The sequence below is a fragment of the Streptomyces sp. SGAir0957 genome, from assembly GCF_043523415.1.
Genome location: NZ_CP027293.1, coordinates 7,133,320 through 7,246,622, shown reverse-complemented (window position 1 = coordinate 7,246,622; position 113,303 = coordinate 7,133,320). Strand labels below are relative to the sequence as shown.

Genomic DNA, 113,303 nt, shown 5'->3' with positions numbered 1-113,303 from the left:
GTGATGTCCGGCGAGCGGAACGGCTGGTCCTTGGGGCCCGGCGGGCCGTCCTCCTTGTGGCTGAAGGCGCGGGCGAGCGACGCGTTGTATATGTCGCCGGGCCGGGTGTCCTTGACGAGGACGGTCTGCGCGTCCTTGAGCCCGCCGTGGAAGTCGGCCAGGGCGGCGGCCTGGTCGCTGTTGGTGGGGATGATGCGGGCGAGCCCCGGGTAGGGCTGCTCGTCCTGGCCGGGTTCGGGGTTGGCCGGGTCGTCGCCGCTGATCCGGCTGGCGAGGACAGGGATGCCCAGTTCCCTGGTGAGGCGGGTGATGGCGGCCTTGGTCTCCTTGAGGCTCAGGTTGAAGCCGGTGACGGCCCGCAGGTTGTCCCGCTTGTCCCGCGCCATCTGCGCCAACTGGTCGACGACCTTGGCCTGTTGCCCGTAGTCGGTGCCGGGGTTGGCGAGGACCAGGCGCAGCAGCGGCACCTGCTCGGAGCGGTTGGCGCGGTACTGGGCGAGGTAGGCGCCCTGGATCTCGCTGCGCAACTGCGTGCGCTCGGCGGCGAGGCCAGGGTGCAGGGGCAGCACCATGGCGACGGTCACATGGGGTTTGTCGCCGACGAACTTCTGATTCTCCTCGGCGATGGCGCGGGCCACCTTGGTGATCTCCGGGGTGCCGAAGTCGTAGCCGGTGCCGTTGGCGCCGATGCATTCACCGGCGCTCTTCTCGACCCCGGGGGCGCAGTTCTCCGGCCCGTCCGGCGCGGGCCAGAGCAGGACGGCGGCGACGGTGATCACGGCGGCCGCGCACACGGCCAGGATGCGTCTCAGCGGCGTCGCCCACAAGATGTTGTACAGCGAGTCCCCCATGGTGTCCCGCCCCTCTTCGTCGCTTCGTGTCGTGGCCCGCCCTGCCCGCTCCGCCGTGCCGGACGCGCTGTCAGCCGTATCCGATGTGCTGGGTGCACGCGCAGCGTTCGAGCGGCTGGCGCGCGTCCGCCCGGTCGCCCCAGGCGCGGGCCACCCGGGCGAGCTGTTCGGCACCCTCGGCCGCCCGGTCCGCGTCCACGCCGTAGGGGCCGCGCCCGGCGACGGCCTCGTCCGCGAGGTGCGCCAACTCCTCGCTCAGACCGCCCAGTTCGTCGCGCAGCACACCGGGACGGTGTCGGCGAGGGGCCAGGTCCGCTCGCCGCTGAGCCAGGCCGCGTGCAGCAGCCGGTCGATCCTGCGGCGCCGGGCGTCGCCCGGTACGTGGATCTCGCCGTGCGCGCGGTCGAGGCGGTCGTCGGGGCGGCCGAGGAGCGGCGCGTCGGCGATGGCGAGGAGCTCCTCGCACCAGGCGCTCGCGGTGCGGGTCAGGAACACGTCGGACAGGTAGCGCGTGACGTGCTGTGCGCCGTCGGAGGCGAGCAGGTGGTGCACGCGATGGGCGGCTGCCGTGCCGAACCGGGCGTCCGCGTGGTCGTCGCCGAGGTCCCGGTAGTGGCTTTGCAGGACGGCGTGGGCGGTGTGCCAGGCGCCGCCGTCCGGCCGCATCCGGTACAGGCGGCGCATGAGGAGCCGGCGCAGGCCGAGGTCGCCGACGAAGTGCCGGGGGCAGGGCGGCCAGCCGCTGTCCTCCAGGAGTTCGGCGGCGCGGTAGGCGGTCAGCGGGTTCGCGCGGCCCTCCTGCGCGGCCCGCAGCACGGCCTGGGCGCATTCGGCGTCGTGGGCGACCGAGAGGTGGCTGAGCAGGTCGAGCCAGCGGCCGCGGTGGGCGGGCGGCAGCTCCTCGGGCAGGTGCCGGGCGATCAGTTCGTCGAGCAGGACGTCGGCGACCGGCCGGTCCTCCGCGCTCTCGGTGCCGGGCAGCCGGGTGTCGAGGACCGACCAGTCGGTGCACCGCTCCCACTCCGCGAGGGGCAGCGCGGCGCTCGCCTCGCCGAGCCGGGTCACGATCAGCGGCCGGCCCGCGCTGAGCCGGTGGATGCCGGTGTCGACGCGCAGCCGTGCGGCGTGCCCGGGGTCCTGGTGGCCGGTGCGCCCGCGCTCGCTCGCGGCGCGCTGCTCGTCGCGGGAGAGCCGGGGCATCCGGACGAGGAGCACGCCGTGCCACAGGGGCGCGGCGTCGGGGGCCGTGCCGGTGGGGCGGCTCCATTGCGGCAGTCCGCCGGCGGAGGCGTCCCACACGGCCGGGCCCGCCGCGTCGCCGCCCGCGTAGTAGAGGAAGCGTCCGCCGTCCTCGCGCCGGGCCGTCGCGAGGATGACGAGGCGGTCGTGGCGGCGTCGCTCGCGGTCCTCCAGGACCGGTGTGAGCAGCCGGCGGCCGAGCGCCGTGTCGGCGTGGTCGAGGAGGAGGACGGGGCGGCCCGCCCGGGAGACGCGTCCGCGTACGGAGCTGTAGGCGGCCTCGATGTCCGCCCGCAGCGCCCGGAACAGGAAGCCTTCCGCGATCCGGCGGGATTCGCCGCCGCGCTGGAAGTCGGCGGCGAGCCCGCGCAGGCCCGACCGGGGCTGGCCGCCCGCGCCCGGGTACGTCCCGTAGAACTCGGTGAGGATCTTCCTGCCGTCGGCGGAGAGCTGGGTGAGGAGGCCGTCGATCAGGGCGTTGACGAGGGGGCCGAGGACGGGGTGGGTGACCAGGCCCGCGAGGAAGCCGACGTAGTTCTTGACGGTGCCGCGCAGCACGCCGCGCCAGAACGAGGCGGGAGGCAGCAGTTCGTCGAGCCTGCGCACCTCGTCGACGAGGGCGTTCGCCGTGCCGTGTCCGTCGCTGGCGGCCACCGCGGCGAGGCCGGCGTACAGGCGCGGCACGGCGACCGGCCCGCCGTCGCCGTCCCAGTCGTGCAGGTCGAGGGCGAGGGCGCGCAGCAGCTCGGTCGTCTCCGAGCGGGTGTGCAGCGGTTCCTCCGGCTGGCCGCGCAGGCCGGCGTCGGCGCAGTCGGCGTAGGCGACGGGTACGCGCGGCTTGAAGTGCCGCTGCACGGAGCGCAGCAGCCGCCCCTTGCCCATGCCGGGGCCGCCGACCAGCAGGACGACGGGCAGGTCGGGGCCGAACAGCGGCTCCTTGTTGCGTCCTGTCCGCGTCCGCCCGACGAGCCTGGCCACCAGGCCGTCGTGGTCGAGCAGCGCGTCGAATCCGAGATCGTCCCCCACAGACCCCTCAGTTCTCAGCCGTCGGCCGTGAGCCGTCTTCGTCGATCGTCCCCGTCGGCGGTCTCCGGTCGGATCATCGTCCGGTGGGCCGTCAGGTTAGCGAAGTGGCGTGCGTTGTGTGGGGGGTTCACACAGTTGGGGTCACCTTTCGGCGAGCAGCTTCAGCACGTCCTGCGTCCCGCCCGTCTCGCCGAGGCGCGGGAAGATCCGCTCGACGCTGTTGCGGTGGGCCTCGTCGGACAGGTCGGTCATGGCGTCGGTGGCGAGGGTGACGTGGTAGCCGTGCTCGTGGGCGGCGCGGGCCGTGGACTCGACGCCGATGCTGGTGGCGATGCCGGCCAGGACGATCTGGGTGACGCCGCGGCGGCGGAGGTGCAGGTCGAGGTCGGTGCCGTAGAACGCGGACCAGTTGCGCTTGGTGACGACGATGTCGCCCGGGGACCCGGCGAGCGCGTCGACGATCCGGTCCCAGCCCTCGGGGCGGGCGGCGGCGCGGCGCGGCGTGTCCGTGCGGCCGGGCGCGGCGTCCGCGTCGTCGGCGGCGTGGGTGACGCGGACGAGGACGACCGGCAGGTTCCGGGCGCGGAACGCGTCGGCGAGGCGCACGGTGCGCTCCAGGACGTCAGCGGTGCTGTACGGGGTTCCGGGCGCGCCCATGACGCCGTTCTGGAGGTCGATGACGACGAGGGCGGTGGCGGGGTCGAGGGTGGTGACGGACATGCGGAGACACCTTTCGGACAACGGGGGGTGACGGGGTCACGTGTCGCGGCCGACGCGGCTCAGTGAGCGGTCGGCCACGCACGCGATCAGGAACAGCGCGGCGACGGCGACGAGCAGCCAGGCCATGCCGTGCAGGCCCGCGCTGGTGGCGCCGGAGCGGAAGAAGACGGCGTTCGCGGCGGAGGCGAGGAGCGCGCCCAGGTAGGTGAAGGTGCGCAGGAGTCCTGCGGCGGAGCCCATGCGGGCCGGGTCGGCCTGGGCGTACAGGGCGTTCTGGTTGGCGAGCCCGTTCAGGCCCTGGGGGATGCCGAAGACGGCGCCGAGCACGATCAGGAGCCAGATCGCGGTGGCCGAGTCGAGCAGCAGCAGGGCGACGCAGCCGAGGAGTTGGACGACGGCTCCGACGACGAGTTTGCCGCGTACGCGCGCGTACCGCCCGGTCAGCGCGGTGACGGCGATGGCCGCGAGGGACATGGGCAGCAGGAGCAACCCCGCGTGCGAGGCGCTCAGGCCGCGCCCTTCCTGGAGCCACTGCGTGTACCCGTACAGGAAGGCGTACGAGGTGATGTAGGCGAGGAGCTGGCGGGCGTAGGTGGCGAGCAGCGGGGCGTTGCCGCCGAGGACGCGGAGGTCGATGAAGGGGCCGTCGACGGCCCTCTCGCGGCGGGCGAACCAGAAGCCGGTCGCCGCGCCGGCGACGGGCAGGTACCAGCGGTCGGCGCCCGGGTCGGTCAGGAAGAGCATGAACGCGGTCAGGGACGCCGCGAAGAGGACCATGCCGGGGACGTCGGTGCGGGTGCCGGGGACGGTGCCCTTCGTCCTCGGCAGCCACAGCGCGCCGAGCAGGAGGCAGGCGGCCGACAGGGGCACGTTGACCCCGAAGATCAGGTGCCAGCCGCCCGCGCCGATGAGGAGCCCGCCGAGTGTCGGCCCGATGACGGCGATGACCTGCGCGGAGACGGACAGCGCGGCAAGGATGCCGCTCGGGCTCTTCTCACCGGTGCGGTCGGACTCGGAGCGCAGCAGCGACATGGAGGCCGGGTAGGCGGCGGACGTGCCGAAGCCGAGCAGGACCCGCGCGGCCACGAGGGTCCACAGGTTCGGGGCCAGCATCCCGAGGAGGCCGCCGACGCCGACCAGGGCGGTCCCCGCGAGGTAGAGGCGGCGCGGGCCGAACGCGTCGACGAGCCGGCCGATGACGGGCTGGCCGACGGCGGTGGCGAGGTAGAGGCCGGTGACGAGCCAGGCGGTCTGCGCGGGCGGGGCGCCGAAGGCGCGGCCGATGGGGATGAGCGCGACCGCGAGCATCGAGGAGTTGATCGGGTTCAGGACCGAACCCAGGATCATGGGGACGACGAGGCGGCGGTCGAAGCCGTCGGGGCCGGCCGTGCGCGCCCCGCGTATGCGCTCGGCGAGCCGGGTCATGCCTGGGTCACCTCGTCGATCAGCTTCATGGCGGTGACGACGGCCCGCAGCTGTTCCTCGGTGCCGTGCTCCTGGAGCGCCCGCGCGAGCCACTCCTGCCGGGCCCGGCGCACGCCCTGGCCGCGCTCGCGTCCGGGGCGGGTGAGGGAGACCAGCTGGCGGCGTCCGTCGTCGGGGTCCTGGCGGCGCTCGACGAGCCCGGCCCGCTCGAGCGAGATGACGGTCTTGGCCATGGACTGCGGCCGTACGTTCTCCACGACGGCCAGTTCGCTGGCGGTCGCGGCCCCGATCTTGTCGAGGCGGGCGAGGACGGACGCCTGGGACGGGGACAGATCGACCTCGCCCTCGCCGCCCTCGAACACCTCCAGGTTCTCCAGGGAGCGCAGCTTGCGGCGCAGGCGGCCGACCACCACCCAGATGTCGGCGGCCGCCTGCGCGGCGGTCGCGGAGGCGGCCTCTTGCTTCTCGGTCATGCGTCCACCGTAGATCGACAGCCTTGACTGTGCAACCTGGGCTGCCTATCTCGGTGCAGGCCCCATTGACGGGCCCGCGCCCCGCCCGTAGGAACGATTCATGCGAAGACGCCTCTGGCACAGACGCCCCCTCGCCCTCCTGACGCTCCCGCTGGCGGGACTCCTCGCCGCCGTCTCCCTGCCCTCCGCCGCGCACGCGGCGCACCCCGCCCCCGGCTACACCGGCACCTGGGCCGCCGGGCCGACCGGGGTGCCCGCCTCCGACACCACCGCCTTCGCGGACCGGACGGTGCGGCAGATCGTGCACACCAGCGTCGCGGGCCGCACGGTGCGGGTGCGGTTCACGAACGAGTTCGGCGCCGCCCCGCTGGCGATCGGCGAGGCCCGGGTCGCGCACCGGGCCCCCGGCGGACCCGCCACCGCGATCGACCCGGCCACGGACCGGGGACTGCGCTTCGGCGGCCGCTCCTCGACGACCCTCGCGCCGGGCGCGCAGCGCTGGAGCGACCCGGTGGCGCTGCCCACCGCCCCGGGCGGCTCCCTGGTGGTCAGCCTGTACCTGCCGCGCCGCACCCCCGCCGCCACGGTCCACTCCTCGGCGTTCCAGCACGGCTTCGTCGCGGCGGGCAATGTCGCGGCCAAGCCCGATCTGACCCCGACCACCACCATGACCAGCCGCTACTTCCTGTCGGGCGTGGCCGTCGACCGGCGCCCCGGCACGGCCGACGCGGCGCTCGTGACGTTCGGCGACTCCATCACCGACGGCTCCAACACCCAGGTCGACGCGGACCACCGCTGGCCCGACCTGCTCGCCGAACGGCTGCGCGGCGACCGGCGCCTGGCCTCCACCGGCGTCCTCAACGCGGGCATCGGCGGCAACCGCCTGCTCCGCGACCCGAACCCGCCCGCCGGTTCCCCCGCCGAGTCCTACGCCGCGTACTTCGGCGAGAGCGGCCTGAAACGGTTCGACCGGGACGTGCTCCGCCAGCCGGGCGCGAGCGCCGTCGTGGTGCTGCTCGGCGTCAACGACCTCGGCCACCCGGGCACCACGGCGCCCGCGTCCGAGGAGGTGTCGGCCGGTGAACTCATCGCCGGGTACCGGCAGTTGATCCGTCGCGCCCACGAGCACGGCCTGCGCGTCCTCGGCGCGACCATCCTGCCCTTCGAGGGCGACTCGCTCGGCTTCTACACCCCGGAGCGGGAGGCGGTACGGCAGGCCGTGAACCGCTGGATCCGCACCAGCGGCGCCTACGACGGCGTCGTGGACTTCGACGCCGCCCTGCGCGATCCGGCCTCCCCCGGACGGCTGCTCGCCGCGTACGACAGCGGCGACGGGCTGCACCCGAACGACGCGGGCATGGCCGCGATGGCGCGAGCGTTCCCGCTGCGCCTCCTGCACAGTCTCCCGAACCGGTAGGGAACGACGACGGTGCCCCCGCCCGTGCGCGGGCGGGGGCACCGTCGTCGTACGGGACTCAGCTCTGGCGGAACACCGCCACCGTCCGCGCGGGAACCTCGAACGTTCCCGAACCCCGCACGTACGAGGCCGACTTGACGACGGGGTCAGAGCCGCCCGCCTGCGTCGGGTGCAGCCGGTAGCCGGAACCGGCCAGCGCCGGAACCGTCTGGCTCTGCCGCTGCGGCGTCGCGTTCATGACGACGACGAGGTCACCGAGGCGCATGGTGATGACGCCCGGCGTCTCGTCCTTCCCGGAGAGCGGGAACGACAGCTCCTTCTGGACCTGCCCGGCCGAGGCCAGGTGGAAGGCCGGCTCCGCCGTACGGATCCTCAGGAGGTCCTGGTACGCGGCCGACGTGCCGTCGATGGCGGCGCAGCCCGGCACGGGGACCGACCTGAGGAGCGGGGCCGCGTACGGCCACTTCGCCTGGTTGTCGGCGGCCGGGGGCAGGCCGCGCCCGAACCCGTTGCCCGCCCGGCAGTCCCAGTGGATGGCGTTGAACCAGTCGCCGCTGTCGAACGAGTTCCGGTCGAGCGACTTCGAGCGGAGCAGATCGGTGCCCGCCTGCGACAGGGCCGGGCCCTGCGAGAGCGCGGCCGTCGCCATGGCGAGGACCTGCATACGGGAGCGGTCGGCCGTGCTCGTCCGCGCGGGGAGCTTGTACGTCAGCGTGTCGTACAGGGACTCGTTGTCGTGCGCGTCCGCATAGGCCAGGGCGTCACCGGGCGCCGCCGCGTATCCGGCGGGCGCGCCGTTGTAGTCGACGTCGGAGCCCTTCACCTTCTTCCCCGCGCTGTCGGTGAACTCGTAGGCGGCGAGGTTTCCGGAGAGGCCGACCTTGATGAGGTCCTGGTAGTGCAGGAGGCGGGCCTTCTGCTCGGCCTCCGTGCCGTTCGCCGTCGAGGAGTTGGGGTCGGTGTAGAGACCGGAGGCGAAGCCCTGGACGCCCGGGTCCTCGTCGAACGGGCTGCCGCCGCGTACGGCGTCGCGGGCCCGGTCGGCGAAGGTGGCGATGCCGGTGCCCGCCATGTTCTTCTGCGTGGCCTGCTCGAAGCGGGCGTCGTCGGCGACCTCGCCGAAGTTCCAGCCCTCCCCGTACAGGATGATCTTCTTGCCGTCGACGCCGTCCTTCTTGAGGGTGAGCGCGTCGAGGGCCTTGCGGACCGCGAGGATGTTGGCCTTCGGGTGGTGGCCCATCAGGTCGAAGCGGAAGCCGTCGACCTTGTACTCCTTGGCCCAGGTGACGAGCGAGTCGACGACGAGCTTGCCCATCATGGCGTTTTCCGGCGCGGTGTTGGCACAGCACGTGGAGTTGGCGACGGAGCCGTCCGCCATGAGCCGCTGGTAGTAGCCGGGCACGATCCGGTCGAGGACGGACGTCTTGTCCTGCCCGGCCGCCGCCGTGTGGTTGTAGACGACGTCCATGACGACGCGCAGGCCGTCCTCGTTGAGCGACTGCACCATCTGCCGGAACTCGACGGTGCGCCGCGTCCCGTCGGGGTCACTCGCGTACGAGCCCTCGGGGACCGTGTAGTGGTACGGGTCGTAACCCCAGTTGAAGGCGTCCTTCGCAGCTGCCTTGCCCACGCACTCCTGCTGCTTGTCGCTGTCGGCGGGGTACGACGCCAGGTCACATGCGGGCGTGGACTGCTCGGACTTCTTCTCGGGGATGGTCGCGATGTCGAAGGCGGGCAGCAGGTGCACGTACGAGGTGCCGGACTTCGCCAGCTCGCGCAGGTGGATCGAGCCGTCGCTCTTCTTGTCGGTGAAGGCGAGATAGGTGCCCCGGTCCTTCGCCGGGGTCGTGCTGTCCGCCACCGAGAAGTCACGGATGTGCAGCTCCTGGATCTGCGCGTCCTTCATCGCGACGGCCTTCGGCTTGGTCAGGCCCGACCAGCCCTTCGGGGCGAGCTTCTTGTCGGCCAGGTCGACGACGAGGCTGCGCTCGGAGTTCGCCGTGAGCGCCACCGAGTACGGGTCGGTGACCTGGTTGGTGACGAGCTTCTGGACGCTCGGCGCCCACACGGTCACGGCGAACCGGTACTCCTTGCCGCGCCAGGCCGCCGCCGATCCGGTGACGGACCAGACGCCGCTCGCGGCGTCGCGGCGCATCGCCAGCGCCTTTCCGCCGAGTTCGAGGCGGACGTCCTGGGCGGTCGGTGCCCAGACGGAGAGCGTGACCTTGTCGCCCTTGAACACCGGGCCCAGGGCAGCCTTCTCGGCGCTGCCCGCGTACACGTCGTCCAGGGCGCCCGGGATCTGGACGCCGGTGGCCGACAGCAGGGCGCCGTTCGCCGCGCGCTGCGTCGCGATGAGCTGGCCGCGCAGCGCGTCCCGCACCCGGTCGCGGTCGCGCGGGTCGACGGTGAACGCCGGGTAGTCCTTCAGATGCGGATACTTGGCCTTCTGCGCGTCCGTCAGGGTGGCGGAGTTCAGCCGCAGCCAGTGCCCCTCGCTGCTCAGCGCACCGTCCTGGACGGTGATGTCGCCCTCGGGCGCGTAGACGAGCTGCTGGCTGGTGGCGGCGGTCGCCGTCACCTTCCAGACGACGGTGTCCGCGTCGATCCACTGCGCCTCGGACTTCGACAGGTCGAGGTCACCGCCCGAGCCGACCGACGGGAGCAGGTAGGAGGTCTCCCCCGCGTTGAGCCACACCTCCTTGCCGTAGGTGGCGAAGTCGAGGACGCGGTCGGTGGCGATGTCCTTCTCGTCGCCCTTGTGCACGATGTAGTTGAGGGTGGTCGCGCCGTCGGCGAGCGGCACCTCGAAGATCAGGCCGTACGCGTCCTTGCCGGTCGGCTGGAGCGGCTTCGACCAGTCGGTCGGGTTCGCGGCGCCGGTCCAGGTGTGCAGGCCCCAGCCGTCGTAGTCACCGTCCGCGCGGTGGACGTGGACGACGGCCTTCTTCTCGTCCTGCGGCGGGTAGACGCCGTCGGGCCTGGCCGACGCCTGGTCGTCCTTGCCCTGCTCGACCCAGACCTCGCCGGTCCTCGCCAGGTCGACGGTGCGCCGCTGCCCGTCCGCGGTGCCGTCCTTCTCGACGGTGTACGTCACCGAACTCGCGCCGTCCGGGACCTTCACCCAGGCGAAGGCGCCGAAGGCGTCCCGGCCGGTGAACTGCGCCTCCGACGACCCGGACGTGAGCGTCCAGCCGTCGTAGTCGCCGTCCGTGCGCCGGTAGTGGACGACGGCGTAGTCGCGGTCCACGGCCGTCGGCTTCTCGGGTACGGGCGGCTGCCCCGCCGTCGAGGAGGCGAGGGCGCTCGCGGTACGTCCGGCGCGGTCCACCACGACAGCCTTGTACCGCAGCGGCGTCCCCGCCTCCACCGTGTCGGGGAGGTACTGGGTGACGCGGTACGGGGCGTGGTCGACGGAGCCGAGCGTCTTCCAGGCACCGTTCCCGGTCTGCGCGGCGAACACCACGCGCGCGGAGGCAGTGGCGCCGGGGTCGGCGGAGAGGGTGACCGTGCCGGTGGCGCCGGCGGCCGGGGCCGTCAGCGACAGCGTGGGCTTCGCGGCGGGCGCCGGGAGCTTGCCGTCGGCCCGCAGGACGAGCGAGGAAAGCGCCGGAACCGTCACCTCGACGGAACCGCCGGACGCCTTCACCGTGCCCGAACCGCCGTACAGCGCGCGGAACTTGGCGGACTCGACCGGCAGCTTCACGGTCTTCGCGGTCGTCGCGTTGTTGACCGCCACGACGTACTCGCGGTCCGCGCCCGTGCGGTCCGCGCCCGTACGCGAGAAGGCGTACACCGAATCCTTGGCGTACAGCTCCTTCTGGGTTCCGTCGGCGAGCGCCGGGTTCTCCTTGCGGAGCTCGGAGAGCGCGGCGATCGCCTTGTAGAGCGGATGCCGGGTGTCGTAGGCGTCGTCGGCGTGGGTACGGTCGGTGCCGATCTCGTCGTCGTCGAGGTAGTCGGCGACCTTCGAGCCGAACATGGTCTGCCGGGAATCCTTGTCGCCGCCGGGGCCGGTGAAGCCCTGCTCGTCGCCGTAGTAGACGACGGGGTTGCCGCGCGACAGGAACATGACCTCGTTGGCCAGCTTGTCGCGTCGCAGCAGCTCGGCGTCGGAGGCCGCCGGGTTGTCGGCTTTCAGAAAGCTTCCGATGCGGCCCATGTCGTGGTTGCCGAGGAACGTGACCTGCTCGTACGCGTTGGCCTTGTCGGTCGCGTACTTGTAGTCGTCGGCGAACACCTTGGCCAGCTTGTCGGCCGGGGCGCCCTGCGAGGCGTAGGCGCGGGCCGCGTCCTGGAAGGGGAAGTCGAGGGTCGCGTCGAGACGGCCACGGGTGACGTACGGGGAGGTCACGTCGGTGTCGGCGGAGTACACCTCACCGAACATGAAGAAGTCGTCGCGGCCGTGCTTCGCGGCATATGTGTCGAGCGCGGTGGCCCACTGGGTCCAGAAGTCCAGGTCGACATGTTTGACGGTGTCGATACGGAAACCGTCGATGTCGAAGTCCCGCACCCACGTCTTGTAGATGTCCTCCATGCCCTTGACGACCTCGGGCCGCTCGGTCCACAGGTCGTCGAGCCCGGAGAAGTCGCCGTACGTGGTCGACTCGCCCTCCCAGGTCGAGTCGCCGCGGTTGTGGTACATGGCCGGGTCGTTCAGCCAGGACGGAACCATCTCGCCGGTGTTCTTCGGCGTGTACGGGAACGAGTCCGCGTCGACCTTCGCCCGGACACCCTTGGCGTCGTCGAAGGGGCGGCCCTCGGTGTCCAGGTACGGGTAGGCGCCCTTGGGGCGGTAGCTGTACGTCTTCTCGGTGTAGTCGACCGTGTCGGCGGTGTGGTTCGTGATGACGTCGAAGAAGACCTTCATGCCCTTGCGGTGGGCCTTGGAGATCAGGGTCTTCAGGTCGGCGTTGGTGCCGAAGTGCGGATCGACCTGGGTGAAGTCGGTGATCCAGTAACCGTGGTAACCGGCGGACGCGTTCTCCCCCGTCCCCTGCACCGGCTTGTTCTTGAAGATCGGCGCCAGCCATATCGCGGTGGTGCCGAGGTCCTTGATGTAGTCGAGCCGGCCTGTCAGGCCCTTGAGGTCGCCGCCCTGGTAGAAGCCCTTGTCCGAGGGGTCGTAGCCGGTGGCGAGGCGCGTGCCGGTCAGTCCGCCCTTGTCGTTGGCCGTGTCGCCGTTGGCGAAGCGGTCGGGGAGGACGAAGTAGTACTGCTCGCGCGTGAGGTCGTGGCGCGCGGGCGTGGCCGCCAGCTTCGCGTCGGACGGCGGCGCGGGCGGCGCCGCAGCACGGGCCGCGAGCGGCTGGGCCAGGGTCAGGATCAGCGCGGCCGCCGCGCTGTACGCGGCCGTCCGTCTGTGTCGGTGCGGGGTGGAGAGGGTGCGGCTCAAGGCGTGAACTCCTCGCGGAAAGCGGGCTCTTGCGGACGTGTCCCCACGTGTCCCCGGGGGTGGCACCGATCCGCCGCGTGACCGTATCGCTTGCAGGAACTTTGCTGCAAGAGTTCTGCAACGCATAGCAAGAACTTTCAACGAAGTTATTGACGCGGCCTCCTGGACTCCCCCACGCTCTCGGTGCGCCGCCCGTCACGGGCCGCGATCCCCACCTCACTGGAGCCGCTCATGCCCCCCACCCCCCATTTCAAGAGAAGGCACCGCACCGCCACCGGACTCGCCGTCGCCGCGCTCGCGCTCGGCGGTGTCGTCACCCTGCCCGCGCAGACCGCGTCCGCCGCCGACACGGGCGTCAAGAACGGCGACGTCATAGCCAACCTGTGGTCGTGGAACTGGAAGTCGGTCGCCAAGGAGTGCACCGACGTCCTCGACCCGGCCGGTTACGGCGCCGTGCAGGTCGCCCCGCCCGAGGAGTCCCTCAAGCAGGCCAACTACTTCTGGTGGGACGTCTACCAGCCGTACTCGTACAAGCTGGACAGCCGCTTCGGCAGCGCGAGCGACTTCAAGAGCATGGTCGACACCTGCCACACCGCCGGTATCGAGGTCTACACGGACGCCGTCATCAACCACACGGCCGCCCAGACCGGCACCGGCTACGCGGGCACGACGATCGGCAACAAGTACGACACCCCGGACTACGACCCGGCCGACAGCGACGACTGCACCAAGACCATCGCCAACTGGTCGGACCAGTACGAGGTGCAGCACTGCGAACTGCTCGGCCTGCCCGACCTGGACACCTCCGAGTCCGGGGTCCGCTCGAAGATCGTCGGCTTCCTCAACAAGCAGATCGACCTCGGCGTCGACGGCTTCCGCGTGGACGCCGCCAAACACATCGAGACCGCCGACATGAAGGCCATCGTCGGCGCCCTGCACACCACGAAGGCGGGCGACGCGCCCTACATCACGCAGGAGGTCTACCCCGGCAGCCCGCCCGCGCTCGGCGACTACTACGCCCACGGCGACGTCCTGGACTTCACGTACGCGGCCGCCATGAAGTCCCAGTTCGGCGGCGGCGACATCGCCAACCTGGCCTCGTTCGGCAGCAGTTGGGGCCTGGCGAACGAGGCGAACTCCAACACCTTCGTCACCAACCACGACACCGAGCGCAACGGCTACACGCTCAGCTACAAGGACGGCGCGACGGCGGTCCTCGCCAACGTCTTCCAGCTGGCGCGCGGCTACGGCCGCCCGTCCGTCTACGCGGCCTGGAACTTCTCCCAGAGCGACGAGGCCCCGCCGAACAGCGGAGGCTTCGTCACCGACACCAACTGCTCCGCCGGCTGGTCCTGCCTGAACCGCGACACGGCCGTCTCCGGGATGGTCGCCTGGCACAACGCGGTGGCGGGCGCCTCCGTCACCAACTGGCAGTCCCCCGCCTCGAACGTCATCGGCTTCGCGCGCGGCACGGGCGGCTTCGTAGCGCTCAACAACTCCTCCTCCGCACACACCCACACCTACACGACCGGCCTCAAGGACGGCACGTACAAGAACGTCATCAACGGCGGCGCGACCTCGGTCACCGTCTCCGGCGGCAAGGCCACGCTCACCGTCCCGGCGAAGGGCTCGGTCGCGTTCTACGACGGCTCGTACACCTGCCCCGTCAACTGCGGCGGTGGGGACAACGGCGGCGGCACCACCGTCACCGCCTCCTTCAACGAGTACGCGCCCGCCACCTCCGGCACCGATGTCTACGTGGTCGGGTCCGCCCCGGCGCTCGGCTCCTGGAACACGGCGAACGCCGTCAAGCTGTCCGCCACCGGCTACCCGGTCTGGAAGAAGGACATCGCCGTCCCGGCCTCGTCCGCGATCGAGTACAAGTACCTGAAGAAGGACGCCTCCGGGAACGTCACCTGGGAGTCCAACGCCAACCGCAAGCTGACCACCGGCACCTCGTCGGCCGCCGTCAACAACACCTGGAACGTGGCCGACGCCAACGCCACCGACGTGCGGTTCGCGGTCAACGCCACGACCACGACCGGCACCAACGTCTACGTCGTCGGCTCGGTCCCCTCGCTCGGCTCCTGGAACCCGGCCGACGCGATCCCGCTGTCGTCGGCCTCGTACCCCTCCTGGGGCAGCACGGTCATCGTCCCCAAGAACACGTCCTTCACGTACAAGTACCTGAAGAAGGACGCCTCGGGGAACGTGACCTGGGAGTCCGGGGACAACCGGTCCTACACGACCGGCTCGGGCAGCGGCTACACGGTGAACGACACCTGGAAGTAACACACGTGTGAGTGAGGGGGCCGGTGCGACACCACCGGCCCCCTTCCTACGTGTGTCCGGGGATCAGACCGTCTCCCACCACACCGTCGTGTCGGCGGGCAGCTCCACCGTGCCGTCCTCGGCGGCCGGCACCGGGCCCGAGGCGAGCAGCGCGCGGCCGGGCGCGGGGACGCGGACCGGGGCGCCGGTCGTGTTGACCGTGCAGGCGAAGCCCGGGCGCTCGAAGAAGAGGACACCGGCGGGTGCGTCGTCGCGCCAGGTCACGTCCGCTCCCGCGCCGAGACCCGGCTGCGCGCGGCGCACGGCGAACGCCGAGCGGTACATCTCCAGGGTCGAGTCCGGGTCGCCGGTCTGCGCCTCGACGCTGAGCGGGCCCCATGTGTCGGGCTGCGGGAGCCAGCTGCCGCCGTCGCCGAACCCGTACGAGGAACCTTCGACGGTCCACGGGATCGGCACCCGGCAGCCGTCGCGGAAGCCGTCCTGGCCCTGGGCGCGGAAGAACGACGGGTCCTGGCGCACCTCGTCGGGCAGGTCGGTGACGTCCGGGAGGCCCAGCTCCTCGCCCTGGTAGACGTAGGCGGAGCCGGGCAGCGCCAGCATGAGCAGGGTGGCGGCGCGGGCGCGGCGCAGGCCGAGTTCCCGGTCCCCGGCCGTGCGGATCTGGGTGCCGCCGGGCGGGTTGGCGTAGCGGGTGGCGTGCCGGGTGACGTCGTGGTTGGACAGGACCCAGGTGGCCGGGGCGCCGACGGGGCGCATGGCGTCGAGGGAGCTGTCGATGATGGTGCGCAGTTCCTTCGCGTCCCAGGGGGCGCCCAGGTACTGGAAGTTGAAGGCCTGGTGCAGCTCGTCGGGGCGGACGTAGTTGGCGGTGCGTTCGACGGTCGGGGTCCACGCCTCGGCGACGAAGACCCGCTCGCCGTCGTACTCGTCGAGGATGAGCCGCCACGAGCGGTAGATCTCGTGGACGCCGTCCTGGTCGAAGAAGGGCATCACGTCGTTGCCGAGCAGCTTGAGCTGGTCGTGGGCGCCGAGGTCCGGCAGCCCTTCGGCCTTGACGAGGCCGTGGGCGACGTCGATGCGGAAGCCGTCGACGCCCATGTCGAGCCAGAACCGCAGGATGGAGCGGAACTCGTCGGCGACGGCCGGGTGCTCCCAGTTGAGGTCGGGCTGCTCGGGCGCGAAGAGGTGCAGGTACCACTCGCCGTCGGGAAGCCGGGTCCAGGCGGGGCCGCCGAAGATGGACTCCCAGTCGTTGGGCGGCAGTTCGCCGTCGGCGCCCTTGCCGGGGCGGAAGTGGTAGCGGTCGCGCAGCGGCGATCCGGGGCCGTCGGCGACGGCGCGCTTGAACCACTCGTGCTGGTCGGAGGAGTGGTTGGGCACGAGGTCGACGATGATGCGCAGGCGCAGCTCGTGCGCGTCGCGGATCACCGCGTCGGCGTCGAGGAGCGTGCCGTACATGGGGTCGACGGCCCGGTAGTCGGCGACGTCGTAGCCGCCGTCGGCCTGCGGGGACGCGTAGAACGGGGAGAGCCACACGGCGTCGACGCCGAGGTCGCGCAGGTAGGGCAGGCGGCGGCGGACGCCCTCGAGGTCCCCGGTGCCGTCGCCGTCGCTGTCGGCGAAGCTGCGCGGGTAGACCTGGTAGATGACCGCGTCGCGCCACCAGTCGGTGGTCTCGCGGGTCGTGGTGGCGAACGCCGGGGACTCGTCGGTGGAGTGCTGAGTCATGGTGTCCTTGCTGCGTAAAGGAGCCGGCTGTGGGTCGGTGTGCGTAGGGGTCTGCTGGGCCTCAGCCCTTGGTCCCGCCCGCGGTGAGGCCGGTGACCAGGTGCTTCTGGACAAGGTAGAAGAAGGCGGTGACCGGGATGGCGATCAACACCGCGGTGGCGGCCATGAGGTTCCACTGGGCGTCGTGTTCGCTGATGAAGCTCTGCAGGCCGACCGCGAAGGTGTACTTGGAGTCGTCGAGCAGGAACGTCGAGGCGAACGCGACCTCGGCGAAGGCCGTGATGAAGGCGTAGAACGCGGCGACCGCGATGCCCGGCTTGGCCAGCGGCAGGATCAGCCGCCAGAACGTGCCGAAAGGCGAGAGCCCGTCGATCCGGCCCGCCTCGTCGATGTCGACGGGGACGGTGTCGAAGTAGCCCTTCATCAGCCAGGTGCAATACGGCACGATCGTCGTGCAGTTGACCAGGACGAGGCCCAGGTAGCTGTCGACGAGGCCGAGTTCACTGAAGATCTCGTACATCGGCACGATGAGGACGGCGATGGGGAACGCCTGCGTGAGCAGCAGGACCCACATCAGCGGCCGGTATCCGGGGAAGCGCATCCGGGAGACGGCGTAGCCGGTCGTGGCGGCGAAGAGCACGCCGACGAGGGTGGTGCCGAGCGCGACGACCAGCGTCGACTTCGTCCAGTCGAGGAAGCCGGTGTGCTGGAGGACGTACGTGTAGTTGTCGAGCGTCGCCTTGGAGGCGATGCCGCCGGGGTGCAGGTAGTCGTCCTTGTCGGGTCCGGCCGACAGGTAGACCAGCCACACGATCGGGAACAGGGCGATGAGGCTCGCGACGGCGAGGACGCCGTGCGACAGGGTGGTCGCGACGGGGCCGCGCTCGCCGCGCCTGCGCACGCGGCGCGCACCGGACGGTGCGGTCTTCGGCGCGGAGCGCTGCGCGGGGACCTCCGGCGCTGGGGTGGTCGTGGTGCTCATGATGGTGGCTCCTGCGGCGTCAGACGGCGAGCTGCTCATTGCGCTTCAACCAGCGGTAGTAGAAGGAGGTGAAGACGGTCAGGATCGACAGGAGCAGGACGCCGTAGGCGGCGGACTGCGCGAAGTCCCGCGGCTGCTGTCCGAAGCCGAGGCGGTAGGCCCAGGTGACGAGGATCTGGGCGTCGGGCGCGGTGTTGCCGAACAGCAGGAAGATGATCGCGAACTGGTTGAACGTCCAGATCACGCCGAGCAGGACGACCGTCGAGGAGACCGAGCGCAGGCCCGGCAGGGTGATGTGGCGGAACTGCTGCCAGGCGCTGGCGCCGTCCATCTCGGCGGCCTCGTAGAGGGAGGCGTCGATGGACTGCAGGCCGCCGAGCAGGGAGATCATCATGAAGGGGACGCCGCACCAGGTGTTGACGAGGATCGCGGCGGCCTTCTGGAAGAAGGGGTCCTCCAGCCATTCCGGCTGGGGCAGATGGAGCGAGCCGAGCGTCGCGTTGATGATGCCCGAGTCGGCGAGCATGATCCGCCAGGCGAAGACGGTGACGAAGGTGGGCACCGCCCACGGCAGGATCAGCATGAGCCGGTAGAAGGTGCGTCCGCGCATCTTCTGGTTGAGCAGCAGCGCGAGGCCGAGCCCGATGCCGTAGTGCAGGGCGACGCAGAGGGCCGTCCACACGATCGTCCAGATGAAGTGCGACCAGAAGCGGTCGTAGGAGGACGGGCCCCACAGGATGTCGGCGTAGTTGTCGAGGCCGACGAACTTGTAGGTGGCGTCGATGTGGTTGACGCCGATGGTGCGGGCGGAGTTGAGGCTGTTGGCGTCGGTGAGCGTCAGATAGAAGCCCCGCACCAGGGGGTAGCCGACGAGCACGCCGAGGACGATCACCACCGGGGCGACCATGACGTACGCGTACCAGTACTTGCGGTACGAGTCCTTGAGGCGCTGGATCGGTCCCGGGCGTGGTGTCTTGCGTACTGGGTGCGTCGGTCGGTCGACGGCGATGGTCATGGCGGAGCACCTTCTGGTCAGGTCGACGCCGGTCCGCACCCTCCCCCCGCGGGGCGCGGACCGGCCGAACTACAAGGACGCGTGCGTCCCTCGCGCTATGAGGACGCGTGCGTCCCTCGTGCTACAAGGACGTGTGCGCCCCTCGCGTCACAAGGACGCGCCTCACTTGCTGAAGTCGGGCACGAGCTTGGCGAACGAGGTCTCCAGGCTCTTGAGCCCCGCGTCCAGGGACTGCTTGCCGGTGGCGACCTTCGGCAGCTCCTGGTCCATCGGCGTCCACAGCGAGCTGTACTCGGGCAGTTCGGGGCGCGGCTGGGCGGCGGCGAGCACCTTCTGGTAGCCGGCGATGCCCGGGTCGGCGGTGACCTTCGCGGTGTAGGCGTCCGCGCGCGTGGGCAGCGTCGAGTTCTTCAGGGCGATCTGCTCCTGCGTCTTCGCCGACGTCATCCACTTGACGAACTTCAGGGACGCTTCCTGGTGCGCCTTGTCGGAGCCCGCGTAGACCGAGAGGTTGTGGCCGCCGGTCGGGGCGCCCGCCTTGCCGGTCGAACCGGCCGGGACGGTGGCGATGCCGAGGTTGTTCTTGTCCTTGAAGGCCGAGCCCTTGTAGAAGTTCGTGATCTCCCACGGGCCCTGGATGATCGAGGCGACCTTGCCGTTGACGAACGCGTCCTGGATGTGGGCGTAGGCGTCGGCGGTGGCGTCGGCCTTGTGCAGGCCCTTGCCGTCGAAGAGGCCCTGCCAGGCGGTGAGGCCCTTCTTGGCCTCGGCGGAATTGATGGTGATCTTCTTGCCGGCGGCGTCGACGGTGTCGGTGCCCTCGCCGAAGAGGAACGGTTCGGCGTAGTAGCCGGCGGTGGAGGCCCAGTAGCCGTCGGCGCCGGTCTTGTCCTTCACCTTGGCGGCGTCGGCCTTCAGCTCGTCCCAGGTGGTGGGCGCCTTCGTGATGCCGGCCTTCTTGAAGAGGTCCTTGTTGTAGACGAAGGCGAGGGTGTCGGTGACCAGCGGCACGCCATAGGTCTTGCCCTCGAACTGCGCCTGCTTGACGAGGCTCGCCTGGAACTTGTCCTGCTCGGCGAGGGCCTCGGTGCCGTCGAGCGGCAGCAGGTAGCTCTTCTTGGCGAAGGCGGGGGTCCAGCCGACCTCGGCGCGCAGCACGTCCGGGGCGCCGCTGGCACCGGCGGCGGTGTCGAACTTGTTCTGCGCCTGGTCGAAGGGGACGTTGACGTACTTGACCTTGACGTCGGGGTTGGCCTTCTCGAAGTCCTTGACCAACGCCTTGTACGTGGGCGCCTCGTTGGTGGCGTTCGACGTGTCCCACCACGTGATGGTGGTCGGGCCTGACGCCTTGCCGCCGTCGTCGTCGCTTCCGCCGCACGCCGTCGCCGCGAGAGCGAGGGACGCCACCACCGCGGTGGCCGCTATGCCACGCCGCATGAGATCTCCTAGAGGGTGAATGCCCGTGAGTGGGCGAGGAGAGGTCCCGTCCGCTCCTCTGGCCTACTTGCCGACCGCGCCGTCGCCGCCGCCGGGCGTCAGGAACGTAACAGCGCGGCAAGCCCGGCGAAAGACCTTGCAGCAAAAAATTGCAGCCAAGTTGGCGAGTTATCGCTTCGTGACCCACAAGGGACGGACGAATGCGGGGAGTTCTGCCCGCTAATAGCCCGGTATGCCACCTTGAAAGGCGCTGCAAGGTCTTGCCACATGGTGGCTACACAGGGATTATCAGGAGCCTTGCCAGCACGATGTCCCCAAGGAGTGCGATGACGCAGCTGCCCGCGCAGGCGGCCAGGCGACCGGCCCATACCCCGCCCGGGACCGCCCGCCTGGCCGACATCGCCGTGCAGGCGGGCGTCAGCGAGGCGACGGTCAGCCGCGTCCTCAACGGCAAGCCCGGCGTCGCCTCGGCCACCCGGCAGTCGGTGCTCGCCGCGCTCGACGTGCTCGGCTACGAGCGGCCCGTACGGCTGCGGCGGCGCAGCGAGGGCCTGGTCGGTCTGATCACCCCGGAGCTGGAGAACCCGATCTTCCCGGCGCTCGCCCAGACCATCGGGCAGGCGCTGACCCGCCAGGGCTACACCCCGGTCCTGGCCACCCAGACGCCGGGCGGCTCCACCGAGGACGAGCTGACGGAGATGCTCGTCGACCGGGGCGTCACCGGCATCATCTACGTCTCGGGCCTGCACGCCGACACGACCGCGGACACGCAGCGCTACGAGCAGCTGCGCGCGCAGGGCGTGCCGTTCGTGCTCGTCGACGGCTTCTCGCCCAAGGTGCAGGCGCCCTTCATCTCGCCGGACGACCGGGCCGCGATGCAGCTCGCCGTCACCCACCTCGCCTCCCTCGGCCACAGCCGGATCGGGCTCGCGCTCGGCCCGAAGCGCTTCGTGCCGGTACAGCGGAAGATCGAGGGCTTCGTGCGCACGATGCAGGAGCGCCTCGGCGTCGACCCGGACGACACCGTGCGCGACCTCGTCCAGCACTCCCTCTACACCTTGGAGGGCGGCCAAGCCGCCGCGTCCGATCTGATGGACCGCGGCTGTACGGCCGTCGTCTGCGCCAGCGACATGATGGCGCTCGGCGCGATCCGGGCCGCACGGCGGCGCGGCCTCGAAGTCCCCGACGACATCTCCGTCGTCGGATTCGACGACTCGCCGCTGATCGCGTTCACCGACCCGCCGCTGACCACGGTGCGCAAGCCCGTCCAGGCGATGGGCCAGGCGGCGGTCCGCGCGGTCCTGGAGGAGATCGGCGGCACCCCCGCCCCGCACACCGAGTTCGTGTTCATGCCCGAACTGGTGGTGCGCGGTTCCACGGCGTCGGGCCCCGGGGTCAACGGCAGACGCTGAACATCCCGGACCCCCGCTCCGTATGCTGCGGTGAGGGCCGGCCTTCCCATCCCGAGGCCGGAAAAACGGGGGCCCGTACGGGAGGTACGGATGGTGCGCAGAGCGCTCCGCTGAGGCGGGCGGTACGACCGATGCTGCGGTCGTACCGCCCGCCTGATCATTTCTCACCTTTTCTCAGGTAATCCCTGAATTTCTTTTTCCCGGGCACGGAGTACTGCTCGGCGCTGCCTGAAAATACCCCGCAATACGCGGCGCGCTTTTATTTCCGGATTATTTCGTTCCCGGTTGACAGGGGCGAATCCGGGCGCCAATCCTGGCTGGACCACCGCGATTCCGGAAATTCGCAGAACTCCAATGCCCCGGAAGGGGGAAACGCCATGAAGAAGATTTCCGTCCGCAAGGCCGGTCCGATCCGTCTGACCACCGCCTGCTACTACCTCTGCGGCGACGCCGCGTAATCCGCTCCACCGCCGGTCGGAGCCGGGCCGCCTTCGGGGTCCGGCTCCGATCCTCACCCGGGAGGTGCGCCGGATGGGCGCGACCGTATCTCTGCACCGGCTGACCATGGTCGCCGAGGACGACGGCGTGATGGTGGGCCGGCCCGACACCGGCAGCTACGCGGTCTTCCCCGAGGAGGGGGCGCAGGCGCTGCGGATGTTCGCCGACGGGGCGCCGGCCGAGGAGGTCACCGCCTGGTTCGAGCGCACCTACGGGTCGCCGCTCGACCTCGACGACTTCCTGGAGACCCTCACCGACCTCGGGTTCCTCCGTACGGACGACGCCGATGACGTCCCCGCCGAACAGCCGCGCGTGCGCTGGCAGCGGCTCGGGCGCGCGGTGTTCTCGTGGCCCGCGTTCTGCGCGTACGGGGCGCTCGTGGGCGCCACCGTCGCCGCGATGGTGCGCGATCCGGGGCTGCGGCCCACGTACCACCACGTGTTCTTCACCCACTACGTGTCGCTGATCCCGATCATCGTCTTCGCCGTCGCGATCCCCTGCATCGTCCTGCACGAGGCGTTCCACGCGCTCGCCGGACGGCGCCTCGGACTCCCCTCGACGCTCGGCCTCGGGCGCAGGCTGTACTACCTCGTCGCCGAGACCCGGCTCGATTCGCTGCTCAGCGTGGAACGGCGGAAACGCTATCTCCCGTTCTGCGCGGGCATCCTGGCCGACGTCATCCTGCTGTGCGGACTGACCCTTCTGTCGGCGGCTCTCGACGGACCCGGCATTCCGTCGTGGATTCACAAACTCTGTCTCGCTGTCGCCTTCACCTGTGTCCTGCGCCTCATCTGGCAATTCCTGTTCTATCTGGAGACCGACATCTATTACGTGCTGACCACCGCGACCCGATGCACGGATCTGCAGAACGCGACGCGGTTCAGGCTGCGCACCGGGCTGCGGAAACTGCTGCGGCTGAAGCCGCCCGTGCCGGACACCGAGTGGTCGCCGCGCGATCACGCCGTGGCGCGCTGGTACGCGCCGCTGCTCGTCGCCGGGTACGGGTTCTCGCTCGCCTCGCTGCTCTGGGCGGGCCTGCCGACCGCGCTGCACTTCTGGTCGACGATCACCGACCGGCTCGGCGGCGGCAGTGCCACCCCGGTCTGGGACCTGGTCGACGCCGCCGGCTTCATCGCCCTGTCCGGACTGCAGATCGGGCTGCTCGTCCACGTCACCCTGCGGGACCGGCGCGCCCGGTCCCGGACCACCGCACCGCAAGGAGCCCTGACATGACCGCCTCTCCGACCGCCCCGCTGTCGACCCGGCACTGGTGGCTGGACGCCACCGCCCGGGCCACGGACGGCGAGCCGCCGCCCCCGGCACAGCTGCAGGTGCGCTGCCACCGCCGGTTACGGGGCCCGTTCACCGCCGCCCACTTCCTCCTTCACCAGGCCGTGCCGCAACTGGTCGCGAAGGACGCCGAGCTGGTGGCCGCCGCGCGCGCCCTGGAGGTCGAGTCGATCGCGCCCGAGCTGATGGCGATCGTGCCCACGCCGCCGCAGACCCTCACCAACCTCGCCTCGGCCACCGAACGCACCCGTTTCTACCCGGCGACCCGCGCCCTGCGCATCGCCCACGGCGTCGCCGAACTCCTCATGGACTGGGCCCGCTCCGCCCACCCCGGCGGCCTCACCCTCGCTTTCCGGGGCCTGGACGACGCCGACCCCACGGACCGCGATCTCGTCGCCGTGCTCCTGCGGCGCTGCGACCCGGCCGTGCTCACCGTGGTCGTGGACGGCGCGGGGGCCGCCTCCGACCTGCTCGGCAAGGCCCTTCACGCGCACGCCCACCGGGCGCCCCGGCTGCCCGTCGTCGACGCCGCGCTGCTTCCCGACACCGACCTCGCCCAGCTCCACATCGACTCCGACGGCACCAGCGAGGACCCCCGGCTGCTCCGCGCCTACGACGCGCTGCCCGCCGACGAGCGCGCCCGCCGCCACACCGCCCGGGCCGCGCTCCTCGCCGCCCGCGACGAACCGACCCTGCGCCTCGCCGCGATCCCCTACCACCTGGAGCACGGCACGGACCCGGCCGGCGCGGGCGTCGCCGCGATCGTCGAGGCCGTCACCGCCTGTTTCGACAAGGGGTTCTACGAGGCCGTGATCGACCTCGCGCTGCGCGGCCGCGCCCTGCTCGACGGGGCCGAGCCGACCCGTACGTACTGGAACCTGACCCACAAGGCCGGCGCGTGCCTCTGCTATCTGGGCCGCGGGCACGACGCGTTCCCCTACTTCGAGGAGATGCGGCGCGGCTCGACCTCGCCCGACGTCCACATGGGCACCGCCTACCTCATGGCGATGCTCTACACGCGGTTCCTGCCCAAGGCGGATCACGACGAGGACCGCGCCCTGGCCTGGGTCAACACCGCCATCTCGATCGCCGACGTGCACCCCGACCCGCACAAGCGCGTCCTCGTGCGGGCGTTCATGCGCAACGCGCGCGCCCTGGTCGAGCTGCACCGCGGCGATGTCGACGCCTCGCTCGCCCTCGTCGACGAGGCGATGGCGATCACCGACGCCGACTTCGGCCCGCACGAGCAGCTCCTGCACCGCTCCGTCCTGCTCTACAACCGGGCCCAGGTGCGCGGCGCCCGCCGCGACCACAAGGCATCGCTCGCCGACTACGACGAGGTGATCCGCCGCGACCCGGACTACGGCGACTACTACTTCGAGCGGGCCGCCCAGCACCGGGCGCTCGGCGACCATCGCTCCGCGCTCGCGGACTACGCGGCGGCGATCCGGCTGACCCCGCCCTTCTACGAGGCCCACTTCAACCGGGCGGACCTGTTGCGCGAACTCGGCGACGACGCGGGCGCGCTGCGCGACCTGGACCTCGCCCTCGACCTCGAACCCGACCACGTGGACTCCCTGGTGCACCGCTGCGACCTGCACCTGGTCCGCGGCGACCTCGACAAGGCCGCCGCCGACATCCGCCACGGCCTGTCCCTGGCCCCCGCCAACGCCCAACTCCTCGCCGCGCAAGGCGCCCTGCTCGCCGAGACCGGCGACGCCGAGGCCGCCTACGACAGCTACTCGGCGGCGCTGCGGGCCGACGCGCTGTGCGTCGCCGCCTGGGCCAACCGCGCGGTGCTCGCCTTCGAGGCGGGCCGCGCCGACGCCGCCGTCAAGGACCTGGACGCGGCGCTCGAACTCACCGACGACACCGAACTGCGGGCCAACCGGGCCGTGGCGCTGCAGTCGCTCGGCGAGCACCGGCGGGCCGTCGCCGACCTGGACGCCGCCGTGGCGGACGCGGGCGGCGCCACCGACCCGGAGCTGCTGTACCTGCGCGGGGTCAGCCGCTTCGCCCTCGGCGACGAGAAGGGGGGCCGGGCGGACTGGGCGGCGCACAGCGCGGCGTACGCGACGGCCGACGCCTCGCCGCACGCCGAGGAGATCGGCGCCCGCTTCGGGGCGGCGCCGCACGAGGGGGCGGCGTGAGCCGGACCGATGCCTCCCGGCGGCTCCAGCCGGTACCGGCCGCGGGCCCCGTCGAGCCGGCCGGGGCGGACCTCGTGCGGTCCGTCCTGCGCCGGCACGCCAAGGGCGTCGCCGTCGTCACGGTCGGCGGGGAGCCGCCGACCGGGTTCTGCGTGACGTCGCTCGCCTCGCTCTCCCTCGATCCGCCGCTCCTGTCGTTCACGGTCGGCCTGCGCTCGGCGTCGTGGAGCGCCGTGCGGGGCGCGACCTGGGTGATGGTGCAGCTCCTCGCGGAGGGCCAGGAGGAGGTGGCGCGGACCTTCGCGGGCCCGCGCCAGGGCCGGTTCGGCGCGGGCACGTCCTGGCACCGGGACCCGCTGGGCCTGCCCGCGCTCGACGGGGTCATCGCCCGCTTCGTGCTCACGCCGGTCAGTTTCCGCCCGGTCGGCGACCACGCGCTCGTGATCGGGCTCGTGGTGCGGGCGGGCCGGGTCGCGGAGGCGGCGGGCCCGCTGATCCACCATGACGGCGACTTCGTCGGCCTGCGGGCAGCCGGTCCGGACTGAGCGACAATGCTGGGCCATTGGTACAGTCGGCGACGATCGACCACGTACCGAAGGGGCCCGTACGCGCATGGCCGTGGACCAGCTCGACACCCGTATCCTGCGCCTGCTCCTCGAACAGCCGCGGACCAGCGTCCGCGAGTACGCCCGCATCCTGGGCGTCGCGCGCGGCACGCTGCAGGCGCGGCTCGACCGGCTCGAACGGGACGGTGTGATCACGGGCGTGGCCCCGTCCCTCTCCCCCGCGGCCCTCGGCCACCCGGTGCTCGCCTTCGTGCACATCGAGGTGACGCAGGGCCATCTCAGCGAGGTCGGGGACGCCCTCGCGCAGGTCCCGGAGATCATCGAGGCGCACTCGATCACCGGCGGCGGCGATCTCCTCGCCCGCGCGGCGGCGCGCGACGCCGGTCATCTGGAGGACGTCGTCCAGCAGCTCAACCGGTTGCCCGGGGTGGTCCGCACCCGTACGGAGGTGGCGCTGCGGGAGCGGGTCCCGCACCGTCTGCTGCCGCTGGTGGAGGCGGTCGGCAAGGCGGCGGCGGAGCGCGCCTGACCGTCCCGCCCGCCCGTCCTGCATGCTGAGGGCATGAACATCGCGCACACGGCGGTCGTCTTCGACCTCGACGGCACGCTCGTCGACAGCGAGCCCAACTACTACAAGGCGTCGGTCGCCACCCTGGCCCGCTACGGCGTCGAGGACTTCACCTGGGCCGACCACGAGACGTACGTCGGCATCTCGACCGCGGAGACCATCGGCCTCTGGAAGCGGCGCTACGGCATCGACGCCCCCGCCGACGAGATCCTCGCCGACAAGACCGCCCGCTACCTGGAGCTCGCCCGCGCGGAGACCCAGGTCTTCCCGCAGATGCGCCTGTTCGTGGAGCGGCTGCACGAGGCGGGTGTGCCGATGACCGTGGCGTCGGGTTCGTCGCGGGACGCCATCGCGTCGATCCTGGCCGGCACGGGCCTCGCCGCGTTCCTGCCGGACTACGTGTCCGCGGACGAGGTCGAGCACGGCAAACCGGCCCCGGACGTGTTCCTGGAGGCGGCGCGGCGGCTGGGCGTGTCCCCCGCCCGGTGCGTGGTCCTGGAGGACGCGGCGCCCGGCGCCGCCGCCGCGCACTCGGCGGGCATGCGCTGCATCGCGGTGCCCTACGTCGCGGCGCAGGCGGACGATCCGGCGTTCACCACGGTGGACCTGCTGTTCAAGGGCGGGCAGGAGGAGTTCACGGCGCGGGCCGCCTGCGAGTGGCTGGAGCGCTCCGCGATGGCGTGAAGGCCATGATTGACGCCCTCGTCGGCGTCCGTGAGCATGTCGGCACCTGATCGTCCGTCGAGATGCAAGGTTCCGGAGGGGCTCATGGGGTCTGCTGCCGTACTCGTCGCCAACCGCGGGGAGATCGCCGTACGGATCCTGCGCGCCGCCGCCGGACTCGGCCTGCGGACCGTGGCGGTGCACGAGCCCGGCGACGCGGCGCACGTCCACCTCGCCGACGAGGCCGTGGAGTTGGCGGCGGGCGGCTACCTCGACGCGGCGGCGCTGGTCGCCGCCGCCCGGCGTGCGGGCTGCGCCTACCTGCACCCCGGCTACGGCTTCCTCAGCGAAGCATCGGCGCTGGCCCGCGCCTGCGCCGAGGCGGGCGTCGTCTTCGTGGGGCCTCCCCCCGGGGTGCTCGACCTCTTCGGCGACAAGGCGCGGGCCCGCGCGCTCGCGGTGGAGGCGGGGGTGCCGGTCCTTCCCGGGACGGACGGCGGCACGACCCTGGAGCAGGCCCGCGCCTTCCTCGCCGACGGCCCCGTGATGGTGAAGGCGGTCGGCGGGGGCGGCGGGCGCGGGATGCGGACCGCCCGTACGGCCGAGGAGCTGGACGCGGCGTGGGAGCGGTGCGGCTCCGAGGCGCGGGCGGCCTTCGGGCGGGCCGAGCTGTACGTGGAGCGGCTGTGGGAGGGCGCCCGCCACATCGAGGTGCAGATCGTCGCGGACGGCGCGGGCGGCATCCAGCACCTCTGGGAGCGGGACTGCGGTGCCCAGCGCCGCCACCAGAAGATCATCGAGATCGCCCCGGCGCCCGCGCTCGACCCGGCGGTGCGCGACCGGCTGCTCGACAGCGCGCTCCGGCTCGCGCGGGCCGCCCGGTACGAGGGGCTCGGGACCGTCGAATTCCTCGTGCGGGGCGAGGAGTTCGTGTTCATCGAGGCCAACCCGCGGCTCCAGGTGGAGCACACGGTCACGGAGCAGGTGACCGGGGTCGACCTCGTCGCGGCGCAGTTGCGGATCGCGGCGGGCGAGCGCCTCACCGGTCTGGGCCTGTCCGCCGGGCCTCCGGCGCCGCGCGGGTTCGCCGTGCAGGTGCGGGTGACCGCGGAGTCCGCGGGGCGGATCACGCGTTTCGACGTGCCGACGGGCCCCGGCGTCCGCGTGGACACGGCGGCGCGGACCGGCACGGAGATCGGCACCCGGTACGACCCCCTGCTCGCCAAGGTCGTGACCCATGCGCCGGGCGGGACGTTCGAGGCGGCGTGCGCGCAGGCGCGGCGGACCCTCGACGAGTTCGGGGTCGAGGGCGTGCGGACGTCGATCCCGTTGCCGCGTGCGGTGCTCGGGCATCCGGGGTTCACGGCGGGCGGCTGCGACACCGGGTTCGTGGAGCGGCACTTCGCCGGGGCGACGACACCGGCGAGGACCGGCGGCGCGGGGGCCGTGACCGCCCCGATGAGCGGCACCGTCATCGCGGTCGAGGCGGGGCCGGGACAGGCCGTGGCGGCGGGCGCGACGCTGCTCGTCCTCGAAGCGATGAAGATGGAGCACGTCGTGCGCGCGGAGCGCTCCGGTGTCGTGCGGGCCGTCCACGCGCGCGTGGGCGAGACCGTGACCGAGGGCGCCGCGCTGGTGGATCTCGACGCGGCGGAGGGCGGCCCCGCGGCCGAGGATGCCCGCACCGACGCCGACCCGGACCTCCTCCGCCCCGACCTGCTGGAGACGATCGCGCGGCACGCTTTCGGGCTCGACGCCCATCGCCCGGAGGCGGTCGCCAAGCGGCACGCCGCCGGGCGCCGCACCGCCCGCGAGAACATCGCCGACCTGTGCGACCCGGGCACGTTCACCGAGTTCGGCGCGCTCGCCGTCGCGGCGCAGCGGCAGCGCAGGACGCTCGACGACCTGATCCGGTCCACGCCCGCCGACGGCATGGTCACCGGCACCGGGCGGATCGGCGGCGCGCCCGTCGTCGCCATGTCGTACGACTACACGGTGCTCGCGGGGACGCAGGGGCTCAACAACCACCGCAAGACCGACCGGATGCTGCACATAGCCGAGGAACGCGGTCTGCCGGTGGTGCTGTTCGCGGAGGGCGGCGGCGGGCGGCCGGGGGACACGGACACCACGTCGGTCGCGGGCCTGAACGTGACGACCTTCCAGCGGATGGCGCGGCTGAGCGGCCGGGTGCCGCTGGTCGGGATCGCGTCCGGCCGCTGCTTCGCGGGGAACGCGGCACTGCTCGGCTGCTGCGACGTCGTCATCGCGACGCCCGACGCGACCATCGGCATGGGCGGCCCCGCGATGATCGAGGGCGGCGGGCTCGGCGTGTTCCGTCCTGAGGAGGTCGGGCCGCTGTCCGTGCAGGTGCCGAACGGGGTCGTCGACCTGCCCGTCGCCGACGAGGCCGAGGCGGTGCGCGCGGCCCGCGCCTATCTCTCGTACTTCCAGGGGCCGCGGGACGACTGGGAGGCGCCGGATCAGCGGTTGCTGCGGCACGCCGTGCCCGAGAACCGGCGGCGCGCCTACGACGTCCGGGCCGCGATCACCGGGCTCGCCGACACCGGCTCCGTCCTCGAACTGCGGCGCGGCTTCGGCGTCGGCGTCCTGACCGCCCTGGTCCGGATCGAGGGCCGGCCGCTGGGGCTGATCGCGAACAACCCCGGGCATCTGGGCGGCGCGATCGACCGGGACGCCGCCGACAAGGCCGCGCGGTTCCTGCGCCTGTGCGAGGCGTCCGGGCTTCCGGTCGTCTCGCTGTGCAACACACCGGGGTTCATGGTCGGCCCGGACGCCGAACGCACCGCCACGGTGCGGCAGTTCGCCGATCTCTTCGTCGCGGGCGCGCGGCTCACGGTGCCGCTGGTCTGCCTCGTGCTGCGCAAGGCGTACGGGCTCGGCGCGATGGCGATGATGGGCGGTTCGACGCGGGCGCCGCTGGCGACGGCGGCCTGGCCGAGCGGGGAGTTCGGCGGGATGGGCCTGGAGGGCGCGGTCCGGCTCGGCCACCGGCGCGAACTGGCGGCCATCGACGACCCGGCGGAGCGGGAGCGGGCGTTCGCGGCGCGCGTCGCCGAGCTGTACGAGCGCGGGAAGGCGGTGAACGCGGCGGCGGCCCTGGAGATCGACGCGGTCATCGACCCGGCGGAGTCGCGGAGCTGGCTGCTGGCCGCGATCGACACCGACGGACAGGCAGCCAGGCGTCTTTGAGCGGCGCACCGGAAGGGTAGTCGAACGATCATGCGAATCAGTGTGGTGGATGTGGGATCGAACACCGTGCGTCTCGCGGTGGCGGACGCCCAAGACGGCGCGCCGCTCCCGGTGCACACGGCCAAGCGCAGACTGCGCCTCGCCGAGGAGGTCGACGGCGAGCGAAGACTCGGGCCGCGGGCCGTCGAGCGGATCGTCGAGGCGGTCGGGGACGCGTACAAGGAGGCCGGGCGGTGGGGCAGCGAGGAGCCGTTCGCGTTCGCCACGGCCATCGTGCGGGACGCCCCGAACCGGGACGAGGTGCTGCGCGCCGTCGAGGAGGGGACGGGCGCCCGGCTGCGGGTGCTGCCCGGTGAGGTGGAGGCCGAACTGACTTTCCTGGCCGCACGCCGCTGGATGGGCTGGCGGGCCGGGCCGCTCGGCGTGCTCGACATCGGCGGCGGCACCCTTGAGGTCGCGTTCGGCCGCGGGCGGCTCCCGGACTTCGCCATCTCGCTGCCGCTCGGCGCACGCCGGCTGACCCGCGAGCACCTGTCCGGCACCGACGCGCCCACGCAGGCCGAGCTGAAGGAGTTGCGCCGGTACGTGCGGCACTCGCTGCGGGACGTCGCGGCGCGGGTCCGCTGGGAGGGCCCGGTCACGATGACGGCGACCTCCCGTACGTTCACGCAGCTCGCGCGGTTGTGCGGGGCGCCCGCCGGACGGCACGGCCCGTTCGTCGGCCGGGCGCTCACCCGCAAGGCGCTGCGCTGCGCCGTCGGGCGGCTCGCGGCCCTGCCCGCCGCGCGCCGGGCCGAGCTGCCCGGGATCTCCGCGCCGCGCGCGTCCCAGTCCCTGGCGGGCGCACTCGTCGGCCACACCGCGATGAAGCTGATGGACATCCGTGAACTCACCATCTGCCCGTGGGCGATCAGGGAGGGCATCCTGCTGCGGCGCATCGAGGGCGACACGGACTGGTGGTACGGGGAGGCGCAACCGGCACCGGCGGGGGCGAAGTTGCGGCTCGCCGGAGGCTGATCCGGCCGCGCCGGGGTGACGTTCGCCATGAACGGCGCCGACCGGTTGTGGCACCGCGTCGAAGCTGGTCAGCTGGGGTCTCCACCCCTTGCGGTTCGCGTTGGAGGCCCCGTTGTTCAGCTCCGTGGACGATGTCACCGCACGTCTGGCCGGAACCGGCTATCTGGCCTCGCCCGCGGTCGCGACCACCGTGTTCCTGGCGGCCAAACTCGGCAAGCCGCTGCTGGTCGAGGGCCCGGCGGGCGTCGGCAAGACGGAGCTGGCGAAGGCGGTCGCCGCGATCGGCGACGCCCGCCTCATCCGCCTCCAGTGCTACGAGGGCGTCGACGAGTCGCGGGCGCTGTACGAGTGGAACCACGCCAAGCAGCTCCTGCGCATCACGGCGGGCCGCGACGAGTCGTGGGACCAGACGCGCACGGACATCTTCAGCGAGGAGTTCCTCCTCCCCCGCCCGCTGCTCACCGCGATCCGCGGCGACGACGCGAAGGTCCTCCTCATCGACGAGATGGACAAGGCGGACGTGGAGGTGGAGGGGCTGCTCCTCGAAGTCCTCTCCGACTTCCAGGTGACGGTGCCCGAACTGGGCACCGTCCGCGCCACCCGCCGCCCCTTCACCGTCCTCACCTCGAACGCGAGCCGTGAACTCTCGGAGGCGCTGCGCCGCCGCTGCCTGTTCCTGCACATCGGCTTCCCCGAGGAGGAGCTGGAGCGCCGGATCGTCGCGCTGAAGGTGCCGGAACTCGACGAGGTCCTCGCCCACTCCCTGGTCCGGGTGGTGGGCGCGCTGCGCGCCATGGACCTGCGCAAGGTGCCGTCGGTCGCCGAGACGGTCGACTGGGCGCGCACCCTGCTCGCCCTCGGCGCGGACCGCCTGGACGAGGAGGTCGTGCGCCAGACCCTCGGCGTCGTCCTCAAGCACCAGGAGGACGTGCAGAAGGCCACCGCCAAGCTCGACCTGGACGCGGTGTGAGCACCGCCCCTTCCGTCGCGGACCGGGTGACGTCCCTGGTCCGGGCGCTGCGCACGCACGGCATCCGGATCGGCACCGGCGAGAGCGTGGACGCCGCGCAGGCCGTCGCCGCGCTCGGCCTGGACCGGCGCGAGCACCTGCGCGAGGGGCTCGCCGCCGCGCTGCTGCACGAGCAGAGCCAGCGCGCCGTCTTCGACCCGGTCTTCGACCTGTACTTCCCGCGCGCCGTGGACGCGCCGCCTTCGTCGGACGGCGCCTTCGACCGTGACGACCTGCGCGAGCGGCTCGCCGAGGCGCTCGCGGCGGGCGACCGTGCGGCGATGGAGCGGCTCGCCGCCGAGGCCGTCGACCGCCTCGGCCGCTACGACGCGGACGGCTTCTCCTCGATGCAGACGCTCGACCGGCTCCGCCCGCAGACCCTGCTCGCCGGGATCATGGCCGGTATGCGGGGCGGCGAGGGCTCCGGCGGCGCGTTCACCGACCGCATCGAGGCCGACGAGGTCCGCCGCCGCATCGAGGAGTTCCGCGAACAGGTCCGCTCGGAGGCGCGCCGCCGGGTAGCCGAGCGGCGCTCCACCGACGAGATGGCCCGCCGCGTCCCCGTGCGGACCCCGGACCGCACGCCGTTCCTCTACGCGGGCCGGGAGCACCTTGCCGACCTGCGCAGGACGGTGCATCCGCTGGCCCGGAAGCTGGCGACGCGCCTCGCCGCGCGCAGGCGCCGGGCCGCGCGCGGCCACATCGACCTGCGCCGCACCCTGCGCGGTTCGCTCTCCACGGGCGGCGTGCCGATGCGCCCGGTGCTCCGCAAGCGCCGCAAGGCCCGCCCCGAACTGGTCCTGCTCTGCGACGTGTCGGGGTCGGTCGCGGGGTTCGCGAACTTCACCATGCTGCTCGTGCAGGCGCTGCACGACGAGTTCAGCAAGGTCCGCGTCTTCGCCTTCGTCAACAGGATCGACGAGGTCACCGACCTGATCGCCCGCGGCAGCGCCGACCCGGAGGGCCTGGGCGCGCGCATCACCACCGAGGCGACGGTCACCGGCTGGCACGGCAGCAGCGACTACGGCACCGCCCTCGGCGAGTTCGTCGAACGCTACGAGTCCGTTCTGACCCCGCGCGCCTCGGTGTTCGTCCTCGGCGACGCCCGCACCAACCAGATGGACCCGAACATCCCCGCGCTGCGCCGCATCGCCCGCGCCGCCCGCCGCGTCCACTGGCTCAACCCGGAACAGCGCTCCCTGTGGGACACGGGCGACTCGGCGGCGGGGGCGTACGGGGAGGTTGTGGCGATGCACGAGTGCCGCACCGCGCGCCAGCTGAGCGCGCTGATCGGCCGCCTGCTCCCGGTCTAGGAGGGTTCGCCCAGCCAAGTGAGGGCCGCGACCACCAGGGCCTCCACGCCGGTGCTCAGGGTCGGCTCGATCAGGGGCGCGAAGTGCGGGGAGTGGTTGCCGGGCAGTTTGTCGAGGCGGCCCTCCTGGAGGGCGCCGAGCACCTTCGCCGTCTCCAGGCCGCCCCAGAACCAGAACACGGTCGGCACCCCGAGCGCCTCGCCGAACACCCCGACGTCCTCGCTCGCGTTGACCTGCGGCATCGGCATGAGGCGCTCCTGCCCGAAGTGCGCGGCGAACGCGGCGGCCGTGGCCCGTGTCTTCTCGGGGTCGCTGACGAGCGCGGGCGCGCTGGCCCGCCAGTCGAAGTCGGGTTCGGCGGTGGCGGCGCTCGCCTGCGACTCCGCGCGCACGACCCGCTCCACGGCCGCCCGGACCAGGCCGCGGACCTCCGGCGTGTAGGTGCGGATGTTGACGCCGAGTTCGGCGGTGGCCGGGATGATGTTCTCCTTCGTCCCGGCCTGCAGGCGGCCGACGGTGACCACCGCGGTCTCGGCGGGCGGCACCTCACGGCCGACGACGCCCTGGAGCCGGGTGACGACGTGCGCGGCCATCAGGACGGGGTCCACGGACGCCTCCGGGCGCGAGCCGTGCGCGCCGCGGCCGTGCAGGGTGATGTCGAGGGAGTCCGACGCCGCCATGACGGGCCCGGTGCCGTAGCCGATGAACCCGGCGGGCAGCGGGCCGACGTGCTGGCCGAGGACGATCTCCGGCTTCGGGAAGCGCTCGAAGAGGCCGGCGGCGACCATGTCGCGGGCGCCGCGCACCAGTTCCTCGGCGGGCTGGAACACCACGAGCAGCGTGCCCGACCACTGGTCGCGGGCCTGGGCGAGCAGGGCGGCCGCCCCGGACAGACAGGTGGCGTGCATGTCGTGGCCGCAGGCGTGCATCACCGGTACCTCGCGCCCGTCGGCGTCGACACCGCGGACCCGGCTGGCGTAGGGCAGGTCCGTCAGCTCCTCGACGGGCAGCGCGTCGATGTCGGCGCGGAGCATGACGACGGGCCCCTCGCCGTTGCGCACGACGCCGACCACACCGGTCCCGCCGATTCCCTCGGCGACCTCGTCGAAGCCCGCCGCGCGCAGCCGCCCGGCCAGCAGGCCCGCCGTCCGCGTCTCCTGGAGCGACAGCTCGGGGTGCTCGTGCAGGTCCCGGTAGAGGGCGGCCAGGTCGTCCTGGAGCGCGGCCAGTCCCGCGGTCACCGTCTGTGTCATGTTCCGGCCTCCTCGCTTGCCGACGGGAGCGCGCCGCTCCCGTAATGATCATGATGCCAGCTCTCCGCAAGGGGCCACTGCGCACCCGGCGGGGGCCGTCCGGCCCCTGTCGTACCGGGACCGTGCGCCCCATCGTGGAGAGATCTCTCCCCGCATCTCCCCCATCCGCCTCCTACGCACGAGACCGGCAACGGGTCGGCCGCGGCCGTGTCCAGCGGTCCGTCCCGCGCGCCGGGCGGGTTCTACGTGGAGCAGCCCACAAGGACGGTGCCATGCCGACGCAACCAAGGGTCCTGCTCGTGGACAACCACGAGGAATCGCTCTTCGCCCTGGAGAACGCGCTGGCCCCGCTCGGGTGTCCGACCGAGCGGGCGCACAGCGGCGAGGAGGCGCTCAAGGCGGTACTGCGCGGGGGCATCGACCTGGTCATCCTGGACGTGGTCATGCCGGGCCTGACCGGCGTCGAGGTCGCCCGGCACCTGCACCACCTGGATCAGACGACCGACATCCCGGTGATACTCCTGACGGGTCTCATGGGCCACACCGACCTGGCGGAGCAGGCGTACGAGCTGCAGGTGACGGACATCCTCACCAAGCCCCTCGACCCCTGGCTCCTGCGCGTCAAGGTCGCCTCCCATCTGCGCTACCTGAGCCGTATCAGGGCGCTGGAGGACGGCGCCGCACCCGCGTCGAAGGCGGCGCGGAACGGCGGGGTGCGGGCCAGGACCGGGCGGGGTTAGAGGGCCCGTCCGGGCCGGGACCGGGCGGGGCCGGGGCGTGTCCGACGGCTCTCGGCCGGACGGCCTAGTCCGCGTGGATCGGCCCCCGCTCCCCCGCCAGCGGCGCCCCGCTGCCGCCGCGCCGGACCGCGACGATCTCCGCGCCGATCGACACCGCCGTCTCCTCGGGCGTACGGCCGCCGAGGTCGAGGCCGATCGGTGAGCGGAGCCGGGCCAGTTCCCGGTCGGTGAGGCCTGCCTCGCGCAGCCGCTGGGTCCGGTCGTCGTGCGTACGGCGCGAGCCCATCGCGCCGACGTACGCGACGGGAAGGCGCAGCGCCACCTCCAGGAGGGGCACGTCGAACTTGGCGTCGTGCGTGAGGACACAGAGCACGGTGCGTTCGTCCGTACGGGTGGCGCGGAGGTAGCGGTCGGGCCATTCCACGACGACCTCGTCGGCCTCCGGGAAGCGGGCCCGGGTCGCGAACACGGCCCGCGCGTCGCACAGCGTCACATGGAAACCGAGCAGTTTGCCCACCCGGACCAGGGCGCCCGCGAAGTCCACCGCGCCGAACACGATCATCCGGGCGGGCGGCACGCTGGACTCGACGAACAGGGTGACGTCGCCGCCGCACCGCGCCGAGCTCTCCGGCACCTGGCAGAGCCCGGTCCTGCCGAGGTCGAGCAGGGCGCGGGCCTGCGCGGCGAGCCCGGGGTCGTCGGCGGAGCCGAGCCCGCTCTCGTACGAACCGTCGGGCCTGACGAGCAGCAGGCCGCCGGAGTCGGCGAGTCCGCCGGGCCCGTCGAGGACGCGGGCGAGGGCCACCGTCTCGCCCTGCGCGGCGGCGGCCAGCGCCGCCTCCACGACCGGGCGCGACGCGGAGCCCGTACGCACCGGGACGACGTGCACCTCGACGGCGCCGCCGCAGGTGAGCCCCACGGCGAACGCGTCGTCGTCGCTGTACCCGAACCGCTCCCGGCGCGGTGTCCCGTCGGCGAGCGCCTCGACGCACAGCTCGTAGACCGCGCCCTCGACGCAGCCGCCGGAGACGGAGCCGATGACCTCGCCCTCGCTGTCGACGGCGAGGGCCGCGCCGGGCGGCCGGGGCGCGCTGCCGCTCACCGAGACGACGGTGGCGACAGCGAACTCCCGGCCTTGCGCGGCCCATGCGTTCAGCTCGGCGGCGAGGTCAAGCATCCGGGCCCGTCCCGTCGCGGCCCGCCTCGCCGAGCAGCACCCGGTCGGGGCGGATCGGCAGGTCGCGGTGGCGGACGCCGGTCGCGTGCCACACCGCGTTGGCGATGGCGGCGGCCGTGCCGACGATGCCGATCTCGCCGATGCCCTTGATGCCGACGGGGTCGTCGGGGTCCGGGTCGTCGATCCACTCGGCCCGCAGCTCCGGCACGTCGGCGTTGGCGGCGACGTGGTAGCCCGCGAAGTCGGCGTTGACGTGCCCGCCGGACGCCGCGTCGCGCACCGCCTCCTCGTGCAGGGCCATGGACAGGCCCCAGGTCATGCCGCCGGTGAACTGCGACCGGGCGGTCAGCGGGTTGATGATCTTCCCCGCGGCGAAGACACCGAGCAGCCGTCGCACCCGTACCTCGCCGGCGGCCACGTCCACCGCGACCTCGGCGAACTGGGCCCCGTAGGAGTACCGCTCCTTCGCCGAGAGCCGCGCGATCAGTTCGGCGGTGTCGGTGCGGGCGGTGATGCCCTCCGCCGGGATGTCGCCGGACCCGAGCCGCAGGCGTTCGCGCAGGTCGTGGGAGGCGGCCTGGACGGCCCAGCCCCAGGAGCGGGTGCCCATGGAGCCGCCCGCGACCCAGGCGGGCCCGAAGTCGCTGTCGGCGATCCGCACCCGGACCCGCTCGGGCGCCACTTCGAGGGCGTCGGCGGCGATGAGGGTGAGCGCGGTGCGGGCGCCGGTGCCGACGTCGGCGGCGGTGACGCGGACGGTGAAGCTCCCGTCGGCCTCCGCCGTCACGGCCGCCGTCGTGGGCGCCGCCCCGGACGGGAACGTGGACGCGGCCGTGCCGGTGCCGAGCAGCCAGCGGCCCTCGCGCCGCACGCGCGGACGCGGGTCGCGGTCCGCCCAGCCGAAGAGCCGGGCGCCCTCCTCGAAGCAGCCGATCAGGTTGCGGCTGCTGAACGGGAGGCCCGAGACCGGGCCCACCGTCGGCTCGTTGCGGGTGCGCAGCGCGATCGGGTCCATGCCGAGCCGCTCGGCGAGTTCGTCGAGCGCCGACTCCACGGCGAACGAGCCCGGGGCCTCGCCGGGCGCCCGCATCCAGGTCGGCGTCGCCACGTCGACGGGCAGCACGCGGTGCGCGGTGTGGTGCGCGGTGGCCTCGTACATGGAGCGCCCGTACGAGGCGCCGTTCTCGACGAACTCCCGCATGGTCGAGGTGAGGTTGTGGTGCTCGTGCGCGAAGGCGCGCAGGCGTCCGTCCGGGTCCGCGCCGAGCCGCACGCGCTGCGCGGTGGGGCTGCGGTACCCGGTCGTCGCGAACACCTGGCGGCGTGTGAGCACCACCCGCACCGGCCGTTGCAGCTCGGTCGCGGCCATCACGGCGGCCACGTGGTGGGCGCGCAGCCCCTTGGAGCCGAAGGCACCGCCGACGTGCTCGGAGCGCACGTGGACGGCCGACTGGTCGAGCGAGAACAGCTTGGCCAGGTCGTCGGCGACCCACTTCGAGCCCTGGTTGGAGTCGAACACCTCCAGGCGCCCGCCGTCCCAGCGCACCGTCACCGCGTGCGGCTCCATCGCGCCGTGGTGCTGCTCGGGCGTCGTGTACGAGGCGTCGACGACCACGGCGGAGGCGGCGAGTTCGGCCTCCAGGTCGCCCTTGGTCGCCTCGCCCTCCTCGGGGGTGTAGGTGCCGGGCCGGTCGGCGCCGAAGGAGACGTCGTGCGGCTCCTCGTCGTACTCGACGACCAGCGACTCGGCGGCCTCCCGCGCCTGCTCGGACGTCTCGGCGACGACGAGGGCGACGGGCCAGCCCGCGTGCGGCACCCGGTCGTTCTGGAAGGCCTCGACGATCGGGTCCGGGCGGCCGAGCGCCCCGACGACGTCGTCGTTCACGCGCGGCGCGTTCTTGTGGTGCAGGACGGTCAGGACGCCGGGCAGGGCGCGGACCGCCTCGTCGTCGATGGCGCGGACGCGGCCGCGTGCGATGGTCGACAGGACCAGCCAGCCGTGCGCGAGGTCCGCGAACGGGATCTCGCCCGCGTACCGGGCGGCGCCCGTGACCTTCTCGACGCCCTCGATCCGGGACCGCGCGACGCCGACCGCGTTCGCCCGCGCCGCCGTGCCCTGGGTCTGCGTCGTCTGCGTCGTCACTGAGTCGCCTCCTGGGTGAGTTCACTGAGCATCGCCACTACGAGGTTGCGCAGCAACGGCACCTTGTACCCGTTCTGCGGCAGCGGCTCCGCCGCCGCCAGTTCGGCGTCGGCCGCCGCCGCGTACGCCTCCTCGTTCGCGGGCGCGCCGATCAGCGCCCGCTCGGCGGCACGGGCCCGCCACGGCCGGGACGCCACGGCCCCGAAGGCCAGGCGCGCGTCGCGCACCACACCGTCCTCGACGTCGAGCGCGGCGGCCACCGAGCCGATCGCGAAGGCGTACGAGGCGCGCTCGCGGACCTTGCGGTAGCGCGAGTGGGCGGCGACGGGCGCGGGCGGCAGGGTGATGCCGGTGATGAGCGCGCCGGCGGGCAGCGCGGTCTCCAGGTGCGGGGTGTCCCCGACCGGGAGGTAGAAGTCGGCCAGCGGCACTTCGCCGGGGCCTTCGGCGGTCTCGTAGCGCACGACGGCGTCGAACGCGGCGAGGGCGACCCCCATGTCGGACGGGTGCGTGGCCACGCACGCCTCGCTCGCGCCGAGAATGGCGTGATTGCGGTGCTCGCCGGTGATCGCGGGGCAGCCGCTGCCGGGGACGCGCTTGTTGCACGGCTTGGTGACGTCGGTGAAGTAGCCGCAGCGGGTGCGCTGGAGCAGATTGCCGCCGACGGTGGCCATGTTGCGCAGCTGGCCGGAGGCCCCGGCGAGCACGGCCTGGGTGAGCGCCGGGTAGCGGCGCCGGACCTCGGGGTGGGCGGCGAGGTCGCTGTTGGTGACGGTGGCGCCGACGCGCAGGCCGCCGTCCTCGGTCGTCTCGATGCCGCTCAGGGGCAGTTCACGTACGTCGACGAGGTGCCCGGGGCGCTCCACGCCGGACTTCATCAGGTCGACGAGGTTGGTGCCGCCGCCCAGGAAGCGGGCGTCGGGGTCGGCGCCGAGCACGGCCACCGCGCCCTGGACGTCGAGCGCCCTTTCGTAGCCGAACTCCTTCACGCCACGGTCTCCTTCGTGTTCTCGGTGCGCTCCGCGGCCTGGGCGACGGCCCGGACGATCGACACGTACGCGCCGCAGCGGCACAGGTTGCCGCTCATCCGCTCCCGGATCTCCTCCGGGGACAGGGGCGGGGGTCCGGCCTCGGGCCGTACATCCTCGGTCGCGGCGCTCGGCCAGCCGTCCGCGTGTTCCTGGAGGACGCCGAGCGCCGAACAGATCTGGCCGGGCGTGCAGTAGCCGCACTGGAAGCCGTCGAGCTCGACGAACGCCTCCTGGAGCGGGTGCAGTTCGCCGTTCTCGGCGACGCCCTCGATGGTGGTGATCTCGCGGCCCTCGGCGGCGACCGCGAGGGTCAGGCACGAGACGGCCCTGCGCCCGTCGACGAGCACCGTGCAGGCACCGCACTGGCCCTGGTCGCAGCCCTTCTTCGTGCCGGTGAGATCGAGCCGCTCGCGCAGCGCGTCGAGCAGGGTGGTGCGGTGATCCACGGGCAGCGTGTGCTTCTCTCCGTTGACGTGCAGGGTGATCGAGCTGGAGGTGGACATGCCCGCTGGGGCCATGATCAGCCTTCTTTCGCGTATCCGGTGCCACGTTCGTGTATGCGGTGCGAGGAGATATCAGCGCTAGGGTGGGGGGATCGACGTCAAGCGGACAGCTGTCCACTCTGTGGGCACGAACGTAGTGGACAACTGTCCGGTCAGCAAGGACCATTCCGCGCCACGACCCGAGGAGGCCGCGTGCAGCACCCGAAGAAGCAGCCGGGCCTGCGCTCGGACGCCCAGCGGAACCGCGAGCGCATCCTCGAAGTGGCCCTGGCCGAACTGACGTGCTCGGCGGACGCGCCGCTGAGCGCCATCGCGCGCAAGGCCGGTGTCGGGCAGGGCACCTTCTACCGCAACTTCCCCAGCCGTGAGGCTCTAGTCCTGGAGGTCTACCGGTACGAGGTGCAGCAAGTCGCCGAGACGGCGGCCCAGTTGCTGTGCACCCGCCCGCCGGAGGTGGCGCTGCGCGAATGGATGGACCGGCTCGCCCAGTACGCCATGGCGAAGGCGGGCCTCGCGGACGCGCTGCGCGAGGCGACGACGGCCCGCGGCGCCTTCAAGAGCCTCTCGCACGGCCCGCTGACCCAGGCCGTCACCCTGCTGCTCACGGCCAACACGGAGGCGGGCACGATCCGGCCCGGGGTCAGCGCCGACGACTTCATGCTGGCCATCGCGGGGCTCTGGCTCGTCGACCCGCACAGCGACTGGCAGTCCCGTACGAAGCGGCTGCTCGACCTGGTGATGGACGGGCTGCGGGCGGGGGCGCCGGGCCCGGCCTGAATTACGACCGCTTGCGCGGCTTGCCTCGCTTGCCGCCCTGCTTGGTGCCCTGCTTGTTTCCGGGCTTGGGGCGGCCCGCGCCGCGTGCGGGCGCCTTGCGGGGCGCGGCCTGCGCCGGCTTCTTCTTGGCCGGCGCCTTCTCCTGCGGGGCCTGCCGGCCGCGGGAGCTGTTCACCGTCCGGCCGCGCACGATCCCGATGAAGTCCTCGACCTGGTCGGTGGTCCGCTCCTCGGGCCAGGCGAGGGCGACGTCCGAACCCGGCGCGTCCGTGACCGGCCGGTAGGTGAGGTCTCGGCGATGGTGCAGACGGGCGAGGGACTGCGGCACGACGAGGAGACCGACCCCGGCGGCGACCAGCTCGACGGCGTCGGCGGTGGTGGCGGGCCGCTCGAAGGCGGGCTGCCCCGGCGGGCGCTCCCAGCCCATGACGTCGTCGAGGGGGTGCTGCACGATCTCGTCGGCGAGGTCCGCCAGGGTCACCTCCTCGACCGCGGCCACGACGTGGTCCTTCGGGACCAGGACGACGGTCGTCTCGGTGTAGAGGGGGATCGCGCTGAAGAACGTACGGTCCACGGGCAGCCGCACCAGACCGGCGTCGGCCTCGCCGCCGCGCAGGGTGTCCGCCACGTCGGCGGCGGCGACCGGGACGAGGGTGAGCGGGGTGTCGGGCAGGCGCTCGTTCCAGATCCGCACCCACTTGGCGGGGGTCGCTCCGGGTACGTACGCGAGCCGGAACGAGGGGGTCTGTGCGGGGGTGTTCTCCGTGCCTGTCACCCCGCAAGGCTACCCGGCGCGGTCACACGTGGTCGGACCTCTGCCCCGCGCTCGATACCCTTGACCTCATGAGTTCGCAACAGAACACCCAGACCATGAAGCCCGCCACGGCGGCGAAGAAACTGGGTGTGTACCTCGAGGCCACGCCCGCCGAGTTCCGTGAGGGCGTCGTCTCGCGCGGTGAGCTGGCCGCGCTGCAGGCCGAACCGCCGCAGTGGCTGCTCGACCTGCGCGCGAACGGCCCGCACCCGCGCCCGGTCGTCGCGGAGAAGCTGGGCGTCTCCATCGCGGGGCTCGCCCGCGGCGGCGTCACCGAGCCGCTCACCACGGAGCAGATCACCGCCCTGAAGGACGAGAACCCGGAGTGGCTCCAGAAGGAGCGGGCCACGCAGGCCGAGGTCCGCAAGGAGAACGTGCGGGTGAAGAAGCTCCACGCGGAGCAGGCGCGGAAGCGGGAGCAGCGGGCCGAGGACTGAGCCGGTTCACTCGCGTCCGGTGCGGCGCGGGGCCAGGAGGCCCGCCAGGAGCAGCGCTCCGAGGACCGTGCCGGACGCCGCGGGCCAGCCGCCGGACTCGACGAGGGGCGCGGCGAGCGCCGAGCCGACGACGCCCGCGAGGAAGTACAGCAGCAGGTAGACGCCGCTGAGGCTGCCCGCCCGCGCCGGGTCGATGCCGAGGATGCGGGTCTGGTTGGCGGCCTGGGCCGTAAGCAGCCCGCGTCGACGAGGGCGAGCCCGGCCGCGGTGACGGCGGGCCGGTCGAGGCCGGTGCAGAGCAGTCCGGCCCCGACGGCGGCCACGGCCATGCTGCCGCGGATCACCGCGCGCGGCCCGAACCGGTCGCCGAGCCGTCCGGCGACCGGCAGCGCGGCGAAGCCCAGGACCCCGGCCAGGCTGTAGAGGCCGATCGCGGCGGCGTCGAGACCGTACGGGGGCTGCGCGAGGCGCACGGTGAGCGCGACCCAGACGAGGCTGAACGCGAAGTACCACAGGCTGCCGGTGAGCACGGCCCGGCGCAGGGCCGGGTGGCGCCGCAGGGAGCCGGGCAGCGCGGTGAGCGTGGCGAGGTAGCCGCCGCTGGGCGCGGGCCGCCGGTCCGGCAGCCGCAGCCACGCGCCGACGGCGCACGCGAGGACGAGCCCGGTGAAGCAGAGCAGCATGCCGCGCCATCCGAACGCGTCCGCGAGCGCCCCGCCGACCAGGCGGCTCAGCAGGATGCCCGCGGACATCCCGGCGGCGACGACCGCGACGGCCGCCCCGCGCCGCCCCTCGGGCACCCCGCGGCCCGCGATCGTCGACGCCATCGCACTGACGCTGGCCCCCGCGCCGATCACCCCGTACGCGACGAGCAGCACCCCGAGCCCCCGGGCCGACGCCGCGAGCAGCAGCCCACAGCCGAGCAGCACGAGCTGCCCCGTGACGAGGCGCCGCGGCGCCGCCCGGTCGGCGAGGGGCAGCAGGAAGGCGAACCCGGCGATGCATCCGGCGAGCGCGGCGGTGGTGACGAGCCCGATGGCGGCGGTGGAACTCCCGATGTCCCGGGCGACGTCGCCGAGGGCGGGCTGCACCGCGTAGTTGTTGGCGAGCGCCACTCCGGCGACCGCCCCGAGCAGTCCGACAGCGCCGCGCCGCACCACCGCGACCTCGCTCATCTCAGGGCCCCTCCCCGCGCACCAGGACCACCGCGTAGCGGCACTCCCGCCCCGTCGCGTTCTCGAAGACGCAGGCCGAGGGCGGGCCGAGTTCGACCGTGTCGCCCGCGGCCAGTTCGTGCACCGTGTCGCCCTCGTGGAAGGTGAGGCGGCCCTCGACGACCCAGATCAACTGGCGGTGGAAGGCGAACGCCGCCGCCGGGTACGGCACCCGGGCCCCGGCGGGCAGCCGGACCTCGGCGACCTCGGCGGGGAAGCCGGGCCCGGAGAGCTGGCGCCGCTCGTACCCGGTCTCCGGGTCCTGCCAGCGGGGCGCGGACTCCTCGCGCCGCACCCGGTCCGCCCCCGTGTCCGTCTCGGGGTCGAGCAGCGTGGCGACGCTCAGCCGGAACGCCGCCGACAGCTTGCCGAGGACGACGGCGGTCGGGTTGCTCTCGCCCCGTTCGATCCGGTGGATCATCGCCCGGGAGACCCCGGACGCGTCGGCCAGTTCGGACAGCGTCCAGCGCCGCCGGTCCCGCTCGGCACGGATACGGCCGCCGATCCGCGCGACCAGGGGGTCTACGATGTTGGACATGAATCCACCATACGAGACGGGGGCGCGGGCGGTGACGGTCCGCCCGGCCCGACCCGGGGACCTCGACGCCGTCCTCGCCATCCGCAACCACGCCATCGAGCACGGCACGGCGCTGTGGACGGACACGCCGCAGACCCGTGCCGAGGGCGCGGCCTGGCTCGGCGCGCACCTGGGGCGTGGTTCGGCGTACGTGGCCGAGCACGACGGCGCGGTCGTCGGCTTCGGCGTCTACGGCCCCTGGAAGGACTACTCCGGCTTCCGCCACACCGTGGAGAACTCGGTGTACGTGACCGAGGGCCACCACGGCAAGGGCATCGGCTCCGCGCTGCTGACCGCGCTCATCACGTCCGCGAAGGGCGCGGGCCTGCATGTGATGATCGCCGGGATCGAGGCGGGCAACAAGGCGTCGGTGCGGCTGCACGAACGGCACGGGTTCGCGCACGCGGGCACGGTGCGCGAAGTGGGTACGAAGTTCGGCCGGTGGCTCGATCTGACATTGATGCGGCTCCCCCTGGAATAGGGGGCCGCGCGCTCACGGGCGCCGCCGCGTCAGGACGTCCGCTGCAGCGCGCTGTCGAGCGCGCCCCGCGTGCGGTCCGGCAGCGGCTGGCCGTTCGCCCACCCGACGAGCTGCCCCGCGACGTCCCGGAGCTTGGTGTTGGTGTGCTGCGAGACCTCTTTGAGGACCTCCCAGCCCTGGTCGGGGGTGAGCCGGCCGAGCACGATGACGACACCTATCGCCTGGTCCACGACGATGTGCGAGGCGATGGCCTGGCGCAGTTGCCGCACCTCCGTCCGCAGCCGGGAGAGGTTGTCGACCGATTCGTCCCTGTCCACCGCACCTCACCGCCTCTCCCCACGACCGACGTAACCACCCACGCTGCCCGGATCCGCCCCCGCGCCGCGACACCGTGGGCGAACAGTCCGGCGGCCCCCTGTCCAGAAAACGAACCTTTTCCACTCCTCCTTGCTCCCCGGCGTGCCGGTGCGGTCCCCGGGAGCCTTAGGCTCCTGTCAGAAACACGGGAACGGGACAGACGAGGTGAAGGCGGTATGCGGACCCTGCACTTCGACAGCAGCGACATCGGGGAGACCGAGGAGTTCCTGAGCCGCGCGTACGCGCGCATGAACATCGGCAACGGCACCCCCGAGACCAGCCGCGCGCGGATCCGCCGCGACACCATGCCCGGGGTGAGCGTCGACGAACTCGACCTCGACTTCGACATGCGCTACGAGGTGACGCCGCTCGGCAAGATCTGCCTGTGCGTCGTCCACGAGGGCACGATCCAGGACCACGGGTACGCGGGTGTCGAGGACGCCTTCGGCCCCGGTGACGTGGTCTCCTTCGCCCCGCCCGAACTGCCCTACCAGGGGCGCATCGTGGGCGCGCGCTACAACATCACGATGCTGGACCCGGCGCTGCTCAGCCAGGTCGCCGGGAACGATCCGCGGTCGGGCCCCGGCCCGGTCCGGCTCACCGGGCACCGGCCGGTCTCCGCCGCGGGGGCGCAGCATCTGCGCCGCACGATCATCCACGTACGCGATCACGTGCTCAGCGCCCCGGAGCTGGCGGAGCAGCCGCTCGTGACCTCGACGGCGGCGCAGCATCTGGCCGCGGCCGTCCTCGCCGCGTTCCCGCACACCGCGCTGACCGAGCCGACGTCCGCCGACCGCAACGACGCCAGACCCCGGTCGCTGCGGCGCGCGCTCACCTATATGGAGGAGCACGCGCACGAGCCGATGACGGTGGCCGAGATCGCGGCCGTGGCCCATGTGACGGTCCGGGGCCTGCAATACGCGTTCCGCCGCCACCTGGACACGACGCCGCTGGCCCACCTGCGCCGCATCAGGCTCTCGCTCGCCCACCACGATCTGCTGAACTCGGACCCGTCGGGGGGTGCCACGGTCTCCTCGATCGCGGCGAACTGGGGGTTCTACCACCCCGGGCGGTTCGCGTCGCTCTACCGCGCGGCCTACGGCCGCCCGCCGCACCACACGCTCGCGGGCGGCTGACGCGCGCCTTCCTTGTTTCTCCCCAGCCCCCGGAGGACTACTTGCACACTGATCCGAGCCCGCGCCCGGACGCGCCCGAGAACGGGTCCGCCACCGAGGAGAGGGCACAGCTGGAGGCCCAGGCCGCGCACCTGCGTCAGATGGTGAGCGGCCGGGCCGTCCTCGACCAGGCCGTCGGCGTCCTCCTCACCCTCGGCCGGATCACCCCGGCCGGCGCGTGGGACGTGCTGCGCGAGATCTCCGAACGCACCGCCGTCCCGGTCCGGGAGACCGCCGCGCACCTGGTCGGCTACGCCCGCTCCGGCGAACTCCCGGACGGGCTCCGCGCCGAACTGGAGCGGCACCTGCCGGGCCCCTGGCAGCGGCACCTGCCGGGCTCCGGGACGGACCGCTCCGCCCGGTAGGTCACCCCGACCGCGGCGCCGCCTCGACCGGCGGCGCCGCGGCCACCGTCTCCTCCGCCGCGTCCTGCCACCGGATCCGGGTACCGCACAGGCAGACGACGGCGGCCGCCCCCGCGACCACCCCGAGGCCCCACACCAGGCTGCTCGCGCCCGCGACGAAGCCGATCAGGGGCGGGCCCGCGAGCAGGCCCGTCGTCCCCATGGCCGCCACGAGCGCCAGCGCGTCGGAGCCCTGCCGGGCGGCGGCGACATAGACGCACGGAGTGACCGCCGCGATGCCGAGACCGACGCAGGCGAACCCGATCAGGGCCGTCACGACACCCCCGCCGACCAGGGCGAACACGAGGCCGGCGGTGGCGAGGGCGCTGCCGACGACGACGACACGGCCGTCACCGAAGCGGCCGCGCCAGCCGTCGGCGAAGAGCCGGGCGAGCACCATCATGGCGGAGACCACGGCGATGCCGAGCGGCGCCAGCTGGTGCGAGGCGTCGACGACTTCGCGCATGTACAGCGTCGACCAGTCGTTCATGGCGCCCTCGGTGACCGTGCCGAACGCCATGGCGCAGCACATCCAGAGCACCAGGCGCGACGGCATGGTCCACCTCTTCCGCCGCGCCTTCTCCTCCTTCTCCTCCTTCTGTTCCTTCTGGGGCTGCGCGGGCCCGTCGTCGGTGAGCAGCCCGGTCCTGGCGTAGGCGCCGAGCACCACGAGCAGGGCCGCGGCGACGGCGAAGTGCGCGGTGACCGAGGACGTCGTCGCGGTCATCCGGGAGGCGAGCAGCGCGGCGAGCAGGGAGCCGCCGCTGAAGGTGGCGTGCAGCCTGGCCATCGTGGTCCGCTCGAACCGGGCCTCAAGGGCGGCCCCCTGCGCGTTCATGGCGACGTTGAGGCAGCCGACGAGGACGCCGTCGAGGCCGAGGACGAGGAGGGCGAGCGGGAAGTTCGGCGCGGCGGCGAGGGCGAAGAGCAGCGCGGCGAGACCGAGCGCCGAGAGCAGCGCGAGGGTGCGCGAGCCGAACCGCCGCATCAGCGGGTCCACCAGCGGGAACGAGACGACGGCGCCGATCCCGGCCGCCATGAGCAGGACGCCGACCTCGGCCGCGTTGAGCCCCAGGTCGTCCTTGAGGGCGGGAATGCGCGCGGCCCAGGTCGCGTACTGGAACCCGAGGGAGGCGAACAGCGCGGCGATCGCCCATTGGTGCCTGCGGAAGGAGGCGGCGGCCGGGGGCGAGGGGTCAGGGGACACGCAGATCACTCACTTCAGGACTCGTCTCGAGGGGGGTCTCGAGGGACAGGGACATGTAGACGGCGTGCGCGCCGTACTCGCCGCCCGAGGCGACGACCCCGGGGTGCGCGGTGAAGCCGCGCGCCGACCAGAACGCCTCCGTGCCGCCGACGGAGACCAGCGAGACACGCTCGTACGCGCGCGCACGCGCGACCCCGCACAGGTGGCGCAGCAGATGCCGGGCGAGGCCCTGGCGGCGCAGTTCGGGGGCGATGACGAGGTCGTGGAGGTGGAGGTTGCGGGCCGGGACGCCGGTCCGTCCGGTGGCGGCGGAGCGGGCCCGCCGCAGATCCGGGTAGGCGCCGTGCGGATACGGCAACGCGAGGACGTATCCGGCGAGTTGGGCGCCCACATGCAGCGCGAAACACGTGTCCGGCGAGGCGTCCCGCCGGGCGCGCAGCGCGGCCTGACCCTCGGTGAGACCCAGGCGGCTGTACGCGCGGGCCTCCAGGGCGGTGATGGCGGGCCAGTCCCGCTCGGCTATGGCGCGGACGCGGACGGTGTCGTCGGCGGCGTCCGTACGGGCGCGGACGGTGTCGTTCATGCCTTGCCGCCTGTGCAGTGGTGCGGGAGCGGGGCGAAGCCGTTGAAGCCGCGGGTCATGTAGCTGGCCGCGTACGCACCGCTGGACCGCACCTGGACGGGGTCGCCCGAGCGGAGCCCTTCCGGCACGCTGACGAGGCCGGGGAAGGCGTCGTCGCTGTCGCAGGTGGGGCCCGCCACGCGCGCGAGGACGCGTGCGGCGCCGGGAGCCGTGCCGGGAAAGACGAGCGGGTACTGCAAGGCATCCGTCTCGTAGAGCCCGTTGAACCGGCCGACGCTCAGATACAGCCAGTGCCGTTCCTCGCCGTCGGGTCCGCGGCGCCGGGTCATCCGTACGACGCGCGCGTGGACGGTGCCGTGGTCGGCGACGAGGTGCCGGCCCGGTTCGACGACGAAGTCGAGCGGTTCCCCGTGCTGGTCGCGCAGGTGCCGCAGCCCCTCGCGGAGCACCGCGAAGATCTTGTCGAGCGGAGGGTCGAGGGGCGCGCCGTACCGGTCGGCGTAGCCGAGGGCGGGCAGGCCGCCGCCGAGGTTGACGTGGTCGAGGACGACGCCGCGCCCGCGGAGCGCGGTCATGGTCTCGGCGAGGTCGGCGAAGGCGTCCTGCCAGGCGTCGGCGGTCATCTGCTGCGACCCGACGTGCACGGAGAGCCCGGCGGGCACGAGACCCGACTCCTGTGCCAGGCACATCACTTCCACGGCCTCGCCGGGATCGCACCCGAACTTCTCGCTCAGTCCCCACAGCGCGCCTTCGCCGGTCGTCGCGAGGCGGCAGAAGACGCGGGCGCCGGGCGCGTGCGCCGCCACGGCCCGTACGTCCTCGACGGTGTCGGTGGCGAAGTCCCGGATGCCGAGCCGGTGGGCGTCCGCGATGTCCTCGTCGGACTTCACGGTGTTGCCGTAGTGGACCCGACCGACCGGGACGCCCGCGCCCAGCGCCTGGGTGATCTCCCGGGGCCCGGCGGCGTCGACGCCGATGCCCCGCCCGGCGAGGAAGCGGAGCACCTCGTCGACCGGGCACGCCTTGAGCGCGAACCGCACGTGTACGCCGGGGAGTTCACGCAGCAAGGTGTCGTACTGGGCGCCTATCCCGTCGAGGTCGTACACGAGCCGGTCGCCGAGGCCGGTCGCGCTCATCGCGAGGGCTCCGCCGGGTGTACGGGGGTGACGCGGGCGGCGCCGACCAGCGCGCCCCACTCCTCCGTCAGCAGCGCGAAGTCGGCCATGTCGCTCCGGGCCTCGTGCAGCAGCCGCTCACGCCGGGCGCAGAGCAGATCGGCCAGCTCGGCGTACGGGCCGCCGAGTCTGCGGTAGGAGGCATCGAGGACGTCGAGCCGCCGGACGTTCTCGGCCTGGTCGAGCTGGACGCTCTCGCGGACGAGGGCGGCGACGAGGTCGGCGCGCACCTGACCGTGGTCCCCGCTCCGGTCGTCCAGGAGCCCGTCACCGATCTCGGCCATCCGCTCGTAGACGTGGTGCAGGTAGAGCATCGACAGCAGGAACTTGGCGTACCGGGTCTGGTAGGCGAGAAACCCGGTCCGTGTCCTGCGCTCCCCCGTGTAGAAGTTGACGATGTCCCGGTTGTGCAGCACGCCCGGGAGCCCCGCGTCGTGGACGAGGTGGATGAGGAAGTAGTCGCTGCCGATCGTGTCGGTGGCGGGCGGCAGCGGTACGCGCTCGTGGACCCCGTGGAAGGCGATGTTGCACATGTCGACGCGCATCGGGTCGACGAGGGTGAGCAGCGTCCGGTCGCGGGTGAACGGCTCGGTCCCGGCGCCGAGGAACGACTCGGCGGCCAGCTCCGCGCGCTGCTCGGCGGACCAGTGCCCGGGGGCCCACAGGCCGACGATGTCGGTGTAGACGTCCGGGTCGAGCGCCTTGATCTCGGCTATGTCGACGGAGGGCACGCCGACGAAGGACGCGCCGACCATGGCGACCCGGCGGTCCCGCACCGCGCTGGTGAGGGCGGTCTCGTCGACCGCCGCGGCGGCGTGGTCGGCCGGGCGGCCGAGGGTGCGCAGCTCGTGGTGGACGGGGTAGACGGGCCGCCCGTCGGCCTCCTGGTACCGGCTGTCGGAGTCCCTGCGGTGCACGGATGCGCAGCCGAGGGCTGCGGCCAGGAGGAACGCCCGGTTGGTGCAGGCGCCGTAGGAGACGCCGTCCGGAAGCATGAGGTCGAGCAGCAGGTCGGGCTTGCTGGTCCCGCTCCGCTCGATGACGGCGCGCAGGAAGGCGCGCTGCGCGGCTTCGTCGAGGTGGTGGACGGTGATGCGCGGGTGGGGCGGGAGGGCGTCGAGGACGGCCCGGTGCCGCGCGCGCACGGTGGCGTCCTCGCACGAGTCGAGGACGAGCAGCCGCACCTCGACGTCGGCGAAGTGCTCGACGGCGTACGCGGCTTCGTCGCCGAGGGCGGTGAGGGTGTCGGCGCAGGGCCGGTTGGTCGGCAGCGTCAGGCAGATACGGCGCACGCCGCCTCCTCCGCCGCGCTCCGCGTCCCGTCGCCCCAGGACCGCAGGCCCAGCAGCTTGGCGCCGAGGTCGGTGAGTTCGGCGGTGCCGTACCGGAGCGCCTCGGGGCGGTGCGCGTCGCCGAGCAGCGTCCCGTTCCAGTCCGGGGTGGTGAGGTCGCGCCAGGAGTCGACGCGGGAGCGGCGCAGGGTCTCGTGCGTCTCCAGGGCGGGCATCATCGACAGGTACTGGACGGCCCGCACACTGTTCGCGGAGGTGTTCGGGGCGACGCCGTGCGCCAGCATGCCGTTGAAGATGAGCAGGTCACCGGCTTCCAGGTCGGGCCGCACGACCGGCATCTCGGCGCGATCGATACGCGGCCGGATCGGGTCCCTGCCCTCGGGCTGCAGGGCGGCCCACCGGTCGAAGCGCCGGAACAGCTCGGGGCAGCACTGGAATCCGCCGGTCTCGGGGCTCGTGTCGTTCAGCGCGATGATCCCCTGGACGCGCTGCGGCAGCACACTGGCCGTCGTGTCGACATCCCAGTGCAGCTCGATGTCGAACCCTTCCTCCGTGGGCGCGATCAGCTCACGGGAACGGTTCCTGATGTTGGGCGGGTTGAGGTTGAGCCGGTCCAGCGTGACCCACAGCTCCTCGCTGTCCCACACGTCGACGAACGCGTCGTACACCCGCTGCGTCTGCCGGCTGTCCCACAGCAGCTGGTGGTGGTAAGCCTCCACGAACCCGTAGACGTGCAGGTCGCGGTCGAGGTCGCTGCGGAACTTCCGCTCCTCGTACCAGGTGTCGGGCCGCTCGGGGTCGAGCCCCTGGAAGTCGTAGGTGAAGTCGAGGAGTTGACGCGCCGCGTCACGGGATATCGCCTGCTTCACGACGACGTACCCGTACGTCTGCCAGAACGCGAAGTCTTCCGGCGACAACACTCTGAGCGGCCGCGTCTTGTCCAGATGACGCAACTGCGTCTGCGCCAGATAGGTCTCACCGTCCGCACTGAGATACGGCAGGTCGCCGGCGGCGCGGTGGAGGTACGGGGCGGGGGGTGACACGGGGTGTTCCAAGACTCGTTCCTTCGGTGCAACCACGTCGGCCTCCGGCGGAGACGACGGGTGAGAGGTGACGTAGGAGGAGAGAGGCAATGGGAAAGGGCGTCGCGTACGAGGGCGACAGGTGTGGTCGACGCCCGGGCAGCGTGCGGGGGCGACGGCGCGGGCCGGTCACGACGGAGTGCTCCGCACATCCGCCGACGGCCCGGCGCCCCCTCAATTTGGACTAGACCAACTGAGGCTGTCAACACCGGAATCGACCTTGGAACCGGCCCGGGTGGCGGGTTACTCGCAGGTCACATGCCTGATCGGCGAAAAGGGCGGGGTGGGTCAACTCGGGGGTTGACAGGGCGGGTTGTAGCCGCAATGTTAGTGGTCTATACCAAGCCCGAGCGGTACCCCTGCGGTATCCCTGCGGCACCCCTGCGACACCCCTGCGGTACCGCGTCTTGGCCGATCGGAGGCGTGGGCGCCTCACCGACGCCCACGCCTTTGGGATCGCCATGGAGCGGACGGACCCGCTCCGCGCCGGACTCAGCCCAGGAAGCTCAGCCGTACCTTCCGGTCCGGGTTGTCCACGTTCGTGTCGACCAGGCACACCGACTGCCACGTCCCGAGCTCCAGGGAGCCGCCGACCACCGGCAACGTCGCGTGCGGAGGTACGAACGCCGGGAGTACGTGGTCGCGGCCGTGGCCGGGGCTGCCGTGGCGGTGCTGCCAGCGGTCGTCCGCCGGGAGCAGGGTGTGCAGGGCGGAGAGAAGGTCGTCGTCGCTGCCGGCGCCCGTCTCGATGACGGCGATGCCTGCCGTGGCGTGCGGCACGAAGAGGTTGAGCAGGCCGTCGCGGCCCCGGGCGGCCTCGCGGAGGAAGGACTCGCAGTCGCGGGTGAGGTCGACGACTCGTTCGTCGGAGCCGGTGGTGATGTTCAGGATGCGGGTCGTGAATGCGTCGGACATGGGGTCATTGTCGCTCCGGCGGTCTCGCTCCGCCCGCAGCACGTGAGTGAGGGGCGCGCCGCGGCCGTACGCGGGGTCCCGGGGGCTGGGGGGGGGCTGGGGGCCGGGGGGGGCCGGGGACGGGGCGTGGGCAGAGGGTGGCATCGGTGGCGCAGGGGCCACTAGTGGCGTTGGTGGCGTTGGTGGCGTTGACCTTGTGCCGACAGGCTGGCTACGTTCGACCCATGCTGCGTTCAGCCCTGCTCACCACGCGCGGTCACATCGACCTGTTGCGGGTGGCTTCCGCCGCGTGTCGCCGCGGCCGCTGACGCACGCCTCTTCGCAGCGCTCGCCCCACGATTCCCACGATCGCCGCGCCTGGTCATTCCACCCGGTCGTTGTGCCTGGTGAGTTCGCTCGGTCGTCGTGCCCGGTCACTCCGGCCGGCATTCCGGCCGGCATTCCGGCCGGCCATCCCTCTTCTCCTCCGCTCGCACGGCAAGGAGTCCTGCCCTCATGTCCGTTCACCTGCACTGGTTCCTCCCCACCGGCGGCGACGGCCGCACCCTCGTCGACCGGCACGCCTTCAGCCAGGGCGCGTTGCGGCGCGCGCCGGGCCGGGCGGTGGCCGGAGTGCGCGCGCCCGACCTCGACTACCTCGTCCAGATCGCCAAGGCGGCCGAGCAGTTGGGCTTCGAAGCGGTACTCACGCCGACCGGCACCTGGTGCGAGGACGCGTGGCTGACGACGGTCGCGCTCGCCCAGCACACACGACGGCTGAAGTTCCTCGTGGCATTCCGGCCCGGCGTGGTCTCCCCCGTGCTCGCCGCCCAGATGGCGTCCACGTATCAACGCCTCACGCAGGGACGGCTGTTGCTCAACGTCGTCACGGGCGGGGACTCCGCCGAACAGCGGCGCTACGGCGACCACCTCGACCACGACCGGCGCTACGCCCGCACCGACGAGTTCCTCTCCGTCGTCCGCGGGGTGTGGCGCGGCGAGCCGTTCGACTTCGCAGGTGAGCACTTCCAGGTCGACGGCGGCTTCACGGCCCTGCCGCCCGATCCGTTGCCGCAGATCTTCTTCGGCGGCTCGTCGGCCGCCGCCGGACCGGTCGCGGCGCGGCACTCCGATGTGTATCTGACCTGGGGCGAGCCGCCGCAGCAGGTCAAGGAGAAGATCGACTGGATCCGGGCGCTCGCCGAGCGGGAGGGGCGCACGGTCCGGTTCGGGATCCGGTTGCACACCATCTCGCGCGACTCCGCGAGCGACGCGTGGGCGGCGGCGAACCGGCTCCTCGACGACCTCTCCCCCGAGACGGTCGCCGCCGCGCAGGCCGCGCTCGGCACCAGCGAGTCCGTCGGACAGCAGCGGATGCTCGCGCTGCACGGCGGCACCCGTGAGGGGCTCGAGATCGCGCCGAACCTGTGGGCCGGGATCGGGCTGGTGCGCGGCGGCGCCGGAACCGCCCTGGTCGGCAGCCACGCGGAGGTCGCCGACCGGATCGAGGAGTACCACGCGCTCGGCATCGACCACTTCGTCCTCTCCGGCTACCCGCATCTGGAGGAGGCCTACTGGTTCGGCGAGGGCGTGACGCCGCATCTCGCCGCGCGCGGTCTGCTGCCGCCGGGCGCGGGCGCGCCGGCAGAAGGGGGTGCTCCGCTCCTTGCCGGGGGCGGGCGCTGAGCGCGGGGCGGTGGGAAGATCCGGCACCCCGGCCGAGTTGGTAGAAGTGTGAACGAGATCGGGGCAGTCGCAGCGGGTCGGACCGACGTCGAAACTGACACCGACATCGACATCGACGTCGTCGTCATCGGCGCCGGGCAGGCCGGCCTTTCCGCCGCCCACCACCTCCGCCGGGGCGGTCTCGCCCCGGAGCGGGACTTCGTCGTGCTCGACCACGCGCCCCGGCCCGGCGGCGCCTGGCAGTTCCGGTGGCCCTCGCTCACGTACGGCAAGGTGCACGGCATGCACTCCCTGCCGGGCATGGAGCTGACCGGCGCCGACCCCGCCCGCCCCTCCTCGGAGGTCATCGCCGCGTACTTCGCCTCGTACGAGGACCGGTTCGACCTGCGCGTACGGCGGCCGGTCGAGGTGCGGCGGGTCCGGGAGGGGGACGGCGGGCGCCTGCTCGTCGAGACCTCGGACGGGGTCTGGGCGACGCGCGCGCTGATCAACGCGACCGGGACCTGGGACAAGCCCTTCTGGCCGCGCTACCCCGGACAGGAGACGTTCCGCGGGCGGCAGCTGCACACCGCGCAGTACCCGGGGCCCGAGGCGTTCGCCGGGCAGCGGGTCGTCGTGGTCGGCGGCGGCGCGTCCGGAACCCAGCACCTCATGGAGATCGCCCCGTACGCCGCCGCGACGACCTGGGTGACGCGGCGCCCGCCCGTCTTCCGCGAGGGCCCCTTCGACGAGGAGCGCGGGCGGACGGCGGTGGCGATGGTCGAGGAGCGGGTGCGGCAGGGGCTCACCCCGCTGAGCGTCGTCTCCGTGACCGGGCTGCCGCTCAACGACGCGATCCGCGAGGCCCGTGCGAGCGGTGTCCTCGACCGCCTCCCGATGTTCGACCGGATCACGCCGACCGGTGTGGCCTGGGACGACGGGCGCACGGTCGAGGCCGACGTCATCCTGTGGGCCACCGGGTTCCGCGCCGCCATCGACCATCTCGCGCCGCTGAGACTCCGGGAACCCGGCGGCGGCATCCGGATGGAGGGCACGCGGGCCGCGCTCGATCCGCGGGTGCATCTGGTCGGGTACGGGCCGTCGGCGAGCACGATCGGCGCGAACCGGGCGGGGCGCGCGGCGGTGCGAGATGTGCGGCGGTTGTTGGGGGCGAGGTCGTCGGCCCCTGCGAAGCGTGCGGAGCCTGTGAAGCCCGCGGAGTCGCAGGACGCGACGACGGCGGCCTGAACGTTCGTGGCGATCAAGGCCCGTGTCGACTGGGCCCGTGTTGACTGGGCCGTGTCGATTAGGCCGTGTCGACTGGGCCCCGTACCGATCAGCTGCCCTTGTCCGTCTTCCCCTGGTTCTTGTTGAACTCCGCCACGTTCCGCTTCTGCTCGGCGTAGTCCGAGGTGAAGCGGGTGTCGCCCGGCTTGACCGTCACGAAGTACAGCCAGTCGCCGCGCGCCGGCTGCGTCGCCGCCTTCAGCGCCGTGTCCCCCGGGTTGCTGATGGGCGAGGGCGGCAGCCCCTTGCGCGCGTACGTGTTGTACGGGCTGTCCGCCTTGGTGTCCTGGTGGCTGGTGTCGAGCGTGGACCGGTTGAGCGCGTAGTTGATCGTCGAGTCCATCTGCAACGGCATGTCCTGCCCGAGCCGGTTGTAGATGACGCGGGCCACCCGGCCCATGTCCTGCGCGTTGTCCGCCTCCGCCTCGACGATGCTCGCGACGGTGACCGTCTGGTACGGGTTCGCCGTTGTCTGCTCGCCGCTCGCACCGGCCCCGCTGCCGTCGAGCCTCTTGGTGGCCGTGTCGACCATGTACGCGAGCACCGATTCCGGGGTCGACTTGTCGTCAATGGGATATGTCGCCGGGAACAGATAGCCCTCGGGGTTTCCGCCCGCCTCCTGCGGCAGTCGGAGCTTCGCCTTCGGCACGGCCTTCCTGGTGGTGCCCGCGGGCACGTCCAGCGCCTTGTCGACGGCGTCGTAGACCTGGTTCGACCGCCAGCCCTCCGGAACGGTCAGGGTGCTCGGCCGCCCCTCGTCACCGGTCATGGTCAGCGGCACCACGACGGCGGCGGCCACCACGACCACTCCGGTCACGATCAGGGCGATACGGCCCCGGCGCGTGAGTCGGCGCGGGCCACGTCGCGGAGTCTGGTTCGGCATACGAGCACGATAACCCGACATACCACTGCGTTCCGGGCACGTGGACGCGCCGCCTCGGCTCAGGCCGCCGTCTCTGCTCTGGCCACCGTCTCGGCTCTGGCCGCCGCCTCAGCTCAGGCCGCCGTCTGAAGGCGGGCGTCGCGCTGGACCAGTGCCGCGTACCGCCCCTCCTGATCGAGCAGTTCCTCGTGCGTGCCGCGCTCGGCTATGCGGCCGCCGTCGAGGACCACGATCTGGTCGGCGCCGCGGATCGTGGAGAGGCGGTGCGCGATGGTGAGCGTGGTGCGGTCGGCGGAGAGGGCGTCGATCGCTTCCTGCACGGCGTGCTCGGTGCGGGTGTCGAGCGCGCTGGTCGCCTCGTCGAGGATGAGGATCGGCGGGTCGCGCAGGATGGTCCGGGCGATGGCGAGACGCTGCTTCTCGCCGCCGGAGAAGCGGTGGCCCCGCTCACCGACCACGGTGTCGTACCCGTCGGGCAGACCGGCTATGTGGTCGTGGATCTGGGCTGCGGCGGCCGCCGCGTACAGCTCCTCGTCAGTGGCGTCCGGCTTGGCGAACCGCAGGTTGTCCGCGACCGAGGCGTGGAAGAGGTACGTCTCCTGCGAGACGACGCCGACCGCGCGGGCGAGCGTGTCGAAGTCCAGGTCGCGCACGTCGATCCCGTCGATCGTGACGCGGCCGCCCGTGACGTCGTACAGGCGCGGTACGAGATAGCTGAGCGTGGACTTGCCGGAGCCGGTCGGACCGACCACGGCGAGGCTGCCGCCGGCCGGGACGGTGATGTCTATGCCGTCGAGAATCGGCTTCTGGCGGCCGCCGGGGGCAGTGCCGGTGCCGGTGCCGGGGCCCGCGCGGGTGCCGGTACCGGTGCCGGTCCCGTCAGTAGCGGCGTCGGCATCGGCATCGGCATCGGCATCGGCATCCGCGTCATAGCGGAACTCAACATCCTCGAAGCGGACCTCCCCCTTGACGCTGTCGAGGTGGACCGCGTCCTCGCGCTCGGTGATGTCGACGCGCAGGTCGAGGTATTCGAAGATGCGCTGGAACAGCGCGAGCGAGGTCTGGATCTGGACGCCGGTCTGCAGCAGGCTCACCGTCGGCCGGAACAGTCCCTGCTGGAGCGATACGAACGCGACGAGCGTGCCGATGGAGACGCTCGGGCCGCCGAGCTGGAAGGCGATGCCGGCCGCCCAGTAGATGAAGGCGGGCATGGCGGCCATGACGATGCTGATGACGGCCATGCGCCAGCGGCCCGCCATGTTGGAGCGCACCTCGAGGTCGACGAGGCGGTCCGACTCGTCGGAGAAGGACTTGGTCAGGGAGTCGGCGCGGCCCATCGTGCGACCGAGCAGGATGCCGCTGACCGAGAGCGACTCGGTGACGGTCGCCGCCATGGCGGCCATCTGCTTCTGGCGCTGGGTGGCGATCTTCTTGCGCTCGCGGCCAACGCGGCGGGCTATCCACACGAAGACCGGCAGCAGGAGGAGGGAGACGACCGTCAGGCGCCAGTCGAGGGCGACCATGGCGACGATCGTGGCGACGACGCTCGTCAGGTTCGAGACGAGGGACGTCGCGGTGGAGGTCACCGTCGCCTGCATGCCGCCGATGTCGTTGGCGATGCGGGACTGGACCTCGCCGGTGCGGGTTCTGGTGAAGAAGGCGAGCGACATGCTTTGCAGCCGGCCGTAGACCGCCGTGCGCAAGTCGTGCATGACGCGCTGGCCGACGGTCGTCGAGATCAGCGTCTGCAGGACACCGAAGACGCTGGTGACGACGGCACTGAGGATCATGCCGAGGGCGAGCAGGCTGAGCAGCCCGGTGCGGCCCTGCGGGATCGCGACGTCGAGGATCTCCTTCAGCAGGAACGGCGTCGCGACCGTGACCAGCGAGGCGGCGCCCACGAGCAGGCCGACGAGGGCGAGCCGGGCGCGGTAGGGACGGAAGAGGGCGAGGATGCGCCGGATCTGCCGCGGCTGCTCCGATGTCCGGGCATCGGGGGGCGGCGTCCAGGTGATTTCGTCGCGGGGCATGGGCCTCCTAAGTAGGGGACGAGCCCGGCGGACAGCTACCGAACTCGACGCTGAGGAGCTTAGCTCATTGTTACCTATACTCACAATGCACAAAGTCCTGCTAATGTTCCCGCCATGAGTACCCCGGACGCCGACGGTTTCCTCGCCGAGCAGTTGCTGAGGCTCACCCGCCGCCTGCAGCGCATACAGAAGCGCCAGCTGGAGCCCGTCGGGATCACACCTGCCCAGTCCCGGCTGCTGCGCACGCTGGTCCACTACGAGACGCCACCGCGGATGGCCGACCTCGCCCAGCGCCTGGAGGTCGTGCCCCGCGCCGTCACCAGCGTCGTGGACGGGCTCGAAGCCGGTGAGCTGGTGCGCCGCGTGCCCGACCCCACCAACCGCCGCGTCATCCGCATCGAGCTGACCGAGCAGGGCCGGGCCGCCCTGCGGGAGCTGCGCAGCGCGCGCCGCGCGGCGGCGGAGGAGATCCTGGCCCCATTGGACGCACCGCAGCGCGCCCAGCTCACCACATTGCTGAACGCGCTGTTCGAGGCCCCCCGCGACCTCAGATGCGAGCGCCCACGCGAACATGAGAACTGACAGCCCGCCGTAGCCCGACGTAGCCCGACGTAGAACGAGGAGAGGCGAGAGGCATGCCGCTGCTGGAGCCGAAGCCGGAAGCCCTGCGACCCGGAGCCCGTCCGTCGGGCCCGGCGCACGACCGGGTCACGGACGAGCAGGCGGGCGGCACCCCCCAGCCGCTCCGCTCGGACCTGGAGCGGCTGCTCGGCGCGGACAAGGTCCTCACCAAGATCTCCGACCTGGTGCGCTACGCCTCGGACGCGAGCCCCTATCGCTTCGTGCCGAAGGTCGTGGTGGTCGCCGAGGACATCGACGACGTGTCGGCCGTCCTTTCGTACGCGCACGGCAAGGGCCGCGAGGTCGTCTTCCGCGCGGCGGGCACGTCGCTGAACGGGCAGGCGCAGGGCGAGGACATCCTGGTGGACGTCCGCAAGTTCTGGTCGGGCGTCGAGGTCGTCGGGGACGGCTCGCGGGCGCGCATCGGCCCCGGCACCACCGTCGTGCGGGCCAACATGACGCTGGCCCGGCACGGGCGCGTGCTCGGCCCCGACCCGGCGAGCGCCGTCGCCTGCACGGTCGGCGGCGTGGTGGCGAACAACGCGTCGGGCATGACGGCGGGCACCACCCGGAACTCGTACCGTACGGTCGCCTCACTCACCTTCGTCCTGCCGTCAGGGACGGTCGTGGACACCGCCGACCCGGCGGCCGACGAGGAGCTCGCGCACGCCGAACCGGCGTTGTGCGAGGGCCTCATGGCGATCAAGCGGGAGATCGAGGCGGACGCGGAGCTGACGCGCCGGATCCGCGCCAAGTACGAGATCAAGAACACGAACGGGTACCGGCTCGACGCCTTTCTCGACGGCGCGACGCCCGTCGAGATCATGCGCGGCCTGATGGTCGGTTCCGAAGGCACCTTCGGGTTCATCTCCGACATCGTCTTCGACACCCTGCCGCTGGACCGGCGCGTGTCGACGGCGCTGCTCTTCTTCCCGTCCCTGACCGCTGCCGCTGCGGCGGTCCCCCGTTTCAACGAGGCGGGCGCACTGGCCGTCGAGCTGATGGACGGCAATACGTTGCGCGCCTCGGTCAGCGTGCAGGGCGTGCCGCAGGACTGGGCCGAGCTGCCCAAGGAGACGACGGCGCTCCTGGTGGAGTTCCGGGCGCCCGACGAGGAGCGGCAGGCCGCCTACGAGGAGGCGGCGGCGGGGGTGCTCGAAGAACTCGAACTCGTCACCCCTGTCGCCTCGGTCACCAACGCCTTCACGCGCGAGGCGAAGACGATCAACGGCTACTGGAAGGCGCGCAAGGCGTTCGTGACGGCGGTGGGCGGCGCCCGTCCGTCCGGCACGACGCTGATCACCGAGGACTTCGCGGTGCCGCCGTCACGCCTCGCGGAGGCGTGCGAGGCGCTGCTCGAACTCCAGACGCGGCATGGCTTCGACGCCGCCGTCGCCGGCCACGCGGCCCACGGCAACCTGCACTTCCTGCTGGCCTTCGACGCCGCGCTGCCCGCGGACGTCGACCGCTATGCGGCCTTCATGGACGAGTTCTGCCGGCTGACGGTGGAGCGGTTCGACGGCTCCCTGAAGGCCGAGCACGCCACCGGCCGCAACATCGCGCCCTTCCTGGAGCTCGAATGGGGACCGCACGCCACCGAGCTGATGTGGCGCACGAAGCAGGTCATCGACCCCGACGGCGTGCTCGCGCCCCGCATCGTCCTCGACCGCGACCCGAAGGCGCACCTGCGCGGCCTGAAGACCATCCCCAAGGTGGAGCTGATCGCGGACCCGTGCATCGAGTGCGGCTTCTGCGAGGACACCTGCCCCAGCGAGGACCTGACCACCACGCCGCGCCAACGCATCGTGCTGCGCCGCGAGATGATGCGCCAGCCCGCCGGTTCGCCGGTCGAGGACGCCCTGATCGACGCGTACGGCTACGACGCCGTGGACACCTGCGCCGGGGACTCCACCTGCAAGCTGGCCTGCCCGGTCGGCATCGACACCGGCGCCTTCATGAAGGGCTTCCGGCACGCACGGCACTCGCCGCGCGAGGAGAAGGTGGCGGCGCTCACCGCGAGGCACTTCAAGGCCGTCGAAGCGTCCGCGCGGCTCGCCGTGGCCGCCGCGGACAAGATCGGCGACCGGCTGCTCACCGCGGTCACGAAGAAGGCCCGCAAGGCGGTCCGCCCCGACCTGGTGCCCGAGTGGCTGCCGGAGATCCCGGCCGCGGCCTCGCGCAAACTGCCCCGCACCGCGCGCGTGGGCGCCTCCGCCGTCTACTACCCGGCGTGTGTGAACCGCATCTTCGGCACTCCGGGCGACGTGTCGCTCCCCCAGGCCGTCGTCGCGGTCTCCGCGCGCGCGGGGCGGCCGGTGTGGATCCCGGACGACGTCGCGGGCACCTGCTGCGCCACGATCTGGCACTCCAAGGGGTACGACGAGGGCAACACGGTCATGGCGAACCGGATCGTCGAGGCGGCCTGGGCCTGGACCGCGGGCGGCCGCCTCCCGCTCGTCGTCGACGCCTCGTCCTGCACCCTCGGCATCGCGCACGAGGTCGTGCCCTACCTCACCGACGAGAACCGGGAACTGCACGCGGAGCTGACCGTCGTCGACTCCCTCGTGTGGGCCGCGGAGGAGCTGCTGCCGCACCTCACCGTCGAGCGCACGATCGGCTCGGCCGTGCTGCACCCCACGTGTTCCATGGAACACCTCGGTGACGTCGCCCAGCTGCGGGCGGTCGCCGAGGCCTGCGCCGACGAGGTCGTGATCCCCGACAATGCGGGCTGCTGCGCCTTCGCGGGCGACCGCGGCATGCTCCACAAGGAGCTGACCGAGACCGCGACCCGCAGGGAAGCGGCGGAGGTCACCTCGCGCGCGTACGACGCGTACCTCTCGGCGAACCGGATGTGCGAGGTGGGCATGGACCATGCGACGGGTCATACGTATCACTCGGTGCTGATGGAACTGGAGCGGGCGACGCGGCCCGCGTAGACCCGGGCGACACGGCCCGCGCGGACCCGGGCGACACGGCCCGCGCGGACCCGGGTGGGCGGCGCACCCGGCGGACGGCGCACCCAGCGGGCGGCGCACCTGGCGGGCGACGTATCCGGCGGGCGGCGCACCGGGCGGGCGGCGACAGAAGTCCAACTCCTCGACCCCTTCCGTCCCTTGCGCCCCGCACTCGACCCCTCCAAGGTGGCAGGCGTTTGCCCGGCACCGCACCCGCCAGCCCTGGAGGTCCGATGCACGACGACAGCCTGCCCGCGTCCGAGCTGCCCGAATACGAGACGCCCGAGCCCGACGAGCAAGCCGGGTCCGGCTCCGGACCCGACGGCCACTCCCGACGCGACGTCCTGCGCACCGCGGGCGTCGCGGGCGCCGGGCTCGGCCTCGCCGCGTTCGGCGGCACGGGCACCGCCCACGCCGCCGCCGGGCCCGACTCCGCACCCCTCGCCGCCGGCGCCGAAGCCGCCGCCCCCGCACGTCAGGGCCGCACGATGATCGGCGTCCCGTTCGAGCGGCGCTCCACGGTCCGCGTCGGGATCATCGGGCTCGGCAACCGCGGCGGCAGCATGATCGACCTGTTCCTCGCCATGCCGGGCGTCCGCGTCGTCGCCCTGTGCGACCCCGTGAAGGACAAGACGGCCCGCGCGGCGGCGAAGGTGACAGCCGCGGGCCAGCCGGCTCCGGCCACGTACACCAAGGGCGATCACGACTTCGAGAACCTCTGCAAGCGGGGCGACCTCGATTTCGTGTACGCGGCGACGCCCTGGGACTGGCACTTCGAGATGGCGAAGACGGCCATGCTGAACGGCAAGCACGTCGGCGTCGAGTGCCCCATCGCACTCCAGCTCGACCAGCTGTGGGAGCTGGTGAACCTCTCCGAACACACCCGCAGACACTGCATGCAGCTGGAGAACTGTTGCTACGGCCGCAACGAGATGCGCGTCCTCCGCATGGCGCACGCGGGCAAGTTCGGCCAGCTCCTGCACGGCGCGGGCGCGTACAACCATGATCTGCGCGGCCTGATGTTCGACCCCGACTACTACGAGGGTCCGTGGCGCCGCCTGTGGCACACCCGGCTGCGCGGCGATCTCTACCCGAACCACGGATTCGGCCCGGTCGCCAACTACATGGACGTCAACCGCGGCGACCGCGCCACCCACATCTCCAGCTTCGGCACCCCGTCCCTGGGCCTGGCCGAGTACCGCGCGGCGCACATGCCCAAGTCCGACCCGAGCTGGAAGGAGTCGTACATCGAGTCGGACCGCACGATCAGCCTCGTCCAGACGGCGAAGGGGCGCGTGATCCGTCTGGAGCACGACGTCAGCACCCCGCACCCCTACTCCCGCATCAACCAGCTCGGCGGCACCAAAGGCGTGTTCGAGGACTACCCGGAGCGCATCTACCTCGAGCCCGACCACACCGACGACGCCTGGGGCGACTTCGGGGCGTACGCCGACTTCGACCACTGGCTGTGGAAGGAGCACGCCAACCCGCCCGGCGGGCACGGCGGCATGGACTACATCATGGTGTACCGCCTGATGCAGACGATGCGGCTCGGACTCGTGCCCGACTTCGACGTGTACGACGCCGCGACCTGGACCTCACCGGTTCCGCTGAGCCACCTGTCGATCAAGGCGAAGGGCGCGCCGCAGGAGATCCCCGACTTCACGCGCGGCGAATGGCGCAAGCAGCGCGCCGGGGTGGACTCGGAGAAGCCCGCCGAGGAGTGACCAGGGCGCGTCGAGGGTGACCGGGGCCCGCCGAGGAGTGACCAGGGCTCGCCGAGGAGTGATCCGGGCGGCGGCGCACCGCTGACGCGGGGCCTCGACCGTCGCCCGTGCCGCCAGTACGCTCCCGGCGCACCGGTGCGCTCAGGGAAGGCGGGGGACATGGGCGAGGACGACGCGCGGGCCGGGCCGGGCGCGGCGGCACTCCCACCGGTGGCCCGGCGCCCGCTGCTCTGCGTCGTCGCGGCGTACGCGGTCGCCCTGACGCTGCTCTCGGCACGCTACGGCTACCACCGCGACGAGCTGTACTTCCTCGCCGCGGGCCGCCACCTTGCCTGGGGCTACGTGGATCAGCCGCCGCTCACTCCCCTGCTCGCCCGCGCCTCGACCGAGGTCTTCGGCGACAGTCTGGTCGGCCTGCGTGTGGTGGCGACGCTCGCCGCGTCGGCGACCGTGTTCGTCGTGGCCTTGCTGGCACGGGAGTTGAGCGGCGGGCGCGGCGCCCAACTCCTCGCGGCCCTGCTCGCCGCGCTCGGCGCGCAGGCGCTCGCGGTCGGGCACATGGTGTCCACGGCGACGTTCGATCTGCTCGTGTGGGCGACGGTGAGCTGGCTCGTCCTGCGGGTGCTGCGGACCGGGGACGGGCGCTGGTGGCTCGCGGCGGGCGCGGTCACCGGGATCGGCGTGCAGAACAAGTTCCTGGTGGCGCTGCTCGTCGCCGTGCTGCTCGCGTCGATCGTATGGGTGGGGCCGCGCCGGGTGCTGCGCGGCGGCTGGTTCCTCGGCGGCTGCGGGGTGGCGTTGGTCCTGGCCGCGCCGACCTTGTGGTGGCAGGCGGCGCACGACTGGCCACAGTTCACGGTGGCCCGTGGCATCAGCGAGGACGACGGGGCCGAGAACCGCGCCCTGCTCCTCCCCCAGCAACTCATCTATCTGTCCCCGCTGTTCGTACCCGTCTGGGTCGCCGGGTGGCTGCGGTTGTGGCGTGCGCCGGGTGTGCGCTGGGCGCGCGCGTTCGCAGTCGCGTATCCACTGCTGTGTGCGGTGGTGCTGGTGCTCGGCGGCAAGGGGTACTACACGGTGCCGCTGCTGATGGTGCTGCTCGCCGCGGGCTGCGAGCCGACGCTGAGGTGGGCGGCGGTATTGGGGGCGAAGGCGGTGCGGCGCTCCCTGCTGGCAGCCGCCGTGGTGGTGTCCGCCCTGGTCAATGCCTTGATCACACTGCCCGTACTGCCGCCCTCCGCACTCGCCGTACCGATGGCGCTCAACAAGGAGCAGGGCGAACAGCTCGGCTGGCCCGAACTGGCCGACGCCGCACGGCAGGGATGGGAACACATCCCGCCCGGCGACAGAGCCCGCGCTGTCGTTCTCACCGGCAACTACGGTGAAGCGGGCGCCCTGGCGCGCTACGGCCCGGCGCGCGGACTGCCCGTCCCCTACTCCGGCCATATGAGCTACGCCGACTGGGGTCCGCCGCCCGACGCCGCGAACGGGCCCGTCCTGCTCGTCCGCATGGCCGACGCCTCCGGCATCGACCGGCATTTCACCGGCTGCCGCACGGTCGCCCGTGTCGACAACGGCCATGACCTGGACAACGAGGAACAGGGCGCGGCGATCGTCCTGTGCGACGGGGCCGCACGGCGTTGGTCGGCGCTGTGGCCGTCACTGCACCACGCCTACTGAAGCCGGGCCCGCACGGGGTCCGGGCCCATCGGACTCCCCTCACGCCTTGAGTTCGGCCTTGTCCCCCATCACGACGACCGGGTGCTGCGCGGGGTCCAGCGTCTTGAGCAGGTACTCCATGTTCGCCTTCGACTGGCTCACACAGGCCGACGTCCCGCTCCCGTGGTCCATGTGCAGCCAGATGCTGCCGCCCTTGGACTGGCCCTGCGGCCGGGCCGGGTCGTTCGGCGGAGTGCCCTTCGCCCGGTTGTAGTCGATGGCGATGACGTAGTCGAAGTCGTGCCAGTGCGACTTGGCCCAGTAGTGCGGTGCCTGGATCGACGCGGTCTGCGTGTAGGGCAGCTTCGCGCCCGGGTCGGCGAGGACGCCACCGGCGTCGCTGAGCGTGAACACGCCCACCGGGCTGCGCTTGTCCCCCTCGCGATGGTTCGTAGTCCAGCCCTTCTTCCCGTTGTGCCCGGACCAGCTGCGCGCCTTCTTCCAGGTGTCGCCGTCCTTGGTGAACAGGGCGATCGTCGCGTCCGCCGAGTCCTTGCCGTCCCCGTACACCGCCACGACCTGCCGGGAGTTCGCCGGTATCCGCTTCTGATAGCGGTCGCCGACCTCGGGGATGCGCTTGAGGTCGACGGCCTTGGCCTCGTCACCGCGCGCGTCGTCCCCGGCACGGTGCCCGCTCGACGTGTTCTTCGCACCGCCGTCGCCGGACCCGCACGCCGCCAGCGTCGTCAGAAGGACGCCACACGCCGCCATCGCGACACCCGCTCGAACCGCTCCCGCATTACGCATGCGTTCCATGGTCGCACCACGCGTCGCGAACCTCCGGGCCGGGCCGGAGGCCTCCGGCGATCCGGGCCGAATCTTTGCCGCGCACCGGAAAACCGTTTGCCTCCGGTCACAGCGGAGCGCGAACCTTTCACGGTTTGTTCCACCCGCGGTTCTCACCTACGCGGTTCTCCTTCCGAGCTCTGGGACGTCATGCAGATCTCCGACCTTCCGTATCCCGACCCGGGCGTGCCCGACGCGCGCTCCGGCCCCCGGTTCCTGCTCTGGCTCGGCCGCAACCAACTCGGCGGCCAACTCAAGTCCCTCGCCTGGGGTCTGCTCCACTTCTCGTCCGTCGCCGGTCTGCCGTACGGGGTCGGCTACGCCGTCCAGGCCGTCGTCGACGGTTCCGGCGCCCGCCTCGCCACGGCCGGCGGCCTGATCGTGCTCCTCGGCATCGCCATCGCGCTCGGCGACACGATGCTGCACCGCACGGCGGTGACGAACTGGATCACCGCCGCCGCCCGCGTGCAGCAGCTGCTCGCCCGCCGCACCGCGGCGCTCGGCTCCGCCCTGACCAGGCGGGTCGCCGCGGGTGAGGTGGTGGCCGTGTCCACCGGCGACGTGGAGAAGATCGGGTGGTTCGTCGAGGCTCTCTCCCGCTTCGCCGCTGCCGCCGTCACGATCGTCCTCGTCTGTGTCGGCCTCCTCGTCTATCAGCCCGCGCTCGGTGTCGTCGTCGCCCTCGGCATGCCGGTGCTCGCTCTTGCCGTGCTGCCCCTGCTGCCCCGCGCCACCCGGCGCGCGGACCATCAGCGCGACAAGGCGGGCAAGGCCACCGAACTCGCCTCGGACACCGTCGCCGGACTGCGCGTGCTGCGTGGCATCGGCGGCGAGGAACTCTTCCTCGACCGCTACCGCCGTGCCTCGCAGGAGGTCCGCGAGGCCGCCGTGCGCAGCGCCCGCATGTGGTCGCTGATCTCCTCGATCCAGGTGCTCCTCCCGGGGCTGCTGCTCATCGTGATCGTCTGGTACGGCGTCCATCTCGCGCGCGAGGGCCGGATCAGCGTCGGCGAGCTCGTCACCGTGTACAGCGCGGTCATGATCCTCAACTACCCGCTGCGCCACTTCGAGGAGATCGCCATGGCGTACTCCTTCTCCCGGCCCTCCGCCCAGCGTGCCGCAAGGGTGCTGTCCCTGGAACGCGTCATCGAGCCGTCGGGCGGGCTGCGCGACGCGACCGCTCCGACCGGGGATCTGTACGACCCCGCGACCGGCCTGCTCGCCCCGGCCGGGTCGCTCACCGCGGTGGTGTGCGGCGACCCGGACCTGGCGGGGCGTCTCGCGGACCGGTTGGGCGGGCACGCCACGTCCGGCGACGCGTCCGGCTCCGCAGCCTCCCCGACCTCCGACACCACCGCGCCTTCCGACACCTCCACGACTTCCGACACCTCCGTGGCCTCCGTGACCTCTGGGGACGGGAGCGGTCGTGGCACCGGCACGCCCTCCGTACTCATGGGCGGGGTGCCGCTCGACGAGCTGCCCCTGGACGTGGCGCGGTCGGCGGTCCTGGTCCAGGACAAGGACCCGGTGCTGCTCTCCGGCACGCTGGCCGAACTCCTCGACATCCCGTCGTCCGGGGCCGTCCGCCCCGAGGAGGCGCTGGCCGCGGCGCAATGCTCCGACGTCCTCGCCGCCCTCACCCAGGCCTCCCTGGACGACGACCCGATGAACGCCCGTATCACCGAACGCGGCCGGTCCCTGTCCGGCGGCCAGCGCCAGCGCCTGGCCCTCGCGCGCTCCCTCGTCACCGACCCCGAGGCGCTGGTCCTCGACGAGCCGACGTCCGCCGTCGACTCCCACACGGAGGCCCGCATCGCCCAGGGCCTGCGCGCCTTGCGCAACGGCCGCACCACGGTGGTCCTCAGTTCGTCACCGCTGCTGCTCGACCGCGCCGACCGCGTCGTGTTCGTGCACGAGGGCGAGGTGGCGGCGGTCGGTGAACACCGTGAACTGGTGCGCACCGAGCCCCGGTACCGCGCGGTGGTCACACGCGAGACGGACGAGGAGACGGCCACCCACGCCACCCACGCGAGAGCGGAGACGGCCGCCCATGCCCGCGCGGCTGCCGGGGCGCGCACCTGGACCGGTGCCGAGCCCGGCACCGCCTCCGGACCCGCGTCCGCCCCCGAGCTCGCCACCGAGATCGACATCGACATCGAGGAGTCGGCATGATCGGCGTAGCGCCACCGGCCTACGACCCGGCGACCCCCACCACGGCGCACACCCTGCCGGTCGGCGCCCCCGCCACGGTCCGCGCCTACGTCCGTGAGCTGTACCGGCGTCACCGTCGCGCCTTCCTGCTGCTGATCGGGGTGAACACGCTCGCCGTGGTCGCCTCCATGGCGGGCCCCTATCTGCTGGGCGGCGTCGTCCAGGACGTGGCGGACGGGACCGACGGGGCGGCTGCCGCCCTGCGCGACCTGCATCTGGAACGCACCATCGGCCTGTTCGCCCTGGCTCTCGTCGTCCAGGCCGTCTTCGTACGGCAGGTGCGGCTGCGCGGGGCGATGCTCGGCGAGCAGATGCTGGCGGACCTGCGCGAGGACTTCCTGGTGCGGTCCGTCGGACTGCCGCCGGGTGTCCTGGAGCGGGCGGGCACGGGTGACCTGCTGTCCCGGATCACCACCGACATCGACCGTCTCGCGAACGCGATGCGGGAGGCCGTGCCGCAGCTGTCCATCGGCGTCGTGTGGGCGGGGCTGCTCATCGGCGGCCTCGCGGTGACGGCGCCGCCGCTGGCCCCCGCGATCCTCGTCGCCGTGCCGGTCCTGGTGCTGGGGTGCCGCTGGTACTTCAAGCGCGCCCCCTCGGCCTACCGTTCGGAGGCCGCCGGGTACGCGGCCGTCGCGGCGGCGCTCGCGGAGACCGTCGACGCGGGGCGCACCATCGAGGCGCACCGGCTCGGCGCCCGGCGTGTGGCGCTGTCGGAGCGCCGGGTCAAGGAGTGGACCGCCTGGGAGCGCTACACGCTCTATCTGCGCTCCGTCTTCTTCCCGGTGATCAACGCCGTGCACGTCCTGGTCCTGCTGTCCGTCCTGCTCATCGGCGGCGTCTTCGTCCTCCAGGGCTGGATCGGGGTGGGCCAGCTGACGACGGGGGCGCTCATCGCCCAGATGCTGGTGGACCCCTTGGGACTGATCCTGCGCTGGTACGACGAGCTCCAGGTCGCCCAGGTGTCCCTGGCCCGCCTCGTCGGTGTGCGGGACATCGAGCCGGACGCCGGCGACGCCTCGGTCCTGCCCGACGGCCGCGACGTACAGGCGGACCAAGTGCACTTCGGCTACCAGGAGGGCGTGGACGTCCTGCGCCAGGTCTCCCTCGACGTCGCACCCGGCACCCGGCTCGCCCTGGTCGGTCCGTCCGGTGCGGGCAAGTCGACGCTCGGCCGGCTGCTCGCCGGGATCTACGCGCCCCGGCGCGGCCAGGTCACGCTCGGCGGCGCGGAGCTCTCGCGGATGCAGGCGGAGCGGGTGCGGGCCCACGTCGCCCTGGTCAACCAGGAGCACCACGTCTTCGTGGGCTCGCTCCGCGACAACCTGCGGCTGGCCAGGACCGGCGCCGAGGACGCCGAGCTGTGGGTGGCCCTGGGCGCGGTCGACGCCGACGGGTGGGCGCGCGCTCTCGCCGACGGTCTCGACACGGAGGTCGGCTCGGGCGGGGTGGCGCTCACCCCCGCACAGGCCCAGCAGATCGCGCTGGCCCGGCTGGTTCTCGCCGATCCGCACACGCTGGTCCTGGACGAGGCGACGTCGCTGCTCGACCCGCGCGCGGCGCGGAACCTGGAGCGCTCGCTCGGCCGTGTCCTCGACGGCCGCACCGTCGTGGCCATCGCGCACCGGCTGCACACGGCGCACGACGCGGACGTCATCGCCGTCGTGGAGGAGGGCCGGATCCGCGAGCTGGGCAGCCACGACGAACTGGTCGCGGCGGACGGGGCGTACGCGGCCCTGTGGCGCTCCTGGCACGGATAGCCGCCGCGACCCCGAGGGGTGGTGGGGTGCGGCCGGGCTCAGATGAAGTTGAGCGCGGCCGCGCACCCCACGCCGCCGAGCACCATGAAGGCGGGCATCAGCACCTTCAGCTCGACCCAGCTGCCCGCCCGGAACCGCATCACTTTGGGCGGCCCGATCGGGTACCAGCGCTTGCGGCCGATCGGGATGGGCCACAGGATCGGGCAGCCCGAGACGGTCAGCGCGTCCCCGATGTCGTGGATCAGCGCGCCGAGGACGATGGGCAGGCCCAGCCAGAGGTACTCCTGGCCCGGCTCCTCGAAGAGCCAGCCCGCGCCGTTGCCCGGCTGGTCCAGGATGCCGGCCAGGATCCAGGCGCTGGTCGCCGCGAGCAGCCACACCAGGACGTCGCTGCTGGAGCCGCGCGCGGCGCGCCAGAGCAGGCCCTCGATGGCGAGCACCATATGGACGAACAGGATCCCGAGGACGGTCCAGCGGCCGCCGTAGATCGCGGCGGCGGAGGTGCCCGCCCCTATGAGCACCGCCCACAGCCACGTGTGCGTCAGGGTGCGGTGACCGCCGGAGCGGCGCGGGTCGCCCTGCTTGCGGGTGGCCTTGTAGACGGCGTACGACAATGTGTCGACGATGCCGCAGACGGCCCGGGAGATCGGTCCGAAGGCGCGCGAGATGGTCGCCGACTTGTGGTCGAGGTCGGGGGCGAGGGCGGCACCCGCGCAGATCAGCGCTCCGACGAGAACCACTGGCCAGGGCATCGGGTGCCCCGCGGCCGCCGCGGCCGCGCCCACCCCCAGCCAGGCCGCCGCTCCTGACAGCGAGTGTGCCGGTCCCATCATGGTGGTGTTCCGCCCCATTCTTCTTATGTCGACGCCCGATCGCCCCCGTCGGGCCGTGCGCGTGCTGACGCTGCGTCGGCCACTCAGCGTAGCGTTCATGATCTTCGTACGGGCATCCGATTCCCTGATCGGGACAGAAGCCAGGCAAGATGGTGACGTGACCCTTATCGATCAGCTTCCGCAGACCGCCGACCCGGACGCCCTCTACGACGCCTTCGAGTCGTGGGCCACGGAGCGTGGTCTCACCCTCTATCCCCACCAGGAGGAGGCGCTGATCGAGGCGGTGTCCGGGGCGAACGTGATCGTCTCGACCCCCACCGGATCCGGCAAGAGCATGATCGCGGCCGGTGCGCACTTCGCCGCCCTCGCACGCGACGAGGTCACCTTCTACACGGCGCCCATCAAGGCGCTCGTCTCCGAGAAGTTCTTCGAGCTGTGCAAGCTGTTCGGCACGGAGAACGTCGGCATGCTGACCGGAGACGCGTCGGTGAACGCGGACGCGCCCGTCATCTGCTGCACCGCCGAGGTCCTCGCGTCGATCGCGCTGCGGGACGGCGCACAGGCCGACGTCGGCCAGGTCGTCATGGACGAGTTCCACTTCTACGCGGAGGGCGACCGCGGCTGGGCCTGGCAGATCCCGCTGCTCGAACTGCCGCAGGCGCAGTTCATCCTGATGTCGGCGACGCTCGGCGACGTCTCGATGTTCGAGAAGGACCTCACGCGCCGCACCGGCCGTCCGACCTCGGTGGTGCGCTCGGCGACGCGCCCGGTCCCGCTCTCCTACGAATACCGGCTGACCCCGCTGACGGAGACGCTGACCGAGCTGCTCGACACCCGGCAGGCGCCGGTCTACATCGTGCACTTCACGCAGGCGCAGGCTGTCGAGCGGGCGCAGGCGCTGATGAGCATCAACATGTGCACGCGCGAGGAGAAGGACAAGATCGCCGAGCTGATCGGCAACTTCCGCTTCACCACCAAGTTCGGCCGCAACCTCTCCCGTTACGTACGGCACGGCATCGGCGTGCACCACGCCGGCATGCTGCCCAAGTACCGTCGCCTCGTCGAGAAGCTGGCCCAGGCCGGTCTGCTGAAGGTCATCTGCGGCACCGACACCCTCGGCGTCGGGGTCAACGTCCCCATTCGCACGGTGCTGTTCACGGCCCTCACCAAGTACGACGGCAACCGCGTGCGCACGCTGCGGGCCCGCGAGTTCCACCAGATCGCGGGGCGCGCCGGACGGGCCGGGTTCGACACGGCCGGCTTCGTCGTGGCGCAGGCGCCCGAGCACGTCATCGAGAACGAGAAGGCGCTCGCGAAGGCCGGCGACGACCCGAAGAAGCGCCGCAAGGTGGTCCGCAAGAAGGCGCCAGAAGGCTTCGTCGGCTGGACGGAGAGCACCTTCGAGAAGCTGATCTCCTCCGACCCGGAGCCGCTGACCTCCCGCTTCCGCGTCACGCACACCATGCTCCTGTCGGTCATCGCCCGGCCCGGCAACGCCTTCGAGGCGATGCGCAAGCTGCTCGAGGACAACCACGAGCCGCGCAAGGCGCAGCTGCGCCACATCCGCCGGGCCATCGCGATCTACCGCTCCCTGCTGGACGGCGGCATCGTCGAGAAGCTGGACCAGCCGGACCCGACGGGCCGCATCGTGCGGCTGACCGTCGACCTTCAGCAGGACTTCGCGCTGAACCAGCCGCTGTCGACGTTCGCCCTCGCCTCCTTCGACCTGCTGGACAAGGATTCGCCGTCGTACGCGCTCGACATGGTCTCGGTCGTGGAGTCCACGCTGGACGACCCGCGGCAGATCCTGCACGCCCAGCAGAACAAGGCGCGCGGCGAGGCCGTCGCCGCCATGAAGGCGGACGGGGTCGAGTACGAGGAGCGCATGGAGCGCCTCCAGGACATCTCGTACCCGAAGCCCCTGGAGGAGCTCCTCTTCCACGCGTACAACACCTACCGCACGAGCCACCCGTGGGTCGGCGACCACCCGCTGTCGCCGAAGTCCGTCATCCGCGACATGTACGAGCGGGCGATGACCTTCACGGAGTTCGTCTCCTTCTACGAGCTCGCGCGCACCGAGGGCATCGTCCTGAGGTACCTGGCGAGCGCGTACAAGACGCTCGACCACACGGTGCCCGACGACCTCAAGTCCGAGGACCTTGAGGACCTGATCGCCTGGCTCGGCGAGATGGTGCGCCAGGTCGACTCCAGCCTGCTGGACGAGTGGGAGCAGCTCGCCAACCCCGAGGTGATGACCGCCGAGGAGGCGCAGGAGAAGGCCGACCAGGTCAAGCCGGTCACGGCGAACTCGCGCGCGTTCCGCGTGCTGGTCCGCAACGCCATGTTCCGGCGCGTCGAACTCGCCGCGCTCGACGACGTCCAGGAGCTCGGCGAGATGGACGGCGACTCGGGCTGGGACGCGGACGCCTGGGGCGAGGCCATGGACAAGTACTGGGACGAGTACGAGGACCTCGGCACGGGCCCGGACGCCCGCGGACCCAAGCTGCTCATGATCGAGGAGGATCCGGAGCACGGCCTGTGGAAGGTCCGGCAGACGTTCGCCGACCCGGAGGGCGACCACGACTGGGGCATCAGCGCCGAGGTCGACCTCGCGGCCTCCGACGCAGAAGGCCGTGCGATCGTCCGGGTCACGGACGTTGGTCAGTTGTAGATTCCCGGCCGGGCGGACGCCATGGTCCGCCCGCGCCCACGCGCCGGAACCCTCCGGCCGCGCACACGAGAGAGAACCACCCATGACGAACCCTGCGGAACGGCTTGTCGACCTGCTCGACCTGGAGCAGATCGAGGTCAACATCTTCCGCGGACGCAGCCCCGAGGAGTCCCTGCAGCGGGTCTTCGGCGGGCAGGTCGCGGGCCAGGCCCTGGTCGCGGCCGGCCGCACCACGGACGGTGACCGTCCGGTGCACTCGCTGCACGCGTACTTCCTGCGTCCGGGCCGCCCGGGCGTGCCCATCGTGTACCAGGTCGAGCGGGTCCGTGACGGTCGCTCCTTCACCACGCGCCGGGTCACCGCCGTGCAGCAGGGTCGCACGATCTTCAATCTCACCGCCTCCTTTCACAAGCCCGAGGAAGGTGCCTTCGAGCATCAGTTGCCGCCGGCCCGGCAGGTGCCGGACCCGGAGTCGCTGCCGACCATCGCCGAGGAGATCAAGGGCCATCTCGGCGCTCTGCCGGAGGCGTTGCAGCGCATGGCGCGCCGCCAGCCCTTCGACATCCGCTACGTCGACCGGCTGCGCTGGTCGCCCGAGGAGATCGAGGCGGCGGAGCCGCGCAGCGCCGTGTGGATGCGTGCCGTCAGCCCGCTGGGTGACGATCCGCTGGTGCACACCTGCGCGCTCACCTACGCGAGCGACATGACGCTGCTCGACGCGGTACGTCTGCCGATCGAACCGCTGTGGGGCCCGCGCGGCTTCGACATGGCCTCGCTCGACCACGCCATGTGGTTCCACCGTCCCTTCCGTGCCGATGAGTGGTTCCTGTACGACCAGGAGTCGCCGATCGCCGTGGGCGGCCGGGGTCTGGCCCGTGGCCGGATCTACGACATCGAGGGGCGTCTGCTGGTCTCCGTGGTCCAGGAAGGTCTGTTCCGCAAGCTCCAGGGGTGACCGGCCCGGCGGGCGCTTGTTCGGCGGACGGTGCGCTCAAGCCGTGCGGTCGCTGACCCAGGCGTCAAGCTCTGCCGAGAAGCCGCCCCCACAGTCCTCGCGCCGGTTTGTCCTCCGCGGGGTGCGGGGTGAGCGCAGGCCGAGCGGTGTGCGGGGTGAGCGAGGGGTGCGGGGTGAGCGAGGGCTGTGGGACGGAGGCACTCTCCGCCCAGAGCTCGGCCGCGTCCCCCGCTTCGGGCGTCGTGGGCCGTGGAGCGGGCCGCAGTCGACGCGCCTCCGCCATGCTCAGGAGGAGGTTCGCCCTCAGCCAGCTGATCTCGTCCGGGTTGTCGGCGATCACGATGCGCTCGACGACCTGCGCCGTCGGCGAGTCGGGCGACCCGTACCAGGACTCCTCGGGCCGCAGATGCCGCAAGTAGGCGCGCTCGTACGGGCTCTCGACGAGTTCGGTGAGCTGGGCCGCGTCCAGGAGCGTCGCCATCGCGGCGGCCCGGTCCCAAGGATCACTGCTCTGGCCCAGGAGGTACCCCGCGTGCCGCGCCCGCCACCTCCTCGGCCGCAGATCCTCGCCCGTCGAGAGGCGGGCCCTGACCTTGTCCGGCGCGCGGCCGGTCAGCAGCGGCGCGTGCAGCTCCGAGGCGGCGAACTCCCGTAGCTCCTCGGCGAGGTACAGCCACACCACGGTGCGATAGCGGTTCAGGTAGAACTTCGCCGGGACGAGCAGACCCGCGCGGGCCAGCCGGGTGAAGCGGGTCGGCGGGATCTCCATGAGGAGGGCGCCCTCCGCCGTCCCCACCACCTTCACCTGCGCGAGCAGCGCCTCGGGAAAACCCTCGCTGTCGCGGATCCGCTCGATCTCGTCGCGCGGGACCCGGCGCCGGCCCCCGTCCGTCGCCGCGACCGTACGGATACGGCCGAGGCGTACGGCGAGATCGAACTCGCTGCGCTTGAGCCCCAGTTCCCGGGCGGCGCTGCCCTGGGGCCTGGTCATGATGGAGCCCTGCATGATGGTTCTCCCCCGTAGGTCGACGACCTCGGTCACGCTCCGTGACCGCTCGGGAAAACCGTAGCCCGTTTCCGAGAAATCCGTCCGGGCCTGTGGATAACTCTGCCGGACCCCCTCAACGCAACGACGTAACCGCAGGTCAGAGGTCGATCACGGAAGTTTGCCCCGGGTGCCGCGCGTCGACGGCCAGATGCTCCCCGACCCGGTTCACGAGCAGCGTCATCTCGTACGCGACCTGACCGATGTCGGCGTCGGCGGAGCTGAGCACGCACAGACAGCTACCGTCTCCGGCGGCGGTGACGAAGAGCACCGCGTCGTCGAACTCGATCATCGTCTGCCGCACGCCGCCGGCGTTGAAGTGGCGCCCCGAGCCCTTCGCGAGGCTGTGCAGTCCGGAGGAGACGGCGGCGAGATGCTCGGCGTCCTCGCGGCGCAGGTCCGTGCTGGCGCCCGTCACGAGGCCGTCGTTGGACAGGACCAAAGCGTGCCGCACATGTTCGACGCGTTGCGTCAGGTCGTCCAGTAGCCAACCGAGTCCCGCGTTCTGCACCATGATCCCGTCTCCCCGCTTCCTCTGGCTCCCCATGCCCCGGAGGGGACCGCTCCCCTGCCCGGAGGATCTCTCTCGCCAGCCTTCCCCACGGTCGGCGTCCGGGCAAGCAAGATGACCTCATGGCACACAAGATGACCGCTGAGGAATGGCATGCCTTCGTCTCCGAGGGCACGCGCACCGCGAAGCTGTCCACCGTGCGGGCCGACGGCAGCCCGCACGTGGCACCTGTCTGGTTCGTCCTGGACGGCGACGACATCCTGTTCAACACCGGCAAGGACACGGTCAAGGGCCGCAACCTGGCGCGTGACGGGCGCGTGGCCCTGTGCGTCGACGACGAGCGGCCGCCGTTCTCGTTCGTGACGGTCCAGGGCCGCGCCGAACTCAGCGAGGACCCGGTCGAACTGCTCGACTCCGCGACCCGGATCGGCGGCCGGTACATGGGCGAGGACCGCGCCGAGGAGTTCGGCAGGCGCAATGCCGTGCCGGGTGAACTCGTTGTCCGGGTACGGGTGGAGAAGGTCGTCGCCATGGGTGACATCGCCGACTGACCCGCGCCTGAGAAGAAGTTCACCGGCTGCCCGCCTCCCGTCCACGCGCGCGGGAGGCGGGTCGGCGCCCCGGCCGCGGTCAGTCCGCGGCTGCCGAGCGCCGGGCGCGCCCGGTCCCCGTACGGAGGTGCTCGGCAATCCTGTCGACCAGGCGGGCCATCTCGTAGGCGACAAGGCCGATGTCGGCGGTCACGTCGCTGAGGACTGCAAGGCAGGAGCCGCCTCCCGTGGCGGCCACGAAGAGGAAGCCGCCGTCCATCTCCACCATGGTCAGCCGAGCGCCTCCCGTGCCGAAGCGTCGCCCCGTGCCCTTGGCGAGGTTGTTGAACCCGGAGGCGACGGCGGAGAGATGCTCGGCGTCCTCGCGGCCGAGCCCGGAGGACGCGCCGGCGGGCAGGCCGTCGTTGGACAGGACGAGGGCATGGCGCAACTCGGGCACTCGGTGTGCCATGGCGTCGAGGAGCCCGTCGAGTGCGGTGGAGCGGCGGGTCACCGCAGGGGCGGCCGAGTCTTTGATCATCTCGGGTCTCCTTCACTGTGATCGCCGCCGGGCGGACGTCCGCCGCCTCTGACCCACCCGTCCAGGAAGGACTTCATACGGGCCCGTGCCTGCTCCGGGCTGCGCTCACCCCGGTCCTGTACGCGCGCGGGCGCGGTGCGGGGGCCGGGGCGCTCCCGCAGTTGGGGCACGAGGCTCGCCTGACGTACGCGCCGCGGCAACTCGTTCGCGGGCGGGAAGGTGGTAGGGGCGAAGTGAGTGTCCATGGGCGCTGCTTCCGCTCGGGCACGCGCGCGTAGCGGCGCAGTTCTGGCAGATGGGGGTCGCGACCCGGCAAGCTAGTCATGACGGGGGCGCACAACGGGAGCGCGTTTCGAAAGCTGCTGCGATATGACGGAGATCCTCCAGCAACGTTCGCCTTCACGCCGTCTTCGAACCCTCTTCGAACCACATTCGAACCGAACTCGAACTGCCCTGCGCTGCCGCGGCGCGGCAGAGGTGAACGCCGAGGCCACCACGTGCCCAGCACGGCGGGGCGCCGCCCGTGGGTGGGCCGCGTCATCATGGGCTCCATGAACGATGACCACGCGCGCGTGCAGGAGTTCTTCGCGGCCCGTGCCGCCGACTGGGACACCCGTTTCCCCGACGACGGTCCCGCCTACGCCGCCGCGGTGGCCGCCCTCGGGCTTCGCCATGGCGACAAGGTGCTTGACGCGGGATGCGGCACCGGCCGTGCGCTGTCGCCGCTGCGGGCGGCCGTGGGACCGTCCGGGGTGGTGCTCGGCGCCGACCTGACGTGGGCCATGCTGGAGGCCGCCGCACGGCCGGGCGGGACCACGAGGGTCACCTGTTGCGCGCGGACGTGGCGCGTCTGCCGCTGGGCACGGCGACGCTGGACGCGGTGTTCGGGACCGGGCTCGTGTCGCACTTGTCGCACCCGGCGGACAACATGCGTGAGCTGGCGCGCGTGGTGCGGCCCGGTGGGCTGCTCGCACTGTTCCATCCGATCGGGCGCAAGGCTCTCGCCGCGCGACATGGACGGGAGTTCACCCCTGATGACCTACGGGCGGAGCCCAATCTCCGCTCGCTGCTTGTTGGTTCCGGCTGGCGCATGACCTCGTACACCGACGAGGAGACTCACTTCCTGGCGCTGGCGGTGCGCACGGACTGAGCTCGCCAAGCAGTGTGCGGCCATGAAGGCCGCGCCCACCAGCCCCCGACGGCCGCCGCGAACGCATCCGCATTGTCGAACATTGCCGACCGGCCCCGCGCCGACCCTCTTCTGCCACCATGCAAGAAGCACCATGAAGGCACCATGGAGCCGACTCCGCGACGTGTGAGGGAAGTTCGTGGGACGGCTCCCCTTCGGGGCATCGGCCGGGGACGGTGACGCACATGCTCAACAGGGTCCGGAAGTCCTGGAGCACCTGGCGCAGGAAGGCCGCTCGCCGCGAGGAGCGCCGGCGCAATGAGCAACGGTCCGCGCGCAAGGCACGTCGGCCGACCGAAGGGCAGCGCCGACCGCACAACCTGTTCGAGGCGGCGGCCGCGTATGTGGCGGCCTGTGCCGAGGACGACCAGGAGCGGATCGACGAGGCCGAGGGCTGGGTGGAGCCGAGCGCGCTGGTCTTCGGCGTCAACGAGCTGGCATGCCGGGCGCTCATCGTCCTCGCGCGCGAGCGGGACGAGTCGCCGCGTGCGGTGGCGCGCACCCTCCTCGGCCTGCCCGCGGCCTGACGCGCGTTGACGGGGAGGCGCGCCCTGGCGTCGCCTCCGCGGTCCGGCACGAGAACCACACGGATTCCACACGCGATGTCGACATGTCCCCGACAGAGCCACCGGTGTCGGCGTGTCGCGCACTTTTCCTGGTCACCGCCCCTGTACGGCGTCGACCACGACTGACTAAGGTCACGCCGACGGACCGAAGCTCAGGGGAGGTAGGCATGGCCGCGACGGACGACGCTGTCGCCACCGAGGACGACGCGCTGTACGTACTGACGGCGCTGTTGCTCACTCCGGCGACGTTCCCCAGCGTGCTGGGCGACGACTACCCCGAGGCGTGCGCCGCCCTGGGACTCGCGCCGCTCGCCGACGGCTACGGGCTGGTCCTCGGCCAGGACGGCCAGGGCGCGCGCTGGACTGTTGTCGTGGACGACGTGTCCCTCGTCGCCGTGGCCATCGCCTCCTGGGACTGCGGCATGGAGTACGACCTCTCCCCCGACGAGAAGAGCATGATCGCCGCGTTGCCCGGCTGGCCGCTCGCGCTGGCGGTGGCCGCACCGAACGTTCCCGCGCCCCACGATCCGGAGCCCGATACGGAAAGCGCCGAGTCGGCGCCTCTCTGCCCGCCGGACACGGACACCTGGGGCCCGGCGCAGCGGCGCCTGGGAGCGGACGAGATAGCCCTCCAGTGGGCTTCCTGGCGGTCGCAGCTCGACGACGACCAGTTCGCGTCGGGCTCTGAGGCCGAGAAGGCGAGGGGGGACGCGGAGACGCCGTCCGCCCCGTCGGGCAGTTCGCACGAGGGCGTCCGGCGTGTCCTGGCCGAGGCCCGCTCCTACGTGGACACTCCCCCGCCTCTCGGTCGCGTGCGGTCGGCGTTCGCGTCGGGCGGCGCCCGTACGCTGCGCGCCGACGGTCCCGGCTGGTCGATGGTTGCGCGTACGGACGACATCGCGTTCATCCTGCTCGACGACGAGCCGGGCGAGGTGTTGCCGGTCGGCCGTGGTCCGGAGCTGCCCGGCCTGCTGGAGGCGCTCGACAAGATGGCCGTCCGGCCCGCCTGAGCCGCCGCCCCACATAGGGGGCGAGTCCCGCATGTGCTCCCCACCCATGGAGCAGCGCGGCCTCCCCCTCGACGATGAGGCCTCTTCCCGCCACTTCGAGGAGGCCCGCTCATGCGCACGCCCGGAACCGTTCCCTTGTTGGCCGCAGCATTGTTGGCCCTGGCCGCTTCCGGGCCGCAGGCCGCGAGCGCGGCTCCCGCGCACGGGGGCCACTGCGCCGGGTCGCCCCACGCGCGCGTGCCGGGCGCGCAGCTGCAACAGCGGGCCTGTCTGGACGACCTGACGACCGCCGGGCTCGCGGGCACCCCGTACACCGACATGGCCGACCAGGCCGGACTGACGGCGACAGGGACGAGGAACCCGTCCGGTGTGCCCGGCACCCAGTTCGACGGGTACTTCGGGGACGACTCCCGCACGAACACGACGCATGGCTGGAACCACGACGCCCAGTTCGTGATCCGCCTGCCGGACCGCTGGAACGGCGGCCTGGTGGTCACCGCCGCTCCGGGCAACCGCAAGCAGTACGCGACCGACACGGCGATCTCCGACCGGGTCCTCGCCCAGGGCTACGCGTACGCGGCGACCGACAAGGGCAACACCGGGCCGAACTTCTACCGGGACGGCACCCGCCCCGGCGACGCCGTCACCGAATGGAACGAACGCACCACCCAGCTCACGCGCGCCGCGCGGAAAGTGGTGGCCCAGCACTACGGTTCCGCTCCGCGGCGCACGTACATGACCGGCATCTCCAACGCGGGCTATCTCACGCGCTGGCAGCTCGAGAACCACCCGGAGCTGTTCGACGGCGGGGTCGACTGGGAGGGCGTCCTGTGGACGGCGGAGGGGCCGAACCTGCTGACGTCCCTGCCGACGGCCGTGGCGCTCGGCCAGGGGGCCGCCGACGCGGACGACATGTACGCGGCCGGCTTCGCCCGCGGCTCGGAATTCTTGTGGCCCTACCACCAGAAGGCGTACTGGGGGCTCACGCAGAAGGCGTACCGCGCCGAGTTCGACCCCGCCTACGACCGTGACTGCCCCGGCACGTCCGCCGGTTCGACGACGGAGGAGATCCTCGCCCCGTGCGCGTCCGACGCCTCGTACGACTATGCGACGCGTCCCTCGTCGGTGCACAGGGCGGTCGCGCGCGTGGCCCTGACCGGGCGGATCGGGAAGCCGCTGATCACCCTCCAGGGCGACCTGGACACCTTGCTGCCGATCGCGACGGACGCCGACGTGTACCGGCGCATGGTCGACGCGCGGGGCCGCGGCCGGCTGCACCGCACGTACACGATCCAGGACGGCACGCACACCGACGGCCTCTACGACACCTTCCCGGACCGGCTGCGGCCGATCCTGCCGTGCTACCGGGACGCCTTCAACGCCCTCACCCAGTGGGCGCAGGACGGGACGGAGCCGCCCGCGGACCGGACCGTCGGGCGGCCCGCGAGCGGTGACGTCGTCGACACGTGCTCGGTACGGGCGTCCTAGCGGCCGATCTCCTTGCGCGTGACGCGGCGGAGCCTGCGCCGCTGCGAGGGGTCGAGCATCAGGTACGCCGCGGTGGGCACGCCCAGCACGATGAGCAGGGCCGCCCACCACGGCAGCCAGATCAGCAGGATGATCCCGGCCGCCACGCCTCCCGCGGCGATCTTCGCGTTCCTCGACATGTGTGTGGCCTCCTTCGGAGCGGCTCGCCCTCGGACGAGTGGGGCGAGTTCGCCTCTGTTGTGAGAAACGGGTCCACGACGTCCACGGTTCCGGCGCCCGACCCTGACGCGACCCTGATCCCGCGCCCTGAGACGCCACCGGGACGTGGGTCAGATGTCGGCGCGCAGCGGCTCTCCCACTTCATACATGTGGCGCAGCGCCTGGCGATAGGAGTCGACCAGACCGGTCTCGGTGAACGGGACGCCCAGGCGTGCGCAGTGCGCTTTCACCATGGGCTGGGCAAGGCGCAGGTGGGGTCGGGGCATGCTCGGGAACAGGTGGTGCTCGATCTGATAGTTGAGACCGCCGAGGAACCAGTCGGTCAGGGCACCGCCCTCGATGTTGCGCGAGGTGAGGACCTGGCGCCGCAGGTGGCCCCACTTGTCGCCGTCCGGGTCGGGCATCTCCATGCCCTTGTGGTTGGGCGCGAAGGCCATTCCCAGGTGGAGTCCGAACAGGGCCTGGTGCAGTGCGGCGAAGGCGAGGGCGTGGCCGAGCGGCATGGTGGTCAGCAGCAATGTCACGTAGACGACGACATGGGCGACGAGAAGGGTCCCTTCGACCAGGCGCTCACGTCCGCTCTGCCGCCTGAGGTCCCGGAAACCGGACACCTTCAGGGCGAGCCCTTCGAGCAGGGTGAGCGGAAAGAACAGCCATGCCTGGTGGCGGGTGAGCCAGCCGCGGAAGCCCACGCGCGTGGCCGCTTGTTCGCTGGTGAAGACGAGGACGTCGGCGGCGACGTCGGGGTCCTTGTCGATGTGGTTCGGGTTCGCGTGGTGTTTGGCGTGTTTGTCGTTCCACCACGCGTAGCTCATGCCCAGCAGCAGGTTGCCGTGGACGAGGCCGATGACGCGGCTCACGGACCGGTTGCCGGTGATCTGCGCGTGCCCCGCGTCATGACCGATGAACGCCGTGCGTGCGCCGAGGACCGCCAGGACGGGCGCCAGGGCGAGGACCCACCAGGAGGCGCCGGTGAACGCCATGCCGGTGACCACTCCGGCCAGGGCGAGGGCGTTGACGACGATGGTGCGTACGTACCAGCCGGTGCGCCGGTCGAGCAGGCCCTGCCCCTTGATGTCACGCAGCAAGGGCGTGAACTCGCTGCCGCCTTCGGGCGAGGACGGACGTGCGCCAGTTCCTGTGGCGTTTTCCGGCAGGGGGACAACGGCCAGGGCCATGGCGGTACTCCGGTCTGTGGGAGGGAGGTCGAGGCGGCGGGCCGCGAACCTGGCCCGACCTCGAAAAACCTACGAACGGCGGACCTTGGTCGGCCATGGCGCCATCACCCGGCCACGACAGGGGGCCAGCCCACCCGGGCGGTGGGGGCAGCCCCACCCTTAGGGGTCAAGTGACTTAGAACACTCCTTGGGGCCGCCCCATTGGGTTGACCGCCGTGTACCCTCGCGTCTTCCAGGGCGAGTAGTCAAACTTGAGGAATACGAGGCAGCTGCCATCTCCGCGTACACGCATCCCGCACCCACCCTTGCCGAGACCGCCGAACTCGCACGCTGCCGCGCGGTGTTCACGCCGGGCGATCCGGCGCGCACCTCGAGCGTGGCCTTCTGGCGGCCGGACGGTGGCCAACCGCCCCTCCCGGAGGCGGGCAGCCTCGTGGAGCTTGCGCTGGCCCTGCCCGGCGACGACGGGATCGCGCCGATGACCGTCACCGCCGTCGCGCTGCCCGTACGGTCCGCGCTCGCGGTGCTCACGCGCGCGCGTGCGGCAGCGCAGGCGGACCCGACGACGGCCTTCTGGGGCGCGGCCGCCCTGCTCGCGCTGCAACTCGCCGCGCGGGGACTCCTCCTGCCCGGATTGAGCGGCGACGACCACGATGCCTGGCGCGCCGGACCGCTGCGCCCCGTGGACCTCGAGCGGCTGCGGGAGCTCGCGGCGGCCATGCCGGCCGAGGCACGCGCGGTTCCGCTGGAGGGTCACGAGCCGCTGCGCCTGCACGCGCCCGAACGGTTGCTGCGCGCCTTCCTCGACGCGGTGGCCGACACCCTGCCGCGCTCCCCCGCCGCCCCGCTCGCGGCGGGCGCCCCCGCGTTCGCGGCACGCCCTCCGCAGCGAACCCCCGAACTGCGCGCCTGGGCTGCCGACGTGGCCGCCGGGCACGACGCCGGGGTGCGGATCTCGCTGCGCGTCGAAGTGCCGGGGCTCGCCCAGGTCACCGACGGCGAGACCCTGCTGCCGTTCCGCGCCGTGCTGCAGATGCACAGCGTCGGCGACCCCACCCTCGTGGCGGACGCGGCCCAGGTGTGGGCGGGTACCGGTGCGGCGGGCAAGTCGTTCGGGGTGCAGGCGCGGATGGACGCGCTCCTGGCCCTACGGCGCGCCGCGCGCGCGTGGACGCCGCTCACCCCGCTCCTGTCGGCGTCCGTCCCGGACGCCGTGGAACTGGCCGACGACGAGGTCACCGAACTGCTCGGTGAAGGGGCACGCGCCCTGTCCGCGGCGGGCGTCGAGGTGCACTGGCCCCGGGAGATGGCGCGCAAGCTGACGGCCCGCGCGGTGATCGGGCCGCCCGAAGGCGGGCCGGAGGCGCTCTCCTCGGACACCCCGTCGTTCCTGTCGGCGGACGCGCTCCTGGCGTTCGACTGGCGGTTCGCCCTGGGCGGCCAGGAGTTGAGCCGCGAGGAACTGGACCGGCTCGCCGAGGCCGGCCGGCCCGTCGTGCGCCTGCGCGACCAGTGGGTGATCGTCGACCCTGGTGAGGCCCGCCGCGCCCGCGCGCACGAGGACCGGAAGGTGACGCCGGTCGACGCGCTCAGCGCCGTTCTGACGGGCTCCACGGAGATCGACGGCCGCCAGGTCGAAGTGGCGCCCACCGGCTGGCTGGCGGCGCTCAGGGACCGCCTCGCGGACCCCGAGGGCCTGGACCCGGTCGGCCAGCCGGCCGCGCTCGCCGCCACCCTGCGCGACTACCAGCTGCGCGGACTGAACTGGCTCGCCCGCATGACCTCCCTCGGCCTCGGCGCCTGCCTGGCCGACGACATGGGGCTCGGCAAGACGATCACGCTGATCGCCCTGCACCTGCACCGGCAGACCGCGCGGGAGACCGCGGGCCCCACGCTCGTGATCTGCCCGACCTCCCTCATGGGCAACTGGCAGCGCGAGATCGAGAAGTTCGCGCCCGGCACCCCCGTACGCCGCTTCCACGGCGGCCGCCGGTCCCTGCAGGACCTGGCGCCGGGCGAGTTCGTGCTCACCACGTACGGCACCATGCGCCTGGACGCCGCCCAACTGGCCGCACAAGGCTGGGGCATGGTCGTCACGGACGAGGCGCAGCACGTGAAGAATCCGCACTCGGCCACCGCCAAGGAGCTGCGCACCATCGGCGCCCGCGCGCGCGTGGCGCTCACCGGCACCCCGGTCGAGAACAACCTCAGTGAGCTGTGGGCCATCCTCGACTGGACCACGCCGGGGCTCCTGGGCCGCCTGGGCACCTTCCGCACCCGCTACGCGAAGGCCGTCGAGAGCGGCAAGGACCCGGCCGCCGCCGAGCGCCTGGCGAAGCTCGTCCGCCCCTTCCTGCTGCGGCGCCGCAAGTCGGACCCGGGGATCGCCCCCGAACTGCCGCCCAAGACGGAGACCGACCGAGCCGTGCCCCTCACCAAGGAGCAGGTCGGGCTCTACGAGGCCGTGGTGCGCGAGACGCTCGCGGAGATCGCCGGGGCCGACGGCTTCGAGCGACGCGGCCTGATCGTCAAGCTGCTCACGGCCCTCAAGCAGATCTGCAACCACCCCGCGCAGTACCTGAAGGAGGACAAGCCGCGCATCTCCGGCCGCTCCGGCAAGCTGGAGCTCCTCGACGAACTCCTGGACACCATCCTGGCCGAGGACGCGAGCGTCCTCGTCTTCACGCAGTACGTGCAGATGGCCCGCCTTGTCGAGCGTCACCTGGCACAGCGCGGCATTGCGTCGCAGTTCCTGCACGGCGGCACGCCCGTGGCGGGACGGGAAGCCATGGTGCGCCGCTTCCAGGACGGCGAAGCGCCCGTCTTCCTGCTGTCCTTGAAGGCTGCCGGCACCGGACTCAACCTCACGCGCGCGGAGCACGTCGTGCACTACGACCGCTGGTGGAACCCGGCGGTGGAGGCACAGGCCACCGACCGCGCGTACCGCATCGGACAGACCCGACCCGTGCAGGTGCACCGGCTGATCACCGAGGGCACCATCGAGGACCGCATCGCGGAGATGCTGCTGCGCAAAAGGGAGTTGGCGGACGCCGTGCTGGGAGCGGGCGAGTCGGCGCTGACGGAACTGACCGATGCCGAACTGGCCGACCTGGTCAAACTGCGAGGGGGCGCCCGATGAGTGACATCCACGACGAGTACGACCATGACGCCGTTGTCACGGACCCGGGCGAGGAGCGCACGTTCGCGGCGTTGCCCGCGACGGGCGGGCGGAGCTTCGCCCAGACGTGGTGGGGGCTGGCCTGGCTGAAGGCCCTGGAGGACACGGCGCTCGACCTGAAGCAGCTCAAGGCGGGCCGCAGGCTGGCGCGGGCGGGGGCGGTCGGCGCCGTGTCGGTGCGTCCGGGCCGCATCACCGCGGTGGTCGAGGACCGCGGCGGCGCCGTGCACCGGTCGGACGTGCTGTTGCAGCGGCTCGACGAGGACGACTGGGACCGCTTCCTCGGGACGGCCGTCGAACGGGCCGGACACATCGCGGCCCTCCTGGACCGCGACATGCCGCCGCACCTGGTGGAGGACGCCGCCGCTGCCGGTGTCGAACTCCTCCCCGGCATCGGGGATCTGGAGCCGCGCTGCGACTGCGACGCCTGGGACCACTGCGCGCACACGGCCGCGCTCAGCTACCAACTGGCGCGCCTGCTCGACCAGGACCCGTTCGTGCTGCTCCTGCTGCGCGGGCGCGGCGAGCGTGCGCTGCTCGACGAGATCCAGGCACGTACGGCCGCGCGCGCCGAACCGGAGTCCGCGGCACCGCCCGAGGCGGAAGGGGAGGACGCGGCCGAGGCTTACGCGTCCGCCCTTGTGCTGCCGCCGTTGCCTCAGCCGCCCGTCCTGCCGGCCGAGCCGGGGGTGCCGCCGTCCCTGGACACGGAGACGGCTCCCCCCGCGGGCACGGACGTCGCCGCGCTCGGGTTCCTGGGCGCGCAGGCCGCCGCGGAGGCGCACAGGTTGCTGGCGGACGCGCTCTCGCACGGGCACGAACAGCGCGCGCCCTGGCCGGAGCCGACCGTCGCGGAGGACGCCGTGCGGCTGGCCGCCGCGCATCCTGAGCGGCACATCTTCGGGCGACTCGCCGAGGGATCCGGCCGGGACCGGGAAGGTCTGGCGCTCGCGGTGCGCGCCTGGGAGCACGGCGGTGCCGCCGCGCTCGCCGTCCTGGAGGACGAGTGGACCCCGGACGCGGAAACCGCCGCACGCGCGCGTGCCGCGCTCGAAGCGGCCTGGGAACCGGACGAGCGGCCCGCGCTCAAGGCCGCCCGGGCCCGCTGGACGGTCTCGGGCGTGCCCGCCCAACTGCGCCTGGGCCGCGACGGACGCTGGTGGCCCTACCGCAAGGAGCGGGGACGCTGGGCCCCGGCGGGCCCGGCCACGTCGGACCCGGCGTCGGCGCTGGCCATGGCGCTGGAGGCGGGCGAGGAGTAGCGCCGAGGCGGCGCGGGCCCGAGAAGCCTCTCCGCGCCGCCCGTGCGGGCCGGGCACAGCCCGTAGCCCCGCGATGCCCGCGCGGCTCCGGCACAGCCACACATCAACCCATGGCGCACGCGTGGACCCGGCACAGCCACACGACAACCGACGACGCACGCGCGGACCCGGCACAGCCCGTACCGCGGCGAGCTCGGCGCAACCGCACCGCCGGGCCCGCCCGAGAGAACCTCTGGCCCTAGCGGATCGGCATGCCGGACAGCGTGCGGGCGATGACCAGGCGCTGGATCTCGCTCGTGCCTTCGAAGATCGTGTAGATCGCCGCGTCGCGGTGCATGCGCTCCACGGGGTACTCGCGGGTGTAGCCATTGCCGCCGAGGATCTGGATCGCCTGGGCGGTGACCTTCTTGGCCGTCTCGCTCGCGAACAGCTTCGACATGGAGCCCTCGGCGTTCTCGAACTTCTTGCCCGTGGTCCCCATCCAGGAGGCGCGCCACACCAGCAGCCGCGCGGCGTCGATCTGCGTCCGCATGTCGGCCAGCTGGAAGGCGACGCCCTGGTTGTCGATGATCGGGCGGCCGAACTGCTCGCGCGTCTTGGCGTACTCCAGCGCCTCCTCGTAGGCGGCACGGGCGGTGCCGACCGCCATGGCACCGACGGCCGGGCGCGACGCCTCGAAGGTCGCCATGGCGGCGTTCTTCACGCGCTCGCCGCCCTTCTTGGCCTTCTCACGCGCGCGGGCGAGGCGCTCGTCGAGCTTGTCCTTGCCGCCGAGCAGACAGGAGCCGGGCACCCGGACGTTCTCCAGGACGACCTCGGCGGTGTGCGAGGCGCGGATGCCGTGCTTCTTGAACTTCTGCCCCTGGGACAGGCCCGGCGTGTTCGGCGGGACGATGAAGGAGGCGTGGCCCTTGGAGCCGAGCTCGGGGTCGATGGAGGCGACGACCACATGGACGTTGGCGATGCCGCCGTTGGTCGCCCACGTCTTGGTGCCGTTGAGGACCCACTCGTCCTTGGCCTCGTCGTAGACGGCCCGGGTGCGCATGGCGGCGACGTCGGAGCCCGCGTCCGGCTCGGAGGAGCAGAAGGCGGCCACCTTCACGTCGTTCACGTCGCCGTACATCTGCGGGATCCAGGTGCCGATCTGCTCCTCGGTGCCGTTGGCGAGGACGCCCACCGCGGCAAGGCCTGTGCCGACGATCGACAGGGCGATGCCCGCGTCGCCCCAGAACAGCTCCTCCATGGTCATCGGGATGCCGAGACCGGACGGGTCGAAGAACTGCTGGGCGTAGAAGTCGAGGGAGTAGATTCCGAGCTTGGACGCTTCCTGGATGACCGGCCAGGGGGTCTCCTCGCGCTCGTCCCACTCGGCGGCCGCGGGGCGGATCACATCGGCGGCGAAGCCGTGAAGCCAGTCACGGACCTCCTTCTGCTCGTCGTTGAGATCCATCGTGAACTCGGCCATGACCCCTCCAGGACTGCGGACACTGCATATGTTACTTACGGTAACAGGAGTCTGTTACCGACCAGTAGACCATGTCAACCTCCGAGCGCACGTTCGATACCGGTCTGGGCGCGGGTGTTACCTTTCGCGGTGCGTCAAGCAATCGCACGGGCGGGGAGACCTCATGGAGACCACACAGCGGACCGATCAGCGCGCGGAGCAGCAGTCCGCCGCGGAGCGCCGGCGGCGCGAGCTGCTCGAGGCGGCGGACCGCGTGGTGCTCCGGGACGGTCCGGGCGCCTCGATGAACGCGATCGCGGCCGAGGCCGGCATCACCAAGCCGATCCTGTACCGGCACTTCGGCGACAAGGGCGGCCTGTACGCCGCTCTCGCCACCCGCCACACGGACGCGCTGCTCTCGTCCTTGCGGGCCGCGCTCGACGCGCCCGCGGAGCGCCGTGAGCGCGTGGAGGCGACCCTGGACACCTACCTTGCGGCGATCGAGGCCAGACCTCAGGTCTACCGGTTCCTGATGCACCCGGCGGAGGGGTCGCCCGGCGACTCCGGGTTCGACGTGGGCCGCCACTCGGCGCCTCTCCTGCGCCGCATGGGCGAGGAGCTGGCCGACGTCATAGAGGAACGTGTCGACCTCGGCCCGGCCGGTCAGCAGCTCGCCCGCGTGTGGGGCCACGGGATCGTCGGCATGATGCACGCCGCCGGCGACTGGTGGCTCGGCGAACGGCCGTGCACGCGCGCCGAATTGGTGCAGGGCCTCGCCGACCTCCTCTGGGGACGCCTCGCCGCCGCGGGCGACAAGGTGGGCGGGCCCGGCTTCTGAGAGCCCGCGAGACGCTCTGAGCCCGGGCGAAGCTTTGAGCCCGGGAGAGGCTTCTGAACCCGGGCGAGGCCCTGCACCCGGGTGAGGCTCTGCCCGCAGGCAGCAGACAGATTCAGCGGTCCCGCGCCCAGGGCGCCCGCGCCGCCTTGCGCAGCACCCGCCGTCTGCGCCAGCCGGTGACCCGGTCCGTGTACGTACGGCCCTCCAGGTGGTCGCACTCGTGCTGGAGGCACCGGGCGAACCAACCTGTGCCGTGAATCACCAAAGGGGCGCCCGTCGCGTCGAAGCCCTCCACGCGCGCGTGGTCGAAGCGCGGCGTGCCCGCTTCGAGGCCCGGGAGCGACAGACAGCCCTCGGGGCCGCGGATCACGTCGCCGTCGGCCTCGACCAGGCGCGGGTTGACGACATGTCCGATGTGCCGCACATCGTCGTCGTCCTCGCAGTCGTATACGAAGACCCGCGAGGATGCGCCGATCTGGTTGGCGGCCAGGCCGACGCCCTGGGCCGCGTACATGGTGGCGAACATGTCCTCGACGAGGTGCGCGAGGCCGGGACCGAAGTCCGTGACCTTGGCGCAGGGTTGGTGCAGCACGGGATCGCCGAGCAGCGTGAGGGGTCGTACGCGCCCGGAAGCGCCCTGGATCGAGCCGTGTCGCATGGCCGTAAGGGTACGGTCCGCAGGGCACCCCGATCCGCCGGTGGTGCCGGAGTTCGGGCTTGTCAGAGGATCTCGATAGGCTGAGGCCGGAAAGCGATGCCCGGGGCAGGCGCGGCGCCGTACGCAAGGAGGACCCAGGAATGTCAGGCAACTCGGAGTCGATGACTCCGCGGGCCAAGCTGGCCGTGACGGCCGGGAAGGCCGCGGCCGCGGTGTCACGGGCGGCGGGCCGCGGCAGCGGATCGGTGATCGGCGGCAAGGTCGCGCTCAAGTTCGACCCCGAGCTGCTCGGACGGCTCGCCCAGCATCTCGACGTGGTGCTCGTCTCCGCGACGAACGGCAAGACGACGACCACGCGACTGATCGCCGAGGCGCTGCGGGCCAGCGGCCCGGTCGTGTCGAACGCGCTGGGCGCGAACATGCCGGCCGGTATCACCTCCGCCCTCGCCGGCGGCTCGGATGCCAAGTTCGGCGTCATCGAGGTCGACGAGAAGTACCTGGCGGGCGTCGCGCGCGACACCGCGCCCAAGGCGATCGCCCTGCTGAACCTCTCGCGCGACCAGCTCGACCGTGCCGCCGAGACCCGCATGCTCGCCGAGAAGTGGCGCGAGGGCCTGGCCGGCTCCAAGGCCATCGTGATCGCCAACGCGGACGACCCGCTCGTGGTGTGGGCCGCCTCCTCCTCGCCGAACGTGGTGTGGGTCGCGGCGGGCCAGGAGTGGAAGGACGACGCCTGGTCCTGCCCGGCGTGCGGCGGCGTGATGCAGCGCCCCGGCGACGACTGGTTCTGCGGCGAGTGCGGCTTCCGGCGCCCCACCGCGAGCTGGGCGCTGCAGGGTGACTACGTCCTGGACCCGCACGGCTCCGCGTGGCCGATCCACCTCCAGCTGCCGGGCCGCGCCAACAAGGCGAACGCGGCGTCCTCGGCCGCCGTCGCCGCCTGCTTCGGTGTGCCGCCGCAGGTCGCCCTGGAGCGCATGTACCAGGTGCAGGCCGTGGCCGGTCGCTACGACGTCGTGCAGTTCCAGAACCGAGACCTGCGGCTGCTGCTCGCGAAGAACCCCGCGGGCTGGCTCGAAACGTTCACTCTGATCGACCCGCCGCCGACCCCGGTGATCCTGTCGGTCAACGCGCGCGGGGCGGACGGCACCGACACCTCCTGGCTGTGGGACGTCGACTACACGCGCCTCGCCGGCCACCCGATCTGCGTGATCGGTGACCGCAAGCTCGACCTCGCGGTGCGCCTGGAGGTCGCGAACCTGGAGTTCCGGGTCTGCGAGACGCTCGACGAGGCGGTGCAGCTGTCCCCGCCCGGACGGATCGAGCTCATCGCCAACTACACGGCGTTCCAGGACGTCCGCCGCCGCGTGGGCAACTGACCGGACCAGACGAGGACCAGCTAAGGATCATGAGCATGAGCGACAACAGCCTGCGTCTGGTGTGGGTCTACCCCGACCTGCTGAGCACCTACGGCGACCAGGGCAACGCCCTGGTGGTGGAGCGCCGCGCGCGTCAGCGCCGCCTCCAGGTCGAGCGGTACGACGTGCGCAGCGACCAGCCGGTGCCGACCTCCGGCGACATCTACCTGATCGGCGGCGGCGAGGACCGGCCGCAGCGCCTTGCGGCCGAGCGGCTGCGCCGCGACGGCGGTCTGCAGCGCGCGGTGGGCAACGGGGCGATCGTCTTCTCCGTGTGCGCCGGGTACCAGATCCTCGGCCACGAGTTCATCAACGACCTCGGTGAGCGCGAGCCGGGTCTCGGCCTGCTCGACGTCGTCTCCACGCGCGGCGAGGGCGAGCGGTGCGTCGGTGACGTCCTTGGTGACATCGACCCGAACCTGGGGCTTCCGCCGCTGACCGGGTTCGAGAACCACCAGGGCGTCACGCACCTCGGCCCGTCCGCGCGCCCGTTCGCCCGCACCCGGATCGGCAAGGGCAACGGCACGGGTGACGGCACCGAGGGCGCCTTCAACGACACGGTGTTCGGTACGTATATGCACGGACCCGTCCTTGCGCGGAACCCGCTGATCGCCGATCTGCTGCTGAAGCTGGCGCTCGACGTCAACGCGCTTCCTCCGGTGGATGACCAGTGGTACGAAGCGCTCCGCAATGAGCGCATTGCTGCCGCTACCGCTCAGCCCGCCTAGGAGTCCGCCCCGCTCGGGATGTCCCGCTCGTGCCGGTTCGTCGTGGTCGCTCGCGCAGTTTCCCGCACCCCTAAAGGGCGCTTCCGCGCCCATCTGAGCGGGGCTGTCCACCTGGCGGACGGCTCTACCGGAGAAGTACACGGGCGCGGATAAGGTAGCCGGAATTCAGCCGGACGGCGTGGTCCGGTCATCGGCCCACGTTTGCAAAGGTATTCCGGGCTTATGCGTATTGGTGTCCTCACCTCCGGCGGCGACTGTCCCGGTCTGAACGCCGTGATCCGTTCGGTCGTCCACCGTGCCGTCGTCGACCACGGCGACGAGGTCATCGGCTTCCACGACGGGTGGAAGGGCCTGCTCGAATGCGACTACCGCAAGCTGGACCTGGACGCGGTGGGCGGCATCCTCGCCCGCGGCGGCACCATTCTGGGCTCCTCCCGGGTGCAGCCCGCGCATCTGCGGGACGGCGTGGAGCGTGCCAAGGGCCACGTCACCGATCTCGGCCTTGACGCGATCATCCCGATCGGCGGCGAGGGCACGCTCAAGGCGGCCCGGCTGCTCTCCGACGGCGGTCTGCCGATCGTGGGCGTACCCAAGACGATCGACAACGACATCGCTGTCACCGACGTGACCTTCGGTTTCGACACGGCCGTCGGGGTCGCCACCGAGGCGCTCGACCGGCTGAAGACGACCGCGGAGTCGCACCAGCGGGTCCTGATCGTGGAGGTCATGGGGCGCCACACCGGCTGGATCGCGCTCCACTCCGGCATGGCCGCGGGCGCGCACGCGGTGGTCGTGCCGGAGCGCCCCTTCGACATCGCGGAGCTGACCAAGAAGGTCGGCGAGCGGTTCGAGGCGGGCAAGAAGTTCGCCATCGTCGTCGTCGCCGAGGGCGCCAAGCCCCGGGCCGGCTCCATGGAGTACGACGAGGGCGGCAAGGACGTCTACGGCCATGAGCGCTTCGCCGGGATCGCGCGCCAGCTCTCCATCGAGCTGGAGCAGCGTCTCGGCAAGGAGGCGCGTCCGGTGATCCTCGGCCATGTGCAGCGCGGCGGCACCCCGACCGCGTACGACCGCGTCCTTGCGACCCGGTTCGGCTGGCACGCAGTGGAGGCCGTGCACCGGGGCGAGTTCGGCAAGATGACGGCATTGCGCGGCACCGACATCGTCATGGTGCCGCTCGCGGAGGCCGTCGAGACGCTGAAGACCGTGCCCGCGGAGCGCTACGCCGAGGCGGACTGCGTCCTGTAGCCACCTGGACGAACTTTCGGTTCCTCGCGTGACAGAGCTGCCCCCGGCCGAAACCCCGGCCGGGGGCAGCTCTACTCTGGTGGCGCACAATCCGTACGAAACGCGAGCAACAGGAGCCGGCGGATGGATCACAGCGGGCACGGCATGATGACGGATCTGCCGCCGTTCACGCTGGGGCGCGGCCTGGGCTGGTCGGCCGACCCCTTCTTCCTCGTCGGCTGCCTCCTGGCGCTCGCCCTGTACGCCGTGGGCGTCGTCCGGCTCAAGCGGCGCGGTGACTCCTGGCAGGTGTCGCGGACCGTCGCGTTCGTCGCGGGCGTCCTGAGCATCGGTCTGATGATGTGCACCAAGCTCAACGACTACGGCATGGTCATGTTCAGCGTGCACATGGTGCAGCACATGGTCATCAGCATGCTGTCGCCGATCCTGCTGCTCCTGGGCGCACCGATCACCCTTGCCCTGCGGGCGCTGCCGGTCGCGGCGCAGCGCGGCTCCAAGGGCCCGCGCGAACTGCTCCTCATGCTGCTGCACAGCCGCTACATGCGGATCGTCACGCACCCCGCGTTCACCATCCCGCTGTTCATCGCGAGCCTGTACGCGCTGTACTTCACGCCGCTCTTCGACTTCCTCATGGGCTCGAAGGTCGGGCACATCGCGATGATGGTGCACTTCCTGGCCGTGGGCCTGGTCTTCTTCTGGCCGATCATGGGCGTGGACCCCGGCCCGCACCGGCCCGGCTATGTGATGCGGATGCTGGAGCTGTTCGCCGGCATGCCGTTCCACGCCTTCTTCGGCATCGCGCTGATGATGGCCAGCTCGGCGATGGTCGGCACGTTCGACGACCCGCCCGCCTCGCTCGGCATCGATCCGCTCTCCGACCAGGTGGCGGCGGGCGGTATCGCATGGGCGTTCAGCGAGGTGCCGTCCGTCCTGGTGCTGCTCGCGCTGCTCTTCCAGTGGAAGAAGTCGGAGGAGCGTCAGGCGCGCCGCAAGGACCGCGCCGCGGACCGGGACGGCGATCAGGAGCTGGCCGCGTACAACGCCTACCTGGCCTCGCTGAACGCGCGCGGACAGTAGCGCCACCACCCCCTCACGGGTGACTATGGCCTTCTGGCCGCGGTCCGGGCGTCGCACGGCGCGTACGCCGTCCGGGCTGCCGGGAGGAGCGTGCCTGATGCCCGGTTCCACGAAGACGATGGGCGTGTTCACCGTCGGCGGTCTGGTGGCCGTCACCGCCTACACGGTGGCGCTCGGCAGCAATGGCTGGTTGTGGTTCGGCTGGGTCGTGCTCGGACTCATCACCGTGGCGATGGTGGCCTCGCGCAGCGCATGATGCCGCGGATCGCGGGCAGAGTGGGCAACCACGCGCGCGTGCTGCCGTCCTACTACGCATGGGGGAGGCGACCGGCATGTTCTACCGGCTGCTCAAGTACGTGATCCTCGGGCCGCTGCTGCGGCTGATGTTCCGGCCCCGGATCGAGGGGCTCGAGCACATCCCGGAGTCGGGAGCGGCGATCGTCGCGGGCAATCATCTGTCGTTCTCCGACCACTTCCTCATGCCGGCGATCATCAAGCGGCGGATCACGTTCCTGGCGAAGGCCGAGTACTTCACAGGTCCCGGCATCAAGGGGCGCCTCACTGCCGCGTTCTTCCGCAGCGCGGGCCAGATCCCGGTCGACCGCTCCGGCAAGGAAGCGGGGCAGGCCGCGATCCGCGAGGGGCTCGGGGTGCTGCGCCGCGGCGAGCTGCTCGGCATCTACCCGGAGGGCACGCGCTCGCACGACGGACGGCTCTACAAGGGCAAGGTCGGCGTCGCCGCGATGGCGCTGAAGGCGCAGGTCCCGGTGGTGCCGTGCGCGATGATCGGCACGTTCGAGGCGCAGCCGCCCGGTCAGAAGATCCCGAACCTGCGCCGGGTGACGATCCGTTTCGGCAAGCCGCTCGAATTCTCCCGGTATGCCGGCATGGATGGCGAGAAGGCCATCCTGCGCGCCGTCACCGACGAGATCATGTACGCGATCCTCGAACTGTCCGGGCAGGAGTACGTCGACAAGTACGCGGCGCTCGTGAAGGCGGAGGCCGAGGAGGCGACCGTGCGCAGGTTCCCGAGAATGCCCCTCAGCTGACCCCTGCTCCCCCGCTGCCCGGCCCGGTCTCTGCGCTGAGCAGATTTCCTCGTCCCCCGCGCGCGGCCCGCCGTACGGTCCGCTCATGAAGACGGCCTTGGTGATCGGTGGAGCGGGACAGACAGGGCGCCCTGCGGTACGGGCGCTCGCACGCGACGGCTGGGCGGTGACGGCGGCCTCGCGGGGCGGCGGCCGCGACGCGTCCTGGCCCGACGAGGTGCGCGCGGTGCGGCTCGACCGGGACGACGACGCCGCGCTCGCGGAGCTGGTCGGTGACGGAGTCGACCTGGTCGTCGACATCGTGGCGTTCACCCGTGGGCACGGCGGGCAGCTGGCGGCGCTCGCCGGCCGGATCGGCTCGGCGGTCGTGCTCTCCAGCGGCGCGGTCTACGAGGACGAGCGGGGCCGCAGCTTCGACACGCAGGAGGAGCCGGACGGCAAACCGCGCTTCCCCGTGCCGGTGCCGGAGACGTGGCGGACGGTGGCGGCGGGCGACGCGACGTACGGGACGCGCAAGGTGCGCCTGGAGCGCGATCTGCTGGCCCTGGGCGAGAAACTGCCGACGACGCTGGTGCGGGCGGGCGCCGTGTACGGACCGCACTGCCGTACGCCGCGCGAGCTGTACTTCGTCAAGCGGAACCTCGACGGGCGCCACGCGCGCGTGCTCGCGTACGGCGGGCAGAGCCGCTTCCACCCGGCGAGTACGGAGAACCTGGCGGAGCTGGTGCGGCTCGCGGCGGCGCGACCGGGCTCGCGGGTACTCAACGGCGCGGACCCGGACTGCCCGACGGTCGCCGAGATCGGCGTCATGATCGATGCGTTGATGGGGGTGGAGACGGAGACGGTCCTGGTGGAAGGGGCGCCCCCGGCGCCGACGGTCGGGGACACTCCGTGGTCGCTGCCGTACCCGTTCGTCTTCGACATGACGGCCGCGGAGCGGGAGCTGGGGTACCGACCCCGCACGACGTACGCGCAGGCGCTCCCTGCCACCGTGGAGTGGCTTGTCGAGCGGTTGCGGCGGGAGGACTGGGTGGACGGTTTCCCGAAGATGGTGGAGAGCTACGGGACCGGGCTCTTCGACTACGCGGCCGAGGACGCGTGGCTCGCCGCGCACCGCTGACGGCTGACGGCTGACGGCTGACGGCTGACGGCTGACGGCTGACGGCTGACGGCTGACGGCTGACGGCCGAGCGCTGACCGCGTGAAGAAGGCCCGGCCCCCGCCGTGGTGGCGGGGGCCGGGCCCGTGGTGCTGTGTGTGCTCAGGCGGACGTCACGGCTTCGGGGTGGCGTGCGGGGCGCACGTCACGTCCTTGCTGTCGGTCTTGCCGGTGAGCAGGTAGGTGTCGACCCGGTCGTTGATGCAGGGGTTGGTCAGACCGGTGACACCGTGCGAGCCCGCGCCCTTCTCGGTGATGAGACGCGAGCCCTTGAAGCGCTTGTGCAGCTCGACGGCGCCCTCGTACGGGGTGGCGGCGTCGCGCTCGGACTGCACGATCAGGACCGACGGCAGGCCCTTGCCGGTCTTGACGTCGATCGGCGTCTGCTGCTTCGTCCTCCAGGTGGCGCAAGGCAGGTTCATCCACGCGTTGGCCCAGGTCATGAACGGGTTGTCCTGGTGGAGCCGCGTGTTGTCCCGGTCCCACTTCTGCCAGCTGGTGGGCCACTTGGCGTCGGCGCACTCGACGGCCGTGTAGACCGCGTTGCTGTTCTCCGAGGCGGCATTGCCCGCGGTGTCCGACAGGTCGGGCGCGATGGCGTCGATCAGTGCCTGCTTGTCACCGGCGACGTACTTGCTCCACGTCTGGGCGACCGGCACCCAGGACGAGTCGTAGTAGGGCGCGCTCTGGAAGAAGCCGATCAGCTCGGCCGGGCCGACGACCCCGCCCAGCGGGCTCTTCTTCGCCTCGGCGCGCAGCTTCAGCCACTGCTGCTGCACCTTGGCGCGCGAGTCGCCGAGGTGGAAGGTGGCGTCGTTCTTGGCGACCCAGTCCTGCCAGTCCTTCCAGCGGCCCTCGAAGGCGATGTCCTGGTTCAGGTTGGCCTGGTACCAGATGTTGTCCTTCGCCGGGTTGACGACGCTGTCGACGATCATGCGGCGGACGTGGCCCGGGAAGAGCGTGCCGTAGACGGCGCCCAGGTAGGTGCCGTAGGAGACGCCCAGGTAGTTGATCTTCTTGTCGCCCAGGGCGGCGCGGATGACATCGAGGTCGCGCGCGGTGTTCGGCGTCGTCATGTGCGGCAGCATCTCGCCGCTGCGCTCGTAGCAGCCGTCCGCGTACTCCTTGGCGAGCTTGCGCTGGGCGCGCTTGTCCGCCTCGCTGTCCGGGACCGGGTCGTCCTTGGGCGCCTTGACGAACTCCTGCGGGTCGATGCAGGAGATCGGCGTCGAGTGGCCCACGCCGCGCGGGTCGAAGCCGACGAAGTCGTACGCCTTCGCCGCCTTGGCGTAGATCGGGTTCTTGGTCGTCACGCGCGTGGGGAAGCGCAGGCCGGAGCCGCCGGGGCCGCCCGGGTTGTAGATGAGGGAGCCCTGACGCTCGCTCTTGGTGCCCGTGTTGCCGATGCGGTCGACAGCGAGCTTGATCTGCTTGCCGTTCGGCTTGGCGTAGTCGAGCGGCACGGTGACCCAGCCGCACTGGATCGGCTTGGCGAAGCCCCAGTCGGCGGGGCAGTCCTGCCAGTCGATGCCCTTCTTGGCGGCCTTGGCGGCGGCGACGGCGGCACCCACCGCCTCACGGGCCTGGCTGTGACCGCCGGTCGAACGCTGCTGCTCGGCGTTGGCGGGAGCGGCGACCGCCCCCGCTATCAGCGCCACGGCGGCGAACGCGCCCGCGGAGCCGATCACCACGTTCCGGCTGCCGCGACCCGTCTGTCGAGTCCGTCTCAAGTGAGGCCTCCCGCACATCGATACGATCGTTAGCTCGATCGTGTTGCCGATCGGTACGCGGATCCTGTCGTGTGTGGGGTCCCTGACAACAGAGAAGACGGACGTTCTTTACCAATCCGATAAACGGTATGACCATCCCGCTAAGCGGTCAGGCCCACCGGGCGAGCGCGGCGTCCAGAGTGCGGCGCAGGCGCAGCGCGTCCGGGGCGACGGCGGTGACCAGGATGGCGGGGCCCGCGAGCGGGGTGAGCGCGGCGGTGCCATCCTGGTCGAGGACGGCTGCGGGCGGCGGGTCCGTCGCGAACTCCGGCCGTACGACGACGAGCTGGCCCAGGGCGCGATGGCCCGCCAGGACCGCGGGGCCGTCCCAGCCGCCCGGGGCGCCGGGGCCGCAGGCGAGCTCCTGGTCGAGCAGCGGGCGCCCCGCGCGGTGGAGCGTCAGGCGGCTGGTGAGACGGCCCGGCTGCTCGCCCACGCGGCCCAGAACCTGCTCCTCGCGCAGCACGAGACGGGCGTCCGCGGCCAGCTCCACGCGCGTGGTGACGCGCAGGTCGCTGCCGTTCGCCGAGATCAGCTGCTCGGGCAGCCAGTCGATGCGGGCGCCGTCGGCGACGGTGAGCCGTACGTCGTAGCGGGCCTCGCCCCTGGCCTGGCCGGGCAGGGCGATGGTGGCGGCGACCGAGCCGATGTGCAGGTGGGCGCCTTGTTCGGCGCGGGCCTCGACGGTGAGGTGGTCACCGCCCAGGGGGCCGCTCATGGCGCCTACGAGCATGACGCGGGCCTCGCCGGGGGTGGCGCCCCGGACACGACGCAAGGCGAACGAACCTTCGCCCTCCATCACGGGGAGGGCGGTGCCGCCCCGTGCGTCGCCGGGTCCTCCGTCGCGGGGCCCTCCATCGCGGGGCCCTCCGTCGCGGGGCTTTCCGTCCCGGGGCTTTCCCTCGCCGCGCGCGACAAGGCGGGCGGTGGAACGGACGCGCACGCGCGCGTGGCCGTGCACGCTTACGCCGTCCATGCGGCGTACTGCGCCCGCACCCACGCCGCGACATCCGCCACGCCGTTCTCCGAGCGCAGGGACTGGAGCACAACGGGGAGTTCGGCACGCGCCGCCTTGGCGTCGGCGGCCATGCGGGCCAGATCGGAGCCCACGTAGGGCGCCAGGTCGGTCTTGTTGATGACGAGCAGATCGGCGGTCGTGACGCCGGGGCCGCCCTTGCGCGGAATGTCGTCGCCGCCCGCGACGTCGATGACGAAGATCTGGGCGTCGACCAGGCCCTTGGAAAAGGTCGCGGTGAGGTTGTCGCCGCCGGACTCGACAAGGACGAGATCGAGCGCCCCGCCGCCCTGGGCGAGGTCGTCCTCCAGGTCCTCGACGGCTTCCAGGTTCGCGGAGATGTCGTCGCGGATCGCGGTGTGCGGGCAGGCCCCGGTCTCCACGGCGGTGATCCGTTCGGGCGGCAGCACGGCCTCACGCAGCAGGAATTCGGCATCCTCCCGCGTGTAGATGTCGTTCGTGACGACGGCGAGGGACAGCTCGTCGCGCAGGGCACGGCAGAGCGCGGCGACGGTGGCGGTCTTCCCGGACCCGACGGGCCCGCCGAGGCCGATACGCAGGGCCCGACGCGTGCCGTCGGGCCGGTGCGCGTCGGCGGAGAGTGCGGCGGGGCCGTCGTGGGAGTGGGAGTGATCGAGGTGCATGACTGCGGCTCCGGGGTCGTGGGCGGGGAGGGAGGTGGACGGGCCGGGGGCGGGTGGGTGAGCGGGGCTCAGGGCGAGAGCGATGGCCTCGGGCCGACGCTGGCGCCCCGCCGGCGCCGGCGGGGCGTGGGCGGCGAGCGCCGCGGGAGCGGGCGGGAGCAGCCGGCATGGTCATCGACTCCGGGTCGGCGGATCGGCGGATCGGCGGATCGGCGGATCGGCGGATCGGCGGATCGGCGGATCGGCGAACGAGGGACGGGGGACGGAGAAACCGGCGGACTGGGCTGGTGGGCGAACCGGGCCCAGGGCGCGAGCAGCACCGGCGTACGAGGGCGGGGAGGCCCGTGGTCGGGGAGACCCCGAGCCGGAAGCCCCGCAGCGCCACAACGCCCTCCCGGACGAAAGCCCCCGGACACCCCCGCGCTCACGACGCGAACAGTCGTACCGGCCACCCCGCATGCTCCTCCGCCCCGATCTCCAGCAATGGCGCCGACCCCGCGGGGAGCGCGTCCAGGCCGTCCGTGAGGGCGCTTCTCGCCGCCTCCACGGAGGCGTCCACCACCTGGTCCAGTTCGGGCGCGAGTCGCGCCAGTGCGCGGGTCGCGTCGAACGGGTCGAGGCTAAGCAGCCGCACAACGGCGGTCGCGGGCCCGCTGACGGCCTCGTAGGCGGAGCAGTACGCCGCGTCCTCTGGGCCGAGTCCGGCGGCGCGGGCGGTGAGGCCGAGGACGACGGGCTGGTGGGCTCCTTTCGGGAAACGCGCCGCAAGGGCGTCCAGTTCGGGGGCGGGCCATGTCGCCCGGGCGGCTCGCAGCAGCTGTCGGCCGAGCTTGCGGGCAGCGACGCGCAGGGCCGCCGACGGAGTGCGGGCGTCGGCGGCCGCGTCGAGGGCAACGGGGTCGATGCCGAGCGCTGCGGCGGCCGCGAGGGCGGCCGTCACGGCGCCGCTGGTGTGCAGGCGGCCCCGGCAGAACTCCTCCAGGCTCGCCGCGTCGCGGACGCGGCCCGCCTTGACCGCGGCCTCCGCCCCGCCGGAGTGGGCGTGCCCTCCGGCGGGGAAGCGGCCGTCGGCCAGGACGAGCAGGGTCGCGCGCGTCATGACGTACTCATGGGGCGGCTCAAGGGGGTCAGAAGAGGAAGTACCGCTGCGCGAGCGGTAGTTCGACGGCGGGGGCGGGTTCGACGAGTTCGCCGTCGATGGTCACGGCGAACGAGTCGGGGGCGACCTCGACACGCGGCAAGGCGTCGTTGTTGCGCATGTCCGCCTTGGTGCGGCCGCGGGTCGAGAGGATCGGAACGAACGTTCGTCCCAGACCGAGCCGTTCCGGGAGTCCGTCCTCGAGGGCCCACTCGCTGGTGAAGTTCACGGAGTTGGCCGCGGGCGCCTTGCCGTGCGCGCCGAACATCCGGCGCGGCAGCACCGGTTGCGGCGTAGGGATGGAGGCGTTCGCGTCGCCCATCTGCGCGTAGGCGATCTGTCCACCCTTGACGACGAGCTGCGGTTTGACGCCGAAGAATTTCGGGTCCCAGAGCACCAGGTCGGCCAGTTTGCCGGGTTCGACGGAGCCGACCTCGTGCTCGATGCCCTGGGCGATCGCCGCGTTGATCGTGTATTTGGCGACGTAGCGGCGGGCGCGCTCGTTGTCGGCGCGGGTGTCGCCGGGGAGGGAGCCGCGGCGGCGCTTCATGACGTGGGCGGTCTGCCAGGTCCGCATGATGACCTCGCCGACGCGGCCCATGGCCTGGGAGTCCGAGGACATGATCGAGATGGCGCCCAGGTCGTGCAGGATGTCCTCGGCCGCGATGGTGGTGGGCCGGATGCGGGACTCGGCGAAGGCCAGGTCCTCGGGGACCGCCGGGTTGAGGTGGTGGCAGACCATCAGCATGTCGAGGTGTTCCTCGACGGTGTTGACGGTGTGCGGCCGGGTCGGATTGGTGGAGCTGGGCAGCATGTTGGGCAGCGACACGGCGGTGATCATGTCGGGCGCGTGCCCGCCGCCCGCGCCCTCGACGTGGAAGGCGTGCAGGGTGCGGCCGCCGACGGCGTCGAAGGTGTCCTGGACGAATCCGGCTTCGTTCAACGTGTCGGAGTGGACGGCGAGTTGCGCGCCGGACTCCTCGCAGACGTCGAGGCAGGCGGAGATCACGGCCGGGGTCGCGCCCCAGTCCTCGTGGATCTTGAAGCCGAGGACGCCGGCGCGCAACTGGTCGCGCATGGACTCCTTCGACATCGTGTTGCCCTTGCCGAGGAACCCGATGTTGACGGGGCTGTGCTCCATGGCCTCGAACATCCGGGTGAGGTGCCAGGAGCCGGGCGTGATGGTGGTCGCCTTGGACCCCTCGGCAGGGCCCGTACCACCGCCGATGAGGGTCGTGACGCCGGAGGCGAGGGCCTCGTCGACGATGGTCGGCGAGATGAAGTGGATGTGGGTGTCGATGCCGCCCGCGGTGACGATCTTGCCGTTGCCCGCGATGATCTCCGTCTCGGGTCCGATCACGAGGTCGGGGTGGACGCCGTCCATGGTGTCGGGGTTGCCGGACTTGCCGATGGCCGCGATCCGGCCGTCACGGATGCCGATGTCGGCCTTGACGATGCCCCAGTGGTCGATGATCAGGGCGCCGGTGATGACCGTGTCCGGGGTGCCCTCCGCGCGCGTGGCGCGCGATTGGCCCATGGACTCGCGGATGACCTTGCCGCCGCCGAAGACGGCCTCGTCCCCGGAGCGGCCGGGTCCGCCGGAGCGATCCTCCTCGATCTCGACGAGCAGATCGGTGTCGGCGAGGCGGACGCGGTCGCCCGTGGTGGGGCCGAACAGGTCGGCGTAGGCGGCGCGGGAGAGCTCAGGCATCGAGGGGTCCTCCGGTCTCGCCGCGCAGGCCGGGGACGGTGCGGGCGCCCGCGAGCGGTACGAGTCCGACCTCGACGGGGATGCCGGGCTCGAAGCGGACGGCCGTTCCGGCCGGGATGTCGAGGCGACGGCCGCGGGCCGCGGCACGGTCGAGTTCGAGGCCGGGGTTGGCCTCGGCGAAGTGGTAGTGGGAGCCGACCTGGATGGGCCGGTCCGCGGCGTTGAGCACCGTCATACGTATGACGTCGCGGCCCTCGTTGAAGGCGACGGGCTCGTCGGCGAAGAGGATCTCTCCGGGGATCACGGTCGCGGGTCCCCGTTCAGACGATCGGCTCGTGGACGGTGACGAGCTTCGTGCCGTCCGGGAAGGTCGCCTCCACCTGGACGTCGTGGATCATCTCGGGGATGCCCTCCATGACGTCGTCGCGGGTGAGCAAGGTGCGCCCGGAGGACATCAGTTCGGCGACGGTGCGGCCGTCGCGGGCCCCCTCCAGGACGTGCGAGGTGATCAGGGCGACGGCCTCGGGGTGGTTGAGCCGCAGACCCCGGGCCCGGCGTTTGCCGGCCACGTCGGCGGCCACATGGATGAGCAGTCTCTCCTGCTCGTGCGGGGTCAGTTGCACGCGTCCCACCTCACAGTCTCCGCCTGGGCCGTGCGGGGCCCGGCTGCCGCGGCCACCGCGACGGGTATAGATGTAACACACATGTAGCGCGCATGATCTTGCGCACCCTGGTTACCAAAACCCCTGGTGGCGTGCGGTGCAGGCTAGTTGGGCGGAGTTTCAACGAGGTTAACCGTCGCTTGACCGCGCCATTGCCGTCAGCTGACCTCACCCATACTCATCAGACCCCGCAACCCGATCTGCAGCGTCTCGACCGGCACCTCACCGAACAGCGCCTGCTGGGTGAGAAAACCCTGCGCCGCGGACATCATCGTGCGCGCCACCGCGTCCGGATCGGCGTCGGCACGCATCATCCCGGCGTCCTGGTACCCCCGCACGATCGTCACCCAGATGGCACGGACCCGCTCGAAGCCGTCCCGGATCAGCGCGGCGAGCTCCTCGTTGCGCAGCGTCTCCGTCCACACCTGGACCACGAGGCGCGGGAAGTACGACGCGCCGTCGACCCGCAGCCCCGGCCGCTCCCGGAGCACCTCCCCCATGACGATGCCGACCAGCTCGTACGGCGGCGGGGGCGGGCTCTGCAGACCCGCCGCCGCCTCGAAGCCGGACCGTACGTAGTCGAGCACCTCCGTCACGATGGCGTGGATCAGCTCGTCCTTGCCGCGGAAGTAGCGGTAGACCGCGCCCGCCGAGAGGTCCACCTCCTTCAGGACGTCCTGCATCGACGTGGCATGGAAGCCGTTGCGGGCGAAGCAGAGGGCGGCGCCGTCCATGATCTGGCGGCGGCGGGCGTCGAGGTGCTCTTGCGATACACGGGCCATGGTCGCCAACGTAAAACGAACATTCCTTCTTGACAAGCTCGCCTCACCTCGGGACAGTGAGGGCGCGACGTAAAACGAACGCTCATTCTCTCAAGCGAGCCGGGCCGCAGCGCCCCCGCTCACGCTCACCGCTGGAGACCTGATGCCCTCCCCTCCTCCTCTCTCGCCCTCGTCCGACCCCACCGCCACCCGGGCTCCAGCGCCCGCTCCCCCGGCCCACGGCCGCAAGGTGATCGCTGTGGTGCTGCTCGTTCCGCTTCTCGCCGCGCTGGCCCTCTGGGCGTTCGCCTGGCCCGCCGCTCGGACCGCGCCGCGGGACCTCCCGCTCGGCGTCGCGGGACCCGCCGCCGCGACCGCGCCTCTGGACCGGCAGCTGCGCGCCCAGGACGGAGCGTTCGAGGTGCGTCACTACGCGGACGAGGCCGCCGCCCGCGCGGCGATCGAGGGCCGGGTCGTATACGGAGCGGTCGTGGCCGCGCCGGACGGGCCCAGGCTCCTGACCGCCTCCGCAGCGAGCCCGGTCGTCGCGCAGTTGCTGCGGCAGGCGGTGACGGCACAGGCGCCCGAGGGCGCGCAGGTGACAGAGGTCGACGTCGTACCGGCCCCCGCGGCCGATCCGCGCGGCGCGGCGCTGAGTTCGAGCGTGCTGCCGCTGGCGATCGCCGGGGTAGCGGGCGGTTCGGTCGTGACGCTGCTGCGCCTGCGCGGGGTGCGGGCGGCCGGCGCGCTGCTCGCGGCCGCCGCGGTGGTGGGCGTCGCGGCGGCCGCGATCGCGCACAGCTGGCTCGGCGTCGTGACCGGGAACTGGTGGGCGGAGGCCGGGGTGTTCGGCCTGTCGTCGCTCGCGGTGGGGGCGACGGTGGCCGGGTGCGCGGCGCTGTTCGGACCGGCGGGCATCGGCGTGGGCGCGCTGCTGATGGTGCTGCTCGGCAACCCGTTCTCCGGCGTGGCCTCCGCGCCGGAGCTGCTGCCCGAACCGGTCGGGCTGCTCGGCCAGTTGCTGCCGCCGGGGGCGGGCGGAACGCTGCTGCGCTCGGTCGCCTACTTCGACGGGGCGCGGGCCGCCGCGCCCGCGCTGACGCTCACCGTGTGGGCGCTGCTCGGCCTGACGGCCGTACTGCTCGGGGCGCGTCGCGGGCGGCCGACCACCAAGGCGCCCGCGCGCACGACCGGGTCGGCGCGAACCCCGCTTCCGGTGGGCTGAGCGACACCGGCCCCCGGTCACCGATCGGCCGTGCATCCCCGCTGTAGCGGACGGGGGTGCGCGGCTTTTACGTGCGCGGCTTCTCTGTACACGGCTTCATTGTGCGCGGCGTCCCCGCGTACGGCCTCTTCGTGCGGGGCGCCCCCGTGTACGACCTCTTCACGCGCGGCGGCTCCGCGTACGGCCTCTTCATGCGCGGCGGCTCCGCGTACGGAGAGGCCGTACGCGGCTTCCTCGCACCAGCGCGCCCGCCTACCGGACCTCCGGTCCCCGGTGCTCCGCCGCGATGCCGAACCGCTGCCGTTCGCCCGGAGCGGACGAGGTCGAGCCGACACGGGAGACGGAGCTGATCATCGACTCCTCCGCGGGCTCGGCCGGCGCGTCTCCGAGGGCTTCGAGTCGCTCCAGGTCAGCGGCGGAGACGAGAGCGACGAGGGGCTTGCCGTGCCGGGTGACCACGACGCGTTCGGCGCCGTACACCACGCGGTTGATCAGATCCGCGAGTTCGGCCCGGGCTTGCGTCACCGGAATCTCGTAGGCCATGCTCCCCATCGTACGTGACGTACGTCCTGTACATTTTTTACAGGACGCTGAGCACAGGAGGCGCGAGCACCATGACCCGTCCGTCCGGCCGCCATGTCCTGCCCGAGTTCACGGAGCGCACCACGTCGGGACAGCGCACGCTCGACCCGTACGCGAAGCTGCTCGAGGAGCGCATCGTGTTTCTCGGGACACCCGTAGACGACACGTCGGCCAACGACGTGATGGCCCAGTTCATGCACCTTGAGTACGCGGCGCCCGACCGGGACATCTCGCTGTACATCAACTCCCCCGGCGGCTCGTTCAGCGCGATGACGGCGGTCTACGACACGATGCGGTACGTCAGTTGCGAGGTGGAGACGGTGTGCCTCGGGCAGGCGGCGTCCGTCGCCGCCGTACTGCTCGCGGCCGGGACGCCGGGCAAGCGGTCGATGCTGCCGGGAGCACGCCTGGTGCTCGACCAGCCCGCGCTCCCCGAGCCGGCGCAGGGCCAGCCCTCCGATCTGGAGATCCAGGCCCGCGAGATGGTCCGGACGCGCGAACGGCTGGAGGAGTTGCTCGCGCGCCACACCGGGCAGGAGAAGGAGCGGATCAGCCGGGACATCGAGCGGGACACCGTGCTCGACGCGCGGCAGGCGGTGGAGTACGGCCTGGTGGACCGGGTCGTACAAGGCCGCAAGGGTGCGCCCGGCGCTCCGGCCGGGCGGTGACGCGCCGTATGTATCCGCCCGAACTTCCGCCGCTGCCCGCGCTGACCCGCGCCGAGTGCGCGCTCGTCGACAGCTATCTGGCGGTGGTCGACCTGCTCGCGCGCGTCAATCCGGCGCGCGGCGAGGACACGTACCGGGGGCTGCGTGCGGCGCAGGCGCTGGTGAGCCGCGCGACGGAGCTGCGCGACGCGCTGGAACTGATGCACCGGCGGGGTGAGAGCGAGGTGCACGCCGCAACCCTGGAGCGGGCTCTGCGCGTCCTCGACGGGGAGAGGCGCACCCGGCGCGTCACTTTGCCGCCGGAAACAGTCGCCTGAGGCCGCTCGCGGTCGGCGGGAGGTCGCTTGAGGTCGGCGGGCGGTCGCTGACGGTCGACCGAAGGTCAGATGCGATCGACCAGAGGCCGTTCACGGCCAACCTCGCCCGGTTACGGTCACCTTCGGTCACTTCCGACACGAACCGTCTGCGTCAGGGCCGAAACGGTCCAGATGGTGGACCGCCGAACAGCCTAGATATGCGTACGTCGACGAGGCGGCCCGAGTTGCGCTCCGGTGGTACGCGAACTCCGGAATCCGGCCTTCCGTGCCTGGTGCGCGCGTGGTCGAGGGTCGCTGCCGGGACTCGAAAGGCGCAGTGTCCACCTGAACGGGTCAAGCGTGAGGAGCCTCACTTACCGCCGGTTCAACTCGGATTCCACCCCACATGTGCGTGAAGATCCCTTCGACGACAAGCCCCCGCCGCCGCGGCGGGGCGGTCCGCGCGGACGCCGAGTCCTGCCGCCGCGCGGATGCCAGGTCGACAGAAGTGCATCGGCAGGAGTGGAGGACCCAGGCACGACGGGCCACCGGCCCACCTTGACGAAGGTGGTGTCCGATCGGCCCTTGGGGTGAAGCCGCGCACGCGGCCGGGCATCTTCGCCTGCCCGAACCCGACAGGTCATCCTTCACAGGCGGCAGACGAAGGGTTGCGCATGACTGCGCTCAATCGTGTTCCGTCGCTGCTGACCCGGGCCGGCACCGCGTCGGCCCTCACGTTGGCGGTCGCGGGTGCGGGGCTGATGGTCCCCGGCACCGCGTCCGAGGCATCGGCGGCCACGGCCTCGACCAAGGCTCTGAAGGTCGCGGCCTCCAAGAAGGGTGCGCCGTACAAGTGGGGGGCGTCGGGCCCGCACCGGTTCGACTGCTCGGGGCTCACGCTCTACTCGTTCAAGCGGGCGGGCAAGAAGCTGCCCCGCACCGCGGGCCAGCAGTACAACAAGACCCGCCATGTCTCCGCGTCCCACCGCAAGACAGGTGACCTGGTCTTCTTCCACTCGGGCCGGAGCGTCTACCACGTCGGCATCTATGCCGGGAAGGGACGCATCTGGCACTCGCCGAAGACCGGTGACGTGGTGCGGCTCCAGAAGATCTGGACGAAGAGCGTCTGGTACGGCCGGGTGCGCTGAGCGCGCTCAGAAGTGACAGTCGTGGGGGCGGGCCAGGCGCCGGGCACGTCCCCACGCGGACGCACAGGGATGACCGGGACGCGGACGCACAGGGGTGACCGGCCGCGCCGCGTTCAGCACGCGGTGCTGGGGCGGGACGCGCTGCCCTTGAGCCCGGTGATCCACGGCAGGGAGATCCACACGGTCTTGCCGCCCTCCGCCGTGGGCGCGACCGACAGGCGGCCTCCGCACTCCGCGGTGAGGCTGCGGACGATCACCATGCCGCGCCCGTTGTCCTGCGCGACGGCGGCGGGCAGGCGTTTGGGGTAGCGCGGGTGGCTGTCGGTGACGCCGATCCGCAGCTGCTCGTCGCGTTCGAGCTCCACGTCGATGGTGAACGTGGGCGACTGGCCCAGCGTGTGCTGCACGGCGTTGGTCGCAAGCTCCGAGACGATCAGGCGCACCGTGTCGGCCGCGTCGGTGTCCCCCGGCAGGCCCCATTCCGCGAGCACGGTACTCACGTACCGGCGGGCAGCGGAGACCGAGGCGGCAGTGCTCGGCAGCGTGACGGATGCTTCCTGGTGGTCTGCCATGGCGACGTCGTCCCTTTCCCACCGGGGCCGCGCCTGCGACTCTGGCGGTGCGCTGGCGTGCGGCCTCCGACTTCTGCTTCGCGCCAGAGTGCCACTTGGATGCCCTTCGGTGTTGTCGATCCCCCAAGATATGCATATATCTGTCGCTCGATGCGGTGAACTCTGCGACGGTAGACCGTATTTGGGCGCGCGCACACCGGTTCCTCTACCGTCTGCTCAAAGGCCGTGTTGATCGGGCCGGGAAGGAGCCCGGTGACGCGGCCCGTAGAGCGTTGAGGAGTCGGCATGAAGTACGGTCCCGCGGTGCGTCGTCGCAAACTCGGGTCGGAGCTACGCGCGTTACGAGTCCAGGCCGGGTTGACGAGCGGCCAGGCGGCCCGTCTCGTCGGCTGGCACCAGTCGAAGGTGAGCCGGATCGAGACAGGCCGCAGCGGCGTGAAGGCGTCGGACGTGCTGCGGTTGCTCGACGCGTTCGAGACAGCCGACGCGCACCAGCGTGACCTCGTCGTGGCGCTGGCCGGTGCGGAGGATGCGGGCGGTCATCACTGGTGGCAGGCGTATCGGGGGCTGCTGCCGCCGTCGTACCGCGATTTCATCAGTCTGGAGTCGCAGGCGTGCCGGATACGGACGCTGGAGACCAGCGTGGTGCCGGGTCTGTTGCAGACACCTGCGTATGCGCGCGCGGTCACACGTTCGGTGCTGCCCGACATGCCCGACTCACATATCGAGGCGCTGGTCGAGGTGCGGCTCGCGCGCCAGGAGGTGCTGCGGACGCAGTCTCCGTTGCAGTTGAGCGCGGTGCTCGACGAAGGGGTGTTGCGCCGCGAAGTGGGCGGAGCGGGGATTCTGCGCCGACAGGTGGCACACCTGGCCGAGGCGGCACAGATGGAACATGTCCGGATTCAGGTGCTGCCTTTCTCCGCGGGTGGCCACATCGGCCTCACCGGCCCTTTCGTTGTGTTTTCATTTCCGAACACTTCTGATCTGGATGTGGTTGTTCTCGACCATTTGACGAGTAGCCTCTACCTCGAACGGAAAGAAGACCTCAAGGCGTACACCGACGCCTTCGACGCTCTTCTCCTCCGTGCCATGTCACCCGAGGACTCGTTGGAATTCATCGCAAAGATCGCCGGATAACGAGGACGAGGACGCCGACACCTCGCCCCCGCCCGGCACTGCGAAGGGGGCACCATGAATGCACTGCCTCGGCATGTTCCTTCCGTTCCCTCAAGCTCGTCGCTGAGCGGCGCGCGGTGGCGGCGCAGCAGCCGCAGCACCGGCGCCAACAACTGCGTCGAGACAGCCCCCCTGACCTCGGGGCACACGGCCGGACTCGTGGGTGTCCGCGACTCCAAGAACACCGCGGGACCCGCGCTCGTGTTCACCCCCTCCGCATGGGAGGGGTTCATCGACTCCTTACGGTGAACGCGCCGATCGGAGCCGTGCGGCTGATCACCCGTACCGCCTCGCCGAGTTGTTCGTCGGTGAGGTCGGCGCGGGCGGTCAGCCGCAGCCGTGAGATGCCGTCGGGCACGGACGGCGGGCGGAAACACCCGACCGAGAGCCCGGCCGCACGACACTCCGCGGCCCAGCGCACCGCCTCGTCCGGTGACGGAGCACACACCGAGACGACCGCGGCGTCCGGCCGCACGGCCGACAGACCCTCGGCGGTGAGCAGGTGGTGCAAGGTGCCCGCGACCTCGCGCGCCCGGTCCGCGCGGCGCGGTTCGCGGCGCAGCAGACGCAGGGCGGCCAGCGCCGCCCCGGCCGCCGCGGGGGCGAGACCGGTGTCGAAGATGAACGTACGTGCCGCGTTGACGAGATGCTCGATGACGTGTGCCGGGCCGAGGACCGCGCCGCCCTGACTGCCGAACGACTTGGAGAGGGTGACGGTGGCGACCGTGTCCGGGGCGCCCGCGAGGCCCGCGGCGTGCGGGGCGCCGCGACCGCCGGGCCCGAGCACGCCCAGACCGTGCGCGTCGTCGACGAGCAGACCCGCCCCGAACTCCCGGCACGGTGACGCCAGTTCGGCCAGCGGAGCCCGGTCCCCGTCGACGGAGAACACGGTGTCCGAGACGACGACGGCCGGTCCTTCGTGGGCGGCGAGGGCCTTGCGGACGGCGGCCGGGTCGGCGTGCGGGACGACCTGGGTGGTGGCGCGGGCCAGCCGGCAGCCGTCGATGAGCGAGGCGTGGTTCGCGGCGTCGGACACGATCAGCGCGCCGTGCGGGGCGAGCGCGGTGACGGCGGCGAGGTTCGCCGCGTAGCCGGACGACAGGACGAGCGCGGCCTCGAAACCGCAGAACTCGGCCAATTCGCGCTCCAGTTCGCAGTGCAGCTCGGTGGTGCCGGTGACCAGGCGGGAACCGGTCGCGCCGCCTCCCCAGCGGCGCGCGGCCCCGGCCGCGCCCTCGACGACCTCGGGGTGGCGGGCCAGGCCCAGGTAGTCGTTGCTCGCCAGGTCGAGGAGCGGGGAGTCGGCCGGGCGCGCGCGCACCGTACGGACGAGCCCGGCGGTTTCACGGGCGCGGCGCTGCGCGTCGAGCCAGCCGAACGCCCGCGTGGAGGTGGTGGCCATGACTCCCTCTGGTGATAGACGCTGTAGTAGATGCTTTTGTAGGTAATGCACAGACCCTAGTCGCCTCGCCACCGGGTCACGGTGTGGTAATACCCACACCTCGAACGCAGTCCTTTGTACGAAGTCTCCTTTCGCCGGGGTGCTTCGATAGGCAAGGATCAGGCGCCATGGACCTGCTGAACACGCTGGTGGACAAGGGGCTGCGGCGCGAGTCGCCGAGCCGTGAAGAGGCGCTCGCCGTACTGGCGACGTCGGACGACGACCTGCTCGACGTGGTGGCGGCGGCCGGAAAGGTGCGCCGTACGTGGTTCGGGCGCCGGGTCAAGCTGAACTACCTCGTCAACCTCAAGTCGGGGCTGTGTCCCGAGGACTGCTCGTACTGCTCGCAGCGGCTCGGGTCGAAGGCGGAGATCCTCAAGTACACATGGCTGAAGCCGGACGAGGCGTCCAGGGCGGCCGCCGCCGGGGTCGCGGGCGGCGCCAAGCGGGTGTGCCTGGTGGCGAGCGGGCGCGGCCCGACGGACAAGGACGTGGAGCGGGTCGCGCGGACCATCGACGCGATCAAGTCCGACAACGAGGACGTCGAGGTGTGTGCCTGCCTGGGGCTGCTCTCCGACGGGCAGGCGGAGCGACTGCGCGGGGCGGGCGCGGACGCGTACAACCACAACCTGAACACGTCCGAGGCCACCTATGGGGACATCACGACGACGCACACGTATGCGGACCGGGTCGACACCGTGCGGAAGGCGCACGAGGCCGGTCTGTCGGCGTGCTCCGGGCTGATCGCCGGGATGGGCGAGAGCGACGAGGACCTGGTCGACGTCGTGTTCGGGCTGCGCGCGCTCGACCCGGACTCGGTGCCGGTGAACTTCCTGATCCCCTTCGAGGGGACGCCGCTGGCCAAGGAGTGGAACCTCACGCCGCAGCGCTGCCTGCGGATCCTCGCCATGGTCCGCTTCGTCTGCCCGGACGTGGAGGTGCGGATCGCGGGCGGGCGCGAGGTCCATCTGCGCTCGATGCAGCCGCTCGCGCTGCACATCGCCAACTCCATCTTCCTCGGCGACTACCTGACCAGCGAGGGGCA

General features: G+C 72.0%; 96 protein-coding genes, 2 pseudogenes and 1 riboswitch (2 of these 99 only partly in view). Of the genes and pseudogenes, 50 read left to right on the top strand and 48 right to left on the bottom strand.

Annotated elements, in window-relative coordinates; all coding sequences use genetic code 11:
• The 6 genes from C1N81_RS37680 to C1N81_RS37655 form a co-directional block, all read right to left on the bottom strand.
• On the bottom strand, positions 1–851 hold the 5' portion of the coding sequence (locus C1N81_RS37680) for a type 1 periplasmic-binding domain-containing protein (RefSeq protein ID WP_394435872.1). It extends 751 nt beyond the left edge of the window; only the first 851 of its 1,602 coding nucleotides appear in the window; its start codon is at positions 849–851; its stop codon lies beyond the left edge, outside the window.
• Positions 852–921: 70 nt separating this feature from the next.
• The gene (locus C1N81_RS37675; protein ID WP_394435871.1) at positions 922–1,134 is read right to left on the bottom strand and encodes a hypothetical protein; all 213 of its coding nucleotides are present in this window, start codon (positions 1,132–1,134) and stop codon (positions 922–924) included.
• Positions 1,107–3,116, bottom strand: coding sequence for a P-loop NTPase family protein (locus tag C1N81_RS37670; RefSeq protein WP_394435870.1), 2,010 nt, complete (start codon positions 3,114–3,116; stop codon positions 1,107–1,109). Before C1N81_RS37670 ends, C1N81_RS37675 begins: the two co-directional genes overlap by 28 nt.
• A 141-nt stretch (positions 3,117–3,257) precedes the next feature.
• Positions 3,258–3,836 carry a hydrolase gene (locus C1N81_RS37665; RefSeq protein WP_394435869.1) on the bottom strand — a complete coding sequence of 193 codons (579 nt, stop codon included), beginning with the start codon at positions 3,834–3,836 and terminating at the stop codon, positions 3,258–3,260.
• 36 nt (positions 3,837–3,872) lie between these two features.
• On the bottom strand, positions 3,873–5,261 hold the full coding sequence (locus C1N81_RS37660; RefSeq protein WP_394435868.1) for an MFS transporter: 1,389 nt from the start codon (positions 5,259–5,261) through the stop codon (positions 3,873–3,875).
• Positions 5,258–5,734, bottom strand: coding sequence for a MarR family transcriptional regulator (locus tag C1N81_RS37655; protein ID WP_394435867.1), 477 nt, complete (start codon positions 5,732–5,734; stop codon positions 5,258–5,260). The genes C1N81_RS37660 and C1N81_RS37655 overlap by 4 nt, the downstream gene beginning before the upstream one ends.
• Before the next feature lie 100 nt (positions 5,735–5,834).
• Between C1N81_RS37655 and C1N81_RS37650 the strand changes: the two genes are divergently transcribed.
• Positions 5,835–7,151, top strand: coding sequence for an SGNH/GDSL hydrolase family protein (locus tag C1N81_RS37650; protein WP_394435866.1), 1,317 nt, complete (start codon positions 5,835–5,837; stop codon positions 7,149–7,151).
• Between the two features lie 58 nt (positions 7,152–7,209).
• Here the strand turns inward: C1N81_RS37650 and pulA are convergent, their stop codons facing one another.
• On the bottom strand, positions 7,210–12,546 hold the full coding sequence (pulA, locus tag C1N81_RS37645) for a pullulanase-type alpha-1,6-glucosidase (protein WP_394435865.1): 5,337 nt from the start codon (positions 12,544–12,546) through the stop codon (positions 7,210–7,212).
• Between the two features lie 231 nt (positions 12,547–12,777).
• Here pulA and C1N81_RS37640 point away from each other — a divergent pair, with 231 nt between their 5' ends.
• Positions 12,778–14,838: a carbohydrate-binding module family 20 domain-containing protein gene (locus tag C1N81_RS37640; protein WP_394435864.1), complete on the top strand. Its 2,061-nt coding sequence runs from the start codon at positions 12,778–12,780 to the stop codon at positions 14,836–14,838.
• 63 nt (positions 14,839–14,901) lie between these two features.
• Here C1N81_RS37640 and C1N81_RS37635 read toward each other — a convergent pair whose 3' ends face one another.
• The 4 genes from C1N81_RS37635 to C1N81_RS37620 all read right to left on the bottom strand — a co-directional run bounded on the left by C1N81_RS37635 (position 14,902) and on the right by C1N81_RS37620 (position 20,000).
• On the bottom strand, positions 14,902–16,566 hold the full coding sequence (locus C1N81_RS37635; protein WP_394435863.1) for a glycoside hydrolase family 13 protein: 1,665 nt from the start codon (positions 16,564–16,566) through the stop codon (positions 14,902–14,904).
• A gap of 61 nt (positions 16,567–16,627) precedes the next feature.
• Positions 16,628–17,548: a sugar ABC transporter permease gene (locus C1N81_RS37630; protein ID WP_394435862.1), complete on the bottom strand. Its 921-nt coding sequence runs from the start codon at positions 17,546–17,548 to the stop codon at positions 16,628–16,630.
• A 19-nt stretch (positions 17,549–17,567) separates the two neighbouring features.
• Positions 17,568–18,563 (bottom strand): carbohydrate ABC transporter permease, encoded by a 996-nt coding sequence (locus C1N81_RS37625; RefSeq protein ID WP_394435861.1) that lies wholly within the window; start codon positions 18,561–18,563, stop codon positions 17,568–17,570.
• Between the two features lie 162 nt (positions 18,564–18,725).
• A complete protein-coding gene (locus C1N81_RS37620) occupies positions 18,726–20,000 on the bottom strand; it encodes an extracellular solute-binding protein (protein WP_394435860.1) in 1,275 nt (424 codons plus the stop codon).
• A 326-nt stretch (positions 20,001–20,326) separates the two neighbouring features.
• On the opposite strand from C1N81_RS37620, the gene C1N81_RS37615 reads away from it, so the two are divergent.
• From C1N81_RS37615 to C1N81_RS37570, 10 genes are all read left to right on the top strand, one after another.
• Positions 20,327–21,412 carry a LacI family DNA-binding transcriptional regulator gene (locus tag C1N81_RS37615; protein WP_394435859.1) on the top strand — a complete coding sequence of 362 codons (1,086 nt, stop codon included), beginning with the start codon at positions 20,327–20,329 and terminating at the stop codon, positions 21,410–21,412.
• 531 nt (positions 21,413–21,943) lie between these two features.
• Positions 21,944–23,143, top strand: a complete 1,200-nt coding sequence (locus C1N81_RS37610; protein WP_394435858.1) for a hypothetical protein — start codon at positions 21,944–21,946, stop codon at positions 23,141–23,143.
• The gene (locus C1N81_RS37605; protein ID WP_394435857.1) at positions 23,140–25,350 is read left to right on the top strand and encodes a tetratricopeptide repeat protein; all 2,211 of its coding nucleotides are present in this window, start codon (positions 23,140–23,142) and stop codon (positions 25,348–25,350) included. Before C1N81_RS37610 ends, C1N81_RS37605 begins: the two co-directional genes overlap by 4 nt.
• Positions 25,347–25,895 carry a flavin reductase family protein gene (locus C1N81_RS37600; RefSeq protein ID WP_394435856.1) on the top strand — a complete coding sequence of 183 codons (549 nt, stop codon included), beginning with the start codon at positions 25,347–25,349 and terminating at the stop codon, positions 25,893–25,895. Before C1N81_RS37605 ends, C1N81_RS37600 begins: the two co-directional genes overlap by 4 nt.
• Before the next feature lie 67 nt (positions 25,896–25,962).
• Positions 25,963–26,445 carry an Lrp/AsnC family transcriptional regulator gene (locus C1N81_RS37595; RefSeq protein ID WP_394435855.1) on the top strand — a complete coding sequence of 161 codons (483 nt, stop codon included), beginning with the start codon at positions 25,963–25,965 and terminating at the stop codon, positions 26,443–26,445.
• A gap of 33 nt (positions 26,446–26,478) precedes the next feature.
• Positions 26,479–27,168 carry an HAD family hydrolase gene (locus C1N81_RS37590; protein WP_394435854.1) on the top strand — a complete coding sequence of 230 codons (690 nt, stop codon included), beginning with the start codon at positions 26,479–26,481 and terminating at the stop codon, positions 27,166–27,168.
• Between the two features lie 84 nt (positions 27,169–27,252).
• The gene (locus C1N81_RS37585) at positions 27,253–30,357 is read left to right on the top strand and encodes a carboxyl transferase domain-containing protein (protein WP_394435853.1); all 3,105 of its coding nucleotides are present in this window, start codon (positions 27,253–27,255) and stop codon (positions 30,355–30,357) included.
• A 30-nt stretch (positions 30,358–30,387) separates the two neighbouring features.
• Positions 30,388–31,374 (top strand): Ppx/GppA phosphatase family protein, encoded by a 987-nt coding sequence (locus tag C1N81_RS37580; RefSeq protein ID WP_394435852.1) that lies wholly within the window; start codon positions 30,388–30,390, stop codon positions 31,372–31,374.
• A 112-nt stretch (positions 31,375–31,486) separates the two neighbouring features.
• A complete protein-coding gene (locus C1N81_RS37575; RefSeq protein WP_394435851.1) occupies positions 31,487–32,344 on the top strand; it encodes an AAA family ATPase in 858 nt (285 codons plus the stop codon).
• Entirely contained in the window at positions 32,341–33,696 is a 1,356-nt protein-coding gene (locus C1N81_RS37570; protein WP_394435850.1) for a VWA domain-containing protein, read from the top strand. The genes C1N81_RS37575 and C1N81_RS37570 overlap by 4 nt, the downstream gene beginning before the upstream one ends.
• Here C1N81_RS37570 and C1N81_RS37565 read toward each other — a convergent pair.
• Positions 33,693–34,949 (bottom strand): amidohydrolase, encoded by a 1,257-nt coding sequence (locus tag C1N81_RS37565; protein ID WP_394435849.1) that lies wholly within the window; start codon positions 34,947–34,949, stop codon positions 33,693–33,695. The genes C1N81_RS37570 and C1N81_RS37565 overlap by 4 nt on opposite strands.
• A gap of 272 nt (positions 34,950–35,221) precedes the next feature.
• Between C1N81_RS37565 and C1N81_RS37560 the strand changes: the two genes are divergently transcribed.
• Positions 35,222–35,689: a response regulator gene (locus C1N81_RS37560; protein ID WP_394435848.1), complete on the top strand. Its 468-nt coding sequence runs from the start codon at positions 35,222–35,224 to the stop codon at positions 35,687–35,689.
• A 64-nt stretch (positions 35,690–35,753) separates the two neighbouring features.
• Here C1N81_RS37560 and C1N81_RS37555 read toward each other — a convergent pair whose 3' ends face one another.
• Genes C1N81_RS37555 through C1N81_RS37540 form a run of 4 tightly spaced genes read right to left on the bottom strand, consistent with a single transcriptional unit; the run spans position 35,754 to position 40,558 of the window.
• Positions 35,754–36,866 (bottom strand): XdhC family protein, encoded by a 1,113-nt coding sequence (locus tag C1N81_RS37555; RefSeq protein WP_394435847.1) that lies wholly within the window; start codon positions 36,864–36,866, stop codon positions 35,754–35,756.
• Positions 36,859–39,009, bottom strand: coding sequence for a xanthine dehydrogenase family protein molybdopterin-binding subunit (locus C1N81_RS37550; protein ID WP_394435845.1), 2,151 nt, complete (start codon positions 39,007–39,009; stop codon positions 36,859–36,861). Before C1N81_RS37550 ends, C1N81_RS37555 begins: the two co-directional genes overlap by 8 nt.
• Complete coding sequence (locus tag C1N81_RS37545; protein WP_394435843.1) at positions 39,006–39,998, bottom strand: FAD binding domain-containing protein; 993 nt, start codon at positions 39,996–39,998, stop codon at positions 39,006–39,008. The genes C1N81_RS37550 and C1N81_RS37545 overlap by 4 nt, the downstream gene beginning before the upstream one ends.
• Positions 39,995–40,558, bottom strand: a complete 564-nt coding sequence (locus C1N81_RS37540; RefSeq protein WP_394435842.1) for a (2Fe-2S)-binding protein — start codon at positions 40,556–40,558, stop codon at positions 39,995–39,997. The genes C1N81_RS37545 and C1N81_RS37540 overlap by 4 nt, the downstream gene beginning before the upstream one ends.
• A gap of 177 nt (positions 40,559–40,735) precedes the next feature.
• Here C1N81_RS37540 and C1N81_RS37535 point away from each other — a divergent pair, with 177 nt between their 5' ends.
• Complete coding sequence (locus C1N81_RS37535) at positions 40,736–41,320, top strand: TetR/AcrR family transcriptional regulator (RefSeq protein WP_394435841.1); 585 nt, start codon at positions 40,736–40,738, stop codon at positions 41,318–41,320.
• A gap of 1 nt (position 41,321) precedes the next feature.
• Here C1N81_RS37535 and C1N81_RS37530 read toward each other — a convergent pair whose 3' ends face one another.
• Positions 41,322–42,095: a LysR family substrate-binding domain-containing protein gene (locus C1N81_RS37530; protein WP_394435840.1), complete on the bottom strand. Its 774-nt coding sequence runs from the start codon at positions 42,093–42,095 to the stop codon at positions 41,322–41,324.
• Between the two features lie 68 nt (positions 42,096–42,163).
• Between C1N81_RS37530 and C1N81_RS37525 the strand changes: the two genes are divergently transcribed.
• Positions 42,164–42,571 carry a DUF5997 family protein gene (locus tag C1N81_RS37525; protein WP_394438488.1) on the top strand — a complete coding sequence of 136 codons (408 nt, stop codon included), beginning with the start codon at positions 42,164–42,166 and terminating at the stop codon, positions 42,569–42,571.
• Between the two features lie 206 nt (positions 42,572–42,777).
• Here C1N81_RS37525 and C1N81_RS37520 read toward each other — a convergent pair.
• Positions 42,778–43,746 (bottom strand): annotated as a pseudogene (locus tag C1N81_RS37520) (MFS transporter); the annotation flags it as partial.
• 1 nt (position 43,747) lies between these two features.
• Entirely contained in the window at positions 43,748–44,323 is a 576-nt protein-coding gene (locus C1N81_RS37515) for a helix-turn-helix domain-containing protein (protein ID WP_394435839.1), read from the bottom strand.
• Between C1N81_RS37515 and C1N81_RS37510 the strand changes: the two genes are divergently transcribed.
• On the top strand, positions 44,322–44,843 hold the full coding sequence (locus C1N81_RS37510; protein ID WP_394435838.1) for a GNAT family N-acetyltransferase: 522 nt from the start codon (positions 44,322–44,324) through the stop codon (positions 44,841–44,843). The two genes, C1N81_RS37515 and C1N81_RS37510, sit on opposite strands and share 2 nt — an antisense overlap.
• Before the next feature lie 29 nt (positions 44,844–44,872).
• Here the strand turns inward: C1N81_RS37510 and C1N81_RS37505 are convergent, their stop codons facing one another.
• The gene (locus tag C1N81_RS37505) at positions 44,873–45,160 is read right to left on the bottom strand and encodes an ANTAR domain-containing protein (protein WP_394435837.1); all 288 of its coding nucleotides are present in this window, start codon (positions 45,158–45,160) and stop codon (positions 44,873–44,875) included.
• A gap of 216 nt (positions 45,161–45,376) precedes the next feature.
• Between C1N81_RS37505 and C1N81_RS37500 the strand changes: the two genes are divergently transcribed.
• Positions 45,377–46,336: a helix-turn-helix domain-containing protein gene (locus C1N81_RS37500; protein WP_394435836.1), complete on the top strand. Its 960-nt coding sequence runs from the start codon at positions 45,377–45,379 to the stop codon at positions 46,334–46,336.
• A gap of 41 nt (positions 46,337–46,377) precedes the next feature.
• A complete protein-coding gene (locus C1N81_RS37495) occupies positions 46,378–46,740 on the top strand; it encodes an ANTAR domain-containing protein (RefSeq protein ID WP_394435835.1) in 363 nt (120 codons plus the stop codon).
• Position 46,741: 1 nt separating this feature from the next.
• Here C1N81_RS37495 and C1N81_RS37490 read toward each other — a convergent pair whose 3' ends face one another.
• From C1N81_RS37490 to C1N81_RS37465, 6 genes are all read right to left on the bottom strand, one after another.
• Positions 46,742–47,986, bottom strand: a complete 1,245-nt coding sequence (locus C1N81_RS37490; protein ID WP_394435834.1) for an MFS transporter — start codon at positions 47,984–47,986, stop codon at positions 46,742–46,744.
• Positions 47,976–48,569, bottom strand: coding sequence for a GNAT family N-acetyltransferase (locus C1N81_RS37485; protein WP_394435833.1), 594 nt, complete (start codon positions 48,567–48,569; stop codon positions 47,976–47,978). Before C1N81_RS37485 ends, C1N81_RS37490 begins: the two co-directional genes overlap by 11 nt.
• Positions 48,566–49,705 carry a type III PLP-dependent enzyme gene (locus C1N81_RS37480; RefSeq protein ID WP_394435832.1) on the bottom strand — a complete coding sequence of 380 codons (1,140 nt, stop codon included), beginning with the start codon at positions 49,703–49,705 and terminating at the stop codon, positions 48,566–48,568. Before C1N81_RS37480 ends, C1N81_RS37485 begins: the two co-directional genes overlap by 4 nt.
• Positions 49,702–51,036 (bottom strand): DUF6271 family protein, encoded by a 1,335-nt coding sequence (locus C1N81_RS37475; RefSeq protein WP_394435831.1) that lies wholly within the window; start codon positions 51,034–51,036, stop codon positions 49,702–49,704. Before C1N81_RS37475 ends, C1N81_RS37480 begins: the two co-directional genes overlap by 4 nt.
• Positions 51,018–52,079: a phytanoyl-CoA dioxygenase family protein gene (locus tag C1N81_RS37470; protein WP_394438485.1), complete on the bottom strand. Its 1,062-nt coding sequence runs from the start codon at positions 52,077–52,079 to the stop codon at positions 51,018–51,020. The genes C1N81_RS37475 and C1N81_RS37470 overlap by 19 nt, the downstream gene beginning before the upstream one ends.
• A gap of 531 nt (positions 52,080–52,610) precedes the next feature.
• Entirely contained in the window at positions 52,611–53,033 is a 423-nt protein-coding gene (locus C1N81_RS37465; protein WP_394435830.1) for a YjbQ family protein, read from the bottom strand.
• Between the two features lie 495 nt (positions 53,034–53,528).
• Between C1N81_RS37465 and C1N81_RS37460 the strand changes: the two genes are divergently transcribed.
• Both C1N81_RS37460 and C1N81_RS37455 read left to right on the top strand, forming a co-directional pair.
• Positions 53,529–54,698 carry an LLM class flavin-dependent oxidoreductase gene (locus C1N81_RS37460; protein ID WP_394435829.1) on the top strand — a complete coding sequence of 390 codons (1,170 nt, stop codon included), beginning with the start codon at positions 53,529–53,531 and terminating at the stop codon, positions 54,696–54,698.
• Between the two features lie 48 nt (positions 54,699–54,746).
• A complete protein-coding gene (locus C1N81_RS37455; RefSeq protein ID WP_394435828.1) occupies positions 54,747–55,925 on the top strand; it encodes an NAD(P)-binding domain-containing protein in 1,179 nt (392 codons plus the stop codon).
• 88 nt (positions 55,926–56,013) lie between these two features.
• Here C1N81_RS37455 and mltG read toward each other — a convergent pair whose 3' ends face one another.
• Complete coding sequence (gene mltG, locus C1N81_RS37450) at positions 56,014–56,847, bottom strand: endolytic transglycosylase MltG (protein WP_394435827.1); 834 nt, start codon at positions 56,845–56,847, stop codon at positions 56,014–56,016.
• Between the two features lie 113 nt (positions 56,848–56,960).
• Positions 56,961–58,877, bottom strand: coding sequence for an ABC transporter ATP-binding protein (locus tag C1N81_RS37445; protein WP_394435826.1), 1,917 nt, complete (start codon positions 58,875–58,877; stop codon positions 56,961–56,963).
• A gap of 114 nt (positions 58,878–58,991) precedes the next feature.
• On the opposite strand from C1N81_RS37445, the gene C1N81_RS37440 reads away from it, so the two are divergent.
• The 4 genes from C1N81_RS37440 to C1N81_RS37425 all read left to right on the top strand — a co-directional run bounded on the left by C1N81_RS37440 (position 58,992) and on the right by C1N81_RS37425 (position 65,859).
• Positions 58,992–59,459, top strand: coding sequence for a MarR family winged helix-turn-helix transcriptional regulator (locus C1N81_RS37440; protein ID WP_394435825.1), 468 nt, complete (start codon positions 58,992–58,994; stop codon positions 59,457–59,459).
• A 53-nt stretch (positions 59,460–59,512) separates the two neighbouring features.
• Complete coding sequence (locus tag C1N81_RS37435; RefSeq protein WP_394435824.1) at positions 59,513–62,434, top strand: FAD-binding and (Fe-S)-binding domain-containing protein; 2,922 nt, start codon at positions 59,513–59,515, stop codon at positions 62,432–62,434.
• A 251-nt stretch (positions 62,435–62,685) separates the two neighbouring features.
• Complete coding sequence (locus tag C1N81_RS37430) at positions 62,686–64,179, top strand: Gfo/Idh/MocA family oxidoreductase (protein WP_394435823.1); 1,494 nt, start codon at positions 62,686–62,688, stop codon at positions 64,177–64,179.
• A gap of 159 nt (positions 64,180–64,338) precedes the next feature.
• Entirely contained in the window at positions 64,339–65,859 is a 1,521-nt protein-coding gene (locus C1N81_RS37425) for an ArnT family glycosyltransferase (protein ID WP_394435822.1), read from the top strand.
• 39 nt (positions 65,860–65,898) lie between these two features.
• Here C1N81_RS37425 and C1N81_RS37420 read toward each other — a convergent pair whose 3' ends face one another.
• Positions 65,899–66,654, bottom strand: coding sequence for a hypothetical protein (locus C1N81_RS37420; protein WP_394435821.1), 756 nt, complete (start codon positions 66,652–66,654; stop codon positions 65,899–65,901).
• A 180-nt stretch (positions 66,655–66,834) separates the two neighbouring features.
• Between C1N81_RS37420 and C1N81_RS37415 the strand changes: the two genes are divergently transcribed.
• Together C1N81_RS37415 and C1N81_RS37410 are read left to right on the top strand one after the other, a co-directional pair.
• Entirely contained in the window at positions 66,835–68,856 is a 2,022-nt protein-coding gene (locus C1N81_RS37415) for an ABC transporter transmembrane domain-containing protein (RefSeq protein WP_394435820.1), read from the top strand.
• Positions 68,853–70,655, top strand: coding sequence for an ABC transporter ATP-binding protein (locus C1N81_RS37410; protein WP_394435819.1), 1,803 nt, complete (start codon positions 68,853–68,855; stop codon positions 70,653–70,655). Before C1N81_RS37415 ends, C1N81_RS37410 begins: the two co-directional genes overlap by 4 nt.
• Positions 70,656–70,693: 38 nt before the next feature.
• Here C1N81_RS37410 and C1N81_RS37405 read toward each other — a convergent pair whose 3' ends face one another.
• Positions 70,694–71,488, bottom strand: coding sequence for a metal-dependent hydrolase (locus C1N81_RS37405; RefSeq protein ID WP_394435818.1), 795 nt, complete (start codon positions 71,486–71,488; stop codon positions 70,694–70,696).
• Between the two features lie 97 nt (positions 71,489–71,585).
• Between C1N81_RS37405 and C1N81_RS37400 the strand changes: the two genes are divergently transcribed.
• The gene (locus C1N81_RS37400; RefSeq protein ID WP_394435817.1) at positions 71,586–74,159 is read left to right on the top strand and encodes a DEAD/DEAH box helicase; all 2,574 of its coding nucleotides are present in this window, start codon (positions 71,586–71,588) and stop codon (positions 74,157–74,159) included.
• Positions 74,160–74,241: 82 nt separating this feature from the next.
• Complete coding sequence (locus C1N81_RS37395) at positions 74,242–75,114, top strand: acyl-CoA thioesterase (RefSeq protein WP_394435816.1); 873 nt, start codon at positions 74,242–74,244, stop codon at positions 75,112–75,114.
• Positions 75,115–75,178: 64 nt separating this feature from the next.
• Here C1N81_RS37395 and C1N81_RS37390 read toward each other — a convergent pair whose 3' ends face one another.
• Together C1N81_RS37390 and C1N81_RS37385 are read right to left on the bottom strand one after the other, a co-directional pair.
• Positions 75,179–76,105, bottom strand: a complete 927-nt coding sequence (locus C1N81_RS37390; protein ID WP_394435815.1) for a DUF6397 family protein — start codon at positions 76,103–76,105, stop codon at positions 75,179–75,181.
• Between the two features lie 154 nt (positions 76,106–76,259).
• On the bottom strand, positions 76,260–76,673 hold the full coding sequence (locus tag C1N81_RS37385; RefSeq protein ID WP_394435814.1) for a roadblock/LC7 domain-containing protein: 414 nt from the start codon (positions 76,671–76,673) through the stop codon (positions 76,260–76,262).
• 119 nt (positions 76,674–76,792) lie between these two features.
• Here C1N81_RS37385 and C1N81_RS37380 point away from each other — a divergent pair, with 119 nt between their 5' ends.
• The gene (locus C1N81_RS37380) at positions 76,793–77,221 is read left to right on the top strand and encodes a PPOX class F420-dependent oxidoreductase (protein WP_394435813.1); all 429 of its coding nucleotides are present in this window, start codon (positions 76,793–76,795) and stop codon (positions 77,219–77,221) included.
• Positions 77,222–77,300: 79 nt separating this feature from the next.
• On the opposite strand, the gene C1N81_RS37375 is transcribed toward C1N81_RS37380, so the two are convergent.
• Positions 77,301–77,741 carry a roadblock/LC7 domain-containing protein gene (locus C1N81_RS37375; protein ID WP_394435812.1) on the bottom strand — a complete coding sequence of 147 codons (441 nt, stop codon included), beginning with the start codon at positions 77,739–77,741 and terminating at the stop codon, positions 77,301–77,303.
• 551 nt (positions 77,742–78,292) lie between these two features.
• Here C1N81_RS37375 and C1N81_RS37370 point away from each other — a divergent pair.
• The 4 genes and pseudogenes from C1N81_RS37370 to C1N81_RS37355 all read left to right on the top strand — a co-directional run bounded on the left by C1N81_RS37370 (position 78,293) and on the right by C1N81_RS37355 (position 81,994).
• A pseudogene (locus tag C1N81_RS37370) lies at positions 78,293–78,891 on the top strand (class I SAM-dependent methyltransferase).
• 224 nt (positions 78,892–79,115) lie between these two features.
• Entirely contained in the window at positions 79,116–79,457 is a 342-nt protein-coding gene (locus C1N81_RS37365) for a hypothetical protein (RefSeq protein ID WP_394435811.1), read from the top strand.
• 206 nt (positions 79,458–79,663) lie between these two features.
• A complete protein-coding gene (locus C1N81_RS37360) occupies positions 79,664–80,506 on the top strand; it encodes a hypothetical protein (RefSeq protein WP_394435810.1) in 843 nt (280 codons plus the stop codon).
• Between the two features lie 111 nt (positions 80,507–80,617).
• Positions 80,618–81,994 (top strand): tannase/feruloyl esterase family alpha/beta hydrolase, encoded by a 1,377-nt coding sequence (locus C1N81_RS37355; RefSeq protein WP_394435809.1) that lies wholly within the window; start codon positions 80,618–80,620, stop codon positions 81,992–81,994.
• Here the strand turns inward: C1N81_RS37355 and C1N81_RS37350 are convergent.
• Both C1N81_RS37350 and C1N81_RS37345 read right to left on the bottom strand, forming a co-directional pair.
• A complete protein-coding gene (locus C1N81_RS37350) occupies positions 81,991–82,173 on the bottom strand; it encodes a hypothetical protein (protein ID WP_361063297.1) in 183 nt (60 codons plus the stop codon). The genes C1N81_RS37355 and C1N81_RS37350 overlap by 4 nt on opposite strands.
• A 150-nt stretch (positions 82,174–82,323) precedes the next feature.
• Positions 82,324–83,391, bottom strand: coding sequence for a fatty acid desaturase family protein (locus tag C1N81_RS37345; RefSeq protein WP_394435808.1), 1,068 nt, complete (start codon positions 83,389–83,391; stop codon positions 82,324–82,326).
• Between the two features lie 433 nt (positions 83,392–83,824).
• On the opposite strand from C1N81_RS37345, the gene C1N81_RS37340 reads away from it, so the two are divergent.
• Positions 83,825–86,530, top strand: coding sequence for a DEAD/DEAH box helicase (locus C1N81_RS37340; RefSeq protein ID WP_394435807.1), 2,706 nt, complete (start codon positions 83,825–83,827; stop codon positions 86,528–86,530).
• Positions 86,527–87,831, top strand: coding sequence for an SWF or SNF family helicase (locus C1N81_RS37335; RefSeq protein WP_394435806.1), 1,305 nt, complete (start codon positions 86,527–86,529; stop codon positions 87,829–87,831). The genes C1N81_RS37340 and C1N81_RS37335 overlap by 4 nt, the downstream gene beginning before the upstream one ends.
• Positions 87,832–88,069: 238 nt before the next feature.
• Here the strand turns inward: C1N81_RS37335 and C1N81_RS37330 are convergent, their stop codons facing one another.
• Positions 88,070–89,296, bottom strand: a complete 1,227-nt coding sequence (locus tag C1N81_RS37330) for an acyl-CoA dehydrogenase family protein (protein WP_394435805.1) — start codon at positions 89,294–89,296, stop codon at positions 88,070–88,072.
• A 163-nt stretch (positions 89,297–89,459) separates the two neighbouring features.
• Between C1N81_RS37330 and C1N81_RS37325 the strand changes: the two genes are divergently transcribed.
• Positions 89,460–90,113 (top strand): TetR family transcriptional regulator, encoded by a 654-nt coding sequence (locus C1N81_RS37325; protein WP_394435804.1) that lies wholly within the window; start codon positions 89,460–89,462, stop codon positions 90,111–90,113.
• 112 nt (positions 90,114–90,225) lie between these two features.
• Here C1N81_RS37325 and def read toward each other — a convergent pair whose 3' ends face one another.
• Entirely contained in the window at positions 90,226–90,771 is a 546-nt protein-coding gene (gene def, locus C1N81_RS37320) for a peptide deformylase (RefSeq protein WP_394435803.1), read from the bottom strand.
• A 140-nt stretch (positions 90,772–90,911) separates the two neighbouring features.
• Between def and C1N81_RS37315 the strand changes: the two genes are divergently transcribed.
• The 7 genes from C1N81_RS37315 to C1N81_RS37285 all read left to right on the top strand — a co-directional run bounded on the left by C1N81_RS37315 (position 90,912) and on the right by C1N81_RS37285 (position 97,411).
• On the top strand, positions 90,912–92,150 hold the full coding sequence (locus C1N81_RS37315) for a MurT ligase domain-containing protein (protein ID WP_394435802.1): 1,239 nt from the start codon (positions 90,912–90,914) through the stop codon (positions 92,148–92,150).
• Between the two features lie 35 nt (positions 92,151–92,185).
• Positions 92,186–92,917: a type 1 glutamine amidotransferase gene (locus C1N81_RS37310; protein ID WP_361063278.1), complete on the top strand. Its 732-nt coding sequence runs from the start codon at positions 92,186–92,188 to the stop codon at positions 92,915–92,917.
• A gap of 222 nt (positions 92,918–93,139) precedes the next feature.
• Complete coding sequence (locus tag C1N81_RS37305) at positions 93,140–94,165, top strand: 6-phosphofructokinase (RefSeq protein WP_394435801.1); 1,026 nt, start codon at positions 93,140–93,142, stop codon at positions 94,163–94,165.
• A gap of 123 nt (positions 94,166–94,288) precedes the next feature.
• Positions 94,289–95,242 (top strand): cytochrome c oxidase assembly protein, encoded by a 954-nt coding sequence (locus C1N81_RS37300; RefSeq protein ID WP_394435800.1) that lies wholly within the window; start codon positions 94,289–94,291, stop codon positions 95,240–95,242.
• 97 nt (positions 95,243–95,339) lie between these two features.
• Complete coding sequence (locus C1N81_RS37295; protein ID WP_324768595.1) at positions 95,340–95,498, top strand: hypothetical protein; 159 nt, start codon at positions 95,340–95,342, stop codon at positions 95,496–95,498.
• Positions 95,499–95,574: 76 nt separating this feature from the next.
• Positions 95,575–96,291: a lysophospholipid acyltransferase family protein gene (locus C1N81_RS37290; RefSeq protein WP_394438482.1), complete on the top strand. Its 717-nt coding sequence runs from the start codon at positions 95,575–95,577 to the stop codon at positions 96,289–96,291.
• Between the two features lie 85 nt (positions 96,292–96,376).
• Complete coding sequence (locus C1N81_RS37285) at positions 96,377–97,411, top strand: NAD-dependent epimerase/dehydratase family protein (protein ID WP_394435799.1); 1,035 nt, start codon at positions 96,377–96,379, stop codon at positions 97,409–97,411.
• A 152-nt stretch (positions 97,412–97,563) separates the two neighbouring features.
• Here C1N81_RS37285 and C1N81_RS37280 read toward each other — a convergent pair whose 3' ends face one another.
• The 8 genes from C1N81_RS37280 to C1N81_RS37245 all read right to left on the bottom strand — a co-directional run bounded on the left by C1N81_RS37280 (position 97,564) and on the right by C1N81_RS37245 (position 105,171).
• Positions 97,564–99,198: an alpha/beta hydrolase gene (locus C1N81_RS37280; RefSeq protein WP_394435798.1), complete on the bottom strand. Its 1,635-nt coding sequence runs from the start codon at positions 99,196–99,198 to the stop codon at positions 97,564–97,566.
• A gap of 130 nt (positions 99,199–99,328) precedes the next feature.
• Positions 99,329–100,195: an urease accessory protein UreD gene (locus C1N81_RS37275; protein WP_394435797.1), complete on the bottom strand. Its 867-nt coding sequence runs from the start codon at positions 100,193–100,195 to the stop codon at positions 99,329–99,331.
• Positions 100,183–100,878 carry an urease accessory protein UreG gene (ureG, locus tag C1N81_RS37270; protein ID WP_394435796.1) on the bottom strand — a complete coding sequence of 232 codons (696 nt, stop codon included), beginning with the start codon at positions 100,876–100,878 and terminating at the stop codon, positions 100,183–100,185. Before ureG ends, C1N81_RS37275 begins: the two co-directional genes overlap by 13 nt.
• A gap of 424 nt (positions 100,879–101,302) precedes the next feature.
• A complete protein-coding gene (locus C1N81_RS37265) occupies positions 101,303–101,977 on the bottom strand; it encodes an urease accessory protein UreF (RefSeq protein WP_394435795.1) in 675 nt (224 codons plus the stop codon).
• A gap of 28 nt (positions 101,978–102,005) precedes the next feature.
• A complete protein-coding gene (locus C1N81_RS37260) occupies positions 102,006–103,727 on the bottom strand; it encodes an urease subunit alpha (protein WP_394435794.1) in 1,722 nt (573 codons plus the stop codon).
• Entirely contained in the window at positions 103,720–104,031 is a 312-nt protein-coding gene (locus tag C1N81_RS37255) for an urease subunit beta (protein ID WP_394435793.1), read from the bottom strand. The genes C1N81_RS37260 and C1N81_RS37255 overlap by 8 nt, the downstream gene beginning before the upstream one ends.
• Positions 104,032–104,047: 16 nt before the next feature.
• A complete protein-coding gene (locus C1N81_RS37250) occupies positions 104,048–104,350 on the bottom strand; it encodes an urease subunit gamma (RefSeq protein ID WP_394435792.1) in 303 nt (100 codons plus the stop codon).
• Between the two features lie 197 nt (positions 104,351–104,547).
• Positions 104,548–105,171, bottom strand: coding sequence for a TetR/AcrR family transcriptional regulator (locus C1N81_RS37245; protein ID WP_394435791.1), 624 nt, complete (start codon positions 105,169–105,171; stop codon positions 104,548–104,550).
• Between the two features lie 229 nt (positions 105,172–105,400).
• Here C1N81_RS37245 and C1N81_RS37240 point away from each other — a divergent pair, with 229 nt between their 5' ends.
• A complete protein-coding gene (locus tag C1N81_RS37240) occupies positions 105,401–106,375 on the top strand; it encodes an ABC transporter permease (protein WP_394438479.1) in 975 nt (324 codons plus the stop codon).
• Between the two features lie 252 nt (positions 106,376–106,627).
• On the opposite strand, the gene C1N81_RS37235 is transcribed toward C1N81_RS37240, so the two are convergent.
• Positions 106,628–106,918 (bottom strand): type II toxin-antitoxin system Phd/YefM family antitoxin, encoded by a 291-nt coding sequence (locus tag C1N81_RS37235; protein WP_394435790.1) that lies wholly within the window; start codon positions 106,916–106,918, stop codon positions 106,628–106,630.
• A gap of 71 nt (positions 106,919–106,989) precedes the next feature.
• Between C1N81_RS37235 and C1N81_RS37230 the strand changes: the two genes are divergently transcribed.
• From C1N81_RS37230 to C1N81_RS37220, 3 genes are all read left to right on the top strand, one after another.
• Entirely contained in the window at positions 106,990–107,625 is a 636-nt protein-coding gene (locus C1N81_RS37230) for an ATP-dependent Clp protease proteolytic subunit (protein ID WP_394435789.1), read from the top strand.
• Positions 107,626–107,633: 8 nt separating this feature from the next.
• Positions 107,634–107,942, top strand: coding sequence for a hypothetical protein (locus tag C1N81_RS37225; RefSeq protein ID WP_394435788.1), 309 nt, complete (start codon positions 107,634–107,636; stop codon positions 107,940–107,942).
• A gap of 519 nt (positions 107,943–108,461) precedes the next feature.
• Positions 108,462–108,592, top strand: a riboswitch (cyclic di-AMP (ydaO/yuaA leader).
• Between the two features lie 3 nt (positions 108,593–108,595).
• A complete protein-coding gene (locus C1N81_RS37220) occupies positions 108,596–109,069 on the top strand; it encodes a C40 family peptidase (protein WP_394435787.1) in 474 nt (157 codons plus the stop codon).
• A gap of 113 nt (positions 109,070–109,182) precedes the next feature.
• Here C1N81_RS37220 and C1N81_RS37215 read toward each other — a convergent pair whose 3' ends face one another.
• Complete coding sequence (locus C1N81_RS37215; protein WP_394435786.1) at positions 109,183–109,641, bottom strand: ATP-binding protein; 459 nt, start codon at positions 109,639–109,641, stop codon at positions 109,183–109,185.
• A gap of 285 nt (positions 109,642–109,926) precedes the next feature.
• Here C1N81_RS37215 and C1N81_RS37210 point away from each other — a divergent pair, with 285 nt between their 5' ends.
• Entirely contained in the window at positions 109,927–110,778 is an 852-nt protein-coding gene (locus C1N81_RS37210; protein ID WP_394435785.1) for a helix-turn-helix domain-containing protein, read from the top strand.
• A 54-nt stretch (positions 110,779–110,832) separates the two neighbouring features.
• Complete coding sequence (locus C1N81_RS37205; protein WP_394435784.1) at positions 110,833–111,066, top strand: DUF397 domain-containing protein; 234 nt, start codon at positions 110,833–110,835, stop codon at positions 111,064–111,066.
• Here C1N81_RS37205 and C1N81_RS37200 read toward each other — a convergent pair.
• Positions 111,047–112,219, bottom strand: a complete 1,173-nt coding sequence (locus C1N81_RS37200; RefSeq protein ID WP_394435783.1) for an 8-amino-7-oxononanoate synthase — start codon at positions 112,217–112,219, stop codon at positions 111,047–111,049. The genes C1N81_RS37205 and C1N81_RS37200 overlap by 20 nt on opposite strands.
• 167 nt (positions 112,220–112,386) lie before the next feature.
• Here C1N81_RS37200 and bioB point away from each other — a divergent pair, with 167 nt between their 5' ends.
• Positions 112,387–113,303, top strand: partial view of a biotin synthase BioB gene (gene bioB, locus C1N81_RS37195; RefSeq protein WP_394435782.1) — the 5' portion only. 238 nt of this gene lie beyond the right edge of the window; the window shows 917 of its 1,155 coding nt (coding positions 1–917); it begins with the start codon at positions 112,387–112,389; its stop codon lies off the right edge, out of view.

What these genes read in the sequence shown, in the direction of transcription:
- C1N81_RS37665 (WP_394435869.1), bottom strand. Translation starts at nt 3,836, where the DNA reads ATGTCCGTCACCACCCTCGACCCCGCCACCGCCCTCGTCGTCATCGAC.
- C1N81_RS37660 (WP_394435868.1), bottom strand. Translation starts at nt 5,261, where the DNA reads ATGACCCGGCTCGCCGAGCGCATACGCGGGGCGCGCACGGCCGGCCCC.
- C1N81_RS37655 (WP_394435867.1), bottom strand. Translation starts at nt 5,734, where the DNA reads ATGACCGAGAAGCAAGAGGCCGCCTCCGCGACCGCCGCGCAGGCGGCC.
- C1N81_RS37650 (WP_394435866.1), top strand. Translation starts at nt 5,835, where the DNA reads ATGCGAAGACGCCTCTGGCACAGACGCCCCCTCGCCCTCCTGACGCTC.
- C1N81_RS37640 (WP_394435864.1), top strand. Translation starts at nt 12,778, where the DNA reads ATGCCCCCCACCCCCCATTTCAAGAGAAGGCACCGCACCGCCACCGGA.
- C1N81_RS37635 (WP_394435863.1), bottom strand. Translation starts at nt 16,566, where the DNA reads ATGACTCAGCACTCCACCGACGAGTCCCCGGCGTTCGCCACCACGACC.
- C1N81_RS37630 (WP_394435862.1), bottom strand. Translation starts at nt 17,548, where the DNA reads ATGAGCACCACGACCACCCCAGCGCCGGAGGTCCCCGCGCAGCGCTCC.
- C1N81_RS37625 (WP_394435861.1), bottom strand. Translation starts at nt 18,563, where the DNA reads ATGACCATCGCCGTCGACCGACCGACGCACCCAGTACGCAAGACACCA.
- C1N81_RS37620 (WP_394435860.1), bottom strand. Translation starts at nt 20,000, where the DNA reads ATGCGGCGTGGCATAGCGGCCACCGCGGTGGTGGCGTCCCTCGCTCTC.
- C1N81_RS37615 (WP_394435859.1), top strand. Translation starts at nt 20,327, where the DNA reads ATGACGCAGCTGCCCGCGCAGGCGGCCAGGCGACCGGCCCATACCCCG.
- C1N81_RS37610 (WP_394435858.1), top strand. Translation starts at nt 21,944, where the DNA reads ATGGGCGCGACCGTATCTCTGCACCGGCTGACCATGGTCGCCGAGGAC.
- C1N81_RS37605 (WP_394435857.1), top strand. Translation starts at nt 23,140, where the DNA reads ATGACCGCCTCTCCGACCGCCCCGCTGTCGACCCGGCACTGGTGGCTG.
- C1N81_RS37595 (WP_394435855.1), top strand. Translation starts at nt 25,963, where the DNA reads ATGGCCGTGGACCAGCTCGACACCCGTATCCTGCGCCTGCTCCTCGAA.
- C1N81_RS37590 (WP_394435854.1), top strand. Translation starts at nt 26,479, where the DNA reads ATGAACATCGCGCACACGGCGGTCGTCTTCGACCTCGACGGCACGCTC.
- C1N81_RS37585 (WP_394435853.1), top strand. Translation starts at nt 27,253, where the DNA reads ATGGGGTCTGCTGCCGTACTCGTCGCCAACCGCGGGGAGATCGCCGTA.
- C1N81_RS37580 (WP_394435852.1), top strand. Translation starts at nt 30,388, where the DNA reads ATGCGAATCAGTGTGGTGGATGTGGGATCGAACACCGTGCGTCTCGCG.
- C1N81_RS37565 (WP_394435849.1), bottom strand. Translation starts at nt 34,949, where the DNA reads ATGACACAGACGGTGACCGCGGGACTGGCCGCGCTCCAGGACGACCTG.
- C1N81_RS37560 (WP_394435848.1), top strand. Translation starts at nt 35,222, where the DNA reads ATGCCGACGCAACCAAGGGTCCTGCTCGTGGACAACCACGAGGAATCG.
- C1N81_RS37555 (WP_394435847.1), bottom strand. Translation starts at nt 36,866, where the DNA reads ATGCTTGACCTCGCCGCCGAGCTGAACGCATGGGCCGCGCAAGGCCGG.
- C1N81_RS37540 (WP_394435842.1), bottom strand. Translation starts at nt 40,558, where the DNA reads ATGGCCCCAGCGGGCATGTCCACCTCCAGCTCGATCACCCTGCACGTC.
- C1N81_RS37525 (WP_394438488.1), top strand. Translation starts at nt 42,164, where the DNA reads ATGAGTTCGCAACAGAACACCCAGACCATGAAGCCCGCCACGGCGGCG.
- C1N81_RS37510 (WP_394435838.1), top strand. Translation starts at nt 44,322, where the DNA reads ATGAATCCACCATACGAGACGGGGGCGCGGGCGGTGACGGTCCGCCCG.
- C1N81_RS37515 (WP_394435839.1), bottom strand. Translation starts at nt 44,323, where the DNA reads ATGTCCAACATCGTAGACCCCCTGGTCGCGCGGATCGGCGGCCGTATC.
- C1N81_RS37500 (WP_394435836.1), top strand. Translation starts at nt 45,377, where the DNA reads ATGCGGACCCTGCACTTCGACAGCAGCGACATCGGGGAGACCGAGGAG.
- C1N81_RS37485 (WP_394435833.1), bottom strand. Translation starts at nt 48,569, where the DNA reads ATGAACGACACCGTCCGCGCCCGTACGGACGCCGCCGACGACACCGTC.
- C1N81_RS37480 (WP_394435832.1), bottom strand. Translation starts at nt 49,705, where the DNA reads ATGAGCGCGACCGGCCTCGGCGACCGGCTCGTGTACGACCTCGACGGG.
- C1N81_RS37465 (WP_394435830.1), bottom strand. Translation starts at nt 53,033, where the DNA reads ATGTCCGACGCATTCACGACCCGCATCCTGAACATCACCACCGGCTCC.
- C1N81_RS37460 (WP_394435829.1), top strand. Translation starts at nt 53,529, where the DNA reads ATGTCCGTTCACCTGCACTGGTTCCTCCCCACCGGCGGCGACGGCCGC.
- mltG (WP_394435827.1), bottom strand. Translation starts at nt 56,847, where the DNA reads ATGCCGAACCAGACTCCGCGACGTGGCCCGCGCCGACTCACGCGCCGG.
- C1N81_RS37445 (WP_394435826.1), bottom strand. Translation starts at nt 58,877, where the DNA reads ATGCCCCGCGACGAAATCACCTGGACGCCGCCCCCCGATGCCCGGACA.
- C1N81_RS37440 (WP_394435825.1), top strand. Translation starts at nt 58,992, where the DNA reads ATGAGTACCCCGGACGCCGACGGTTTCCTCGCCGAGCAGTTGCTGAGG.
- C1N81_RS37435 (WP_394435824.1), top strand. Translation starts at nt 59,513, where the DNA reads ATGCCGCTGCTGGAGCCGAAGCCGGAAGCCCTGCGACCCGGAGCCCGT.
- C1N81_RS37430 (WP_394435823.1), top strand. Translation starts at nt 62,686, where the DNA reads ATGCACGACGACAGCCTGCCCGCGTCCGAGCTGCCCGAATACGAGACG.
- C1N81_RS37425 (WP_394435822.1), top strand. Translation starts at nt 64,339, where the DNA reads ATGGGCGAGGACGACGCGCGGGCCGGGCCGGGCGCGGCGGCACTCCCA.
- C1N81_RS37420 (WP_394435821.1), bottom strand. Translation starts at nt 66,654, where the DNA reads ATGGAACGCATGCGTAATGCGGGAGCGGTTCGAGCGGGTGTCGCGATG.
- C1N81_RS37415 (WP_394435820.1), top strand. Translation starts at nt 66,835, where the DNA reads ATGCAGATCTCCGACCTTCCGTATCCCGACCCGGGCGTGCCCGACGCG.
- C1N81_RS37410 (WP_394435819.1), top strand. Translation starts at nt 68,853, where the DNA reads ATGATCGGCGTAGCGCCACCGGCCTACGACCCGGCGACCCCCACCACG.
- C1N81_RS37405 (WP_394435818.1), bottom strand. Translation starts at nt 71,488, where the DNA reads ATGATGGGACCGGCACACTCGCTGTCAGGAGCGGCGGCCTGGCTGGGG.
- C1N81_RS37400 (WP_394435817.1), top strand. Translation starts at nt 71,586, where the DNA reads ATGATCTTCGTACGGGCATCCGATTCCCTGATCGGGACAGAAGCCAGG.
- C1N81_RS37395 (WP_394435816.1), top strand. Translation starts at nt 74,242, where the DNA reads ATGACGAACCCTGCGGAACGGCTTGTCGACCTGCTCGACCTGGAGCAG.
- C1N81_RS37390 (WP_394435815.1), bottom strand. Translation starts at nt 76,105, where the DNA reads ATGACCAGGCCCCAGGGCAGCGCCGCCCGGGAACTGGGGCTCAAGCGC.
- C1N81_RS37385 (WP_394435814.1), bottom strand. Translation starts at nt 76,673, where the DNA reads ATGGTGCAGAACGCGGGACTCGGTTGGCTACTGGACGACCTGACGCAA.
- C1N81_RS37380 (WP_394435813.1), top strand. Translation starts at nt 76,793, where the DNA reads ATGGCACACAAGATGACCGCTGAGGAATGGCATGCCTTCGTCTCCGAG.
- C1N81_RS37375 (WP_394435812.1), bottom strand. Translation starts at nt 77,741, where the DNA reads ATGATCAAAGACTCGGCCGCCCCTGCGGTGACCCGCCGCTCCACCGCA.
- C1N81_RS37365 (WP_394435811.1), top strand. Translation starts at nt 79,116, where the DNA reads ATGCTCAACAGGGTCCGGAAGTCCTGGAGCACCTGGCGCAGGAAGGCC.
- C1N81_RS37360 (WP_394435810.1), top strand. Translation starts at nt 79,664, where the DNA reads ATGGCCGCGACGGACGACGCTGTCGCCACCGAGGACGACGCGCTGTAC.
- C1N81_RS37355 (WP_394435809.1), top strand. Translation starts at nt 80,618, where the DNA reads ATGCGCACGCCCGGAACCGTTCCCTTGTTGGCCGCAGCATTGTTGGCC.
- C1N81_RS37350 (WP_361063297.1), bottom strand. Translation starts at nt 82,173, where the DNA reads ATGTCGAGGAACGCGAAGATCGCCGCGGGAGGCGTGGCGGCCGGGATC.
- C1N81_RS37345 (WP_394435808.1), bottom strand. Translation starts at nt 83,391, where the DNA reads ATGGCCCTGGCCGTTGTCCCCCTGCCGGAAAACGCCACAGGAACTGGC.
- C1N81_RS37335 (WP_394435806.1), top strand. Translation starts at nt 86,527, where the DNA reads ATGAGTGACATCCACGACGAGTACGACCATGACGCCGTTGTCACGGAC.
- C1N81_RS37330 (WP_394435805.1), bottom strand. Translation starts at nt 89,296, where the DNA reads ATGGCCGAGTTCACGATGGATCTCAACGACGAGCAGAAGGAGGTCCGT.
- C1N81_RS37325 (WP_394435804.1), top strand. Translation starts at nt 89,460, where the DNA reads ATGGAGACCACACAGCGGACCGATCAGCGCGCGGAGCAGCAGTCCGCC.
- def (WP_394435803.1), bottom strand. Translation starts at nt 90,771, where the DNA reads ATGCGACACGGCTCGATCCAGGGCGCTTCCGGGCGCGTACGACCCCTC.
- C1N81_RS37315 (WP_394435802.1), top strand. Translation starts at nt 90,912, where the DNA reads ATGTCAGGCAACTCGGAGTCGATGACTCCGCGGGCCAAGCTGGCCGTG.
- C1N81_RS37310 (WP_361063278.1), top strand. Translation starts at nt 92,186, where the DNA reads ATGAGCGACAACAGCCTGCGTCTGGTGTGGGTCTACCCCGACCTGCTG.
- C1N81_RS37305 (WP_394435801.1), top strand. Translation starts at nt 93,140, where the DNA reads ATGCGTATTGGTGTCCTCACCTCCGGCGGCGACTGTCCCGGTCTGAAC.
- C1N81_RS37300 (WP_394435800.1), top strand. Translation starts at nt 94,289, where the DNA reads ATGGATCACAGCGGGCACGGCATGATGACGGATCTGCCGCCGTTCACG.
- C1N81_RS37295 (WP_324768595.1), top strand. Translation starts at nt 95,340, where the DNA reads ATGCCCGGTTCCACGAAGACGATGGGCGTGTTCACCGTCGGCGGTCTG.
- C1N81_RS37290 (WP_394438482.1), top strand. Translation starts at nt 95,575, where the DNA reads ATGTTCTACCGGCTGCTCAAGTACGTGATCCTCGGGCCGCTGCTGCGG.
- C1N81_RS37285 (WP_394435799.1), top strand. Translation starts at nt 96,377, where the DNA reads ATGAAGACGGCCTTGGTGATCGGTGGAGCGGGACAGACAGGGCGCCCT.
- C1N81_RS37280 (WP_394435798.1), bottom strand. Translation starts at nt 99,198, where the DNA reads ATGTGCGGGAGGCCTCACTTGAGACGGACTCGACAGACGGGTCGCGGC.
- C1N81_RS37275 (WP_394435797.1), bottom strand. Translation starts at nt 100,195, where the DNA reads ATGGACGGCGTAAGCGTGCACGGCCACGCGCGCGTGCGCGTCCGTTCC.
- ureG (WP_394435796.1), bottom strand. Translation starts at nt 100,878, where the DNA reads ATGCACCTCGATCACTCCCACTCCCACGACGGCCCCGCCGCACTCTCC.
- C1N81_RS37265 (WP_394435795.1), bottom strand. Translation starts at nt 101,977, where the DNA reads ATGACGCGCGCGACCCTGCTCGTCCTGGCCGACGGCCGCTTCCCCGCC.
- C1N81_RS37260 (WP_394435794.1), bottom strand. Translation starts at nt 103,727, where the DNA reads ATGCCTGAGCTCTCCCGCGCCGCCTACGCCGACCTGTTCGGCCCCACC.
- C1N81_RS37245 (WP_394435791.1), bottom strand. Translation starts at nt 105,171, where the DNA reads ATGGCCCGTGTATCGCAAGAGCACCTCGACGCCCGCCGCCGCCAGATC.
- C1N81_RS37235 (WP_394435790.1), bottom strand. Translation starts at nt 106,918, where the DNA reads ATGGCCTACGAGATTCCGGTGACGCAAGCCCGGGCCGAACTCGCGGAT.
- C1N81_RS37230 (WP_394435789.1), top strand. Translation starts at nt 106,990, where the DNA reads ATGACCCGTCCGTCCGGCCGCCATGTCCTGCCCGAGTTCACGGAGCGC.
- C1N81_RS37225 (WP_394435788.1), top strand. Translation starts at nt 107,634, where the DNA reads ATGTATCCGCCCGAACTTCCGCCGCTGCCCGCGCTGACCCGCGCCGAG.
- C1N81_RS37220 (WP_394435787.1), top strand. Translation starts at nt 108,596, where the DNA reads ATGACTGCGCTCAATCGTGTTCCGTCGCTGCTGACCCGGGCCGGCACC.
- C1N81_RS37215 (WP_394435786.1), bottom strand. Translation starts at nt 109,641, where the DNA reads ATGGCAGACCACCAGGAAGCATCCGTCACGCTGCCGAGCACTGCCGCC.
- C1N81_RS37210 (WP_394435785.1), top strand. Translation starts at nt 109,927, where the DNA reads ATGAAGTACGGTCCCGCGGTGCGTCGTCGCAAACTCGGGTCGGAGCTA.
- C1N81_RS37205 (WP_394435784.1), top strand. Translation starts at nt 110,833, where the DNA reads ATGAATGCACTGCCTCGGCATGTTCCTTCCGTTCCCTCAAGCTCGTCG.
- C1N81_RS37200 (WP_394435783.1), bottom strand. Translation starts at nt 112,219, where the DNA reads ATGGCCACCACCTCCACGCGGGCGTTCGGCTGGCTCGACGCGCAGCGC.